This window comes from Bradyrhizobium nivariense, assembly GCF_029846695.2.
In the GTDB taxonomy this organism is placed as follows: Bacteria; Pseudomonadota; Alphaproteobacteria; order Rhizobiales; family Xanthobacteraceae; genus Bradyrhizobium.
On record NZ_JARWCR020000031.1, the window covers coordinates 1 to 93,324 of the forward strand.

The following is a 93,324-nucleotide window of genomic DNA, read 5'->3' on the forward strand; positions in this document are numbered from 1 at the left end:
ACTCCGTTACACCATCAATGTGAGGGACGACCGCCAACCTTCCAGCCAAGCCGCGCGACGCGCGCCATCACATAGCGCCGTAGCTAGCGCGGCTTGGCTGATGAGGCGGGCCCGTTACCCCATCTACGAGACTGTCCGCTTGGCACGACCGCGCATCTCACATACGCTTCGCCTCAGCCCGCGCCATCAATCAGAACAGACGGGCATCGAGGAAACAGCCATGGAATCCATCCGCGTCTGCACCCACGCAGGGCCGGGCTCGGAGCCCGTCATCCGCACCGTGCCATGGCCGAAGGTCGGCAAGAAGGCCGCGCTGATCAAGGTCGGCGCCTGTGGTGTCTGCGGCACCGATCTGCACATTCTCAAAGGTCATTGGCCGAAGCCGCTGCCCTGGCCGTTCACGCTCGGCCACGAGCTCGGCGGAATCATCGTCGAATGCGGCGACGAATTCACCGAGGACTTCATGAGCAAGCCGCTCACGGTCGGCTCGAAAGTGATGATCCCGCCGCTGATGCCCTGCGGCCGCTGCTACTACTGCATCCATTATCCGCAGACCGCCAACAAATGCCTGACGCCGGTTTATTACGGCCGCTATCTCGGCTTCGATAAACCACCTCACATGTGGGGCGGCTGGGCAGAGTATGTCTATGTCGATCTCGACATGCTGCCGGGCACCAAGATCTACAAGCTGCCCGACGACATGTCGCTGCGGTTAGGGGCGCTATCGGAGCCGCTGACCTCCTGCATCCGCGCCTTCAACCGCGCCAGCCGCGCCGGCGGTTTTTCCTGGGGCGACACGGTGGTGATCCAGGGCTCGGGCCCGATCGGCATTCTCGCAGTCGCTGCAGCATTGGAGATGGGAGCAGGGCGCGTGATCTGCGTCGGTGCGCCGGAACAGCCGCGGCTCAAGCTTGCGCGCGAATTCGGCGCGGAGGCCACGGTGAACATCGACGAGCTGAAGTCACCACAAGATCGCATCGCCCGCGTGCGCGACATCGTCGGGGGCTTCGGCGCCGATCTGGTGATGGATTGTTCGGGCCATCCGACCGCCGGCCCCGAAGGCATCGAGATGCTGCGCGACGGCGGCACCTATGTCGAGATGGGCCAGTTCACCGACGCCGGATCGATCGAGACGTCCTGGCACCGCATCTGCACCAAGGACCTCAACGTGCTGGGATCCTGGGGCTTTACCGGCAACGATCTGCCGCTCGGCGTCGACATGCTCTATCGCACCCGCAACAAATATCCCTGGCTGAAGATGCAGACGATCTATCCGTTCACGGAAGCGGGCGTCGCGCAGGCGGTCGCGGACGCGATGGCGATGAAGACGGTGAAGTCGACCATCGTGCCGTGGCCGGAGCTGGTGGAGTGAGAAATTCGTAGCCCGGAGGGAGCGCAGCGTAATCCGGGGTTCTCGCTTGTGGCTCCCCGTATTCCGCTACGCTCCATACGAGCTACGTGCGGATGAAAGGGCATGATGATGGACGAGACAACCGAACGAGACCCACGCACGCGCTCGCCGTTCACCGCCATCCGCGCGATCGACTACACCGTCATCTTCGTGCGCGACATGGCGGCGATGCGGCGCTTCTACGAGGATACCCTCGCGTTTCCGCTGCTGCGTGAGCTCTCGCCGAACTGGATCGAGTACGGCTTGGGCGCCAACACGCTGGCTCTTGCAAAGCCGAGCCGGACCGGGGCCGATGCGCCGACGCCAGCGGGCAGTGCCTCGCTGCAACTGGCCTTCAAGGTGTCCGCGGCCGAAGTCGATGCGTGCGCCGACGAACTCGTACAACACGGCGTTGCGCTGTTGTCGCCGCCGACGAACCAGTCGTTTGGGCATCGGACGCTGTTCTTCCGCGACCCCGACGGCAATCTTTTGGAGATCTATGCGGAGATCTGAAGCGGGGGAGGTGGGGCCCTGCCCAAAAAGTTCCATCGGAAATCCGCGACTTATTCACGCTGTGGTGAAACTTAGGTCCCAGTTCCGGCTTTCAGTTCGCAGGAGAGGTATCGTGAAGCGAATCCTGAAACCGGTCACTTACATCCTGGCGGCTATCTACTTCCTGGTGGATGCGGTCTTCATGGCCGTGGCGAGGCCGATTTCGCGCTGGCTTGGGCGGCATCTCGAATTCAAGCGATTGCGAGCCTGGATCAGATCGCTGCCGCCTTATCCCTCGCTCGCCTTGTTTTCCGTGCCCGTGATCATTCTGGAGCCGATCAAGCCTGTGGCGGCTTATCTCGCGGCAACTGGTCAGTTCGTGAGCGGCGCAGCAACGTTCATCGTCGGTGAGCTGCTCAAGCTCGTGCTGGTCGAGCGCCTGTTCCATCTCACGCGTGACAAGCTGATGAGGATCCCGGCTTTCGCCTGGGCCTATGGGAAGTTCGCCGAGGTGAGAGCGTGGCTGCAAGCAACCGAAGCCTGGCGTGCCATCCGCGCCTTGAGCCGCGCGGCGAGGGACACTGTTGCGCGGGCAAGAGCAAGGCTGGCGGGCGGCTTCAGCAGGCTGGTGACCTCCAGGGATTAAAACAAGGGGGATTAGAACAAGCGAGCCACCCTCTATGCGAGCTTGCGCGCCGCGGCCGTGGCCTTGTCGCCCGTGTTCGGCGTGCCGGTCGGCTCGATCAGCAGGAGATGGACCTCCTCGCGTGCCACCGGACGATGCTCGACACCTTTGGGCACGACATAGAGTTCGCCCGGACCGAGCGTCACCGTGCGATCCCGCAATTCGATGTCCAGACTGCCTTTCAGGACGAGAAAGAAATCGTCGGTGTCGTCGTGCTTGTGCCAGGTGAACTCTCCCTTCACCTTCACCACCATCACGTCGCAGTCGTTGAAGTTCGTGATTGTGCGCGGCGACCAGAAGTCTTGAAAGGTCGCGAGCTTGTCTGAAAGGGATATCCCGTCGGCCATGTTTCACCCGTGTCTTGCTCTCTCGTGAGGCACGATTTGGGATCGAAATGTCGACGAGACAAGACGTGTATGCCTCATTCAGTTGATGGTTTGATCGCGAGCAACTTAGGCGGGATCACCGCGAAAATCTGCTGTTTTGGCCCAAAAGCTCTCCGGATGCGGTAAAACGGAGCAAAAGCGGCGGACGGAGCCATCCGCGAGCTGTTCACCGTGTCGCTAAAGCCATGCGTCATAGGCATGGTGCTTTGCCCCCGCTTGGCGTAAAGAGCATCTAAATCAAATCACCACGCGTGCGGCTGGACCATTTGCCGCCTACGCAGCTTCAGGTCGCGCGGCTCAACGTTCCGCGCCTGGACCAACCAAGGTTTTATCCCGTGTCTTTCCCGACCATGAGTCCGCCGCTCGCCCGAGCTTTGGCCGAGCGCAACTACGACCGTCCGACCCCCGTTCAGCTCGCCGTGCTCACGGACGAAGCCACTGACCGCGACCTGCTGGTTTCGGCCCAGACCGGCTCCGGCAAGACCCTGGCCTATGGGCTGGCCATGGCCAAGGATCTGCTTGATGCCGAGCGGTTCGAGCGGGCGGGTGCACCGCTTGCCCTGATCGTGGCGCCGACCCGCGAGCTTGCCTTGCAGGTCCATCGCGAGCTGGCGTGGCTGTACGAGCATGCGAGCGGGCGCGTCGTCTCCTGCGTCGGCGGCATGGACCCGCGGCGCGAGCAGCGCGAGCTTGCCGCGGGCGCCCACATCGTCGTCGGCACGCCCGGCCGATTGTGCGATCATTTGCGCCGCGGCCGTCTCGATATCTCCGAGTTGAAGGTCGTCGTGCTCGACGAGGCCGACGAGATGCTCAATCTCGGCTTTCGCGAAGACATGGAGTTCATCCTCAAGACCACGCCGGACACGCGCCGCACCCTGATGTTCTCGGCGACATTCCCGCGCGGCATCGTCGCGCTGGCCAAGCAGTACCAACAGCAGGCGTTTCGGATCGAGGTCGCCGGCGACGAAGGCGGACACGCCGATATCGAGTACCGCGCGATCCGGATCGCGCCCGGCGATGCTGAGCACGCGGTCGTCAACGTGTTGCGCTTCTACGAGGCGCCGAGCGCTCTGGTGTTCTGCAGCACCCGCGATCACGTCAGGCATTTGCAGGCGGCGCTGCTGGAGCGCGGCTTCTCCGTGGTCGCGCTATCAGGCGAATTGACGCAGAACGAGCGAACCACGGCGCTGCAGTCGCTGCGGGACGGACGTTCGCGCGTCTGCGTGGCGACCGACGTCGCCGCCCGCGGCATCGACCTGCCGAGCCTCGACCTCGTCATTCACGCCGACCTGCCCAACGACGCCGAGGTCATGCAGCATCGCTCCGGCCGCACCGGCCGCGCGGGCCGAAAGGGGACGAGTATCCTGCTGGTGCCGCCCGTGCGACGGCGGCGTGCGGAAATGCTGCTGAATAGCTCGGGGATCGACGCGGTCTGGGGGACCGCGCCGCAGCCGGATGAGATCCGCAAGCTCGATCACGAGCGCATGAAGGACGTGTTGTTCACGGAAGAGACGACCGCCGACGATCTGGCGCTGGCGCAGGCGCTATTGGCCGAGCGGTCGGCTGAGGATATCGCCGCGTCACTCGCACGGCTCTATCGCGCGCGGCTGCCGTCGCCCGAAGACATCATCGATCCCGGCGAGCGGAGCAGCCGGCCGCGCGACGATCGCGGTCGCAACGATGCCCGCGCGCCGCGCGACGATTTTCGTACGCCGCGCGACGATGTCCGCGCTTCGCGCGGCGATGATCGCCCCGAAAGGGCTCGACCCAAATCGGGAAAATCGTCGTCGAAACATGGCATGGCGGAGGGCAGCGTCTGGTTCCGGGCCAACATCGGACGAAAAAAGAACGCGGAAGCGCGCTGGCTCTTGCCGATGATTTGCCGTCGTGGCGGCATTGACAAGGGCGACATCGGCGCCATCAAGATCATGGACACGACGACCGAGTTCGAAATTTCCGAGCGGGTCGCGGAATCCTTCGCTGCCAAGATCAAGCGTCCGGACAAGGAAGACAATATCCGCCTCGAATCGATGGCGGATGCGCCGCAGCGGCAAGCGCCTCCGGAAGAGCGGTCAAAGCCGCCTCGGCGCGAGAGCGGCGACGGCGATCATCGTGCACGTCGCGACGATCGCGGGCGCGACGCGAGTGAATTCAAGCCACGCGGCAAGGCTCATGGCGAGCGAGTGCCGAAATTCGACGATGCTCCTTCTTTCGGCAAGAAAAAGAAGCATAAGAACAAGCCCGGCCACGCAGAGCCGCCTTCGGTCACGCCGTGGTCTGAGAAGGGCGCGTCGGGAAAGAAGGCGAAGAAAAAATATCGGGGCTGAACTGCAGTCCTACAGAGCGCCTGCGTGAGCCGGGCTGACCGGGCAGGGACGTTACGTCGCAGCGAGGTCGCGCAGCATATAGGTCGCGCTGTCGCCGTAGGACGCAAGCTCTTCACGCAGCTCCGCATCCGCCGTGACTGGCCGAAAGCCGAGACGTTGCCACAGCGGCTGCGTGGCGTAGACCGACACCAATGCGAGCGTCGCGATCCCTGACGCGCGCGCGAGTTGCTCGATCGCCACGACATAGTACGCGCGCGACGCCGCCGCGAAAGTCGGGCAGCACGGCGACGTCGTGCACATAGAGGCAATCCGCATGACCGGGCAGTTGTTCGAGGAAGCCGTCGAGCGGCGGAATCCGGTGCTGCGTCCAGGGATGGGTGAGTCCGTAGCCGACGATCCCGTCATCTGCGGCAAGCACGCGGCAGCCGTCAGGATAGAGCCGCATCTTTTCCGCGAACACCTCGGAGCGTTCTGGCAGATCAGGGTGGATGCGCGCTGCGATCGCGCTGATCGCCGGGAGGTCGGAGGCGCGCGCGGGACGCCAATGCGGCTTGCTCATCTGGATCCGTCGTTCCGTCTCTATCATCCCGGTTTATTCCGATGCGACGATCCGCGCAGCAAAAAATATCTTTGCCTCCGTTGCAGGAATACGACGGCTCGCGCGGCGTCCTACCCATGCAAGCCCATTGCATGACAGGAGAGACCATGACGATTTCCTTGATCCGCCTCGCGCTCACGCTCGCAATATCGCTCGCGATGGTTCCCGCCGCATTCGCCGCGTCGCCGGCCAAGACCGGCAAGACCGACAAGGGCAACGTGCTCACCGACGCCAAGGGCATGTCGCTCTATACTTTCGACAAGGACGCGGACGGCAAGTCCGCCTGCAACGGTCCGTGTGCGACCAACTGGCCGGTGCTGAAGGCCGAGGCCAGCGATGCTGCGGCCGACGGTTACACCGTCATCATGCGCGACGACGGCTCGAAGCAGTGGGCCTACAAAGGCAAGCCGCTCTACACCTTCGCCAAGGATACGAAGCCCGGCGACATCACCGGCGACGGCTTTCTGAACGGCGCCTGGCATCTGGCGATGCCGTGATGGATTCGCTAGCGCAGGGACCGGAAAAGTGCAAAGCGGTTTTCCGAAAAGATGATGCTCAAACAACAACCTAAAGCGCGATGATGATTCATCCTCATCTCATCGCGCTTTAGCGCAGGGACCGGTGGGTTAGATCGACTGGACCGCGTGCTCGCTTCACCTCTCCCGCTAGCGGGCGCTTGCGGGGGAGGCAGGGGCGCATCCTGATCGCGCAGAGGCGCGATGCCTGCGACGTTCCGATCACGCAGGCGGCGCCGGCACCAGTCCATAGCGCAGCATCGTCTCTTTCATCTTCGCGGGATCGGGTGGCGCGCCGGCCGACAGGAGCGCGGCCATCTCGGTGAAATATCGTGGTCCCAGCACCCCGGGGCTCAGGATGCACAGGCAGGTCGCAGGCCCCGTCGAACGGTTGGTAAAGCCGTGCACGATGCCGCGCTTGATGAAGACTGAGGCTCCTGGGGCGAGATCGTTCTGCTGGCCGTCGATCGTCCAGGTCGAGACGCCGGACAACCCGTAGATCGTTTCGTCCCAGCGGTCGTGATAATGCGGGATCGGCATCCGCGCATTCGGCTGCAACGTCATTTCGAAGATATCGACGCTGCCGCCGGTGTCATCCTTGCTGTGCAGGAAGCGGAGCTGAAGCGAGCCGAAATTGATGATATCGGCATGGTCGTTTCGTCCAGGTGAGAGGCTGCATCGAGATCGCGGCGCTCGCTCACGTCGAAAACGAGAACGACCGCAGCCTCCTCATACACCATCAGCCCACGTGCGACCGGCCAATTTGTTGCACAGGGACCGCTGCAGGCCGACCTGCCGGTTGCGTAAGCGGCAGAACATTCCGGCTCAGACGGCTACGGGATCGACGGCTCTGAACAGCTCGCCGGCGCTGATCTTAAGTTGGCGCGTGCAATGGCAGCAACTTCAAAGGTGCAGAATGCTGCCCGCGCCGCAGCAACACATGATTCGAATTAATTCAAGTCAAGAGTCCGAAAGCGAACCGAAGCTTCGACCTTCGTCGGCCATAGTTGGCTCCGGCAGGGGGCGAGAGCGGCTTATCCGCAGCAGCATCCCACCATCGTGAAAGTAGGGGCACTGGTGTCCCGGTGCAGTACGCACCTGGGCGCGTCGGGGAGTCTTCAATCCATTATCTAGTTTCGCTTGAAAGGATGAATGCCCGTGAGTGATGCCAATGTGAAAGCCGAGACGAATGCCGCTCCGCTGAATGGGACGGCAAACGGAAATGCAAACTTCAAGTTCGACCTACCGTTTTTCAACATCCAGGCGATCTTCGGCGATCTCGCCGCGCCGGCCGCCACGCGGGCCAAGGCAAATTTCGAGCAGATGAAGGCGACTTCCGAGGAGATCACCGGAGCTCTCTGCGACGCCTGTTCGACCAATGCCAAGCGTGCCGCCGATTACGGCACCAAGGTCATCGAAATATCCAACGCCAATACCAGCTCCGCGCTGGAATTCCTCTCCCAGCTTGCAGACGCGAGGTCGTTTGCGGACCTCGTGAGCCTCTCCAGCGCTCACGGCCGCAAGACCTTTGAAGCGGCTTCCGCCCAGAATCGGGAGCTTTGGGATCTGGCCCAGAAGGCCGCGACCGAGACGGCCGAGCCGATCAAGAACAGCTTCAACCGGGTTCTGCATAGGGCTGCTTAAAATCGAAGCTACTGGCCGCGTGGATCGGCTGGACGAGCGTCTTCGCGAGAAGAGACGCCGTCCAGCCGGTGGCGGCCAGCCTCGCCGTGAGGTGATGCCAAGCTGGAGGGAAATCAGGATGGGTATGGTGATGATCAAGTGTCCGGAAACGGGGAGCGCAATTCCAACGGGCATCGAGATGGATGGCGAAAGGTTTCGCTGCAGTACTGTGTTCTTTTCGCGCACCTATTGCCGGATGTGCGCGGCGACGCACGAGTGGTTCGCCAGGGAGGCCTGGGTTTACGAGTCGGCCTTGGCGAACGGGAAGTCCGGGGGCGGGCAGCCGTCGCGCGCCGGCGCGGCGTGAAGGAGCCTTAACGCATCCTGCGAAACGATCCGATCGATCCTGCGGCTCATCACCTTGTAGCACTCGCATGCGACGACCTGGAGCCGTTGCCTGTCGATCTCGAGTTGGCCGCGTCGATTGGATTTGATCGCCCTTGATGTTCGAAGTGCACTCACGACGTGCGTGACCGTGGTACGCCGGACGCCGAGCAATTCCGACAACGTTTCCTGGGTCAAGGGCAGGACGTCACCGCCATCCGTCCGATCGTGAATGTGCAGCAGCCAGCGGGCGAGGCGCGCTTCGACGGAGTGCAGCGCATTGCAGGCCGCGACGTGCAGGAATTGCGTCATCATCGCCCTGGTGACAATCTGAACCGCGCTTGCGACGGCGGGACTGCGTTCGAGCATCGCGTGAAATCGCGCGGGCGAGATCTGCAGTGCGGTCCCGGCCACGCGGACAACCGCGGTCAGGGGGGATCGGACGGGCCCGAGCGCCGTCATGAGTCCGATGACGCCGTCGTTGCCGATCACCGCGGTTGCGGCCGTTTGTCCGTTCGGCATCTCCATGATGAGGGCGATCGCGCCGCTGCAGGGGAAGTAGAGGTGTTCGATCCGGTCGCCCGATCGAACCAGGACTGCGTCGTGCAGGAGCGGTACTTTCCGCAAATGCGGTGCAAGCAAAGCGAAGTCGGCCGGCGGTAACGCAGCTAACAGGCGATTACCAACTCTGGTTGCGTGCTCCATCATGGGAATCGCCCCTCGACGGAGGCCCGGCGGCTAGCAAACGCATCGTCTCCGACCGAGCCGCGTTGCCGCGCAGACGCTTGCGACAGCAGGCGGATCAACGCACGTCAACAGGCAAGGTTCCAATCGCGGATCGCGAGCCTGCGCGCCGGCGGAGGCCGGCGCGTCTGACTGCGATGAAGATCGGGCGGCTTGCAAACGCTGCGCGCCCTGACACGAGGTTACTCCTACCTCAACCCCTCATACACCATCAGCCCGCGTGCGATCTGCAGTTTGCGGATCGCGCGTGGCAACAGTTTTTCCGGCTGGTGCAGATAGCGCCAGGAGGTGAGGGTGAACACGCCGAGCGCGCCGCATTCGTCGTCGAACGGAGCGAGTACGCCGGTGACGCTGACAGGCGTGTGCGGGCGGGCGTTGAACGGGAGCAGCAGCAGCTCGAGATGCGCCTTGCTGCCGTCCTCGCGCGCGGCGGTGACGCCGGCGATGGCGCCGAGGCTCTCGTCGGCGACGATCGTCGTGATCTCCTCGATCTCGCGGCGGCTGGCCTCGTTAAACAGCGCCGCAAAGCTCGAGTCCTTGAGGTCGCAGCCGGCGAGCGCGCAGACACGCGTGCCGGCGACGCGGAACGGGAAGCCGAGATTGCGCTCGCAGGACAGCACGAAGATGTCGCCGAGCAGGCCGCGCACGGCGGCCGGATCGATATCGGCCCGGTCAGGGGCCCGCGCGGTGCCGCGCTTCTTGTCCCAATACGCGAAGAACTCGCGGCTCGACGGATGTTTCATGACTGAACGCTTACCCCGGGGCGCAACCTCGCGGGACAAACCTGTCCCGCTTCAGTGCAGCCGCGATCCCTTTGTTGTTGTGCAGGAGGGGATTTGCACCGTCCATGCCGTGGAGGCGTTTTCGCCCCCTCGGGCGCGGCCTTTGCGTCGTTAACGTTAAATTAACTATGCGCTTTGCGTGCGCCGATCCGCTGCTATGGTGACCGCGGTCGCAAGCCTCGCCGCTTTTCTCCAGGTTCTCGGCGAGGCCTGTACACAGGCGTCAAACAGTTTGGTCACCGGCCGCGGGGAGGGGTGGGGATATCCTTCATTCCTTGGGTGCCGGAAGTCCGACACGGACAGGGAGGGCTTCCCAGGGCCCTCCCTTTTCCTTTTGTGCACTTGCGCAGCGTGGGCAAAGGCGACTATCTCCAAGCGTAGCGCTCCGATCGCGCCTGAAAGCGAAGCTGCCTTGGATTCCCCGCAAGATTCTCCGCCGCAAGATCCTCCGTTGGACCTGCCGGCCGTCAATGAGGAAGCTCCGCGCGAGCCGATCCTGACGCTGCCGTTCGCGCTGACGGCCTATATCCTCTTGCTCGCGGCGATCCATCTGCGGGTGCTGTTGCCGCCGGAGATCGAGAACTGGACCATCGATGTCTTCGGCTTCATCCCCAAACGCTACGATTCCTCGCTGCTCAATCTGCAGATTCCCGGCGGGGCCGGCGCCAAGGTCTGGACCTTCGTCACTTATTCGCTGCTGCACGCCAATCTCACCCATCTCGGCTTCAACGTGCTGTGGCTGCTGCCGTTCGGCAGTGCGCTGGCGCGGCGCTTTGGCGCCATCAGGTTCTTCCTGTTCCTCGCGGTGACGGCGGCGGCCGGCGCGCTCGCCCATCTCGTCACCCATGAGCACGCAGTGGCGCCGATGATCGGCGCCTCGGCCTCGGTGTCCGGCGCGATGGCGGCGGCGATCCGCTTCGCCTTCGTGCGCGGCAGCTTCCTGTCGTTCAGCCGATCGGACGCGGATACCGCCGCAAGAGTTCCGGCGCTGCCGCTGTCGCGCGCGCTGCGCGACGGGCGGGTGGTCGGCTTCCTCGGCGTTTGGTTCGGCGTCAACATCATCTTCGGCGTCGGTGCGATCGGCATCGACTCCGAGACCACGAGCGTCGCCTGGCAGGCGCATATCGGCGGCTTCTTCGCCGGCCTGTTGCTGTTCGCGCTGTTCGACCCCGTGCCGCGCGTGCGAAGCGATGCTGCGGGTGCGTCATCACAGGACATTTCAGACCGCATCTGAAGCGGCGCTTGCGGCGCCGCCCGAATTCATCCATCATTCCCGAGAGGAATGTTCCGAAGCGACAGGCCACTAGCGGCTTTGCTTCGCAAAGCGCACGAGCCTGAAACCGGCGCTGAAACTGTTAGTTGAAGACTCACGAACAAGTCCGGACCGCGAAAGCGGACGGTTCGATTCAGGGAGGCAACAATGACGGTACGTTCGATTCTCAACACCAAGGGCCACCAGATCATGAGCGTCGAGCCGGACGCGAAGCTGGCGGTGGCGGTCAAACTGCTCGGCGAGAAGAAGATCGGCGCGGTGCTGGTGATGGACCAGAGCCGGCTGGAAGGCATCCTGTCCGAGCGCGACATCGTGCGGGTGATCGGCGAGCGCGGTGCCGGCGCGCTCGAGGAGCCGGTCTCTCAGGTCATGACCCGCAAGGTCGTCACCTGCAAGGAGACCGACACGGTCGCCGAGCTGATGGAGATCATGACCACCGGCAAGTTCCGCCATCTGCCCGTGATCGACGACGGCAAGGTGGTGGGCCTGATCTCGATCGGCGACATCGTCAAGCGGCGGGTGCAGGAATACGAGTCCGAGCAGGAAGCCCTGCGCGACTACATCAAGACGGCCTGATCAGTCCTGCTGGTTCGCTTTCGGCGCGGCGCCCTCGGGCGGCGGGGCCAGCGCGTGGATTGCCTCCTGGATGGAGTCCAGCGCACGCTCGGCGGCGCGGGTGCCCAACGCGATGAGGTCGTCGGAGCGGTGGAAGTCGAACCAGCCGAAATGTCCGACCCGCGGCGTGATCAGGAGGTCCGGCGGATCGCCGGCGAGGCGGGCGCGGGTGATGCGGTCCTGCATGATGTTGAAGGCGTCGACCATCACCGAAGAGAGGCCGGGCCGGGCGGTGCCGCCGCCGAAGAACTCGCGCTTCACCGTCTTCTCGGGCGAGAAGAATCTCGGGAAGCGCCGCTTTGACGTCGTCTCTTCAGCCACAGGGATCACTGGTTCAGGCATCGCACCGTGCGAATAGACCGTCGTCGAATAGGTGAAGATGTCGCTGGAAAGATTTGCGGCGATAACGATTTCGGCGCCGAGCGCGCGGGCGGCCGAGACCGGCACCGGGTTCACCAATGCGCCGTCGACCAGCCAGCGATCGCCGATCAGGACCGGAGAGAAGATGCCGGGCAGCGCATAGGAGGCGCGCATCGCGTCGACCACGCGGCCGCGCGTCAGCCAGATCTCGTGGCCGGTGCGGACCTCGGTCGCGACAGCGGCGAACTTGACCGGGAGGTCCTCGATCTGGGTCTGGCCGCAGGCGTTCTCGAGCCGGGTCGCCAGCTTCTCGCCGCCGATCAGGCCGGAGCCGTTGAGGCGGATGTCGAGATAGCCGAGGATGTTGCGCATCCCTTGCAGGCTGCGGCCCCATTCTTCCAGCGTATCGAGCTGGCCGGCCGCATAGAGGCCGCCGACCACCGCGCCGATCGAGGTGCCGACCACGACTTCAGGCACGATTCCGTTGGCGAGCAAGGTCCTGATAATGCCGATATGTGCGAAGCCGCGCGCGGCGCCGCCGCCGAGGGCAAGGCCAATGACCGGCCGGCGAACGCTGCCCAAGCCAACCTTCTCGCCGACCTTCTCGGCGTTCGCACCCCGACCCTTCAATATGTCCAGCACCGAAACTCTCCTACGCCGGGATCCGCCATCAGACTAGGCACCGCATTCGCGATCCGCCAAACCGGGCCGAAGCATGGTTTATGCCGGTTTGGGAAGGGTACGGGGCAGGAGTATGGCGAGGCGCGGTTGCCTCTGGGGTAATCACGCAGGCGTCAACCGGGTTCCAAAGAACTATTGGGCCGTATTTCTTGGGGTTTCAGAGGCTTGAATTTGCCGCGTTTTCGGTGAAAAGCAGGTGGCATGACTCTCGGGGGTGACGGCATCATCGGATGGCGGCGCAGCGCATCGCTGCTGCCGACGCTGATCTTTGCTGCCTGCCTCTCTATCCTTGGCCAAAATGCTGCGCAGGCGCAGCTTTTCTCGGATCGTCCGCCGCCGGTGCCGCCCGCTTCGGTGCCCGATCCCGGCGGTGCCGTCAGCCTGGCGCCGCCCACAGGTCCTGGTGCCGGACCTCCGAGCCTGCCGCCGACCCTGATGCAGCCGGCCACGCCCAGCATGCCGCCGCCCGCGGTCGCGACCGTTCCATCCGCCCCGCCGCTCAACGCGGCCGTGCCCGGACAGGGCGTGCTGTCGCTGACGGCGAAATACGGCAAGGACACCCCCCCGATCACCAGCGGCCTGGTCTGGCGCGTGTTTGCGGATCGTCCCGACGAGAACGGCACCTTCAAGCTGATCCGCGAGGACCGCAATGCCACCCCCAACATCGTGCTGCCGCCCGGCAATTACGTCGTGCACGTCGCCTTTGGCCTCGTCAGCGCGGTGCGCACCGTCAGCCTGAAGGCCGAGACCGACCGCGAGTCGTTCGTGCTGCCGGCCGGCGGCTTGCGCATCGAGGGCCGCGTCGGCACCAGCCGCATTCCGCAGAACCAGATCTCGTTCGCGATCTACAAGGGCAGCCAGTTCGAATCCGGCGAGCGCGCCTCCTTGGTGCCGAACGTCGCCGCCGGCGACGTCGTGCTGCTGCCGGAAGGCACCTACTACATCATCTCGAACTACGGCGACGCCAATTCGGTGGTGCGCTCGGACATCCGCGTCCAGGCCAGCAAGCTCACCGACGTCACCATCACCCACCGCGCCGCCGTCATCACGCTCAAGCTGGTCAGCGACAGGGGCGGCGAAGCGCTCGCCAACACCGCCTGGTCGGTGCTGACCCCGGGCGGCGACGTCATCAAGGAATCGATCGGCGCTTTCCCGCGCGTCGTGCTCTCCGAAGGCGAATACCGCGCCATCGCCAAGAACGAGGGCAAGGTCTACGAGCGCGGCTTCAACGTCGTCAACGGCGTCGACGGCGAAGTGGAAGTGGTCGCGCGGTAGGCCTAAGCGGTAGCGCCGCATGCGGCCCGACGCGGGCCTTCGTGCCTGGCGAACACTTCTCATTCAGCGCACGAATGTCCCATATCGTATGCGGGAAGCAGATGCTCTCCGCTACTCCGCTTGGTGTTCCGATTTGAATACCTTTGTCAGCGCTACCAAGCTGCGTCGGAGCGCCGACGAACACCGGCACCACCGGCTTATTCCAGAGGCGTCGCAACTTCGTCACAGCCGGTGCAAGATACCTATTTCCGCTAATCAATTTTATTCGCTTTCCATCCTGCTGCGTTATATGTCGGGCGTCCCTCTAACGGGGGAGGCCGGAGCAGGCTGGTGTGTCTGCGAGACCGGCAAGGAGCAGGGGACCAAGCTCGTCGGGATGTTCGAAGTGATCCTCACCAGGCGTAAGCGGTTTGGCTGGCGGTGGCAGGTGTGCGACCAGGCCGGCAAGATATTTGCCGATGGCTTCGAGCGGACCCGGCCGTCCGCCAAATATCATGGCGAGCGCGCATTGTTCTTCCTGTTGTCGCAGGCCCATCTGCGCAACCGCTCCGCGGCCTCCAGCGAGGACTAGCGGCCCGCCTCGCTTCGCTCATCCGGACTACAAGATCTTGGGTTGCCCGACGTGCAAAACACCCAATCTATCGGTCAACGCACGCCGCCGAAAATATTCCACTTTACCGAAATTCGGAAACGGCGTATGTGTCGCCGCAACCCGGCCCAAGGAAGAGGGGCGTATCGCGATCGTCACGAACGCGGGCCGGGCGGCGGTGGACGCTGATCACATCGGCGCGAATGGTTTCGCAGGGCGGGCAACCGTGAGCGGAGTCCTCGCGCGCACGACCGGTGTGATCGGCGTACGGCAAAATCGTGTGGTCCTGACGCCCGGGGTCTGTGCGTCAAGTCTTGCGGTGATGTGCGCTGTCCAACCGGACCGCGCGCATCAGTCATCTGCACGGCGACGGGGGCAATAGTGCATCGCTCCCCGGGGAGAGCACGACATAAGCCGTAAAACCACTGCGCAGGGAAGGCCGGATGTTGGGCTTCACCTGTATGCCGCTGTGCAGCCTCTTGTAGCGCAACCTTCGCACAGTGGACCGCGGGTGCCAGCCGGCACCCGGTCTTCCCTGCGCCCTTTCATTTGAGGGTGAGGCGATGAAGCAAAGCTCGGGCGAACACGCCGCGAGGATGCGATCCCATGTCAGTTATTCAACAACAGTCTCGTGCCCCGGACGCAGCGCAGCGCCCCTTGGCGGTGCGCTGCAGAGCCGGGGCCCATGTTGCAGCGATTGCCGTGGCTTGATGGGTCCCGGCTCTGCGCAGCAGCGTAAGAACGCTGCAGCGCGTCCGGGACACGAGAGCAATGCATTTGCACAACCGTCACAGTCTCTAACGCCCACTAACCAACGCCCGACTTTAAACTGTCATAATCGCCGAACGGAACCCGCGCTCGTGCGCTCTTTACACGCCGTTAAGCGCGGCTGCATTGGATGCAGCGGGAAAGTGCGTTGGGGACTGCCATGAGTGCCGTGAAGAAAGTGTCGGGAAAACCGGCCGCCGAAATGTTTGACGACATCCCGGTGCTTCAGCGCAAATGGCGTGCCGCGTTGAAGCCGGGCGAACGGCTGCCGCGCTACGAGGACGTGATGCTCGGCAGCCTCGGACGTCTCGCCGACCATATCGCGCTGCTCAAGGACGACGGCGCGCTCGAACTGTCGCGCAGCGGGCGCTATGTGCAGAAATGGCTCGGCGAAGAGCGCTGGGACATCCCGGTCGCCGCGCTCTCGCCCGATTGCGCCACCGCGCTGTCGGAGGCTGCGGCGAGCGCGCTCGCCAACGGGCGGCCGCACCAGGCGAGCGCGCATTGCGTGCGCGACGGCATGGTCAGGACCTACGACGTGCTGGCGCTGCCGACCGCCTCGCGGTGGGGCGCGACGCTGGTCGGCGCCTACATCAACGAACGCGGCGCGCAATACAATCTTCTGGACGCGATCTTCGCTTCGACCGACGACGCGGTGGTCTCGCTGGCGACGCTGCGCGATGCCGGTGGCAAGCCGTTCGATCTCCAGATCGTGCACCACAACAAGAGTGCGGGGCTGCTGCTGAAGGCCGAAGGCGCGGGCCTGTTGTGGCGCCGGATCGGCGAAGGAGACACGCTGCTGGCCTCGCTTGAGGTCATGGAATTCCTGCTCAAGGCCGTCGCCGGCGGTCGCGGCGAGCAGCTCGAGATCGAGAGCGACGGGCGGCATCTCCGGCTGAGCGCCACCGCGTTCGCCGACGTGGTCTCGCTGACGATCTCGGATGTCACTGTGTTGAAGCGGCGCGACGCCTCGTTTCGCCTGCTGTTCGACAACAATCCGATGCCGATGTGGGTGTTCGACGCCGAGAGCAAGCAGTTTCTCAGCGTCAACGACGCCGCGGTCCAGCATTACGGCTATAGCCGCGCCACCTTCCTGCGCATGAAGCTGCACGAGATCTGGCCGCAGGACGAGTGGGACAGCCATGCCGAGGCGCTCGAACGCATCGGCGACACCTATCACTCCTCGCGCAACTGGCGGCATCTGCGCGCCGACGGCAGCGAGATCGAGGTGCTCACCTTCGGCCGCCGCGTCGCCTTCGACGATCGCGACGGCTACCTGGTCGCGGTGGTCGACATCACCGAACGGCGCAAGGCCGAGGCGCGGATCGCCCACATGGCGCACCATGACGGGCTCACCGATCTGCCGAACCGCGAATATTTCCAGGAGCGCCTGAAGCAGGCGCTCGACCAGGCCGGAGGAAAACGGGTCGGCGTGCTCTACATCGATCTCGACCTGTTCAAGAACATCAACGATTCCTTCGGCCATCCGGTGGGCGACCGCCTGTTGAAGGAGGTTGCCGCCCGTCTGAGCAGCGCGGTCCGCGGCGCCAATCTCGCGGCCCGGCTCGGCGGCGACGAGTTCGCGGTGATCCTGGCGGCCGACGTCTCGCCCAACGAGGCGAGCGCCTGCGCGAGCTTGCTGATCGACATGCTGAAGGCGCCCTATGACATCGACGGGCAGGAGATGGTGATCGGCGCCAGCATCGGCATCGCGCTGTCGCCGGGCGACGGTACGACGTCGGAAGAGTTGATGCGCAACGCCGACATGGCGCTGTACCGGGCGAAGTCGGACGGCGGCGGCGTGCATCATTTCTTCGAGCGCGAGATGGATCTGCAGGCGCAGAAGCGCCGTGACATGGAGCTCGATCTGCGCCGCGCGTTTGCCAATGGCGAGTTCGAGCTGCACTACCAGCCGCTGGTGTCGATCGCCTCCGACCGCATCTCCGGCTTCGAATCGCTGCTGCGCTGGCATCACCCCGACAAGGGCATGATCTCGCCGGCGGAGTTCATTCCGGTCGCCGAGGACATCGGTCTGATCACCCAGCTCGGTGAGTGGGTGCTGCGCGAGGCCTGCTCCGAGGCGGTGAAATGGCCTGTCGACGTCAAGGTCGCCGTCAATCTGTCGCCGGCGCAATTCCGCAGCCGCAACCTGGTTCAGGTCGTGATTTCGGCACTGGCGCAGTCCGGCCTGTCGCCGAAGCGGCTCGAGCTCGAGATCACCGAGTCGATCTTCCTGGCCGAGACCGACGCCAATCTCGCCATCCTGCATCAGTTGCGCGAACTCGGCGTCAGCATCTCCATGGATGATTTCGGCACCGGCTATTCCAGCCTCAGCTATCTCCGCAGCTTCCCCTTCGACAAGATCAAGATCGACCGCTCCTTCGTCAAGGATCTGGCAGAGCGGCCCGATTGCGTCGCGATCGTGCGTGCGATCTCGGGGCTTGGCCGCAGTCTCAACATCACCACGACCGCAGAAGGCGTCGAGACCGAGGACCAGCTCGACTGGCTGCGCGCGGAAGGCTGCAACGAAGTGCAGGGCTTCTTGTTCAGCGCGGCGCGGCCCGCCGCCGAGATCGCAAAGCTGCTCGCCGATTTCGGCCAGCGTGCTTCACGGGCGGCGTAACTCGGACGGATAACAGTCATAGACCAGCGCCTTGAAGGCAGGCGTGATGCGGCTGCGCTCGTTCTGGGTCTGCTGCATCAGGAGGTAGACCATGTCGAGCTTGGGATCGACGCCGAAATAGGTGCCGCTGCCACTGTCCCATTTCAACTCACCGAGCGAGCCCGGTGGCGGCGGTTTGGCGTTGCCGGGATCGGTCCGCACTGCAAGGCCATAGCCATAGCCGAAGCCGTCGCCCGGAAAATAGAAGTAATCGCGTCCGACGCCCGAGCCCGGCCCGACGTGATCGGTCGTCATGGCCTTGAAGGCCGCGGCGCTCAAATAGCGCTTGCCCTCGAACTCGCCGCCATTGAGCAGCATTTGCGCGAAGCGCTGATAGTCGGTGATGGTCGAGAGCAGCCCGCCGCCGCCGGACTGCCATTCGGGGTGGTCGAGGCGGTCGCGCTCGGCGGCGAGCAGGATGTAGTCGTTCGGCAGCGGCCGCGCCATCCGCGCGAGCTCGACCTCGGTCGCCAGCACGAACTTGGTGCTGCTCATGCTGAGCGGATCGAAGATGCGCTGCTTGAGGAATTCGGAGAGTGTCTGGCCCGAGATGATCTCGATGATGCTGCCGAGCACGTCGGTGGAATGACCGTAGCGCCACAGCGTCCCCGGCTGCCGCGCCAGCGGCAGCTTCGCGATGCGTTGGGCGAATTCCCTGTTGTTGAATTGACCTTCGAAGATGTTGGCGGCCTTGTAGGCCTGCTCGACCCATTTGCCGCCGATATAATCGTAGCTGATGCCCGAGGTGTGCCGCAGCAGATCCTCGATATTGACGGGACGGATTGGGGCTACGAGATCCAGATGCAACGTGCCGTCGGGATTGGTGACCTCGAGGCCCACCTTGGTGTCGGCAAAGAGGGGAATGTATTTCGACACGGGGTCGGTGAGCGCGAGCTTGCCCTCGTCGATCAGCATCATCGCGCCGAGGCACGTGATCGGCTTGGTCATCGAGTGGATGGCGAAGATCGTATCGGGCGCCATCGCGAGGCCCGTCCGGGTGTCGCGCACGCCAAAATTCTTCAGATAGACCGGCTTGCCGTGCTGCTGGACCAGGATCACGGCGCCCGGCAGCCGGCCGCTCGTCACCTCGTTGTCAAAGTACGCTGTGATGCGGTCGAGCCCGTCGGACGACGGCGCCGGGATGTCGGCGGCGCGGCCCCGCGCCATCGTACCGGCCAGCAGCGCGGCTCCGACCAGAAATTCACGACGCTTCATCCGGGCTTCCTCCCTTGCGGGGATCAAAGCCGCAAGACCTCGAAGGCGTCAACAAGCCTTCGATTAAAATCGCGTCACGATTTCGGAAAGGACCGGTCGCGGGCGGTCCTCGCTCGGCTTGGTCGGCTTGCCGATATGGACGAACCCGGCGAGTTTCTCGTGCGGCTTCAGGCCGAGGCCATCCAGCACGTCACGATCGAAAGAGAACCAGCCGGTCAGCCAGCAGGCGCCGTAGCCCAGCGCCGTCGCGGCCGTGACGATGTTCATGGCGCTGGCGCCGGCCGACAATTCCTGCTCGAAGGCCGGCACCTTCGGATGCGGCTTGGTGAAGCTGACGACGCCGATCACCAGCGGAGCATCCGTGAGGCGTTTCCGCTCGGTCTCGACATCGGCCGCCGGCGCGCCCGGATTCTTCCGGGCAAACACCTTAGCGATCACCTCGCCGGCGCGCTGGCGCGCATCGCCCTCGAAGATGATGAAGCGCCAGGGCGCGAGCTTGCCATGGTCGGGCACGCGCGCGCCGATGGTGAGGATCGTCTCGAGCTCGGCCGGGGAGGGGCCGGGCCCGGACATCTCGCGCGGCTTGACCGAGCGGCGGGTCTTCAGGAGTTCGATGGCGTCGGGCACGGGGATATCCTCTTCGGCTGGTCGGCGGGCGTGCCATGCCGAGATAAGCATGCACGCCCGCAACCGAAAGCGCGTTTAGATCGATTTCAGGGATCAGATCGCGCTGCGGGCCCGCTTCACATCCGGCGGGGTCGCTTCGTCGACGAGGGCGGCGAGCGCCTCCACCGTCGTCGTCACGTTCTGCCCGTCGCTGCCGAGCCGGCGGACCGAGACCGACTGCGTCTCGGCCTCTTTCTTGCCGACCACGAGCAGTGCCGGAATCTTGGCCAGGGAATGCTCGCGGACCTTGTAGTTGATCTTTTCGTTGCGCAGGTCGATCTCGGCCCGAAGTCCCGCACGCCGGACCTGCTCAAGCACCTGCTTGGCATACTCGTCGGCCTCCGACGTGATGGTGGTGACCACCACCTGCACCGGCGCCAGCCAGAGCGGGAAGTTGCCGGCATAGTGCTCGATCAGGATGCCAATGAAGCGCTCCATCGAACCGCAGATCGCGCGGTGCACCATGACCGGCGGCTTCTTGCCGCTGTCGTGGTCGATGTAGAACGCACCGAACCGTTCCGGCAGGTTGAAGTCGACCTGCGTGGTGCCGCATTGCCAGTCGCGGCCGATGGCATCGCGCAGCACGTATTCGAACTTCGGCCCGTAGAAGGCGCCTTCGCCCGGGTTGATCTCGGTCTTGATGTGATTGTTCTGCGTCTGGATCTCGCGCAGCACGGTGGCCATCACGCGCTCGGCGTGATCCCACATCGCGTCGGTGCCGACGCGTTTCTCCGGCCGGGTCGACAGCTTCACCGTGAGATCGCCGGTGAAGCCGAAATCGGCGTAGGTCGACAGGATCAGCTCGTTGATCTTCAGGCACTCGTCGGCGAGCTGATCCTCCATGCAGAAGATATGCGCGTCGTCCTGGGTGAAGCCGCGCACGCGCATCAAGCCATGCATGGCGCCGGACGGCTCGTAGCGATGCACCACGCCGAACTCGGCGAGCCGCAGCGGCAGGTCGCGGTAGCTCTTCAGGCCATGCTTGAAGATCTGCACGTGGCCCGGGCAGTTCATCGGCTTCAGCGCGAACCAGCGCTTGTCCTCGGCCTCGTCGCCGGCCGACTGCGCCGCGAACATGTTCTCGCGATACCAGCCCCAATGGCCGGAGGTCTCCCACAAGGACTTGTCGAGGATCTGCGGCGCGTTGACCTCGCTGTAGTCGCCGGTCAGGCGTCGCCGCATATAGGCGATCAGCTGCTGGAAGATGGTCCAGCCCTTGGCGTGCCAGAACACGACGCCCGGACCTTCCTCCTGGAAGTGGAAGAGGTCGAGCTCGCGCCCGAGCTTGCGATGGTCGCGCTTTTCCGCTTCCTCGATCTGCTTCAGATAAGCGTCGAGGTCCTCCTGCTTGGCGAACGCCGTGCCGTAAATCCGGGTCAGCATCGGGTTGTTGCTGTCGCCGCGCCAATAGGCGCCCGCCACCTTCATCAGCCTGAAGGCGTTGCCGACTTTGCCGGTCGAGGTCATGTGCGGGCCGCGGCAGAGATCGAACCAGTCGCCCTGGTAGTAGATCTTGATCGGCTCGTTGCCGGGAATGGCGTCGACCAGCTCGACCTTGAACGCCTCGCCCTTGTCGCGGAACACCTGTTTGGTCTTTTCGCGATCCCAGACCTCCTTCGTGAAAGGTTTGTCCCGCGCGATGAGCTCGCGCATCTTTTTCTCGATCGCGGCAAAGTCTTCCGGCGTGAACGGCTCGTTGCGGAAGAAGTCGTAATAGAAACCGTTCTCGATCACGGGACCGATGGTGACCTGGGTGCCCGGCCACAGCGTCTGCACGGCTTCGGCAAGCACGTGGGCGCAGTCGTGGCGGATCAATTCGAGCGCGCGCGGATCGTCGCGGTTGATCAGCTCGATCCTGGCGTCGGCTTCGATGGGATCGTCGAGGTCGGAGACCACGCCGTCGAGCGCCATCGCGACCGTGCGCTTGGCCAGCGACGGCGAAATGCCCTTGGCGATATCGAGGCCGGTGATGCTCTTGGCGTATTCGCGCCGGGCGCCGTCCGGGAAGGTGAGGGTGATTTTTTCCGGTGGGGTCACGGGCCTCAAATTGCTGAGGCTGTACTGGAAGCCGGATTCAGACTTGGCTTGTTCAGACTTGGCTTGTTCGGCCTTGGCTTGCTCGGACTTGGATTGGTCCTTGGATTGGTCGGTCATTGCATGTCTCCTGAGGCTCACTCCTGCGAACGAGCGCAGGTAAGCGGGAACGAGCGATATATCAGGCGATTCGGCCTGCGCAATCCGGCATTTCCAAGAAACTGGCGCGCAAAAGCCGGGGCGCTGCACGAACTAATCCGGGCAAGCCCTTTAATTGGTCGCAGGTCTGCTCTACATGCGTTTGCATGGAAAATGCACGCGCCGGCCGCTTCGCGCCAACCGCCCTGATGCTCGGCAATCTCGTCACCGGCTGCTCGGTGCTGGCGCCGGCGGGCATGCTGCCGGAATTGGCGACGGGGCTCGACGTCAGCATCCATGCGGCCGGGCTCCTGATCACCTTCGGCGCACTCATCCTGTGCATCGGCTCGCCGCTGACGGCCTGGCTCACCAGCCGGATCGAGCGCCGGACGCTGCTGACCACGACGCTGGCGGTGCTCGCTTTTGGCAATCTCGCCTCCGCCTTTGCGCCCGACTATGCGAGTCTCCTCGTCATCCGTCTGGTGATGCTCGCGGTCGGCGCGCTCTATACGCCGCAGGCCGCCGGCACGGCGGCGTTGATCGTGCCGGTGGAGCGTCGCGGCAGCACGATCGCCTACATCTTTCTCGGCTGGTCGCTCGCTGCCGCCGTCGGCCTGCCGCTGATCACCTTCATCGCCAGCCGCTATGGCTGGCGCGCGGCCTATGGCGAGATCGGCGTGCTCGGCTGCGTCAGCCTGCTGCTGTTGCTGATGCGGCTGCCGGCGGGCTTGAAGGGCACGCCGGTGGACCTGAAGACCTGGAGCACGGTCGGCCGAAGCAGGGCTATCCTGCTGCTGCTTGCGATCACGATGCTGCAAATGTCCGGGCAGTTCGTGGTCTTCACTTTCATAGGCCCGCTGCTCAGGAAGCTGACCGGCGCAGGCCCCGATGCGATCGGCATGGTGTTCGCTCTCTATGGCGTCTGCGGCTTCCTCGGCGTTGTCATCGCGACCCGCATCGTCGACACCTCGGGACCCTATCGCACCTCGCTGCTGTTCACCTGCCTGCTGCTTGCAGGGATCACGGGCTGGGCGCTCGGCGCCGGTACGCTCGTGTTGATGGCGGGTGCGGTCGCGATCTGGGGCCTCGGCTTTGCCTCGACCAATTCGATGCAGCAGGTGCGGCTGGTCTCGGCCGCGCCGTCGCTGGCATCGGCGACCGTCGCACTCAACACCTCCGTCCTCTATATCGGCCAGGCGGTCGGCTCCGCGATCGGCGGATTGCTGTTCGCCCACGAGCTCCTGCATGCGCTCGGCTTCGTCGCGGTCGGTTTCGTCGTGCTGGCGCTGATCCTGGTGATCCTGACCCGGCCCCGGCCGGCAACTGCCGCCCCGGCCTGAACGGAAGCGTTTTCGTGTGCGCAAGGTGCTTGGCAAACCGCGCGCCGGGGCGCTAGAAGGCCGGTCATGGGGACCAAAGAGAGTTGACTGAGATGAGGATGATTCTGGCGGTTGCCGCGGTGCTCTATTCAGCCTCCGCTTTCGCGCAAGCCGACAAGCCACCACCGATGGTCGGGGACAAGCCGTTGGTGCAGGTCAAGCCCAAGGGCACCAAGGCGGGGACCAAGGAGGCTACGGCCAAGCCGGCTGCGGCGCCGAAGGGCAAGCCGCAATCGATCGCGGCGCGGCTCCAGGCCTGCCTCGATCTCGATGACGGCACCAAGGACCGGCTCAATTGCTACGATGCCGTGATCGCGCCGGCGCCGAAGCCGAAGCCGGCAAAGGCCAAGGGCTACGCCGATTGCCGTTTCTTCAAGGAAGAGGACGAGCGACTGGCCTGCTTCAACGGCTTTGCCGAGAGCATTCCGAAACTGCCCAAGACCTGACGTCAAGACCTGAGGCCAATGGCTAAGGTCTAGAAACCGGACGGTCAGTCGCTGATCCGGCTCAGCACGGCCCAGGCGCAATACCGCGAGCCTAGCGGCTCGATGCGGATGGATTGGTGGAGGCCACGCGCGTGAGCGCGAGGGATGGCGTCGCCGACATCTTCACCAATACGTCTTTGAGCGGATCCCGCGTCCAGGCGCGGTTCACATAGTCGCGATGGGTGATGCCGTCCCCGGTTTCGACGAACACGACGCTGCCGGGACGCAACGGGCCGTCCATGTCTTCGGAAACGGTGATGCCTTTCTGCCGCAGCGTGCTCATCAGTTCGCGGTCGCGCCGCGCGGTGTAGCGGGTGTAGGAGCTGACGAAGAAGCCGGAGCGGTGGCTCTCGATCCATGAGGCGAACTTGTCCATTTCGCCGTAGACGGCGTCGAGCAGCACGACGCCGCGGACGCGGTCGCTGATGCCGCCGACCTCGAGGCTCCAGGCCGTCGGCAGGAAGCCGCCGCTGTAGCCGACGATCACGATCGGCATATTGGCGAAGACGCGTGCGCTGTTGGGATCGCCGGTGACCCGGGCCAGATGAGTCGCAGACTCTTCCAAGAAGCGCTTGAGGCCGCCCGCCTGCCAGAACTTGCCGGCGCTGGAATCGGCGGCGTCAATCGCCATCTGCGGTGCAAGCAGGATGGCGTTGGCGCCGGAATCGGTGACCTGCTGCGGCACCAGCTGCCGGTCGCGCACGTCGCGCTCGAGCGTTGCGCCATTGCCGTGGAAGAACACCACGATCACGCCCGGCTTACGCACGTCGAAATGTTCGGGCACGTGCATCAGCACGCGGTTGTCGCTGTAAGTCTCGTCCTGCCAGAACACGCGCCCGGAATAGCTGCGGTGGCCGCGGCGGTCGCCCTTGGAGATGTTGAGGAACGGGGTGTCGGAGGCGGGGTTGTTGCCGAAATAGGGGAAGGCTGACGACTTCATACTGACGAGCGTCGTCAGGTCCTCGCGCGGCGGACGCTGGTAGGGGGCTTGCGGCGCGAGCGAAGCAACCTTGTAGGGCGCCTGCTCCGGCTGTGGCTGCTGCTGCACGGCGCGCTTGGGCGAGAAGTCCGACATCTGCCCTTGCAGAAAACCCTCGCTCGCGGACGGGAAGCGCTCCCTGAACTGCGGGGCCGGGAAGCGATCCTCGAACGTGTCGCTGCTTGCGACCTGCTGATTTGTCTTCGCAACGACCTGGACGTTGGCCTGCGAGTTCGCCACGAGCGCTGCCGGATTGGGCGCCTTGCCGCATTGAACCAACGTCAGCGACAACGGCACCAAGGCTGAGATCAGAACGATACGGAGCGCACGACCGCGCACGCCGGACGTCGTCCGATCGGCACGAATGTCAGCTCGCAGTTTCGGAACGGCCCCGACCATCCACCCATGACCCCAAGTCATGACCACAAGTCCATCGGCAATTATTAAGACAATTGAGCCGATGGGCGTTTAGGCGACGTTAAGTGTCCGGAGAAACTTCCCCACATCCGGAACGCTCAAAAGGACCATGCAATCGTGTCGTGATTGTGGGGAAGGCAAACGGGATATCCCGGTGTTTACGAAGGTATATTGCCCCTGACCGGGCATTAAGGGTGTTAAAGTACCGATTTGGCCTGCCTCATTTAACCCTTGTTAACCCTGCTTGAATTGACTGGACCGAACTGCACGATGCTTCCCACGAGGCGTGACGCCTGAGGTTGAGGACCCCGATGACGGCATCAGATGCGGGTACTGCGCCCTGGACCGGCCGGCTGACCGGAAGCGGGCCGGGTGTCTCCGTTCTGGTCGCAACCGCCATCGTCGTGGCCGACATGATCGGGGTCGGCGTCTTCACCAGCCTCGGCTTCCAGGTCAAGGATATCCCGTCCGGTTTTTCGATCCTCTTGCTGTGGACCGTCGGCGGCATCGTCGCGCTGTGCGGGGTGTTCTCCTACAGCGAGCTCGGCGCGATGTTTCCACGCTCGAGCGGCGAGTACAATTTCCTCGGCCGCGCCTATCATCCCGCCTTCGGCTTTCTCGCCGGCTGGGTGTCGGCGACGGTTGGCTTTGCAGCACCCGTCGCGCTCGCCGCGATGGCCTTCGGCGAATACGCCAAATCGGTCGTCCCCGATCTGCCGCCGATCCCGCTTGCCATCGCTGTGGTGTGGCTGGTCTCGCTCGTGCAGCTGACCGGCGTCAGGCACTCCTCGACCTTCCAGCTGATCTCGACGATCTTAAAGGTCGTGCTGATCGTCGCCTTTCTGGTCGCCGGTTTCATCGTCGGCGTGCCGCAGCCGATCGCCTTCACACCGCAGGCTGGCGATCTCGCGCATATCGCCAGCGCACCCTTCGCGATCGGGCTCGTATTCGTGATGTATTCGTTCTCGGGCTGGAATGCCGCGACCTACATCATCGGCGAGATGAACACGCCGCAGCAGAGCCTGCCGCGCGCGCTGCTCGCGGGCACGCTGATCGTGCTCGTGCTGTACGTCGCGCTGAATGCGGTGTTTCTCTACTCGACGCCGGTCAGCGCGCTTGCCGGCCAGCTCGACGTCGCCAGCGTCGCCGGCAGCGCCATCTTCGGCAATCTCGGCGGCCGGATCGTCGGCGCGATGATCTGCGTCGGCCTGATCTCCTCGATCAGCGCGATGATGTGGATCGGTCCGCGCGTGATGATGACGATGGGGGAGGACATCCCGGCGCTGCGCGTGTTCTCGCAGAAATCGGTGCGTGGCGCGCCGGCCTATGCCATCCTGTTTCAGCTCGCCGTCGCCAATCTGCTGCTGTTCACCCGCAGCTTCGAGGCGGTGCTCGACTTCATCCAGTTCGCGCTGCTGTTCTGCTCGTTCTTCACGGTCGCCGGCGTCATCAAGTTGCGCATCACCGATCCCGACCTGCCGCGGCCCTATCGCGCCTGGGGATACCCGTTCACGCCGCTCGTTTTCCTGCTCGTGACCGCATTCATGATGTACTACCTTTTGACCGAGCGGCTGGTGCAGTCGCTGGCGGGGATGCTCGTCATGCTCTCGGGCCTGTTGATTTATGCTGTTTTCCGCAGGCGGCCGGTCGCCGCTGGCACTTCATCACATCGCGAATAGACATGTTTCGACCCATGAGAATTGCGGCCGTCGCTCTCGCCTTGCTGGCTGCGTCCGTTTCCTCCGCGCGTGCCGCCGACGTCACTTTCGACGATACCGCGCGCTTCCTTGCGGGCATGCAGCCTTCGGCGGATTCGCCGCTGGTGCCGCTCACGAAGGACCCGGGCTGGCAGCGCCACGCAAGGTTCTTCGACGGCGCCTTCGCGCAGCTCGAACAGCGCCAGCTCTCGAAGATCCGCAACTGGGCCGACGTCAATCTGGCAGCGCCCAGGCCGACCATGTTTTATTTGTTCAGCGGCCCCGACTTCCTCTACGCCAACGCCTTTTATTCGAAGGCCAGCACCTACGTGCTCGGCGCGCTGGAGCCGGTCGGTGCGGTGCCTGACCTGACTCGGCTGCCGCGCGGTTCGGTCGGCGCCGCGCTCTACAATGTCGAGCGATCGCTGGGCTCGATCCTGAGTTTTTCCTTCTTCATCACCAAGCAAATGAAGGTCGACCTGCACGCCAACCAGGTCAACGGCACCTTGCCGATCCTCTATGTCTTCCTCGCCCGCTCCGGCAAGACCATCCGCAATGTCGAGATGGTTGCGCTCGACGACAAGGGCGGGATGCATGTCGGCAACGACAATCCAGGACCGAACGCGACGCGCGGCGCCCGTATCACCTTCGTCGGCAGCGATGGGGAAGCGCGCACCTTGTATTATTTCTCGACCGATCTCTCCAATTCGGGTGCACGCGCAGCCGGCTTCCTGAAGTTCTGCGAGACGCTCGGCCCCGGCAACAGCCTGATCAAAAGTGCGTCCTATCTCTTGCACTCCGGCAACTTCACCGTCGCGCGCGACTGGCTGCTCGCCAACAGCGCGACCATCGTCCAGGACGATTCCGGCATTCCGCTTTCGAACTACAACGCGCGGCAATGGCGGTTCTTCCCGTTCGGCCGCTATCTCGGACCGATCGGCGAGTTCCCCAGCCGCTATCAGGAACGCTACGCCGCGCTGTTCACGCGCGCCCAGCCGATCGATTTCGGCGTCGGCTACCGCTGGCGGATGCACGAGTCGAACTTGCTGTTGTCGGTGAAGGTGCCGGGAAGCGAGACGGCGCCGGGCGCGGAGACCACCTCATCCGCCGAGCCATCGCCAAAACCGCCGCGTCCGAAGCGGCCACGTCCGCCCGAGCCGGTCCCGCCGCCGCCCGGACGCTTTTTCTGGTCCCGTTAGGCCCGGTGCTAAGGCCCGGCGTTACGCCGCCGGGCTTTGGGCGACGACGACCAGGACCTCCGCCTTCTGCCGGCCGAGGCTCCTGACCTCGTGCGGTGTCTCGCCTGAAAAATACAGGCAATCGCCCTTGCCGAGGACGAGTTCTTCGCCGTCGAGCTTGATGGCGATCTTGCCATTGATGACGAACAGCAACTCCTCGCCCGCATGCGAGGCGCGCGTCGCCGATTTGTGCGGCGGGCTCAGGAGGAACGGCTCCATCATCTTGCGGGTGCGGCCGGTTGCCAGTGGCACCACGCCAAAGGTGTCCTGAAACAGCGGCACGTTGCCGCCTTCACGGCGGAACAGGGTGTAGCGCGGCGCGGGCTCGGCGTTCGGGTCGAAGAAATTCGCGACGTTGACCTCGAGCGCGGCTGCCATCCGCAGCAGGGCGGCGAGCGAAGGGATCTTCAGGTTGCGCTCGACCAGCGAGATGTAGCCGCGGGTGAGATCACTCTGCTTGGCAAGCTGGTCCAACGTCAGGCCCTTGGCGATCCGCGCCTGGCGAATGTTGGCCCCGACGGCTGCCGCTTTGCCGACATCAAGCACGCATGAGTCTCCCGAACTGCTGATGTCTCTTTTGCAACAGATGCCGCCCGACTGCCAGTCCGGCGGGGCGCGCTGTCCCTTCCGTGTACGCGCAAGTGTATTCCAAAGGAAAACTAATGCGCAGAAATTTAGAGCAAGGGCGCGGATATTGTAAGCAGAGACTCTGGTATATCGCATCAATTAGCTCAAAAACAGAGCAATAAGCACGTTTTGCCGCTCCGCGTGGCATTTGCCGCGTTCCGCGTCGTTGATTTCCAACAGTAAACATGATCGATTTTACCGTCCGGGCTGCCGATGGGCTCCGTGGACAGAACCAACTGCTTCCCCTGGCGCCGGTACTTTTTGGAGAGATCGATGACCGTAGCAGACGACGTAACCCTGAACGTAGCGCCGGACGAGGCGGCGAGCTTGCGGCGGATCGTGTGGTCGAGCGTGATCGGCACCGCGGTCGAATGGTACGACTTCCTCATCTACGGCACGGCGACCGCGCTGGTCTTCAACAAGGTCTTCTTCGCTGCCGGCAATCCCACGCTCGCCACCATCGCGGCGTTCGGCACTTATGCGGTCGGCTTTCTGGCGCGGCCGCTTGGCGCCGCGATCTTCGGTCACTACGGCGACCGGGTCGGCCGCAAGGCGATGCTCGCGATCACGATCATGGTGATGGGCATCGGTACCTTCCTGATCGGCCTGCTTCCGACCTATCAGCAGATCGGGATCGCCGCGCCGCTGCTCCTGATCGGCCTGCGATTCCTCCAGGGCATCGGCCTCGGCGGCGAATGGGGTGGCGCGGTGCTGATGGTGGTGGAGAACTGCCCGACGCACCGCCGCGGCCTGCTCGGCAGCATGGTGCAGGTCGGCAATCCCATCGGCAATCTCGCCGCGATCGGCATGTTTGCGCTGGTGGCGAGCCTGCCGGAAAGTGACTTCATGACCTATGGCTGGCGCATCCCCTTTCTGATCTCGATCGTCCTCGTCGGCGTTGGTCTCTACATCCGCCTCAATATGGAGGAGACGTCCGCCTTCCGGCAGGTCCAGGCCAAGAAGGAGGTCGCGAAGCTGCCGGTGGTGGAGATCTTCAAGCATCACCGCAGGCCCTTCTTCACAGCGGTTGGGCTGAAGATTTCCGAGATCGCCTATGCCAGCATCGGCGGCGTGTTCGTGATGTCCTACGCCACAGCCAATCTTGGCCTGTCACGCGCGGTGGTGCTGAACGGCGCCTTCGCGGCATCCCTGGTCGCGCTGGTCGCCATTCCGCTGTTCGGCTGGCTGTCCGACCTGCTCGGCCGCAAGACGATGTTCTACGCGAGCTGCCTGTTCTCGGCGCTGTTTGCCTTCCCGCTGTTCTGGCTGCTCAATACCCGCGATCCCACCATCGTCATTTGCACCATCGTGGTCGCGATCACCTTCGGCCAGATGGTGATGTTCGGCATCGGCGCGCCCTGGTACTCCGAGCTGTTTTCCGCGCGCCTGCGTTACAGCGGGGCTTCGCTCGGGTTTCAGGTCGGCGCGGCCTTGAGCGGCGGGTTAACGCCGCTGATCGCGGCCTCTCTGATGGCCTGGAGCGGCGGCGCCACATGGCCGGTATCGCTGCTGCTGATCGGCTGCGCGACTATCACCGCGATTGCGACCACGTTCGCGCCGGAGATGGCGAACAAGGAACTGACCTGATTCCGCGGCGCGCCGCTTCTTGCGGCGCGCCATCGCTTCCCACAAGGATTCTGTCATGCTCGATGAGATAGACGCCGGCTCGGCTCATAGCACAGCACGCCTCGGCTGGACTGGCTTGGTCCGCTTTCTCCATCTCGCCCCGCGCGCGTTCCTGCCAATGCGCGCGATGGAGCAGCTTGCTCTCGTCGCCGGCCAAGGGATCGAGGGCGACCGCTACATGATCGGGCGCGAGGAAGGATTTTATTCGCACAAGCCCGAAGAGGGCCGGCAGGTCACCCTGTTCGAGCTCGAAACCTTGGTCGCGCTCAAGCGCGACGCGGGAATCGAACTCGGTCCCGAGGAGCATCGCCGCAACGTGACGGTCGAGGGCGTGCCGTTGAATCACCTGGTCGGCCGCCGCTTCTGGTTAGGTGAGACCTTGCTGGAAGCAACCCGATTATCGATTCCATGCCGGCATATCGAGGAGATCACCGGCAAGGCGATCTTCGATCCGCTCATCAACCGCTCGGGCCTCAACTGCAGGATCTTGCAAGGCGGCATCGTCAGGGTCGGCGACACCGTGCGGAACGCGGCATGAGCGCGCGGCCCATAACGACGATCAAGACGGTCGTCGCCGGCATCGAAGAGGCCGGCGCCGGGATAAAGCTGTTCACGCTGATCGATCCCGACAATTGGGAATTGCCGCCCTTCAAGCCCGGGGCGCATATCGACCTGCACCTGCCGAACGGCCTCGTCCGCACCTATTCGCTGTGCAACGAGCCCGCTGACAACACGCGCTATGTCATCGCGGTGAAGCGCGAGACCGATGGACGAGGCGGCTCGCGCACACTTCACGATGAGATCAGGATCGGCGACGTCATCGGCGTCTCGCTGCCGCGCGGCGGGCTGGCGTGCGATGCTTTCGCACGCTACGTATTCATCGCGGGCGGTATCGGCGTGACGCCGTTTCTGTCGACGGCGCGGCACCTCGCGCGGACGGGAGATGCGGATTTCGCGCTGCATCTGATTGTGCGCGAGGAGGTGCCGCTCGCGTCTCACCTCGCGCCGTTGAGCGATGACGGTCGCATCGTCGTGCATCGCACGTCCCGGGAAGGACGTCCGGATCTCGCGTCGCTGGTCGGGGAGGGCGGAGCGGAGACGCTGGTCGCGTGCTGCGGGCCGGAAAGCATGATTGACGATTTCGAACGGGTGACCGCCGCGTGGCCCGCAGCCAATGTTCATATCGAGCGTTTCGTTGCAGCGCCACCGGTCATCGATCCCGACGCAAAGCCCTTCACCCTGTCGCTTGCGCGCATGGGAACCGAAATCCAGGTTCGTGCGGGCCAGACCATGCTGGCTGCTTTGCAGGAAGGGGGCATCGACATATCCGCCTCGTGCTGCGGCGGCATCTGCGGTGCCTGCAAGGTCGGCTGGCTCGAGGGCAAGCCCGTGCACCGCGACCACATCCTGTCGCCCTACGAGCGCGAACGATATCTCATGGTCTGCGTCGCCGGATCAGACGCGGACCGGCTGGTGCTGGATCTCTAAAGTCCAGCCTACCAGTGCACGCTCTGGCTCGGCACGATGAACGCCGTCGTGCTTTGCGGCGTCGTAAAACTCGTCGCCAGATACCAGCCGGAGCCGGCCACGAGCATCAGCAGGGCTATGATCGCGAGCATGTCGAGAGTTCTGGGATCGTGGCCTCTCGAACCGCCCCGGGAATCCGGTCCAAGCCTGAAGTGAAAATGAGGGCTGATTTTCCAGCGCATTGTTGTTTCCTCCCGTGGGAGCATCACATCAACGCGAGACGAGAATTCCGGTTCCACTCAAGGTAGCGACGCACAATGCGCCGCATCATGCCGAGGACGCGTTGACGCCGCGCCAGCGGCCATATCGCCAGGGCAAGTACCAGCGTGCGCCTTGTGGCGCGGTGAGGGGCACGTTGTCGATGCCCGAGGTGCCGAAGGGGTTGCAGCGCAACAGGCGCGCAAGCGTCATCCAGCCGCCGGCCCAAAGCCCGAAGCGCTCGATCGCCTCGTCGCCATAGACCGAGCAGGTCGGCAGGTGGCGGCAATTGTAACCGACCAGTGGCGACAGCGTGTGCCGGTACAGCCAGATCAGCGCGCGACCGAATCTACGCGGGAGCCGGAGCGCGCCATCGACGGGATTGGAACAATGCTCGCAGGCTGAATGCTTCATGGGCGCTTTGCTGCGATCCTGGGCGAGGGATTGCGCGGTTCCGATGCAGGGAACTGTAAGCTGTTGTTTGTACGCCATATTTTGCGTGCTTTTTGGGAGCAGTGCAGCAAGTATCTATGGACGATCTGTATTCCCCCGGATACCATTTTTGTGACAGCGGTGGAAACATACGTCTGTATGATCGACTCATCGAGCGCGAACCGGGGATAATCGCGCAAATGGGGCTTGGGGAAGGGATCAGTTTGAAATTTCTGAAGGCGCTCAATCTTCGCGGCTGGTTGCTGGTGGGAACCGCCGCTTGTGGAGTCGTGCTGGCTGGCGCCGTCGCGACATTCGGGTCGTCGGCCCGAGCCGGTGCTGCCCTCGAAGAGCGCAAGCTGCCGATGAAGTTCGGCTGGGTCGCCTGCGAGCCGAATTGTCGCGGCTGGGTCAGCGCGATCGGCATCATCACCGCCGACACGCCCAAGGATTTTGAAGAATTCTCCCGCGGGCGCCAGCTCGGCGGCGCCACTGTTGTGCTCGATTCCAGCGGCGGTTCCGTCAACGACGCGATCACGCTCGGCAGGCGCTTCCGCAATCTCGGACTTTTGACCACGGTCGGCATCAGCATTCAGAACCGCGGCGGGCAGTCGGCCCGTCCGGCGGTTGCGCCTGAGGCCTATTGCGAATCCATGTGCGTGTTCCTGCTGCTGGCGGGCAAGAAGCGCTACGTGCCGGAAGCGGCCCATGTCCGGGTCCACCAGATCTGGATGGGCGACCGCGCCGACGATGCCAAGGCGGCGAGCTACAGCGCGCAGGACCTGATGATCGTGGAGCGCGACATCGGCCGGCTCGCCAAATACACGTTCGACATGGGCGGTGCCGGCGATCTGCTGTCGCTCGCGCTCAGCGTCCCGCCGTGGGAAGATTTGCACGAGCTCGATGCAGGCGAGCTCAAGCTCACCAATCTCGTGACGACTGATCTCGTGGCCGACGTGCTGCCGCATGTCGACATCTCCGCGCCGGCAATGGCGGAGCTTGCACCGAAGACGCAGACCAGGTTCGGTGCGGAACCGGAGCAGCCGGCCAGGTCGACCAAGACGGCGGAAGCTTTGGTGCGGACGGGCGGCGTGGCCACGCCGGGCACGGCGTCGCAGAAGTAGCCTCGAATCTCTGATTTCATTTCGGGGCCCAGCGACGGGCGCGGAATCAGCCTTGCGCCGCAGCGGGCTGCTTCGCCTTCGCCTCGACCTGACCGATGGCATCGACCACGGCATCGAAGGTCAGGAGCGTCGAGGCGTGGCGCGCCTTGTAGTCGCGGACCGGCTCGAGGAACTTGATCTCTTCCCATTTACCTTCAGGAGGCGCGCCGTTCTCCTTCAGCATCTTGCGAACAGTTTCGCGTAACTCACGGAGTTCGCTCGCAGTCGATCCGACGATTTGACTTGCCATGATGGATGAAGAGGCTTGCCCGAGCGCGCAGGCCTTCACGTCATGGGCGAAGTCGGTGACCTTGTCGCCCTCCATCTTGAGGTCGATCTTGACGGTCGAGCCGCACAGCTTGGAGTGGGCGGTCGCGGTGGCATCGGGATCCGACAACCGCCCGAGCCGCGGAATATTCCCAGCCAGTTCGATGATCCGCTTGTTATAGATGTCGTTCAGCATGTGATGGCGTCCAGCACTTCCTCACCCGATCGGCCTTGGCGGGCAGCATTCATGGCCCTATATAGGGCGGGAACTGGCGGAAAAACAGCCCAGCGGTGCGTCGGCGGTCTTTCAGATCTGCGCTGCCAGCGTGATGACCCAAGGGCCTTTTTCGTCAAAACTGTTCTCTACAGGCGTCCGGCGGCTTCGCCGCCCCGTCTGCCGGTGACACTCCGGCCGCAAGGCCGTCGAACGGAGTAGACATGGACGCTACAATCAAATCCATCCGCCCCAACAAGCCCTCCGACCGGCAGCCCGAGAGCCGCCCGGCAGAGCTTGATCCTTCCGAATTCCTCGCGGCCGCCGTCCGCGCCGACCAGCCGCGCCCGGCGCGCGCCGAGGCCGAGCAGGCGGTGAAGACGCTGCTCGCCTATATCGGCGAGAACACCAACCGCGAGGGCCTGCTCGACACGCCGCGCCGCGTGGTCGAGGCTTTCGACGAACTCTATCAGGGCTACCACCAGTGCCCGGCCGAGGTGCTCGACCGTACCTTCGGCGAGACCGCCGGCTATGATGATTTCGTCCTTGTGCGCGACATCGAGTTCACTTCGCAATGCGAGCATCACATGATGCCGTTCTACGGCAAGGCCCACATTGCCTATACGCCGGTGGAACGCGTGGTCGGCCTGTCGAAGCTTGCGCGCCTCACCGACATCTTCGCCCGCCGGCTCCAGACCCAGGAGCACATGACCGCGCAGATCGCGGCGGCGATCGACGAGATCCTCAAACCGCGCGGCGTCGCCGTGCTGATCGAGGCTGAGCATACCTGCATGTCGGTGCGCGGCGTCGCCAAGCATGGCGCCTCCACCTTCACCAGCCGCTTCACCGGCATGTTCCGCGACAATCCGGCGGAGCAGGCTCGTTTTCTGTCCCTGGTGCGAGGCACGCGCTGACCTCGCGAACGCTTTTGGCGAGGACGTCCGTGTCCGCTCACTCTCATGATGTCGAGGAAGGGCTTGCCTTCCAGCCCAGGTTCGACGCTGCCGGCCTCGTGACCGTCGTCGCGACCGACGTCGCCACCGGCGACGTGCTGATGGTCGCCCACATGAACGACGAGGCGCTGCGCAAGACCATTGCGACCGGCGAAGCCTGGTACTTCAGCCGCTCGCGCAATGCCTTGTGGCGAAAAGGTGAGACGTCGGGTCAGACCCAGCGCGTGGTCGAGATGCGTACCGATTGCGACCAGGACGCGGTCTGGCTCCGCGTCGAGCAGATCGGCGCGGCGTGCCACACCGGCCGCCGCTCCTGCTTCTATCGCAAGGTCGAGGCCGAAGACGGCGGCGCCAAGCTCGTCTTCGTCGATGCGGACAGGCTGTTCGATCCGGATGCGGTCTACAAGAAATAGCCGTCATTCCGGGGCGCTCCGAAGGTGCGCCCCGGAATGACGGCGAGAGCTGAATTAACCCCGCTTTAACCATACCTGTCCCACGGTGAGACGACAGGGCGCCGAATTGCCGGCGCCGGTCAATGCCGCGCGGGGCGGGCACTTCATCATGTCGGTCGACAATTCCAGTGCCTCTCAGACGGCGGTTCTCGATCCGTCGCGGGCACGCGTCGCCGGTGCGATCAAGCAGGCCTCGAGCGTCGCTGGCGTCAGCTTCCAATACATGCTGACCACCGCCAAGATGGAATCGGATTTCGATCCGACGGCCGGGGCCACCACATCGTCGGCGCACGGGCTCTACCAGTTCATCGACCAGACCTGGCTCGGCACGGTGAAGGAGGCGGGTACCCAGCTCGGCTATGGCAGCTATTCCGACGCCATCAGCAAGAGCTCGTCGGGCAGCTACACCGTCGATGATCCCGCGATGAAGCGCTCGATCATGAAGCTGCGCGACGATCCGGAGGCCGCCTCCAGCATGGCGGCTGCGCTGACGCAGTCGAACAGCTTCAAGCTCACGGGGCTACTCGGCCGCAGGCCGAGCGACAGCGAACTCTACATGGCGCATTTCATGGGTGTCGGCGGCGCCGCCAAGCTGATTGCCAATGCCGAGGACAATCCGCAAGCGGTCGGCGCGCGGTTGTTTCCCAATGCGGCTTCCGCCAATCGCTCGATCTTCTACGCCAAGGACGGCCGCGCCCGCAGCGTCTCCGAGGTCTATTCGGTGCTGGACACGCGCTATGCGAGCGCCGCGAATGCGAAACCGACGCGCAGCGCGATGGCGGCGTATGGCGACACGCCGTCGACCACGCAGGTCGCGAGCGCCAACGGCGTGCAGCCGAGCGCGCCGGTGATCGACAATGCCGCCTATCTCCAGACCTTTCCGGATACGCGCGGCGTGACGCCGGTGAGCGCGACAGCGCCAACGACCGTCGCGGACAATGCGCCGAGCACGCCGGTGTTTCGCTCGATCTATCAGCCCGGCGATGCCACGCAGCCGGTCTCGACGACCGTGCAGAAATTGTGGGGCAACAACGCCTCGCTCACCTCGGTCGCACCCGCGACCTCCGTCGCATCGGCAACGCCAGACGTGCGGCCGCCGCAGCCGCTCGATCTCTTCAGCGATCGCAACGGCACGTTCAGCAGCTAGTATCTGCACGCGCGCCGAAGCGCTCTTGTTCCATTAACAAAACGTCAACAAAACCAGTCAGTTATGGTGAACGCTTTGTTAAGCGTCGTGGTTTATTTTGTGTTGCAGGTGACAAGCCGTCACCGCTTCGTCTTCGTTGCGTAAGCCGGAAGCAGCATGATTGTTCGGCAGTTCATCAATTGGATCAGGACAGCGCCCGCCGGCGAGCGGGCCGAGGCGACGCGGGCACTGGCCCGGGCCTGGCTGATCTCAGACCTTTCCAATGACGACCGGGTTGCCGCCGAGGGCGCGCTTCTGATGCTGCTCGACGATCCCTCGCCGCTGGTGCGGCAGGCGATGGCCGAGGCTTTTGCGCGCAGCATTGAGGCGCCGGCCGCAATCGTGCGGGCGCTGTCGGCGGATCAGCCGACCGTCGCGCTGCCCGTGCTCGAACATTCTCCGCTGCTGATCGACGCCGATCTCGTCGACATCGTCGCGACCGGCAACGACGAAGTGCAGTGCGCAGTCGCCCGCCGCATCGCGCTGCCGGTATCGGTCTGCGCCGCCATTGCCGAAGTCGGCTGCGCCGCGGCAGCGCTCGAGCTGATCGAAAATCCTCATGCCGAGCTTGCGCCGTTCTCCTGGGATCGCATCGTCGAGCGTCACGGCCATCTCGCCGCGATCCGAGAAGCGATGCTGGTGCTGGAGGATCTGCCGTCCGCCACGCGCGCCGCACTGGTGGCAAAACTCTCCGAGACGCTGGCGCAATTCGTCGTGGCCCGCAACTGGCTGAGTGCCGACCGCGCCGAGCGCATCGCGATCGAGGCGCGTGACCGCTCCACCATGAACATCGCGGCGCGCTCGCGCGGCGAAGACATGCAAGGACTTGTTCGGCACCTGCGCATCACCGGCCAGCTCACCGCGGGTCTTATTCTGCGCGCGCTGCTGTCGAGCAATCTCGACCTGTTCGACGCGGCGCTGGCTGAACTCGCCGACCTGCCGCTGGCGCGCGTCTCCGCGCTGCTGCACGATCGCGGCGGCAATAGCCTGCACGCGCTGCTCCGCCGCGCCGGGCTTCCCGAGGCGACGTTTGCGGCCTTCCAGGTCGCGCTCGATGCCTGCCACGAGCAAGGCTTCGTCGATAGCGACGACAATGCGGCGCGGCTGCGCCGCCGCATGGTCGAGCGCGTGCTCACCCATTGCGAGACCGACCGCGGCGCGACCGAGCCGCTGCTGGTCCTGCTGCGCCGCTTCGCCACAGAATCCGCGCGCGAAGAGGCAAGGCTGTTCTGCGACGAGCTGGTCGCGGACGAGGCGATCGCGCCGGTCTATGACGATCTGATCGCGGCCTGAATCGTAGCTTCTAGTGCGCAATTGCGCACGGGGGGGCCGGGGCCCATACCGCGAGGTCTCGCAATTGAAGCGAGATGGCTGCCGCCTTTTGCAACAATTTCCGCTGGTGGTTATGGGTTCCGGCCTTCGCCGGAACGACGCCTATGGTTACCCCGCCGGCACGACGCTCGGTGCGAGGATCATCTCGAGATGCTCGGGGCGGTCGCGGTTGACCTGGGCGAGATAGTCGTCGGCGACCTTGCGCAGGCGCCGGCTGAGCTCGGCGGAGACGCTGATGCTGTCGAGCTTCGTGTTCTCGTGCACGATGGCGAGGATGGCGTTGATGTGGTGCGTGAACAGCTCGGCCGGCACCTTTTCAAGATCGGGCGCGTGCTCGATGACGCGGCACAGGCTCTCGGCAACGCCCGCCGCCGCCGGATAGCCGAAGGTCGCGGCGTCGCCCTTGATGTCGTGCGCGGCGCGAAACAGCTCGTCGCGCCTGTCCTTGGTGAAGCCGTCGTGCCGGATGGCGACGTAGGCGGCCGACAGCCGGTTGATCTCGGTCGCCATCCAGTCCTTGAACTCGCCGGCGAGGCCCGCGAGCGCCTGTTCGGCGCGGCCGATCGGATCGTCCATGTCCTTCTCTTCGACACGGCGCAAGACCGTCCGCAGCGGATTGGGCTGCGTGATGATTTGATGCGTGGCGAAGGCCGTGACCTTGATGTCCCTTGCGCTGTGCTTCGCCATGATATCGGCCTCGATCGTGAGAGACGTTGCGCTAGATGGAGGAGCGGGCCTTGTCGAGCAGCGAGGGCTGCTGCAGCACCTCGTGCTTTTCGCCGACGCGGCGCTCGGGGCCCATATAGGCGGAGTTGGTGTTGCGGCGCCGGTCCGGGCCGAAATAGGTCTTGGTCTTGATGAAGGGGCGGGGACTGGCGACCACGTTGAGGATACGCTGGTAGAGCCCCTTGGCTGAGATCGGCTTGGCCAAAAATTCGGTGACGCCGGCATCGCGCGCCACGGTGACGCGGCGCTTCTCGGAATGGCCGGTCAGCATGATGATCGGCGCGTAAGGATTGCCCTTGGATTCCGGCTGCCGGATCATCTGCGCCAGCTCGAGCCCGTCGAAGATCGGCATCGCCCAGTCCGTGATGACGATGTCGGGCACGTAATGGCTGTACATTTCCAGCGCCGTGGCGCCGTCCTCGGCCTCGTAGACTTCACGCGCGCCAAAGGAATGCAGCAGCGTCCGCAGAATGCGGCGCATGTGCGGATTGTCGTCGCAGACGAGGAAACGCAGCTTGTTGAAATCGATGCGGAACATGGAGCCCGGGCCGAAGCGGTCAACTTTCGTTAACCATATCTCGCCGGGAGTTAACGAAGGGTTGCGACCGGGGCCTCAAGGCGGAGGTCGGGGGCTCAGTTGCCGAACTGCTCGCGCAGGATGCGCTCTTCCAGGCTGTGGCCGGGGTCGAACAGCATCCGCATCGAGATGCTCTTGTCGGACAAGACCTCGACGCGCCGGACCCTGCGTACTTCCTCATGGTCGGCGACGGCCGCGACCGGGCGCTTGTCGTCCTCCAGCACCTCGATCACGACATAGGCGGTGTTGGGCAGCAGGGCGCCGCGCCAGCGCCGCGGCCGGAAGGCGCTGATCGGTGTCAGTGCCAGGAGCGCCGCGTTGATTGGCAGGATTGGGCCCTGCGCCGATAGATTGTAGGCAGTCGAGCCTGCCGGCGTCGCTACAATGATCCCGTCGGCGATCAGCTCGGGCATGCGCTCGCGCTCGTCGATCAGGATCCGCAGCCGCGCGGCCTGGTAGGTCTGTCGGAACAGGTAGACCTCGTTGATGGCGTGGTGCAGGTGAACGCGGTCGTTGACGTCGGTCGCGCGCATCAAAAGGGGATTGATCTCGGATTCGTGGGCCGCCTCGAGCCGCGCGCGCAGGTCGTGCGTCGAATACTCATTCATCAGGAAGCCGACCGTGCCGCGGTGCATGCCGTAGATCGGCTTTCCCGAGTGCATGTGCTGGTGCAGCGTCTGGAGCATAAGCCCGTCGCCGCCAAGCGCGACGACGACGTCGGCTTCCTTCGGGTCGCAATTGCCATAGTCCCTGGTGAGCTGGCCGAAGGCGGCCTGCGCCTCGCTGCTCGGGCTGGCGACGAAGGCGATCCGGTCGTATCGCGCTGGCTTGGTCATGGCTTCCGGGCAGGGCCGCTGGCTGGAGAAAGTTCCGCCGCGCTCGTCTATACGACCTGGGCCTGCATTGTCGAGGATGACCGCCCTTCAAGGCAAACGGACGGCTGCCGGATCCAGGACGAAAACGGGTCGTTTCGAGCCCGATCGGCCTCCTTGGGCGACATCGGGTCCATAATCCCCCAAACCGTCGCAATTCCGCGCTAGCCTTGCGGTCCGCACCGGTTCTCGCAGCCGGGGAGGGAGAACGATCATGGCCACGAATATGCCGGCGCTCCGCCGCGCGATCCTGGTGCTGGCGGTGTCGGCTTTCGCGCTCGCAGGATTTGCGCGCGCGGACGATCCGCCGCAGCCGCGCTCCGAGGCGGCGGCGCCAGCCGGACAGAAGGGCGGACGCGGCGGCGCACAAAGCGCGTCGCAGGCCTCGCCGTCGGCCGCCGAACCGCACCGTCTCCCGGTGGATTCCACCACGAAGCAGACGCTCGATCTGCCCGGCCGTACCCTCAACTTCGCTGCGACCGCCGGTTCGATCCGCGTGTTCGACGGCAAGGGCGAGCCGCTGGCCGACATCGCCTATACATCTTATGAGCTCGACGGCGCCGACCGCGCCACGCGACCCGTGACGTTCCTGTTCAACGGCGGGCCCGGCGCGTCCTCGGCATGGCTCCAGTTCGGCGCGGCGGGTCCGTGGCGGCTGCCGCTCGATGGCGAAGCCCTGTCGCCGTCGGCGTCCCCCGAGGTGAAGCCGAACGCGGAGACCTGGCTCGACTTCACCGATCTCGTCTTCATCGATCCCGTCAGCACCGGCTACAGCCGCTTCGTTGCGAACGGCGAGGATGCGCGCAAGTCGTTCTACTCCGTCGACGGCGACGTCAACTCGATCGCGCTCGTGATCCGCCGCTGGCTCGAGAAGCACGACCGGCTGACCTCGCCGAAATATGTCGCGGGCGAAAGCTATGGCGGCATTCGCGGCCCGAAGGTGGTGCGCCAGTTGCAGCTCCAGCATGGCGTCGGTGTCAGGGGATTGATCCTGGTGTCGCCGCTGCTGGACTTCCGCGAGTTCACTGGCACGAGCCTCCTGCAATATGTCGCGACGCTGCCGAGCTATGTCGCGGTGGCGCGTGAAGCCAAAGGACCCGTCAAGCGCGCCGATCTCGCCGACATTGAGGCTTACGCGCGCGGAGAATTCCTGGCTGACCTCGTCAAGGGCGAGGCGGACAAGGAGGCCAGCAACCGCCTTGCCGACAAGGTCGCCGAGCTCACCGGTATCGACCAGGCGGTGAGCCGCCGGCTTGCCGGCCGGTTCGACGTCGGCGAATTCCGCCGCGAATTCGACCGCAAGAACGGCAAGGTGACGGGACGCTACGACGCCTCGGTGCGCGGCTTCGATCCCTATCCGGATTCGAGCAGCTCGCGGTTCGGTGACCCCTCGGGCGATGCGCTGCAGGCGCCGCTGACGAGCGCCGCGGTCGATGTCCTCACGCGCAAGCTCAATTGGCGGCCGGACGGTTCCTACGAGGTCCTGAACGGCGCCGTCGAAGGCCATTGGGATTTCGGCCGCGGCATCAACCCGCCGCAGTCGGTGTCAGAGCTGCGCCAGATCCTCGCCACGGATGCGAAGCTGAACGTGCTGGTCGCGCACGGCCTGTTCGATCTCGCCACGCCCTATTTCGGATCGAAACGGGTGCTCGACCAGTTGCCCGCCTTCGTGACGTCCCGGCTCAAGTTCGTCGTCTATCCCGGCGGCCACATGTTCTATTCGCGCGACGGCTCGCGGCAGGCCCTGCGGGGCGAGGTCGAGGCTCTCATTCGGGAGTAGGCGGGCGCTTGCGGGGCTTGTATCTCCGCGCGATCTCGCGGGCCACGACGCGCTCCGGCTTTATGTTGGCTCCCGCAATCCAGATGTCACTGATCCTCCCGCGCTTGTCGCGGTTGCGGCGGACCGGCTCGCCGTGGCTGGCGTAGCCGGCAGCCCAGGCGAGCTTGCCGGTGTCGCGGCCGGTCACCTCGATCTCGGCGGCGTCCATGAAAGGGTTGTTGAACTGCGGATTGGCGATGAGCACGCGGTTGCCCGCGGGGACGAGATCGGTCGCGCCCCAGATCGTCCACCAGCGGCCGGTCCAGTCGCGCACGCGGCGGTCGGGTGCACCTCGAGTCTTGAACACGCGCAAGATCTGCATCGCGCCGTCCATCCAGAACGGCGCCGCGCCGTCGATGGAGTTGCTGAGGATGCTGATCGCGAGCTCGCAAGCGGGGATGGAGCAGGTCCGCGAGATGTAACCTTGAAAGCCGCCGCCATGGCCGAACCAATCCCAGCCGTCGGTGTTGCCGGCGTTGACGCCGAGGCCGCAATAGCCTTCGAAGCTTTGCGGGACGCGCCAATGGTTTCGCGTCATCTCGCGGCGGCTCGCGACCGATAGCACGCTCTTTTTCGCATTGGGCGCGAGCTGCGCGAAGAAGCGTGCCGTATCGGCGGCGGTCGCGACGAAGCCGGCGGCGGACGCCATCGCGCGCGCGGGATTGTCGCCGGGGATCACGCAGCGCTCGCCCAGCGGCACTTTTCGGGTGTGACCGCGCGCGAACGCCGCGCTCTTGGGAAGTGGCGCGTCCGGCTCGGTCTCGCGCAGGCCGGCAGGCTCGACGATCTCGTGCTTGATCCAGACCGGGTAGGGCTCCTTCGTCACGGCTTCGATGACGAGGCCGATCAGCCCAAAGCCGTGATTGGAATATTTGAAGCGCGTGCCCGGCTCGATCGCGGTCGGCAGCTTCAATTCCGCGAGCAGCTCCCTGGCGTTGAGATAGGGACGGCTGTCGATGAACTGGCCGGAATCGGCGCCGTCGCGCGTCAGCCCCGCGCTGTGCGACAGCACCTGCGCGATCGTCGTCTCGGCGACGCGGGGATGCAGGCCGCCGACATATTGGCCGATGGGATCGTCGAGCCGGAGCTTGCGCTGCTCGCGCAGCTTCATGATGCCGGCCGAAGTAAAGCTCTTCGAGTGCGAGGCAATGCGGCAGCGGTGGCGCGACGTGAGCTTCTCGCCGGTATCGAGATTGGCGATGCCGAATGCGTGCTCGGCAACGATTTCGCCGCGATGGGCGAATGCGACGATGACGCCGGGCTGTTGGATTGTCGTTTGCTGGAATTCGATCCAGGAGCCGATGTAGTCGATGGCGGATCGCAGCCAATTGTCCATTGCGCACCAACTTGCGAGGGGAGATTGGTGCGCGAGGCTAGCCGAGAACGCAGAACGGGCACAACCCCGCGGTTGTACCCGTTCGCTTCGTTCGAAGATGCGATGGCTTTAGTAGACGAGGGTCGCGCCGGTGGGCTTGTCGAGCGCTGTGGCAAGCGAGCGATACTCGGAGCTGTCGGTGCCGGCGAGCGAGGCGATCTTGTTCAGATGATATTGCGCCTGTTCGCGGTTGCCCTGCTCGAGCTGCCAGAGGCCGTAATACTGCCAGGTGCGGACGTGGTTCGGATCGTCCTTCAGCGCCAGCTCGTAATAGACCTTCGACGACTGGTAGTCGCCGAGCTTGCGATAGGAGTAGCCGATCAAATTGGCGACGTCGGCGACGTCGTCGCGCTCAAGCGACTTCAGCTGGCCGATCGCGCCGGTGTAGTCGTGGTTGTCGTAGATCGTGGTGTAGGCGGTGCGATAGGCGGCGAGGAATTTGGGATCGCTGATGGAGGAGCTCTTCTTCTTGCCCTTTTTGGTCGAAGTGTCCGACTTCGGCGGTGACGAGGGCTCGTCGCTGCCGGCGGCATAGGCGCTGGTCAGAACCGGCCCGGCCGCCAGTGCCATCGAGACAAGTCCCGGTACCAGAAGCATTGAGAGTCTGCGCATCTAAGTTCTCCCGTATGGAACGTGGCGATCGTACACGATTGCCCAAAGACCGGAACACCCAACGGACAAAAACATTCCCGGCTGCCCCGGTCTATTCGCCCTGCCGCAGATGACAAACTTGTCATCCAGATGAACGGAAGCCTGCTGCGGGCTTCAGATTGGGTTCAGTGCGCGCCCCCTAGGCTCCCACCTACGATCGAAGGGTTGGCGAGAGGGCGCCCGCCTCAAGATCCTTCCAAGAGGAGACCAACCATGTTGAAGACCATTTCCGCAGCCTTGCTCGCAGCTTCCGTGATCGCAGCCCCGGCTTTCGCCGCCGAGGCCGGCAAGACCACTACGACCACGCCGGTGATCAAGGCGGACCAGAACCAAACCAAGGTGTCGACCACCGCCGCGAAACCCGACGCCGGCCTCAAGGCCGATGCCAAGACTTCCGATGGCAAGACTTCCGATGCCAAGGCGGGCGCCAAGGTGGGTACCAAGTCGAAGGCGATGAACGCCAACGCCGCGGTCACGCCGGACGAGCACAAGACCGTGCGCACGCATCGCCATCACCACAAGCATCTGTCAGCCAAGAAGTCGCTGAAGACGCAACCGGACGTGACCAAGCCGGCGACCATGGACAAGCGCAGCTAACGACTGATCCCGCGCGGCGGCATCCTGGCATTGCCCCGCTGCCGCGTGCGGAATTCAGACCCGGCCCGTCGTCCCGGCGTCTGCGCGAAAGCGCAGGCGTCGGCGGCGGGCCGGTGCGTTGTCCGCAAGGCTTGTTGTCCGCAAGGCTTGTTGTCGGCAAGGCGCGCGAGCAGGACCGAATTCCCTTCGCGCAACCTCGGGGCTAGAACGTCTCCTGGTCTGATTGAGCGGAGAGCGCGAGCTGTGGGGCGATTGGCGAAACAAGCGGTGCGGCTGGCATTGATCCTGGCATTGCCGTTGGCGCTCGCGGCATGTTTTGGCAGCGACGGTGACCGTCCAACCCTGATGGAGGGGACCCAGGCCGGTGGGCCGCAGCCGTTTCCCGACAATTTCCGCAGCGATACGCTGGCCTTGATGCGCAGCTATCTGAACAACCCCGTCGGCGTGCGCGACGCCAGCATGGCCGAGCCGGTGCAGCGCGAGGTCGGCGGCCGGCAGTTCTATGTCAGCTGCCTGCACTTCACCCCACGCGAGACCGACGGCACCTACAAGCCCATGCGCGAACGCGCCGTCATTTTCGTCAACGGCCGGGCGGACCGCGTCGTCGATCGCGCCAGCGAGCTGTGCGCGGGCGCGGTTTACGTACCCTTTCCGGAACTGGAAAAGATGACGCGGTAGCGCAAAGCCCGCCTTCATCGCCTGGTGGTAGGACAGAGGCCGCCGGAGCTGCCGGATCACATTTCGGCGAGCTTTGAACGGGGTGGTTTCGCCTTGCGACAAATCGTTACGGCCGGCCTTTGCGCAGACGACAAGAACAGTCGGTGCAAGCAGGCGTGACGGAACAAAATCGCGTTGTTGCCGCCCCGTCACAGTTACGAACGATCAACGTTCCGGCATCGCCGCGAAGCAACCTAATTCACGCCACGTTGTTTCCTGAGTGTCGAATTTGAAAGAACGGGGATGATCATGAAGACGATTTTGCTGGGCGCAGCAGCGGCTTTGCTGGCGCTGGCCGCACCGGCCGCCGCCGCTGACATGCAGCCGCGCACCTATACCAAGGCACCGGCCTATACGCCGCCGCAGGTGATCTACAACTGGACCGGTTTCTACATCGGCGGCCATGTCGGCGGCGCCTTCGCCGGCGACAGCAGCTTCCAGTCGAGCGACGCGCGCTTCCTGGGCGGCGTGCAGGGCGGCTTCGACTACCAGTTCGCGCCGAATTGGGTGGTTGGTGTTGAAGCCCAATATTCCTGGCTGCCGACCAACAATAACGGTGCCACGTTCCCGCTGGGCACGCAGGTAACCTCCAACACCGACCAACTCGGCTCGGTGACCGGCCGCATCGGCTACACCTGGGGACCGGCCCTGCTCTACGCCAAGGGCGGTTATGCCTGGCGCAATGGCGGTCTCGGCGTCAACATCGCCGGCGTGCCGCAGGCCTTCGCCGCCACCGGCAACAGCAAGGACGGCTACACCGTCGGCGGCGGCCTCGAATACATGTTCGCGCCGAATTGGTCGGCCAAGGCCGAGTACCAGTACTACAACTTTGGCAGCACGACCTTCACCTCCGGCCCGGCCGACATCGTCGGCGTCCGCGGACGGGAAGACGAGCATACCGTCAAGGTCGGCGTGAATTACCGCTTCGGCTGGGGCGGTCCGTCAGCCGCGCGCCAATGAGTCGTCGGCGACAAGCCGAGATCTGACCCCAAGATCTGACAAAGGCCGGGTCCAGCCGGCCTTTGGTTTGCCGGCCTCCTTTGTTTGCCAGCCTCCTGTTTGCATTGCGTGAACCATCTGGCGCGTCGTTTGCAGGCAAACGTTTCGGTGGGCGCCTTCTCACGCGCGTCATGGAGCTCGGGTAAAGCAAAAATAATTTTTGCCGCTTACGGAACTCGCGCTCCGGAACGCGTTATATGAGAATTACGGGCAGGTGGGACGACGGACATGCGTATCTTGGTGTCGGCAGTGGTACTCTCGTTCGTTGTGTGTCTGCCGTGCTCTGCCCAAACAATCCTCAAATCCGAGCCTCTGATGCTGGCACCTTATGAGGTGGCCTTCGTCAAGGACGCCTCTTGCCCCTCCGGCAAGGTGCTGAAGGTCACCGGCGCGATCCGGGGGCTGCATCGCCGGAAGGCCTGCGTGGCCCTGGCCGGCGAGCAGGCCTCGCTGGCGACCGCGACGCCCTGAGACTTTCCCCGGCGCTGACTTTCCCCGGCTTCCAGCCGGATCCTAAGCATTCAGCTCGAGCTCCATCCTGGATTGACGATCGGCCTCGGCCTTGTTCCTGGCGGGGTCCTCGCCTTGTGCCGCCCGGCAAGGCTTGATCTCGTAATCGTTGTCGAGCACCCGGCGTGGCCCGGGGCGGTCGTCGTCCGCGGATACGTCCACGACAAGGCCACTCCGCTGCGCGAGCCTCCAGACGTCGGACTCGTCAGGATAGGCCTTGCTGATCTGGGCGTCGTTGCAGAACAGGGCGTAGGGCATTCTTCGCGCTCCCGGAAACCGCGTTAACGACTTTGCGGGGGCGGGGTTCCCGGTGAGCGACCGATCACGCGGCCGTGATCTGGGTCGCCGAGCCTGAGTCCTTAACGAGTCCTGAATCCCGAAAAAAAGAATCCCCGGGACTCGTTTGGCGGAATCAGCGGATGTTTTCGGCCATGAGGACCGACCTGAAAACCTCTTGCGGGCACATGCTGCTGCCCCTGACGCTGGCCCTGTTGGGCGCGTGCGCGGCCAATCTCTGGCTGGTGTGGTCCTGGCTGTAGCCCGCGACGGGAGGCCCGGCTTTACTTTTCAGCCGGTGGACGGGAGGAGGGGTCGCGGATGGCGGCGCGCAGTTTGGTCAGGGTGGCCGCGCAATATTCCTCGCGCTCGCGCTCGAACCGCTCCTGGTGCTTGCGGAAATTGGCGATGCGGGCCTGCATCTCGGTGCGGAAATCGTAGCTCGCCCGCGGCGGCGGGAGAGGTGAGGACCGCGGCGGCGGAGCCGGCTGGAGCGGCTCGAACTCGTCGACGGTCTTGCCGGAGACGATCTCCACCGACGCGGCAGGTGCCGCCATCGGGATCTCCGGCGGATGGAGATCATCCTTTTTGCCGGTTACCGATTGGACGAAAGCCATTGTCTGGGCGATCAGCGCGTCGCGTTCAAGGATCCACTTCATGGCGCACCTTTGTTGGGGCTATTCCAGCAAAGCTGGCCGATCGAATCAAGGAGGTGTCCGGTAGGGGATTGCATATTTTTCCCGCCCGCCCGACAGTGGGGGATGGATGCCAAAGCGGACCATTCGGACGAAGCAGAGGGCTTGAGGCTCGTCCGCGCCTTCCTGTCGCTGTCGCCCGACAAACGGGCGGAGGTGATCGCGTTCGCGGAAGCACTGGCGCGCGCCCAAGGCCGGCCCGAGGAGGGCACGGAGGTCTCGCCGAGGTGAGCGCTATCGCGCCCGCGGATTGACGTTGGGCTCAAACGGCGCCCCGACCACCCGAACCGGTGTCGGAGCAGTCACGTCGATCGCCGCCCGTTCGGCCATCTGCTTTGCCGGAGCCGGCCCCAGTGTCAGTTCGAGCAGCGCAACTGTGCCGGCCACGGCGCCACAGCACAGCGTCACCGTCGCCAGCAGAAACATGTTTCGGTTTTCTTCCCTGATCCGCATGAGCCGACAACGGCCGACGCCGGCGACCGGTTCCGCGCCGGCCATGTCCGGATCGCGCCCCCGGTCGGGCCGAAGCTTACGTCGAGACTCCGAAGGGTTATTTTTCCGTAAGGCCATTCGGGACATTTGGCATCAAATTTTAACGTCCACGGGTTCCAATGCCCGACGCTGGGATTATGCGTCGGCAGAAAATTGGGACGGCTGCGATGAGCGTTTTGAACAACCTGAAAATCGTGTGGAAGGTCGCGCTGATCGTGGCCGTGATGGGCTGTGCGATGGTTGCCGTCGCCGCGTTCGGTACGCGCGAACTCTCGGCGACCGTGGACGGCTTCGCCGAGCTCTCCGCCGCGCAGTCGTCGGCGCTCAACCTGACGCGGGCCCAGCGCCGCGCCGAGACCTATCATGCCGCGCTCTATGCGGTCTTCACCGAGGCGACGGAGGCGGGCAACGCCAACCGCCTCAAGACCGCGACCCAGAACCGCGACGAGATCCGTCAATATTTGGAGGCGGCGGAGCAGGACGATCCGGCCCGCGCGAGCCAGATCAAGAGCATCGGCGACCAGTTGAAAGCCGTGTTTGCCGGCTGCGATCCGGTGCTGAAGGCCGGTTCGCTCGCAAGCAGCCCCGAAGAGAATGCCAAGGCAGCCGAACGCGCGCACAAGGAGTGCGACCCGGTGATGGATGCGGCTCTCGCGCGCATTGCCCAGTTCGTAGGCGAGACCGCACAGGCGGTCACCAAGCGCAAGGATGCCATCAACCGCGACGCCCGATCCGCGACCTGGACCGTGATCGGGGTCAGCGCTGGCGGCCTGATCGTCGGCATCGCGATCGCGCTGTTCATCGGCCTCTACGCGATGTCGCGCCCGATTGCCCGCCTCAAGCTCGCCATGGAGGGCCTTGCCCGCAACGATCTCAAGACCGAGGTGCCCGAGAAGGACCGGCGCGACGAGATCGGCGACATGGCCAGGACGGTCGAAATCTTCAAGACCAACGGGATCGAGGTCGAGCGCCTCAAGGCTTCGCAGGTCGAAGTTGAGAAGCGGGCCGCCGAGCAGCGCAAGCGCGATATGGTCAACCTTGCCGACGGCTTCGAACGGGCGGTCGGCGAGATCATCGAGACGGTGGGCTCGGCGTCCACCGAGCTCGAGGCGTCGTCCTCGACGCTGGCCACCACTGCGCAGCGCGCGCAGGAGCTGACCTCGGTCGTCGCGGTCGCCTCGGGTGAAGCCACCGGCAACGTGCAGTCGGTTGCGACGGCCACGGAGGAGCTATCCTCCTCGGTCAACGAGATCAGCCGGCAGGTGCAGGAATCCGCGCGGATGGCCGGCGAGGCCGTCACCCAGGCCCGCACCACGACCGAGCGCGTCAGTGAGCTCTCGGTTGCGGCGACGCGCATCGGCGACGTCGTCGAGCTGATCAACACCATCGCCGGCCAGACCAACCTCCTGGCGCTCAACGCCACGATCGAGGCGGCCCGTGCCGGCGAGGCCGGCCGCGGCTTCGCGGTCGTCGCCGCCGAGGTGAAGACGCTGGCCGAGCAGACCGCGAAAGCGACCGGCGAGATCAGCCAGCAGATTTCCGGCATCCAGACCGCGACGCAGGAATCCGTCAACGCGATCCGCGACATCTCCGCGACGATCGAGCGGCTCTCGGAGGTGTCCTCGACCATCGCCGCGGCCGTCGAGGAGCAGGGCGCCGCGACCCAGGAGATCTCGCGCAACGTGCAGCAGGCCGCCCACGGCACCCAGCGGGTCTCCACCAACATCACCGACGTGCAACGCGGCGCGGCCGAGACCGGCTCTGCCTCCTCGCAGGTGCTCTCGACCGCCAAGATGCTGGCGACCGACAGCAACCGGCTGAAGGACGAAGTCGGAAAGTTCTTGCGGACGGTGCGCGCCGCGTAAGTCGGCGCGGCGGCTTTCGTCCGTCGCGCTGATCGCGCTTATTGCAGCAGCAGAAACGCAAGCGCGATGACGAGCAGCACGCCCGTCATGATGATGGCAGTCGCCGCGCCGGCGGCGATCCTGGCCTTCTCTTTGCCTGTGGTGGAGCGCATTGGGCCCAGACGCGACGGATGACGTAAGCAGGTTCGCTTACGGACCATTTCGGACCGCTCGCTTTGCCTGTATACTGCGGCTGCGCCGGAATTCACATCCCGTCCTATGACCTCCAATCGTCCACCCGTGCTCGCCCATGAGCGGTTCGTCGCCGACCGCGACAATCTCGCGGGCCTCGACCTTGCCGCGCGGTTCGTGCGGATCGAGCAGACCAACCTGTGGGGCGCCGCCACCTCGGTATCGGGGCTCGGCTCGGAGGACCCCGCGACTGCCGCGATCCGCGAGGCGCTTCCTCTGCTGCTGCAACGGCTCGGCGCGCGCTCGCTGCTCGATGCGCCCTGCGGCGACGCGGGCTGGATCGCCCGCTTGAAGCTCGATCTCGACTACACCGGCATCGACATCGTGCCGTCGCTGATCGAAGCCAATCGCCGCCGTGTGGCGGGCGGCGAGTCGTCCGGCCGGTTTCTCGTTGCCGATATCACGCGCGATGCGCTGCCGTGCGCGGATGTCATTCTGTGCCGGGATTGCACGGTTCATTTGAGCTTCGACAACATCGTTCGCGCCGTCGCCCGCTTTCGGATGAGCGGCGCGCGCTTCCTGCTGGTCACGACGTTTCCCGAATGGGAAGGCAATCGCGATTGCGAGGACGGCGACTGGCGGGCGCTGAACATGGAGAAGGCGCCGTTCGACTGGCCGGCGCCGCGCGCGCTGATCAACGAGCGTTGCGAGGAGGGCGGTGGCGGCTGGCGCGACAAGAGTCTCGGGCTGTGGCGGCTCGATCAATTGTGGGATGGGGCCCGCATTGCCACGGATGTGTGACAGGCGCGAGCGGAACGTCCGTTGCCTAAGTGATGGCCGTCGCGATATACTTGTGGTTGTGTGAAGCGATCTCGCGTTGCGGTGACGATACCGGAGCACGCCATGAGGACGAGTTTTGTCGTAGCCGCTCTGTTGATCTGGTGCTCCGCGCCGGCACTGGCGCAGCAGGACGGCGCTGCGCTCTATGCAACACAGTGCGCACAGTGTCACGACGGCGATGTCCAAAACCGCGTGCCGGGCCGCAGTGCCATGCAGGCGATGTCGTTCGATCATGTGCTGGAGACTTTGACCTTCGGCAGCATGTCAGCGATGGCGAAGGACCGCAGCGACGGAGAGCGCCGTGCAATTGCCGCCTTCGTCACCGGCAAGTCCGCGACCAGTGCCAGTGCGGTCGACGCGGAGGGACGCTGCACGCAGCAGGCCGGCGGCTTCCCGCAAACGCTGGACGGTCCGCGCTGGAACGGATGGGGCGTTGACGTCAACAACAGTCGCTTCCAGCCGGCCGATATGGCCGGTCTGACCGCGGAGCAGGTGCCGCACCTGCGGCTGAAATGGGCTTATGCCTTTCCCGGCGCCTCGGTGTCCTTTGCGCCGCCAACCATCGTGGGCGGCCTGCTGTTCATCGGCGGCACCGACCGCAAGGTTCACGCGCTTGACGCGCGAAGCGGCTGCACGCTGTGGACATTCGCGGCCGATGCCGCCGTGCGCGCCGCGATCAGCTTTGCACAGCTTCCGGGCTCCGATCAGTTCGCGATCTTCTTCGGCGATTTGCGCGCCAACGCCTATGCCGTGAACGCGCTGACCGGCACGGTGATCTGGAAAACCAAGGTCGAGGAGCATGCGGCTGCGCGCATCACCGGCGCGCCGACGCTGCATTCCGGCGTGCTCTACGTGCCGGTGTCCTCGCTCGAGGAAGCCGCCGGCTCGCAGGCCTCGTACGAATGCTGCACCTTCCGCGGCAGCGTGGCGGCGCTGGACGCCGCGACCGGCAAGACGGTCTGGCAGGCCTATACGATTCCCGAAGTGCCGCATCCGACCGGCAAGAATGCGAGGGGCACGCAGCTATTCGGCCCGTCCGGCGCCGCCGTCTGGTCGGCTCCGACGATCGATCCGAAGCGCAGCGCGATCTATGTCGCGACCAGCAATTCCTACTCAAATCCGCCGTCCGCAACCAGCGACGCGATCCTCGCCTTCGATCTTGCGACAGGAAAGCTGCTCTGGAAGCAGCAGGCGACGCCGAAGGACGCCTATGTTGTGGCGTGCTACAGCGCGGACAAGACCAATTGTCCCGAGGATCACGGACCCGATCACGATTTCGGTCAGTCGCCAATTCTCGTGACCCTGCGCGACGACAGGCGCGTGCTGGTCATTGCGCAGAAATCCGGCGTCGTGCACGCGCTCGATCCCGATGACGGCGGCAAGATCCTGTGGCAGACGCGGATCGGGAAGGGCGGCGCGCTCGGCGGCAGCGAGTGGGGCTCGGCCGCCGACCAGGACCGCATCTATGTCGCGAACTCCGACGTGCGCTTTACGCGCGACGGCACGCGGCGGCTCGATTCCACCCAGGGCGGCGGTCTGTTCGGGCTCGACCTCGTCAGTGGAAAGATTGCAATGGAAGTGCCGCCGGTCGCCTGCGGTGACCGCCCGCAATGCAGTCCCGCGCTGTCGGCGGCGGTGAGCCTGATCCCGGGCGTCCTGTTCTCCGGCGGCGTCAGCGGCTTCCTGCGCGCCTACGCCACCGCCGACGGCAAGCTCTTGTGGGAGTTCGACACCGCGCAGGATTTCAAAGCTGTCAACGGCGTCCCCGCTTATGGCGGCGCAATCGACGGCCCGGGGCCGGTCATCGCCCGCGGGATGCTCTACACCAATTCCGGCTACGGCCAGTGGAGCGGCATTGCCGGCAACGTACTGCTGGCGTTCGAGGTGGAGGAGAAGTGAGGGCCGTCATCGGCGCGACTTGCGGCAGTGCAGGACCAGGGCATCGCCGCAGGTTGCCTGACTACGCTCTCGACCGCGGTCGCGATCTGCGTGCTGTATTCGGCGCTTATCACGCCTGCCATCTACTCGCTCCTGGCGCAGGCGATCACGACGCCGCCGGACAATTCCGCGCAACGAAAGCCCTGGAGGTGCGTCATATGGCTTGGCGCCCAGGATGAAATTGAGTTTGGCTTGAATGGCGAGGTCTTCTTCGTCAGTCAAAATAGGCATGCACGCTCCGGCCTCTGCGCTTCGAGATACGGAGCGGGCCGATAAGGATTGTGCATAGGCCCCTGCAAATTCTGGTGGAACAAAACACCGAGCGTTCGAAACGTGAGGAAGCGGAGTGTGCTCGATGATCGATGCCAAATGCAGTTGTGGGACCGTCAGGCTTTCGCTTCCGGGACCATCCAGCCTGGTAGTCGCCTGTCATTGTGTCGATTGCCAGCGCCGAACCGGCGCGCCGTTCGGCGTCGGTGCCTTTTATCCGGTTGGGGCCGTCACGATCTCGGGCGCGCCGAAGGAGTACGTCCGGCCAAGCGCAAGCGGCGGCAAGGTCCGCAGCTATTTTTGCTCCGGCTGCGGTTCGACGGTCTATTGGAAGGCGGACAATCTGCCTGCGATGATCGGTGTTGCCGTCGGTGCGATCGCGGCACCGAATTTCCCAGTCCCGATCAAGTCGGTTTTCGAGCAGTCGAAACATGCCTGGGTGGAGATATCAGGCGCTGAGCACTTCCAGCAAAGCAGCGTGCCGAAGCATTCGAAATGAGCGTTGGGCGTCAAAAGCTGGTGCCGGCTGAGGGGATTGAACCCCCGACCTTCGGTTTACAAAACCGCTTGTCTGTAAACAGGATATCGCCCGAAGGGGCATAAAGCACAAAATTTGTTGACAGTATAATAGGTTAGATCGGCATTAGAAATCGACCGCTTGTAGAATGGGGCTTGGGTCTCCATATGTTTGTATCCCCATGTATCCCCAAAAGGCCTGAAATGGCAAACAAGCGATACGCGCTGACGAAGGATTTGCTAAGCGAGGCCGGCGCCAAGCGCGATGCGGACGCCGAATGCCAGTTCGCCATTGATAATCCCAGAGGCCTCAGCCTCCGCGTCAGGGGCGGGGAGGTCGCTTACTATGTGCAGGCCCGCACGCGTGTCCGAGGCCAAAAGTCCACGGTCGTAAAACGGCGGCTTGGAGCGATGGGAGACTTCACTTTCGCCCAAGTGAAGAAGATCGCTACCGAGGCAATATTCGCGATCAAGAACGGGCGCGATCCGGACGCCGTAATCGAAACCAGGTTGATGGGTGGCGACGAAAAGTCCGTCGCTATCGCCGTTGACCGCGCCGAAGCCCTGAAGGGTGAACTGTGGACTTTCGAGACACTGATCACTCAATACGCACAACGAACGAAAAGCGTGAAAGACAGTGGTCGCAGTGAAGCAGCCAAGTTGCGCCTTGCACCTTCGTCAATCACCGAACTTGAGACGCGGTTGCGAGATCGGCCGGAAAACGCTGAACTCAAGAAGCGTTTCGTAAAGGAGCTTCGCCTTGAGGATCTTGAAGAGGTTCGCGACCTGATTGAGGCCAGCGGTTCAGGTCCCTCGGCTGCAGCAAAATATGCTGATCTGGCCAAGCGGGTTCTACGCTGGGGACTCCAGCAAAAGCGGCGCTTCACTGGTCTTGAGCCGACTGCGACCTGGTGGGAGGCGTTATCCCACGAGTACGAAATGGAGGATCGCTCGGGGCGCTATCTCACCCCGGCGCAGATCGGGATGCTCATTGCTCTGCTGGAGGCCGTCAGGCCGTTGGGAGGCAATAACAACGATGCAGTTCTGGGTGCTCTGCAGGTTTCATGGATGATCCCTCAACGGAGCTCCGCTCTGGTGAATATGCTCGCGTTGGGCTCCGATCGCTGGATTCCTGATCCCGCGCCGGAACGTGTCGGTTGGCGCGTCTATACCTGGAAACCGGACGAGGTCAAAAACAAGCGCGAAATCAAGTTGAGCGTTCCGCCTATCGCGATCGAGATCCTCGAAAGAGTGGCGCGTTACTCGAGACAACAGTTGGGCGCAGTCTCGACCTGGGCGTTTCCGCAGGATCGCAACAAGTATCTGGTGCGCGCTCTCGCCGCTAAACAACGTAACGATAATGGCGTACCGGCCCATCTGGATAAGGCGATTACTCCGTCCTCCCTCAATCACGCGCTTGATGCCCTGGCAGGACGCAAACCGGGATGGCCGGATCTGCTCACTGTCGTTGGGCTGCCCAACCGGATTGGCCCCCATGACGAGCGTCGGTCGGTCACAAGTTTCTTTGAGAATTTCGGTGAAGGTGCATATGCATCCGCGCTCCTGGATCATCGCGTGAGCGGCGCAGACAAGATGTCGCGCGAGGTCGCTGCCATCACCCAGAGCGTTTACAGCGCCGCGGACCGCGTGGTGTTCAAGGCCGAAGGCATGCTGATGTGGATGGAAGCGGTGTTGCCGGCTTATGAAGCTGCAAAAAAGGATCCGCGCCTGGCGAAGGCAGTTGAAATGCGAAAGGTCGCTTTGGCGAAAGGGTCGTCTAATGAGACGAGCGGGCGATCCAAGGCGCGTTCCGCGGGCGCGCTTGGCTCGGCTTAGATTTCGAAGATCATGATCTCCCGGTGGGGCAGCCCAACGCCGTGCTCGATGCGGTCGGGCCATTTCTTGCGCTTCACGCACTGAGACTTTAGTCTGCGGCCGCCAACGGCGGGATCGGCAGCGCCGTAATTGATTTGATCTTTTCCATCGCAAAGCGCGAGGTGACGTTCTTGAGCGGCACGGCGTGGATCAGCTTCTTGTAGAACACGTCGTAGCTCAGCATATCCGGAATGACCACGCGAAGCATGTAGTCGACATCGCCGGCCATCCGATAGAATTCCATCACCTCGGGCATGGCGCTGACGGCCTCGGCGAAGCGCTTCAGCCAAGCATCCGAATGGTCAGCGCTCTCCACGGAGACGAACACCGAAAGACCCAGCCCGATCTTGTTCTGATCGACCAAGGCAACGCGCCTCAGGATCACGCCGTCGGCCTCCAGTCTCTGAATGCGCTTCCAGCACGGCGTCGACGACAAGCCGACGCGGTCCCCGATTTCCGCAACCGAGAGCGAAGCGTCCTCCTGGAGAACCGCCAGGATTTTCCGGTCGATGGCGTCGAGACGACGGCCGGTCTCGGCGAGCTGCAGGGCAGCGTCGGTCATGTCAGAAACCTCGATGTGATTGAAAGTTGGACGCGTTGTTTGGCGTCAGCCGTGCGGCCCGAACAGGAATATCTCGTAGAGATCGTCTTGCCTGTCGTCCGGGCCGCCCGCCGGTGGCCGCAAGGAGCGCTGCGACCATCCGCGTGCCTGTCCGATCAAACGAGCGAAGCCTGACTGTAGTGAGATGACGTAGCTCATGTTCACTCCGGACAGCGGTGTAGGGCGAGAACACCGAAAAGCTATCACGGCAGGGATGGCGTTGAACATTGCTACACGCTCGTCGGGGTCAGTTTGGTTGAAACGTGCTGGCGTCGCCGCGAGCGCGAGTGTAAACTTCCACGGCACTTGGCGGCGGTGGATGATTTCGATGTCCGTTGCTGGGCCAAAAGCAAAAGGCATCGCGTTGCTAGTCGACCGCCAGCAGCGAAAGCACGTCGGCCTGCCGGAGCCGCGGTGCGGAACCGAGGTCGGATGGCCTGCGGCAGGACGCTGACGCTGGATAGAGCATGGGCATACCCATGCCGCCGGACACGAGATACGGCAAGGCCCCATCAGCTCGGCCATGCAAATGTGCGCCTGTCATGATGCCCAGCGCGATCAGAAAGGTGACCAGCAGCACCAGGGGGAAGATGAAAGCTTCCCGGATGTGGAGCCGATCCGTCACCGCGCGCGCATCGATCGCGCGTTCGACGACGGAACGGCGGCTGGCCCATTCGAGCGTGAATTCGAACATGCGCTCAGCTCACTTCATGTAGTCAGGCAGAGTGAACCCGTCATAGAATCGATCGGACTGGATCGCGGTCTTGAATGCGGGCGATTTGTAGCCGGCGACGATATCCTGGGCCCATTCGGCGCTGGCGTTGGCCTTCTTCACGGCAAGCACGTTGATGTAGGGCGTCGTCATCTTCTCCAGCGCGAAGGCGTTGGTCAGCTTCAGCCCGCTGAAGATCGCGAAATTGCCTTGGACGGCGGCGAAGTCGACGTCGTCGAGTGCCCGCGGTGCCTGTGCGGCCTCGAGCGGCACGATCTTGATGCCGCCGGGGTTCTTGACGACATCGAGCTCGGTGACATCGATCGGCTTACTGTCGCGGATATCGATCAGGCCGAGGTCACGGAGCACCCAAAGCGCGCGTTGCAAATTGACCGGATCGTTCGGCACGGCGACGCTCGAGCCCGGCTTGATCGGTGTGCCCAGCGGATGCTTCTTCGAATAGAGACCCATCGGAGGGGTTGGGACGTGGACGATGCCGACGAGATCGGTGCTCTGCCGCTCGTTGTAGGAATCGAGAAAGATCGTGTGCTGCATCACATTGGCGTCGATCTCGGACTTGAACACCGCGTTGTTGGCTTCAAGGCCGGTCGAGAACTCGACATAGCGGACCTTGTAGCCCTTCTTCTTCAGCTCTGGCTCGACGCCAATCTTGAATTCATCGATGTACGGCCCCGGCACGAAGCCGACGCGGAGCTCCGGCTTCGCGGGTTGCTGTGCCTGAGCATTCCCGGCGGCGACCGAAAGAAAGAGCCAAAAGGCCGGAGAGGAAAAACCACGCTGCTTTCATTTTCACTTGCTGAGCTTGAGGTGCGATGCGATTGTGGATGCGGCTTCAGGCGATCGCCTTGACCGCGTTGGAATAGACGCTCGCCGGTCGGGCGAGGCCATAGTGATCGCGGAGCGTCGTGCCGGTGTAGTCCTCGCGGAACAGGCCGCGCTTGCGCAGGATCGGCACGACGTGCTCGGTGAATGCATCGATGCCGCCGGGCAGCCAGGGTGGCATCACGTTGAAGCCGTCGGCGGCGCCACCCTCGAACCAGGTCTGGATATTGTCCGCGATCTTCTCGGGTGTGCCGGCAATGACCCAGTGGCCGCGCGCGCCGGCAAGTCGCTGGACCAGCTGCCTGATGGTCGGCTTCTCACGGTCGACGATGTCGACCACCAGCTTGAAGCGGCTGGCAACGCCTCGTGCGCTTGCGGTGTCGATGAGGTGGCGGGGAACGGGGCCGTCGAGATCGTAGCCGGTGAGATCGACGCCGATCATCTGGCGCAGCTGGGTCAGCGAATATTCAGGCTGGATCAGCGCGTTGAATTCCTCTTCCAGGCGGTCGGCTTCTGCTTGCGTGCTGCCAATGAAGGGGCTTATGCCGGGCAGGATCTTGATCTCGTCGGGACCACGCTCGAAGGCGCGGGCCTGGCGCTTGATGTCGGCATAAAACGCCTGCGCCGAGTCCAGCGTCTGATGCGCGGTGAAGATCGCCTCTGCATACCGGGCGGCAAAGGCGCGGCCATCGTCGGAGGCGCCGGCCTGCACGTATACCGGCCGCCCCTGTGGTACGCGTGAGATGTTCAGCGGGCCGCGAACGCGGAAATGCTTGCCGACGTGATCGAGTGTATGGATCTTGCTGGTATCGGCGAAGATACCGGAGGCGGGGTCGTTGACGAGTGCCTCATCCTCCCAACTGTCCCAGAGCCGCGAGATCACATCGAGATATTCGCGAGCGCGCTCGTAGCGCTCATGGTGCGGCGGATGCTCGGGCAGGCCGAAATTCTGCGCGGCCTGCGGTGCGCTGGTGGTGACGATATTCCAGCCGGCGCGACCGCGGCTGAGATGATCGAGCGAGGCAAACAGCCGCGCCAGATTGTATGGCTCTGTATAAGTCGTGGACGCCGTTGCGATCAGCCCGATGCGACTGGTGACGGCCGCGATTGCGGCGAGCCAAGTGATCGGCTCGAAGCGAAAGCGCTGGGCATAGCGGACGTTGTCGGCCAGTGCCGGGCCGTCGGCAAAGAAGATGGCGTCGAACTTGCTCGCCTCGGCCCGCTGTGCCAGCTCCTGATAGAAGGTGATGTCGAGAATGCGGTCCGCAGCCGATCCCTTGTGGCGCCAGGCGGCTTCGTGATGGCCGCCGGGATAGATGAAGAGATTGAGAACAAGCTGCCGTTGGTTGCTCATAGTTTGGGAGTCCGGATGCAGGCCGTTGATGCGACGTGATTGAACCGAACTCTATGGCGCCTGAGAGAGAAATGTCGATGAAATGGATTTGCGTTGTTATACGCGATGCGAGCATGAATCTAACGGAAAACAGCGGAATGGAGATGGCGTTGCGAGCGCGCGTTAGCAGTTGCTCCGTATCTAGGCCGATCGTGTTCCCGCCGTTGCTTGAGTCACCACGCTGCTCGGCGGCACGTCCCTGGTCACCCAGACATTGCCGCCGATGGTCGAGCCCCGGCCGATCGTGATGCGGCCCAGGATGGTCGCGCCGGCATAGATCACGACATCGTCCTCCACGATCGGGTGCCGCGCGTCGCCCTTGATCAGGCTGCCTTCGTCGTCGGTCGGAAAATGTCGCGCGCCGAGCGTCACGGCCTGATAGATGCGTACATTGTCGCCGATGATGGCAGTCTCGCCGATGACAACGCCCGTACCGTGGTCGATGAAGAAGCCTGAGCCAATGCTGGCGCCCGGATGAATGTCGATGCCGGTCCTCGTGTGAGCGATCTCCGCCACCAACCGCGCAATCAGCCTTGCGCCGAGCTTATGGAGGATGTGAGCGAGGCGGTGGTGGATGATCGCGGTCATCCCGGGATAGCCGATCAGTATCTCTGGGAAGTTCCTGGCCGCAGGATCTCCGACGAACGCGGCGCGGAGATCGCTGATGATCAGCCCGCGCACGTCGGCGAGCTGTGACGCAAATTTGCGCGTCAGGTGGATCGCATCGTCGCGCTGGAATCCGGCGGTGAGCTCGTCGCCGATGAAAAGTGCGGCGCGGTGAATCTGGTCGCACAGGCTGTCAAGCGCAATGCTGAGACGGTTGCCGACGAAATAGTCAATGTTCTCCCCGTCGAGGTCGAACTGGCCATAATGGCGCGGGAACAGCGCTTCGGTTAGGCCGTCGAGGATGATTTGAAGCGCCTCGCGTGAGGGCGCTCGTCGGGCCTCGCCATCCCGGCGGATGCTGTGGGTCTCCTCCCGGGAGACACGGAGCGCGGCGACGACTCGCTCGAGCTGCCACCGCTTCTGTGCCGGGTTATCGGGGTTGCCTGCTTCGTTATCGGGTGGTTCGCGAGGGATTTCGTGCTTCATGCCGCCTCAGTCCCATCGGGGTGATGTCGGATGATAATGTCACCTGACATGGGCCAGGGGAATACTGATGTCGGCGAGCAGATTGAGGTCAACGTCGTGGTTGATCTCGATGTATTGTCCGTTCCAATAGACCAGCCCAGACGCCTGGGGTGACAGCTCGAAGCTCAAGATGCTACCGACGATAATCGCATGTGAATATCGCTCAATGATCTCCTCCACCTGGCATTCGACCGTCGCCAGCGAATGGCCGAGCAGAGGAACGCCCGATGTTCCCGTCGTCCAGGATATGCCATCGAAGCGCTCCGCACCTTTGAGCCTGCCGTTGCTGAACCGGCTTGCCAGTTCCTGCTGGTCGGATCCGAGGATATTGACCCCAAACACCCGATGACGATCGATCGGAGCAAAGGACGAGGCTTGCCGATTGATGCTGACCAGCACCCGGGGCGGGCTCGCGCTTAACGATGTCAGCGACGTCACCGTCATGCCCGTGATGTCCTGGTCGCGGCCCGCGGTGATGATGCTGACGCCACCCGCAAGACGACGCATGACGGCACGAAACTGGTGCTCGATTTCGTTGCCGCCGTTGACCAGACGAATGTCCGAGTTTCCCATCTGCTTATCCTCACGTCGAGCCTGTCGGGATTGGATTTGGGTCCTTCCGCTAGAAGAACCCCTTGGCGGGCAATGGCGTGCCGTTGATCTCGTGTTCGCCGATCGAGCGCGCCTTGTAGGTGGTCGGATTGTGCGAAGAGAGCGTTCGCGCGTTGCGCCAGTGACGGTCAAAATTCGTCACCTTCTTGGTTGCTGATGCCCCACCGACGTCGAACAGCAGACTGCCGCCGCGTATGGCGAAATCGTCTGCGATGATCTTGGCTTTGGCCGAGAGCAGCGCGGCCGTATGCGCCGCCTCTGCGGCGTTCGTCGCACCGGCTTCGAAAGCGTCGGTCGCTGCGTCCAAGGCTTCGGCGGCGGCGAGCACGACTGTCTCGGCCGCAAAGGCACCGCTGGCGATCTGGCCGACCGTCTGTTGCAAAAGCGGATCCTCGGTCGGAATTTCGGTCGGCGCATAATAGAAGGTGCGCTTGCGCGAGCGCACCAGTGCGGTGGCGTCGCGCAGGGTCGCCCGCGCGATACCAGCGACGATCGCGGTCAGGAACAGCTGGGCAAACGTATTGGAATAGGGGACGCCATAGCCGCCGTCGGGCGTGTCGAACACCACCTCCTGGCGCCTGACCTTGACGTTGCGAAAGTGCGTCGTGCCAGTGGCCGTGAGCCGCTGCCCAACGCCGTCCCAATCGTCGACCAGCTCGATGCCCTCGCGCTTGATTGGAACGATCGTCGCGCCGGTAGCTCCGGATGGATCGGCCGCGCGCACCAGGACATAGTCGGAGTACAGCGTGCCGGTGCTGTAATATTTGGTGCCGTTGAGCAGGAAATCACCGTTCGCGTCCGGCGTAAACGTCGTGCCCGGCGTCACATTGCCGACGCGCGGGCTTTCGAGCTCGGTGGTCGCAAGTCCGATGATGGCACCCTCGGCGACGGCCTTCTGCCAGGCGCGGCTCTGATCGTCCTTCGGCGTGCGCACCAGGCGCTCGACCACGCTGAAATGGTTGCGCAGGATGTGCGCCACATTGGCGTCTGCCTCCCCGAGCCGAATGACGAAAGCGAAGAGATTGCGGATTGTGCTGCTGGCGCCGCCAGCACTCACGGGGAGCCGCAATGCGCCGAGACGGGCCCGGCGGATAAGATCGATGACGTCGAACGGCAGGACGCGGTCGCGCTCGCGGTCGCTTGCGCCTTCGGCGATCTGGTTGAGCAGGGCTTCCGACTCCGGCGAGCCGGTCTTGAGCGGCTCGGATGTCGTCAGGGAGGGGGCGGTAACGGTCTTGTTCATGATTGGCCTGTTGGTCAAGTTCTCAGAGCTGGGCGAGATGGTCGGTCACCTTGACCGGCTCGGGCAAGACCTTGCGGGCGACGAGCCAATCGGCGGCCTTTTGCAGTTCGCTGATGAACCGTTCATCGTTGACCGCGAAGTAGCGATATTGGCGCTTCAGCGCGATGAATTGGTCGCGAACTTCGTCGCTGTACTTGCCCGCTTTCTGGGCAATGTACTCGGCATCTTTGCCGTTCTCCGATATCCATTTGCCTTCGGCGCGGAAGGCCTCGTTTACGGCGCGGACCAGCGCGGGATTGTCGGTCGCGAATTTGCGGGTGGCCAGGTACGAGGTATAGTCGATCTGGAATTCGAGGTCGCGGCCTTCCAGGAAGATGTCGTGCGCTTTGTATTCGCGTCGGGCGATGTCGACGCCGGGGCTCCACATCGACCAGGCGTCGACCTTGCCGGAGGCGAGTGCTGGCGCTGCGTCGGGCGGATTGAGATAGACGAACTTCACCGCGGAGCGGTCGACCTTGTGTTTTTCAAGGGCGGCGACCAGCAGGAATTCGCCGAGGCCCGAGCGGTTGACCGCAACCGACTTGCCGACGAGGTCCTCGATCCTGTCGATGCCGGAGCCGTCCCTGGCGATGATCGCCGTGGTGCGGGGCTCGTAGACAACGAACTGCGTGAACACCAGCGGCGAGCCGGCGATGATCGCAGCCAGGGCCGGCGTGGTGCTGCCGCCAAAACTGAAATCGGCGCTGCCGCCGGTGACGGCCTGCAGGGTCGGCGCATGGTTCGGGAAGGGCCCCAGCCACTCGACCTTGATGCCGTCCTTGGCCAGCACCTTCTCGAACTCGCCACGTTCCTTGGCGATCAGATTGAGGCCGCTGAGGCCCCAGGTCAGGCGGACCGTATCGGTGGTGCGACCAGTTGCAGCCTCGGCGAAATCGCCGAGGTTCATGCCAGCGAGGGCGCCGATGCCGAAAGCCGCGGTACCGAGGAAGCCGCGCCGGGATGGTTTGGCGGACGGGGAGCTAGACATAAGGGCTTTACCTAGTTGGGGGAATGGGACGTCACGCCAAGCTCGCCGAGGAGTTCGGCCCGCGAGATCGGCGTCGAGCCGTCGCGCACGGCGTGGTGCTCATAGGCAATGGCGCCGTTCCGCATCACCAGAATGCGGTCGGCCAGCGCGATCGCCTCGTCAACGTCGTGGGTGACCAGTAGAACGCCAGGTTGATGATTGGCGACGAGCTCGCGAACGAGCTCATGCATGCGGATGCGAGTGAGCGCATCCAGCGCGGCAAACGGCTCGTCGAGGAGCAGAAGCTCGGGCTGCTGGACCAGCGCACGGGCCAGCGCGACGCGCTGGGCCTGTCCGCCGGAGAGATTGCGCGGCCAGTCGTCGAGACGGTCGGCGAGGCCGACCTCGGTGAGCGCTTCGGCGGCGCGTTCGCGGGCGTGCGGCACCCGAAGGCCAAGCGAGACATTGCGCCAGAGGCTGTCCCACGGCAGAAGCCGATGCTCCTGGAACACCACGGCCGGGCGTCGCGGCGCCACGATGCGCCCGCCCTGGATGGAATCGAGTCCCGCGAGCGCCCGCAGCAATGTGGTCTTGCCGCACCCACTCTCGCCCAGCAGCGCAACGAACTCGCCGCGCTCGATACGCAGGTTCAGCTTGTCGATGACCACGCGGCTGCCGTAGTTGCGCACGAGGTTGCTGACGACGACGGCCGGCCCGGTTTCGAACGAAGCGGGTGACAATGGAGCGACATGCGCGTTCATCGGGCCACCCCATAATTCGGATGCCAGGCGAGCAGGCGCCGTTCGAGGAAGCGCGCGATGCCGTCGGCGGCGACGCCGATCAGTGCGTAGATGACGATCGTCAGCACGATCACGTCGGTGCGCAGGAATTCGCGCGCGTCCATGGCGAGAAAGCCGATGCCAGACTGCGCGCCGATGGTTTCAGCCACGACCAGCGCGAGCCAGGCCGTCGCCAGCGCATAGCGGACCCCGGTCAGGATCGAGGGCAACGCGCCGGGAATGATGATCCGGCGGATCAGCTGAAGGGAGCTCAGGCCCTGGACACGACCGAGCTCGAGCAGTTTTGGGTCGACCTGGCGAATGCCGAGTACGGTGTTGATGTAAATCGGAAAGGTGACGCCGAGCGCGACAAGGAAGATTTTCTGCGTTTCGCCGACGCCGAGCCAGACGATGACGAGAGGAAGGACCGCGAGGAACGGAATGGCCCGGATCATCTGCACGCTGCGATCAATCGCGGCTTCCGCGATCTTCGAGAAACCGACGAGAATCCCAAGCGTGGCGCCGACCGCGGTGCCGATCACAAAACCCGACGCCGCCCGCAACAGACTGACGCCAAGATCGTTCAGAAGTGTTCCAGCGGTCGCAAGCTTGAACGCAGTGCGGATCACCTTGCTCGGCGCAGGAAGCACATGGGGCGACAGCCATCCGGCCTGCGCCAGCCATTCCCAGATGACGACCAATGCCACTGGCGCAACCCAAGACAGAAGTTGAAGCCCGCGCGTGCCAAGCATGCCTTTCTGTGTAGCCGGAGGACTCGTTTTTTCGCTGCTTTGCGACGACCGCCCGCTGTCCGCGCCAAGCGCGGCGCGGTCGATGTCGCTCAATTCGATATTGCTCAAGACGTAAGACCTCGTTTCACGCGCCGCATGCGATGCAGGCGATGTGACGCCAATGACTTGCCGTCGCACAAAATGTCCCACGAAATCGTGCCGACAGAAATAGAGCGGTATTTCATTTGTCACTCGCTCCGGAGTGATCTGCTGTCGTCGCAGCGCGGAAGCGCGACAAAGAAAATCTTTTGATGGTGGTCTGCTTGATCTTGCGCCAGCCATTGGCGAGAACGCGCAAAGTCGAGAGTTTCACGGGAGATCACGATGACGACCGCACCTCTTCGCTTCGGCATTTGGGCGCTGGTCCATGGGCCGCGCGCCGCGCATCAGGATCCGGAGGAGCCCTATGATGCCTCCTGGGAGCGCAATCGGGATCTTATTCTCGCAGCCGAGGAACTCGGCTACGACTCGACTCTGATCGCGCAGCACACGATCAATCCGCATCAGGAGGATCTCGATCAGCTCGAAGCGTGGAGCGCTGCCGCGGCGATTGCGGCGCTGACGAAGCGCATCGAGATCATTGCTGCGATCAAGCCCTATCTCTATCATCCTGTCGTGCTCGCCAAGCTCGCGCTCGGAATCGAGAACATCAGCCGCGGCCGGTTTGCGATCAATCTGGTCAACGCCTGGAACCGCCCCGAATTGGAGAAGGCGGGGATCGGCTTTCCCGAGCACGATGCGCGCTACGCTTACGGCAAGGAATGGATCTCCGTCGTGTCCCGACTGATGGAGGGTGAACGCCTCAATTTCAGCGGCGAGCACTTCAACGTCTCCGATTATGCGCTGCAGCCGACCAGCCTCTACCGCAAGCGTCCCGCCATCTATGTCGGCGGGGAATCCGAACCGGCGCGCGATCTGGTCGCCGGGCACGGCGATTTCTGGTTCATCAATGGCCAGCCGCTCGACGACGTCGCCGGCCTGATCACCGATGTCGCGGCGCGACCCCGCGGTTCGGCACCGCCGTTGCGTTTCGGCCTGTCGGCCTTCGTCGTCGCACGTGAGACACGGGAGCAGGCGCTGGCCGCGCATGAGCGGCTGCTGAGCCTTGCCGCAAAGGATGCGCCGATGAAGGCTATCCAGAAGCAGAACACGGACCCGAAGGTCGTGATGATGCAGACCATGCAAAAGACGCCGCGTGTCGGCAGCAATGGCGGTACGGCTGCAGGGCTGGTCGGCAGCTATGACGAGGTGGCCGAACGCGTCGTGGCCTTCCACGCCGCGGGCATCGAACTGTTCATGCTGCAATTCCAGCCGTTCGAGGCCGAGATGCGGCGCTTTGCGGAGGAGATCATCCCGCGCGTCCGGGCAAAACAGTCGACCGTGCCGTCCGAGAGGATCGCTCGATCCTTGGGCTGATTCAGGCCGAAGCGACTTCCGGCGCTCGCTTCGCAAAGCGGCTCGGCGGCCGCGGCAGACCAAAATGGTCGCGCAACGTCGTGCCCGTGTACTCGGTCCGGAACAGGCCGCGCTTCTGGAGGAGCGGCACCACAGTATCGACGAAGGTCTCCAGCCCCGTGGGCAGAACATCCGGCATCAGGTTGAAGCCGGCCGCTGCGCCGGCCTTGAACCAGGCCTCGATATCGTCTGCTATCTGCTCCGGCGTGCCGACGATGATGCGATGGCCGACACCGCCGCCGAGCGCGCGGATCAGTTGGCGGACGGTGAGGTTGCCGCGCCTGGCCAGATTCACAGTGCCCTGGAACATGGTGTGATTGGCGTTGACAGGTAGCGGCAGGGGATCGGGCAGGGGCTTGTCAAGCTCGAGCAGCGCGGGGTCGATCTGAAGCGTGCCGGCAAGGCGCGCCAGGCTGTATTCGATCGGTACAAGCTCCCAAAGTTCGTCCTGCCGCCGTTTGGCCTCCGCTTCGGTGCTACCAATGACAGTAGCAAGCCCGGGCAGGATGACGATGGAATCGCCGGAGCGTCCATAGGCTGCGGCCCGGGTGCGCAGATCGCGTGCATAAGCGACGCCTTCTTCGATCGACTGCGCCAGCGTGAACACGGCGTCCGCATAGGCGGCCGCGAAATCGCGGCCATCGTTGGAGCCGCCCGCCTGTACCGTGACCGGCCGCCCTTGTGGCGAGCGCGGTATGTTCAGCGGTCCGGCCACCGAATAATGCGGGCCGCGATGTGCGATCGCGTGAACTTTCGACGTGTCGACAAATCGCGCGCTCGCCTTGTCGCCGACGAAGGCGTCGTCCTCCCAGCTGTCGAACAAGGCGTGGACGATTTCCGTAAATTCCTTGGCGCGTTCGTAACGGGCCTTGTGCTCCACTGCGCCTGTCAGGCCGAAGTTGCGGCTTGATGCAGCATCCGCCGTCGTCACCGCATTCCATCCTGAGCGTCCGCCGCTGGCATGGTCGAGCGACACGAAGCGACGCGCGATGTTGTAGGGTTCGTTGTAGGTCGTAGACACCGTCCCGATCAGGCCGACATGCTTCGTCGAGGCTGCGACCGTCGCCAGAATGATGGTCGGCTCCAGCGACGTGAACGACCGGTAGTCGATGCGATCGTTCACGGCCGGCGAGTCCGCCAGAAAGATTGCATCGAATTTCCGCGTTCGGCAATCTGGGCTACCCGCACGTAATGGCCGAGATCGAAGAAGGCGCGCGGATCGCTGTCCGGCAAGCGCCAGGCCGATGGATACACGCCGGAATGAAGCAGATTGACGTTGAGGTGCAATTGGCGTGGCGGCATGGGCTTCCCGGAGTCTGCGTGTTTGTCGGTCGGCGATGCGCAACGAGCGAGCAGCATCGAATTGTCGGATTGGCGTTCGATGCCGCTGGATTTCATCCATCGTTGGCGCAGCTGCGCGAATTATTTTTCAAACTGCGCTCGCGACCGTTTGCGTGTTGCGTTTACGCGCGACGGCGAATTACATCGCGACGCAACAACAGATAACGCCTCGCGCGGATCGGATGAAGCGCAAACGCACATCACCCTTCAATTGATGATGTTCGATGCGTCGATCGCACGAGCGGTAGCAGAAACGAGCGCGAGCGATGTGGATGAAGAAGAATAATTTGCTAGTGAGTGGCGTGGCGATCGCTCTGCTCGCGTCGAATGCGGCGTATGCCGAGGCGCAGCCGGTCTCCGGCGGCGCGCTCCGGTGGGGCGTGACGACCGAGCCGGCCTGTTTCGACCCGCACTACGCGTCGCAGCAGGCGGCGTTCTTCGTCGCCCGCAACTATATCGACTCGCTGATCGCGAAGAAGCCCGATGGCACCTTTGCGCCCTGGCTCGCGACCGAGTGGTCGATCTCGTCCGACGGTAAGGAATACACCTACAAGCTCAGGGAAGACGTCGTCTTCCACGACGGTGAGAAGTTCGACGCCGCCGCGGTCAAGGCCAATTGCGATTTCGTCAAGAAGCCGGAGAACGCCGTCACGGCGGTGTCGTTGCTCCAAGCCTACGATCATGCCGAAGTGGTCTCGCCCTATGTGGTTAAGCTCGTGCTGTCGACCCCGGATTCGAGCTTCCTGGAATCGACCTCGAACGTGAAGCTCGGCCTGATCTCGCCGAAGTCGCTGGCGAAGGGCGATCTGTGCGGCGGTGGACGTGGACTTGCCGCCACTGGGCCGTTCGTCTTCGAGAGCTACACGCGAGGCCAGTCGGCCGTGTTTGCGCGAAACGCCGCGTATAATTGGGCGCCGGGCAACGCCGCTCATAACGGTCCGGCGCATCTCGATCGCGTCACTTTCCGTTTTCTGCCGGAATACGCCGTTCGCACCGGCGCACTGACCTCGGGGCAGGTGGATCTGATCGAAGGCGTTCAGCCGACCGATGCGCCGCTGTTTGCGGAGCAACCCGGCTTCAAGCTTCTGACGGGACCGTCGGGCGCCAGCACGTCCTTCACCTTCAACATCAACTATACACGTCCGCCGGCGGACGATGTCCGCGTGCGCCGCGCGCTGCGCGACGGCTTCGATCTAGAGCCGATCGTGAAGCAGGTCTATCTCGGTACGGTGCCGCGCGCCTGGTCGATCATCGGTCCGGCCAATCCCGCCTATAACAAAGCGCTCGTTGGCTCCTGGGGGAACGACATAGCGGGCGCCAACAAGCTGCTCGACGAAGCAGGCTGGACCAGCCGCGACTCCGATGGCTTCCGGACCAAGGACGGTAAGCGGCTCTCGATCGAGGTTGGCTATCCCCAGCCCTATGTGCGCGACAGCCGCGACATTCTCATCCAGGGCGTTCAGGCTGCGCTGCGCAAGAATGTCGGTCTCGATCTCAACCTGCGCCTGATCACGGCGGGCGAATATGCCAAGAACAACGCCAACGGGACCTGGGTGATTTATCCCAACACGGACAATCCGTCCGACCCAGCCCGTGAGCTCTGGGACATGCTGGGATCGAAGGGTTTCCTCTATTCCAACATTCCCAATCCGGATCAGGAGATCACAAGCCAGATCGACGAGTCGCTGCGAACGACAGATCCGGTTCGCAAGCGGCAGCTCACCGATGCCATCCAGAAGCGTGGTGTCGATCAGGCCTTCATCGTGCCGCTGTTCGCGCCGAGCTGGTTCCTGGCGGCAAAGAGCAACGTCAATGGTCTTGGCTTTGAGGCCGGCCTCGACTCGCCGTCCAGCGCCTACGACTTCTGGATTGCGAAGAAGTAGCGGCGCATGTGGTCCCGCATCGTCTCCAGGCTGATCACCAGCCTGGTTGTGGCATGGGCAAGCGTGACGGCGACATTCCTCGCCTTGCACGCCTTGCCAGGCCGCATTCAGGACATCCTCGCCGGTGACGTCGAATATCCCGGCCTGCGCGAGGCGATCGCGGCCGAATGGGGCCTCGATCGCTCACTGCCCGAGCAATATATCGAGTTCCTGTCGCGCATTCTTCGTGGCGATTTCGGCACGTCCTATGTGCTGCGACAGCCGGTGATCGAAGTCGTGGGATCGCAACTCCTGCCGACGGTCGAACTCGCGCTCACCGCCGGCGTGCTGGCCATCGTGATTGCCGGGCTGATTGCGTTGCTAACCGCGGCGCGAGGCCGGTTCTCGCGCGAACTGGCTTCGTTCGTGGAACTGGTGTTCGCCTCGACGCCGGTATTCTGGCTCGGCATCCTCCTGCTGATGGCGTTCTCGTTCAATCTGCGCTGGTTTCCAGTATCGGGTGCGGAGGGGTGGAATTCCCTGGTCCTGCCGGCGATCACCCTGGCGCTGCCGACCGCAGGCCTGCTTACGCAGGTTCTGCGCGAGGCCATGGAGAAGACGCTCGATCAACCCTTTGTCACGACGGTGCGGTCACGCGGCGTCGGCGAGTTCGTGATCCGCTGGCGCCACGTTCTGCGGCACGCGCTGCTGCCGGCGATGACGCTGGGCGGTTGGTTGATCGGCGGCCTGCTCGGCGGCGCGGTCATCACCGAGAAGGTATTTGGCCGGCCGGGCCTCGGCACGGTGACACTCGGCGCGGTGCTGACCCACGACGTGCCTGTCGTCGTCACCGTCGTGTTGCTCGCGGCCTTCATTCACGTCGCCGCGTCCACGCTGCTCGATATCCTCTATGTGCTGATCGATCCGAGATTGAGGGCTCAATGACCGCGCCGTCGCATCGCTCCTTCGACACGGCCGTTCCGCTAGACTCCGCGGAAGACCTTGTCGGCTTCGAGGCGTCGCACGCTTCGACCGCAATCGGTGTTCGCCGCCGGTTGCCGGTCGGGCTCGTTCTGTCCGCCATCTTCGTTGCGTTCCTGATCGCGGCATCGATGGCGCCGGCGCTGTTCACGCATTTCGATCCGCTGGTCAGCGATTTCAGCGAGGGCCTGAAGCCACCTGGCTGGGCGCATTTGTTCGGAACCGACCGGCTCGGCCGCGATGTCTTCGCCCGGACCGTATTCGGCACGCGCTATTCGCTCCTGATTGGCTTCGGCGGCGTCGCGGTCGGGCTCGGAGCAGGCATTGTCCTCGGCATCATCGCAGGCCAGCGCAGCCGTATTCTGGATGAAGCAGTATCGCGCCTGTTCGACATGCTGTCGTCGTTTCCCGGTGTGCTGCTCGCGATGCTGATCGTCACCTTTCTCGGGCAGGGCATGCTCAACATCGCCATTGCGGTCGGCATCGCCGGTATCCCGAAATTCGGCCGCGTGGTGCGGGCGCAGACCCAACTGATCCGCGATGCTGACTATGTGACACAGGCCGCGATCTATGGATTGAGCCGCTGGCAGGTGTTCATCCGGCACGTGCTGCCTAATGTGCTCGTCGCGATCCCGATCATCGCCACCGTCTATATTGGCAGTACGATCCTGATAGTTTCGGGGCTGAGCTTCCTCGGGCTGGGCCCGCAGCCGCCGACGCCGGAATGGGGCGTGATGCTGGCGGAAAGCCGGGACGTCTTGCGCGTCGCATGGTGGCCCGGCGTGTTTCCTGGTCTCGCCATCACCGCGACGGTGATCGCCTTCAGCGTGATCGGTAACCATCTGCAACAGAGATTTGAAGGGCGGCTGGCATGAGCAGCGCGCGATCGCAGAAAGATGAGGCGGCGCCGATCGTTGATGTCCAAGGGCTCAGCATCGGCTTTGCGGGGGCCAATGGCGGCAAGCCGATCGTTGTCGATTTCGATCTGACGATCAGGCCGGGTGAATGCGTGGCGATCGTCGGCGAATCCGGCTCGGGCAAGAGCATCACCGCACGCAGCCTGCTGAACCTAGCAGGCGAGGGCGCAAGGATCGCTGCGCATCGGTTCGAGATCGGGGGGCGCGACGCGCGTATCTTCACGGAAGCCGATTGGCGCAAGCTGCGCGGGACCGTCACCGGTCTCGTCATGCAGGATGCGCTGGTCTCACTCGATCCCCTGCGCACGATCGGCCAGGAAGTCGCCGAGGTCATCTCGAACCATCGGATCCTGAGCGATCCGAGCGCCATCCGCGACCGGACGCTGGAGACACTCGGCAAGGTCGGCATTCCCAACCCTGCGGATCGCGCCATGCAATATGCGCATCAATTGTCAGGCGGGCTGCGCCAGCGCGCCCTGATCGCTTCGGCAATCGCCGCCGATCCCGATTTGATCATTGCGGACGAGCCGACAACTTCGCTCGACGTCACCGTTCAGGCGCAGGTGCTCCAGGTGCTGGCCGAGAGGATCCGCGAGGGGGCGGGCCTCCTGCTCATCAGTCACGATCTCGCCGTGGTCGCCGGCATCGCCGATCGGGTGATCGTGATGCGCGACGGCAGGGTGGTGGACACCGGGCCGACTCGCGATGTCCTCACCCATCCGCGTCATCCCTATACACGACAATTGATTGCGGCGGTTCCGTCGGGGCAGTCGCGCGGGTTCAAGTTGGCGTCGGCGAGGTTCGAGCTCGGTGCTGCTGATGCGGCTGCGATCTCCATCGTGCGGGAGCCGCTACTGCGCCGACAGGCGGCCGGCGAGGTCGTGCTCGAAGTTAAAGAGATCACCAAGAGCTTCATCGCGCCGAAAGCTGCCGGGCGGGCGAAGTCGGTGGTATTGCAAGACATCAGCTTCGACGTGAGGGCGGGCGAGGTCGTCGGCATCGTCGGCGAGTCCGGCTCCGGAAAGTCGACCTGCGCCAAGATCGTGCTGGGCTTGCTTCCTCCCGACGAGGGTGAAGTACGGCTGCTTGGACAGCCTTGGTCGTCGGTCGCCGAGGCTGGGCGTCGCAGGCTTCGCCGCAAGCTGCAATACATTCCGCAGGACGCGCTCAGCAGCTTTGACCCGCGTTATCGCGTCAGCGAGATCATCGGCGAGAATCTTCCGGATTCGGACAGCCGCAACGCACGTCGGGAACGCATTGTGTCGCTGCTCGAACTGGTCGGCCTGAGCGCCGATCATCTCGACCGTCGGCCGCGATCGTTGTCCGGAGGTCAGCGTCAGCGGGTGTCGATCGCGCGGGCGCTGGCGGCTCAGCCCGCGATCATCGTCTGCGACGAGCCGGTGTCAGCACTCGACATCTGCATCCAGGCCCAGGTGCTCGACCTTCTGGCGGAGCTCCAGTCGCGGCTGGGAACGGCACTGCTCTTCATCTCGCATGACCTCGGCGTGATCGAGCATCTCTGCGACCGCGTGCTGGTCTTCCAGAACGGCCGCATCGTCGAGCAGGGCGCCGCCGAGGCCGTGCTCGGGCACCCGCAGCACGCCTACACCCAGACTCTGCTGGCGTCCGTACCGGACATTCAGCGTGGCCTGAGTGCGGGCTTTACCGCAGCCTAAGCCGGAGATCAGGACCCCTTCGGCGACCAGATCTTGATCGCCGTAGTGTCGAGCTTCGCTGGGATCAGGCCTTCGGCGTGGAACGCATCGGCAATGCGCTGCTACTCCGACAGGCCCGGACCGGTGACCGCGCCCACCTGATACGAGCGGTGGCTGTTGGCTTCCTCGACGGTTGCCGCATCGATCCCCCAGAGCCCGGCAAGCAGTGTGGCTGCGTCTTTCGGCTGTGCCTTCACCCATTTCCCGGTTTCGGAGAGCTTGGCAAAGATCACGTTCAGCACTTCGGCATGCTTGTCCGCATACGCGGCCGAAGCGAGATAGTAGCGCTTGTAGCTCGCCAGGCCGTTGCTGCCGTCGGACAGAATCCGGCCTTTCGTCTGGTGGAGGGCGCTGGTCAGGAACGGATCCCAGGCGACCCAGGCATCCACATTGTTGCTGACGAACGCCGCGCGGCCGTCGGCCGGGGTCAGATAAGCGGGCGTGATGTCCTTGAAGCTCAGCCCGGATTTCGCCAGCGCCGCGAGCAGCAAATAGTGGCTGCCAGCGCCCTTGGTGACGGCGATCTTCTTGCCCTTCAGTTCAGCGACAGTCTTGATGGTCGAAGACTGCGGAACCACGATCGCCTGTGCTGCTGGCGAGGCGGCTTCCTCCGCGACATAGGCGAGCTTTGCGCCGGCCGCCTGCGCGAAGATCGGTACCGTATCCGCGACGTCGGCGCCGAAATCGATGCTACCGATATTGACGGCCTCCAGGAGCGGCAGGCCGCTGGTGAACTCGTGCCAGGAGATGGTGATGCCGAGCGGCTTCAGCGCCTTCTCCAGCTCTCCGTTTGTCTTCAGGATCGCCGTCAGCGTCGAGGATTTCTGATAGCCGATGCGGATCTCTTCGGACATGGCAGGGCTGGCGAATGACGCCACGACGAGCGCAGCCGCGGCGAGGACCCGCAGGCGGGACGCGAGATGATGCATTTGAGAGTTCCTGTTCAACGAGGCCGAGCCTGTCTCAAGCGCGAAATGGCCCAATCGGGCACTTGCGGGTGGAGACGTGACGGCCGCACTGTGCCGACAATCGAGGTCGCGTTGCAATTTCGGAGTATGGCGCGGCAGAGAATGAACATTCTCCCACGCGCGGTGATTTGAGAATGGAGTTTTCGGCGCGGTATGAGCGCAAAGGCATGACGGTCGCGCGTCGATAGCAGCTAGTGTTTGGCCGCAGTGGCCCTGATCGCGGCAGCCAGTGTTCTCAACGAGTGTTTGGTCTGCTGGTCTCCGGGACTTGCATGCAGGACCACGTCCCGCGATGGGAGCGGAGGCAGGCCCAACGGCGTACCGACATCGATCGTGTCTGCAGGAGCGACGCGTCGCCCGAGGGCCGCGACGGCAAGACCCGCCGAGATCGCAGCGCCAATGGTGGCGACTCCGCCGCCGACAAAGACTTCTGTCCAGGCGATGCCCGCCTTGTTGAGCGCGTCGACAGCCATGCTGCGCACGCTGCAGGGATCGGCCTGTGTGGCGATCGGCAGCGGTTCTCCATTAAGATGCTCGAAGTCGGCGGAAGCCATCCATCCGAAGGTCTCCTTCAAAATGACCTCGCCACCCCGCCGGCGGTTGTCGTGGCGAAGTACGATTGCGGCATCAATCGCGCCACGATCGAAATCATCCAGCACTTGGCGCGAGGTCGATACGCGGATCTCGAGCACGAGTCTCGGCTCTGCGCTCTTCATTCGTCGCAGCAGGATCGGTAGCTCCGCGCCCACGATGTGATGGCTGATGCCGACGACGAGGCGGCGTCGCTCCAGGCCGAAGCAGCCGAATGCGCCATGGTGAGCCGCAAGCAGGGTTCGCGCCGGTGCAAGGAAGGCGTCACCATCCGCGGACAGGCGCACCAGCCGCGGCGTGCGATCCAGCAGCCTGCGCCCGAGCTCGTCCTCCAGACGTTTGATCTTCAGGCTGACGGCCGACTGCGTCGTATCCATCGCCTCGGCCGCGCGGGTAAAGCTCTTCAGATCGGCGGTCAGCACGAATGCCTGTACAGCTTCGATGTCCAGCGTCTTCATCGCATTCATTCCGATTTTCAATCACTGAAACACTATTTCATATCGTTTTTAAATGATCAACGACCGGCTATCTTTTTCGTGGGGCTGAAGTTCAACGAAGAGATATGCCAGATGACCATCGCTCACTACATTCACCGTCTCCCTGCCGATTACGACATCGGGATCATCCGCAGCCGCGCCAAAGAGCGCGGGGCGCTGTGGAATGACGTTCCCGGGTTGCACTTCAAGGGATTCTTGCTGCGCGAGCGCGACCGCTTCGGGGCGGTCGCCAGCAGCTATTCGTCGCTCTATCTGTGGCGAACCGACGAAGCTTTCCGTAATTTCCTGGTGAGTGGTCGCTACAAGGTCGTCACCGACAGCTTTGGCCGGGCGGACATCCAAACACGCTTCTCGCTCGATGCGCGGCGCGGCCGGGCCAATGAGACTCGCTTCATCTACAAGCAGGAGCTGAGCATTCCGATCGACGCCGATCTGACCGTGGCGTTCGCCGCCGAGATCGCGCTCAATCGCGAATTGGTGGAGCGGCCTGGGACGGTAGCCGCGATCGTCGGCGTGGATCCGCAGAACTGGACGTTCACGCGTATCCTGCTGTCCGAGCGGGAGCCGACCGGGGATGGCGATGCGGTCGCCTACGAGGTTCTGCATCTGGCAAAACCCCTTCTGGACTCGCTGCCGTTCGCGGGGGCTCGATGAGCTATCGGTTCGAACCCGGACGCATCTACCGGATGCCGACCCATTTCGGGCCGGCGCCCGGGCCGCGACAACTGCCAGCGGGCGTTGTCGGGGACGGCACGAAAAGCCCTCGGCGGCTCTCGGTTGCGGCAAGCTTTCTGACCGACGAAGCGATGCTGCAACGTCATTTGCCGGAAGGTTTTTCGCTGGTCGGAGATCCTGTCGTCACCGTCGAGTTTCACTACATGACGGAAATCGATTGGCTTGCGGGCCGCGGCTACACGATGATCCACGTCAGTTGGCCCGCTCGCTTTGATGGCGCGCGGGACCACGCTACGGGACGGTTCCTGGCCGTGGTCTGGGAGAGCCTTGCCGATCCAATCATCACCGGACGGGACGAGATCGGTCATCCCAAGCTCTATGCCGAGGTCGACGCGCCCCGGCAGAGCGAGGGCGTCCAGATCTGCACAGCCGGCTGGATGGGCTTCCGGTTCCTCGAACTCTCCGTGGCTGATCTGCGCCCTGCACCTGTCGCGCAGGCGGTAGCCCCATCCGATGGGACGTTGATGTTGAAATATGTGCCGCGCACGGGCGCCTGGGGCGAGCACGAACTCTGCCAGGTGACGCTGACGCCCGCTGAAGATCCGGACAACACCATTGAATCGCGACAACTCGGGCCTGCTACCGTCCGTTTCCGTCGCGCCGCTTGGAGTGACCTTCCGACCATGTATCACGTCGTGAATGCACTGGCCGAATTGCCCGTCATTGAGCCGCGCGGCGGGCGGGTGCAACATTCGCGGGGCGGCAAGCCTTACCTCGATCAGAAGGTGCTGCTGTAAGGCATTGCCTGGAGGCATTCGATCAGGACGATGAGCGAGGGACACAGCTTGGCTCATCGCCGTTCTGTGCGGGGCGCCTACGAGCGGCGTGGCCTTCGCCAAAGATCACAAAACTCGCCAGCGCCATGATCCAGACGGAAAGTCCACCATAGAGCATCACCAGCCTGAAGCCGTGGATCAGCGCCTGCTGCACGGCGGTGTCTGCCGCCGGCAGGAGGCTTAGCTCGGGGATATCAAACATGCGGGCGCTACCGCCAGCGATCCGTTCCGCAAGATCTTGCAGGCGGCCAGCATCGAGTGCGTCAGGAAATGCGCTGTTTAGGCGGGAAGAAATGCCGGCGATCAGAATAAAGCCCATCAAGGCGATGTTGATGGCGAGTGAGATCATGCGAGCGCTCATGTCGATGCCCGATGCCATGCCGGCGCGTGTGCTCGACACCGCGCTCGTCGTGACGTTGGTGACCGGCGTATTGGTCAGGGCAAGACCTACGCCCGCCAGCAGGCATCCGGGCGCCAGAGTCAGCCAGGTGACGTGTTCGACGCCGCTGCCGGCCCACATCAGCATGAAGCCAAGGCCGATGACGAACAAGCCGAAGGGAATGGCGATGCCGCCGCCGAACCTCAGCAATATCCGTTCGCCGAGCGGTGGAATCACGAGCGTCGGAAGCGTGTAGGTGAGAAGCGCGAGGCCGGCCGCGACATTGTCGTAACCAAGAGCGCTGTGGAAGAAGATCGGCAGGTAGACCATGAAGGACCAGAAGCTGAAGTTCATGCCGGCCGACCCCAGCAGCGCGCCAGAAAAGGCGCGTATCCAGAACACGGAGAAATCAAACATCGGACGGGCGCTATGTAGCTCCGCGAACACGAAGGCAACGAAGCTCAGAACGGCCATCCCGACGATTGCAAGGCCGGTGAGGCTGCCGAAGCCGAAGCTGGGGCCCTCCGTGATGTAGAAGGCCACGCAGAATACCGACGTCGAAAGTGTCGCGATGCCTGCGATATCGAGATGTTTGGCGTCGGGGTCGCGCGATTCCTGCACGCCAGTCACGGCAAGCGCGATCGTGACGATCGCGATCAACGCATGGATCAGGAACACCCATTGCCAGCCGGAGACCGCGACGATCGCCGCGCCGATGATCGGGCCGAAGCCAAGGCCGATGCCGAAGATAATCCCCCAGGCGGCAAAGGCCCGTGCACGCTCCGCCCCCTGCTGGAATTGATGCGAGAGAACCGCGACCTGACAGATCAGCATCGCGCCGCCACTCATGCCTTGAAGGAAGCGGCTCACGATGAGGACGAGGGCGTCCTGCGCCAGGCCGCAGATCAGGGAGGCGAGGCCGAACACGGCAATACTGACGACGAACACACGCTTCCTGCCGTAGCGATCCGCCAGCGTGCCCGTTGCCATCAGCACCGTCGTGACCGCGATCGTGTAGGCATTCATAATCCATTGCAACTGCTGGAAATTGGCGTGCAGCACCGTCTCCAGTGTCGGCAGAATCGTCGGCACGCTGGAAATCTCCAGCCCGAACATGAGGGACGCGAGGCACGCTGCGGCCAGGGCGATCGTGTTTCGTCGTGATGGTGAGACCGTCAATGCCGTACCTCCGGGCGTGATGCCGATTGCCGACACGCGGGGCAGGAGGCTTGCTTGATCGATGTGCCGCCCCGCGTCAGGCGGGGCGAACATAGGGAGCCCTTGACCACAACAAAATCCGATCAATATACATTTCAGAGACAACAAAGCCGGATGATGAAATGCTGTCGCTCGATGTCGATGCCGTAAGAGCCTTTGTGATGGTGGCGGACCTCCACAGTTTCACGCGCGCAGCCAAGGCGCTGGGGACCACGCAAGGCGCGATCAGCGTGAAGCTGAAGCGGCTCGAGGATCGCATCGGGCATCGGTTGCTCGAGCGCACGCCGCGATCGGTGCGGCTCTCGGCACAGGGGACGGCCTTCCTGCAAGGTGCGCGGGAGCTGATCGCGGCGCACGAACGCGCGATCGCAGGGCTCAATTCGCCCCCGCGTCACTTCGGACTTGGTATTGCCGCGCATGTCGCAGGGCCGGAAGTCCCGACCCTGCTGTCACGTCTTCACGCCCACGATCCGAATTTGACTATCGAGGTTCAGCTCGACAATTCGCGCAACCTCCTCGATCTGTTCGATCAGGGCCGGCTCGACGCGGCCATCGTCCAGCGCGAGGACGATCGCCGCGATGGCGAGACGCTGGCGCACGAGCGCTTCGGCTGGTTCGCGGCGCAAGGGTTCGAGCACAGGCCGGGACAACCCTTGCGCCTCGCCGCACTGGCTCCGACCTGCGGCGTCCACAACATCGCTACGCAGGCGCTGGATTCGGCCGGCATAAGATGGACCGAGGTCTTCCTGGGTGGCGGCTCCTCGGCGGTCCATGCCGCCGTCGTGGCGGGGCTTGCAATCGCGCCGCTGTCCTATCGGATTGCACCGGCCGGCACGATCGATATCGGGGACAAGCTCGGACTTCCCAAGCTGCCGCCCTCCGAGGTCGTGCTTCATTCGTCCTTGACCGATCGGCGGTCGCGAGCCGCCTTGGGGGCATTGGTTGCCGCATTCCGCGAGCATCGCACGCAGGCGTGAGTCTCGGCTTGGCTATTCGGCAGCGTCGGATTGGAACGCGCCCGTCGTCGAAGGCGGACGACGGAAGCTCGCGGCGGGATGCGTCGCGTGCAACCGTGGGCCGCGTCCCGGAAACAGCTTTTCACGCAGCGTGCCGTCGCGATACGCGGTCTTGTAGACGCCGCGCGATTGCAACTCCGGCACCACGAGATCGACAAAGGCGTTCAGCGATTCCGGCGCGACCAGGCGGAACAGGTTGAAGCCGTCGACGTCGGTTTCGTCAGCCCAGGCGATCAGCTCGTTTGCGACGTCCTGCGGCGAGCCGACCACGAAGGGTGACCGGGCGCCGGCGCGGCTTAGCCTCGCGAGGTCGCCGACATTGACCGGCCGGTCGCTCCGCACCGTGAAGTTTTCGACCATCGACTGGATGGCGTTGCTCTCGACATATTCGATCGGCTGGTCGGGCCGATAGGTCGAGAAGTCGATTCCGGTCCAACCTGACAACAAGGCCAGTTGGCCGGTTTGGTCGATATGTTGCGCATAGTCTTCGAGCAGATCGTTCGCCTCGCTGCGCGTTGGCGCCACGATCACGGTCGCGCCGGCAAAGAGGCGAATGTCGTAGGGATCGCGGCCGTAAGCCTTGGCTGCCGCCCGTATCTCGCGGACGGCGCGGGCCAGGATTGGTTTGGTCTGACCGTTGAGAAATATCGCTTCCGAATGTTGGGCTGCGAAGGCGCGGCCGCGCTTTGAGCTGCCGGCCTGATACAGCAGCGGCGTTCGCTGCGGCGAAGGCTCGGCGAGATGGATGCCGTCGACCTTGAAGTAGGGGCCGTCATGCAGCACCCGGTGGAGCTTTGCGGGATCCGTGAAGATGCGGCTACTGCGATCGCGGCGAACGGCGCCGTCCTCCCAGCTTCCTTCCCATAGCTTGTAGGTTGCGGTGAGAAAGTCCTCAGCCGCGTCATAACGATCGTCATGGGCGCGGCCGGCTGGGAGGCCCATACCGCGCGCGCCGCTGTCGAGATAGCCGGTGACGATGTTCCAGCCGATCCTGCCCTTGGTGAGATGGTCAAGGGTCGAGAACGTGCGCGCGAGCTGATAGGGGTGCTCGAAAGTCAGGTTGGAGGTAATGCCGAAGCCAAGATGCTTTGTGACGAGCGCCATGGCGGACACCAGCAGTGTCGGGTCCGCGTTGGGTAGCTGCACGGCATGGAGGGCAGCGGCATCGGCATTGCCGCCATAGACGTCGTAAACGCCAAACACATCCGCCAGGAAGATGCCGTCGAGCAATCCGCGCTCCGCAGTCCTGGCATAGTCGACCCAATAATCGAGTGTATTGTAGTCGATGGATGTATCGCGCGGATGAGACCACAGGCCCGCCCAATTGTGGCTCGGCGCCGTCATGTTGAAGGCGTTGAAGCGCAGCTCGCGCGGTCTCGTCATGGACAGGCCCGATCATCAATTGCGAAGCACATCCGCTCAGCGCGGCATTTTTAACATTTTGCGCGAGCGAGTTTGTTTCCTATTCGGCAAAGGACCGGAAAGAAACGCGTTGCAAAGCGGCGATGATGCAGCACGCACGTCGCTATTTTACCGACACGCTCGACAGCCGCTAAATCCGACAGCATCATTTTCGTCGACAAGCATGGTTTGCGACGCACGGCGCGCGCGCCTGAGATAGATAAGGGAATTGCAGATGGCGTTGGAGACCCGGAATTTCGAGACGCTGGCATTGCACGGTGGGTCGTATCGTACCGACCCTGCCACCGGTGCGGTAGCGGTTCCGATCTATCAGACCACGTCGTTCCAGTTCGAGAACGCCGATCATGCCTCGCGCCTGTTCGCGCTCGAGCAGCTCGGACCGATCTATACCCGCATCGGCAACCCGACTCAGGACGCTTTCGAGACCCGGCTTGCCGCATTGGAGGGCGGAGCGGCCGCACTTGCTGTCGCCTCGGGCCAGACCGCCTCCGCTTTCTCGATCTTCAACATTGCTCAGGCGGGCGACAACATCGTTTCATCGACCGATCTTTACGGCGGGACCTGGACGCTGCTGTCACAGACCCTGAAGCAGTTTGGTATCGAGGCGCGGTTCGTCGATCCCGCTGATCCCGAGAATTTCCGCCGCGCAACGGACGCAAAGACGCGGGCCTATTTCGGCGAGACGCTCCCCAACCCCAAGCTCAACGTGTTCCCGATCAAGGAGGTTGCCGACATCGGCCGCTCGTTGGGCGTTCCGCTCATCCTCGACAACACGGCCTCGCCCCTGATCGCGCGCCCGTTCGAGCATGGGGCTGCGGTGGTCGTCTATTCCACGACCAAATATATCGGCGGCCACGGCACCGCGATCGGCGGCGCCATCGTTGACGGCGGCAATTTCGACTGGGCTGCGCATGCCGAGCGTTTTCCGCTGCTGAACAAGCCGGATGAGGCCTATCATGGCGCGATCTGGACGGAGGCAGCGAAACCGCTCGGGCCGATCGCCTATATCCTGCGCGCCCGCGTCAAGCTGCTGCGCGATCTCGGCGCATCGATTGCGCCACAAAATGCTTTCCAGTTCATCCAGGGTCTCGAAACGCTGCCGCTGCGCATCCGCCAGCACAACGAGAACGCTGCGAAGGTCGCGAACTTCCTCGCCAGGCACGCCTCGGTATCGAACGTGATCTTCCCCGGCCTGCAGAGCGGGGAGAACCGGCGCAGGGCGGACGCCTATCTGAAGGGCGGTTACGGCGGCCTCGTCGGTTTCGAGTTGAAAGGCGGCGTCGAGGCCGGCCGCCGGTTCATCGACGCGCTGAAACTGTTCTATCACGTCGCCAATATCGGCGACGCCCGGTCGCTGGCGATCCACCCGGCATCGACGACGCATCAGCAGCTCACCGCGACCGAGCAACTCGCCGCCGGCGTCACGCCAGGCTACGTGCGTCTATCGGTCGGGATCGAACATCCCGACGACATCCTCGCGGATCTCGGTCAGGCGCTGGCACAGGCCGACGCCGGCGCGCGCAAAGCCGCGTGAGCCACATCATCTGAATTGCAACGGGAATTTGAGACCATGAAAATGCTTCGTCGTACCGCCCAGGCCGCCGGTCTCTGGCTCGCATTCGCCGCAGCCGCCTTCGCCGCCGAGCCGCTCAAAATCGCGACCAGCGCGGGCCCGGTTGGGCAATTGGCGTCCTTTGCCGCCAAGCTCGCCAAGGAAAAGGGGCAGGACGTCAAAATCGTCGAGCTGTCGGATTGGGTGGCGCTGAACGAGGTCGTCAACAGCGGCGAGGTCGATGCCAATCTGTTCCAGCACGCAACCTATCTGGCGCTCCAGAACAAGCAGCGCGGCTTCAATCTGGTGCAGGCCGACAAGGTCGGCGTGATCGCGCCGGTCGGCCTGTTCTCGAAGAAGATCAAGACGCTCGAAGAGATCAAGTCCGGCGACAGCGTCGCCATTCCGAATGAGCCCCTCAACGGCGCGCGCGGGCTGATCCTGCTCGAGCGGGCCGGGCTGATCAAGCTGGCGCCGGGCAAGGGCTTTTCGGTCAGCAAGTTCGACATCACCGAAAATCCCAAAAGCCTCAAGATCGTCGAACTCGATCCGGCGCAGACCTATCGATCTCTGGATGATGTGACGCTGGCGCTGGTCAACATCACGTATCTCATTCCGGCCGGCGGCGATCCCAAATCCGCATTGATCATCGATCGCACCGTTGATGAAGGTTTGGTGCTGCGCTTCACGGCTCGTCCGGACAAGAAAGACGATCCGCGCCTGAAGGCCTTCATCCAGGTGTTCAATTCGCCCGAGGTCAAGAAGTTCATCGAGGAGAAGATTCCGGCGTTCATTCCGGCAGGGTTTGGCAGCTAGGTGGTCACACTGCGCAAGGTAGTGGCGTCATGATCTATGTCGTCGACATCGATCGCATGAGTCTTGCGTTCGCGGCCGGAAGCAAGGGGCAAGCGATACAGATCGTTCGCTCGTCATGGTTCGCGCGGGCGATCGGCCGGTCCTGCCTGGGTCGACCCGGCTCCAAGACTTCAAACCATCATCCTCGCGTTGCAACAGTTCAGGAACTTGTCGCCTTCCATGAGATGTCGACCGAATTCTCGGATGTCATGGCTGACGTCCTCGTTGCCCGCGTCGGGTAGCGTTCTGAATCAAACATTTCGATGTCGAAGCGTGATACCAGCCGACAGGAGAAGCTCGTGAGTGACGCCAAGCCCAGCCTGAAAGTGGTCCCCGGACCGTCCAGGATCGAAGCCGTGATACGGGCCTTGCGCGCCCGGTACGGAAGCGACCTGCCCGAGATCGGCGAGGCCTGGAATGGCGTGCTGGAAAATCTGCTCGCACATCGTTCGGTGCGAGCCTATCGCCCCGATCCCGTTCCGGCGCGAACGGTGGAAACGCTGGTGGCGGCCGCTCAATCGGCGCCATCCTCGTCGAACCTCCAGACCTGGAGCGTGGTCGTGGTGGAGGATCAGGGCCGCAAGGCGCGTCTCGCCGAGTTTGCGGGCGGGCAGAAGCACATTGTCGAAGCGCCACTATTCCTGGTCTGGCTCGCCGATCTGTCGCGGGCTGAGCGCCTCGCGAAGCGCTCCGAGCATCCGGATGAGGGTTTGCAGTTTCTCGAGACTTTCCTGGTTGCGGTCATCGACGCGGCGCTGGCCGCGCAGAATGCGGTGGTGGCCGCCGAGTCGCTCGGCCTTGGGTCGGTCTATATCGGCGCGATCCGCAACAAGCCCGGCGCGGTGGCCGAAGAGCTGGGATTGCCGCCGAACGTAGTCGCAGCCTTCGGCCTTTGCATCGGCTATCCAGATGAGACGAGGCCCGCGCGGGTCAAGCCGCGCCTGCGTCAGGACGTCGTGATCCATCATGAACGTTATTCCGATGCCGGCGACGAGACGGGCATCGCGGCCTATGACGTGACGCTCCGCGGTTTTCAAACGAGCGAAGGTCTGCCAGCGATCGGTTGGGTCGAGGCCGTGCTGAAGCGGCTCGGCTCGGTCCGCTCCCTGAATGGCCGCGATCGCCTCGTTGAAGAGGTGCGTGCGCTGGGGTTTCCGCTCAAGTGAGGCGTGGCTGGTCGCGCATCAAGCTTGCACCTGCCCCCAGCGCTGTACCGTAATCCGCGTCAGAGTCCGAAAGATCACGCCTTCCACGAGGAGACCGATCAGGATCACTGTGAGCAGCCCGGCAAAGACGCTCGCGGTCTCCAATTGCGCACGATTGGTGTAGATGAACCAGCCGATCCCGCCGGAGCGGGCGCTGACGCCGAACACCAGTTCGGCCGCGATCAGCGTGCGCCAGGCGAATGCCCAGCCGATCCGCAGGCCCGACAGGATCTGGGGAAACGCCGCAGGGACCAAAATCTCCGCGACGAATCGGGCACCGGAGAGGCCGAGGTTGCGGCCGGCCATTCGCAGGGTCGGCGGTACCGCGAGGAAGCCGCCATAGCAGGCAAGGGCCACCGGCCACAGAACCGAGTGCACGATGACGAAGACGAGACTGGGCGTTCCTACACCGAACCACAACAGTGCGATGGGAAGCAGCGCGATGGCCGGAAGGGGGTTGAACATCGACGTTAACAGGCCAAGAGCCTCATTGCCCCAGCGCGACAAGGCGGCGAGAGTGGTGAGTGCTGCCGCGATGGCGACCCCGATCGCGTAACCGGTGATGAGAACCCGCAGCGAGGTCAGTGTGCGATTGGGTAACTCGCCCGACAGGATCGCCGACCAGAACGCCGACAGCGTCGCGCCAACGGTCGGCAGCAGAAGCGCGTTGTCGAGCCAGCGCGCATAGAGCTCCCAGACCAGCGCGAAGCCCGCGAGGATGATGATGCGCCGCCAGGGCGTGTCCGAAAATGCGCGCCGCCGCGCGGATGCGCGGACCAGTTTGGGAGCTGCGATGTCAGACATGGCTGGTTTCCGGGGCGGCAAAAACCGTCTGCTGAATCCGCTGCTCCAGCTCGGCGAAGCTCGCGGTGCCGCGCGCGCGGCTGTCGGGTGGAACATCGAAGGTCGCCGCCAGCCGGCCGGGATGCGGTGTCAGGGCCAGGATTCGGGTCCCGACACGGATCGCCTCGTCGATGCCATGCGTCACGAACAAGGCGGTGTTTCCGGTTTCCTCGCACAGCTTGAGCAACTCGTCCTGCATCTGGCGGCGCGTCAGCGCGTCCAGTGCGGCGAAGGGTTCGTCCATCAGCAGCAGCGCCGGTTCCAGCGCGAACGCTCGCGCGATGGCAACGCGCTGCTTCATTCCGCCTGACAGCGTGTGGGGAAAGGCGTCGACGAAATTCTTGAGCCCAACGCGCTCGAGCCAGCGACGAGCGTTATCCTCCGCATCCCGGCGCGGTAGCGATTTTCCCCGCTCCAGGGCATAGCGCACATTGCCGAGCACAGTGCGCCACGGCAGCAGCTGGTCGAATTCCTGAAACACGGTCATGCGGTCGGGGCCCGGGGATCCGATCCGTCGACCGTTCATCCGAAGCTCGCCGGCGCTGGGCTTGAGGAAGCCGCCGACCGCACGCAGCAGCGTAGACTTGCCGCAGCCTGAGGGGCCCAGCAGCACCAGCCGCTCGCCGGCTGAGATCGTGAAGCTGACGTCCTCGACCGCCGTGAGGATGCCGTCCGGCGTTGGATAGCTGATGCTGACGTGATCGAGCTCGAGCAACGCCCACGACGCGTTATCGCCGGCGAAACCGGTCAGTCGCGAAGCGACGTTCATCTCAGCTTCCAGGCTTCTCTCCGAGGCCTGACCAGAACAGGTCCCGCCACGATGCCGGCGCCTGCTTGATCAGGCCGACCTTTGCCTCGAAATTCGCAAACTTCTGGGCGCCTTCCGGAGCCGTCGTGAAGTTGACGTCCTTGTCGCGAATGATGCTCTCGACGAAATCGGGCGCGAGCTTCGAGCCCTCCGCCTTGATGTAAAGGGCAGCGGCTTCCTTCGGGTTGGCCTTGATCCATTCGTTGGCGCGGTCGAGCCCGCGGACGAACGCCTGGATCGTCTTCGGATTGTCGTTGACGAACTTCGTGGTCGAATAGACCACGTTGAAGGTGTGGGGGCCGCCGAGCACGTCGTAGCTGTTGAGAACCTGATGCACCTTGCCGCTCGCCAGTTGCTGTTGCGAGAACGGCGGCGAGGTGAAATGGGCGGTGATCTCCGAGCGTCCCGACAGGATCTGCGCCGTCGCGTCCGGATGGGGCATGCTGACGGTGAGCTCGTCGAGCTTGTCGTATTTGCCGAACGCCTTGTCCGCCGCCATCTGGAGCACGATCGGCTGGAAGCCGACCTTGACCGAGGGGAGGGCAATCCGGTCCTTCTCGGTGAAATCCGCGAGCGTCTTGATGTTCGGGTTGTTGGTCGTCAGGATATTGGCCATCGAGCCGAGCGCAGCGACGCCGATGATCTTGGCGGTGGTCCGCGTCTTGTCCCACGTCAGGATCATCGGCGTGATGCCTGCCGTCGCGAAGTCGAGGCCTCCCGAAATCAGCGCCTCGTTCATGGCTGCAGCACCGGAGAGCCGGAGCCATTCGATCTTCGGCGGGGTGATGCCGAGCGCCTTGGATTCCTGTTCGATCAGGCCCTTTTCACTGGCGACGATGAGCGGAAGATAGGCGATGCCGAACTGCTGGGCGATGCGAAGCTGGTCCGTCTCGGCGCGGACGCCCGTGGTGGCACTGGCCGTCATCACCAGGGCGACTGCCGCGGCGTAAAAGGACTTCGATGCAATCATTCTGTGTTTCTCGAGCTCACGTTCGATTGGCCGTTACCTGGGATGTCCCGGCCTTTTAGGATCACATGTCAGGAAATCCCGCGACCGGTCCAGTGGACTGATGTCACGGCGCGATCTTCGAAAGATACGCGCTGAGCAAGCTGCGTTTGCCAGAGGTTCTATTCTAAAATTCTCTTCACGCGAAGAAGCGTGTTCTCGACGCGGCTAAATGCGTGCTTGTTGTTCTTGGTGCGATATTACAGACCGCCGTCGATGCCGCTCCGGGAAAGCGCTTCTCGTTGACCGCAACGTCCGGAGAAGTCTGTTCTACGGCGAGACGGCCGTCTCGCCGCTATCGTCAATGGCGGCACGAGTCATCCGCGATAGGCGTCGAAAAGAGTTTTACCTTTCATTGACGCGCGTCTCGCCCGGCACAAACATGTCTCGATAGGCGTCGTCTTTCTGCACCTGGCATTGCTCCGGGGCCGACGAATTTGCTGTGGTGTCGCCCGGAGGCAGGAGCAATGGTTTCGTCGTCGCTTGAAGAATTGTCACTGACGGCAGACGTGTTGATCGTCGGCGGTGGAATGGCGGGTGCATGGGCGGCGGCCTCGGCCGCGCAGGCCGGTGCGAAGGTCATTCTTGCCGACAAGGGCTATTGCGGCACCAGCGGCGTTACGGCCGCCGCGGGGCCGGGCCATTGGTGGGTGCCGCCGGATCCTGCCGCGGCTCGCGATGCGGCCGTCGCCAATCGCATTGCCGCCGGCCTCGGGCTCGGTGAAGCGGAATGGATGTATCGCATCCTCGATCAAACTTGGCGTACATTGCCGACGCTTGCGCGATACTACCAGTTCGGCGTCGACGACGAAGGCCGTGTCAACCATCGCGCGGTGCGCGGGCCGGAATATATGCGCGCGTTGCGTCGGCAGGTGCTCGGCCACGGCGTCACCATTCTCGATCAGTCCCCTGTTATCGAGCTGCTGGCGCGCTCGGATGGATCGATCGGTGGCGCACGCGGCCTGCGCCGGCAAGACGGCGGCCGGTCCTATCGGATCAAGGCCGGTGCGGTGGTGCTCGCGGCCGGCGGCACCAGTTTTCTGTCGCACCTCCTGGGATCGCAAACCAACACGGGTGACGGCTATCTGATGGCGGCCGAGGCTGGCGCAGAGATGTCCGGCATGGAATTCACCGCCGCCTACACCATCGCGCCGGCGCATTCGACGATGACGCGCAGCATGGCTTATTCCTTCGCGTCCTACTACGACGCCAACGGGCGCCAGCTGGATCTGCCGTTTGGTCCTGACCAGACCATTCGCCTGGCTCGCGCGTTGCAGCGCGGGCCTGTCACTTGTTCCCTGCATCGTCTGCCTGATGACATCAAGGCGAGGATGCATACGATCTCGCCCAACGTGCCGCTTGTGTTCGACCGCTGGGGCGTCGATCCCTACCGCGACCGCTTCGAGGTTACCTTGCATAATGACGGCACCATCCGTGGCATCGGCGGCGTGCGGGTGCATGATACGGATGGTACGACATCGGTACCGGGATTGTTCGTGGCTGGCGACAACGCATCGCGCGAGAAAGTCGCGGGCGCGATCTCCGGCGGCGGCAACGTCAATTCGGCCTGGGCGTTATCATCCGGCGTATTCGCCGGACGCGCGGCTGCGCGCGTGGCGCGCGATGTGAAGGGACGCGCCACAAAGCTTCGGCCGCTTGGCCGTGCGGGGCTTCACCCGGGCGGGCGGCCGGAGGCGGTTGACATCACTGCGATCCGCAACGGTGTGCGCGCCGAGATGCATCCGTTTGACAAGAACCTGTTCCGCACCGGCCCCGGACTTGCGGCGTCTTCGCGCGTGCTCGAGGATCTCTGGGGCGAAGTGGCGGATCATGGGCACGCGGGAACAGTCGCCTTGCGTGAGGCCGCGGCGCTCGTAGCAACGGCACGCTGGTCGGTCGCCACTGCGGCTGCACGTAATGAGAGCAGGGGACTTCACCGTCGTGAGGATTATCCCGCCCAGGATCTGCGATTAGCCGCGCGCCTGCTTAGCGGCGGATTGGACCAGGTCTGGGTCACGCCGGATCGTCCGTCAGCGGCGATCCAACCCGGTCAACTCGAGGCGGTGTCATGATCGAGCTCATTGTCGCGGAACGTTGCACGGATTGCGGAGCATGCATCGAGGTCTGCCCGGCCAACGTGCTCGATCCCGGCCGCGCCGGCCAGCCGGTTCTGGCGCGTGTCGAGGACTGCCAGACCTGCTTCATGTGCGAGCTGTATTGTCGCGCGGATGCGATCTATGTCGCGCCCGACTGCGATCGCCGCGTCGCCGTGAGCGAGGCAGACGTGGTGGCATCCGGGCGTCTCGGCCAATACCGCAAGCACTCCGGCTGGGATGAATGGGCGGAGCATTTTCCCAACGAACAATGGTTGATGGAGAACGTATTCCGCCGCGCCGGCGAGGCTGCGGCACAAGCGAAGGCGAAGCAGCGCGACGCCGTCGACGGGAAATAGCAGAGGCACATGAGAGACGAATTCATATGCCCGGCCGAGGAGCGTCGTCCTGTTGTTACAGGATGCCCGCCATCTTTGAAAAGACTATCTTGCGTCATGCGCCTAGCATGTCCGCATCAAAGCCATCATGAACGTGTGACATGAACACTCCCCGTATTGAAAGCAAGCGCGCTTCCACCAGCGTGCGATCGCCGATCATCGTCAATCAGCTCGGTGCGGAGGTTCGTGCCGCGCTCGCCGATCACTGGTCGCGCCCGCTGATCATCGATCACCCCGCCGATCGCGCGGCGTGGGAAGTCGCGCCGGAGGCCGACGTGCTGCTGACGCGGCCGCTGGCGGGTTGGCACAAGGCGCCTGCGGAGAAGCCCGCGGGTTGGCCGTTCGGCCTGCGCTGGATCCAGACCGCGTCCACCGGGATCGACTTCTTTCCGGCGTGGCTGCTCGACGGGCCCGTGGTCACGGTCGGCCGCGGCATCTCGGCCGATCCGATTGCGGAATATGTTCTCGCGGCAATCCTTGGCTTCGAAAAGCGCATCCATGCGATCCGCCCGCGCAATCGTGAGCAATGGAAGATCGCCCCGCTGGGCTCGCTCAGCGGCAAAACGATCGGGATCGCCGGTTTTGGTGCGATCGGCCGTGCGGTTGCCGAGCGGGTCAAGCCGTTCGGCGTCGATATCAGGGTTCTGCGGCGGTCGACCTGGCCCTACGTGCTTCCCGGCATCCAGCCCGTGGACAGTATCGAGCAACTGGTCGAAGTCTCCGATCATCTCGTGCTTGCGCTCCCTGCGACGACGAAGACAGCCCATCTGATCAACGCCGACGTGCTGGCGCGCGCCAGGCCATCGCTGCATCTGATCAACGTCGCGCGCGGCAAGATCATCGATCAGAAGGCCCTGCTGCAGGCGCTCGACGAGGGACGGATTGCCGGCGCCACGCTCGACGTCACCGATCCTGAGCCGCCGCTGGATGGCGATCCGATCTACGACCATCCCAAAATCGTCCTCACCCCGCATGTCTCGTGGACCGGGGGTGAGGATGTCAAGCGGCTGGCCGACAAGACGCTGGTGAATCTCGACGCCTATGCGCATGGCGTGGCGCTGGCCGACGTCTTCGACAAGACTCTCGAATACTAGAAAAGGAACCGCAACAATGAACAAGGTCGTCGAGAAGCCCAAGAAATATTCCCTGGTCGAACGTACACCGGCGGCGACATTTGAGGAGGAGAGGCTGCATCGCAAGCAGCGTCTCGCCGCGACGTTCCGGCTGTTCTCGCGCTATGGCTTCGATCAGGGCCTTGCGGGCCATGTCACCGTGCGCGATCCGGAATTCCCGGAGCGCTTCTGGATCAACCCGCTGTCGAAGCATTTCAGCCAGATCAAGGTGTCCGACCTCCAACTCGTCGACCATGACGGCAATATCCTGATCGGCGACAAGCCGATCAACCAGGCCGGATTCGTGATCCATTCGGCCATTCATGCGGCGCATCCCGAGGTGATCGCAGCCGCACACACACACTCGACCTATGGGAAGGCCTGGTCGGCGCTCGGCCGACTTCTTGATCCGTTGACACAAGATTCCTGCGCCTTCTATGAGGATCACGTGCTGTTCGATCCGTTCTCAGGTGTCGTGCTGGAGGCGGAAGAGGGCCGCAAGATCGCGCAGGCGCTGGGATCGAAGAAGGCCGCGATCCTGCAAAACCACGGCCTGCTCACGGTAGGACCGACCATCGAGGCCGCGGCGTGGTGGTACATCGCGATGGACAATGCCGCGCGCGCCCAGTTGCTGGCCGAGGCGGCCGGCAAGCCAAAGCCGATTCCGCACGAGGTGGCCAGCCTGACCTCGCGGCAGGTCGGCACGCACAAGGGCGGCTATTTCAGCTTCCAGCCGCTGTGGGACTGGATCACCGAGGCGGAACCGGAGCTGTTCAACTAGGAGCAGAGCTCGCGAGTCGGACAGCGAGCTCTGAGCATTGCTGCCGGATATCGGGCACAGCAATGATCTCCCAGAATGCGGCCCGCGTGAGCGGGCCAATGGCGTACAGACGGCGCGAGGGAGATCCATGCTGGTCGACGATCGCGCAGTCATTTGTGACCTCGATGCCGATCCTGAGCGGATCGATCCGCGCAAGGCCGTTGTCGAACAGGCTGCGCACGGCGGGGTTGTCGCTGGCGCCCGGGTCCTTGACGATGCCGGTGCAGTCCACGATCGCGCCGACCTGAAGCTCGGACAGTTCGCTCTGGCCGCGTCTGCGATAGCTGACGCGCATACCGTTCTGGACCTGCGTAACGGTCCCGAGCTTGCCGGGGACGACGGTCAGACGACCGGTCGCGAGCGCCTCCGCGATGCGGGTCTCGACCTCGGGCGCCGTCCGGTGGCGATGCACGTCCCACCAGGCGCGGGCGTGCTCCAGAAATCTGCGCCGCGATTCCAGCGGCAACTCCCGCCAGAGCCGCTGGGTGTGGGGCCTGATGGCGTCGATCGCGCTACGCCAGTCGCCGCTCTCGGCGACATGGGTCTCGGTACGACGACGAAACCAGTGCAGCAGGGCGCCGATCCGGGCACCGAACGGAATTTCGCTCTCGACGAGGCGCATTGGATCGACGCGGCGATGGGCTCTCGGCAGCAGTCCGCGCCGCGACAGGGCGACGATCGGCCCCTGATGCCCATGGCGGAGCAGCGACAGCACATAATCGACCATCGACAGACCCGTGCCGAGGATCAGCATGGTTGCGTTGCTGTCGATGCCGGCGGCAGCGGGAGCGATCCATGGGTCGACATGGCCGGGCAGGCGCGACGCCGCGGCGTCATGGCCAGTCGCGAGAATCGCAATGGCGCCAGTCAGTAGCGTCCCGTCAGCCAGCGTCACCGCGACGCCGGATGGCGCTTCACCAATTGCGATGCACTCGTTCTGCAAGATCGTGAGACCCCGCGTTCCGTCGCGGGAGGTCAGTGGCGCGATCAGGTCGGCGAGATAGTCGCCATAGGTCTGGCGAGGAACGAAGCAGTAGGGATCAGGACACATCGGCCCATCGGGTCGCGTGCATAGCCAGTTCCAGAAATGCCCGGGATCGTCAGGCAGCGCGCTCATGTTCGATACGCGAACGTTGAGGAGATGTTCGGGGTTGCCTGCGTGATAGGCAAGGCCTCGGCCAATCTCCGGCCGCTTCTCGATCAGTGTGACGCGAAGACCCGGCGGAGAGGCCTTGAGGAGCTGAAACGCCATCAGGGCGCCACTCGCGCCCCCTCCGACGATCATCGCGTGCCGCCCCTCAGGACCCATCGTGCCGCCCCCGTTTTCATCGGTCGGTCAACGTCGCAGGACTGCGAGCGGTTCTAGCAGTCTGCTGAAAAACTATGAAGTCGAGAGTTTTCTTGTCTTTGTTCGGTCGCTGTCGGGGCGGAGCGCTGGAGGTTGGATGTCGTGTTCGGCTTGGCGCCGGGTTACCCCGGCGCGGGGTGGCTAT

The 93,324-nt window shown here is 63.9% G+C and carries 91 protein-coding genes and 3 pseudogenes; 51 read left to right on the plus strand and 43 right to left on the minus strand.

Going from position 1 to position 93,324, the window contains the following annotated elements:
- Positions 1-220: 220 nt before the first annotated feature.
- From QCM77_RS23905 to QCM77_RS23915, 3 genes are all read left to right on the plus strand, one after another.
- The gene (locus QCM77_RS23905) at positions 221-1,372 is read left to right on the plus strand and encodes a zinc-binding dehydrogenase (protein WP_279660840.1); all 1,152 of its coding nucleotides are present in this window, start codon (positions 221-223) and stop codon (positions 1,370-1,372) included.
- Between the two features lie 102 nt (positions 1,373-1,474).
- Positions 1,475-1,903, plus strand: coding sequence for a VOC family protein (locus QCM77_RS23910; RefSeq protein WP_279660841.1), 429 nt, complete (start codon positions 1,475-1,477; stop codon positions 1,901-1,903).
- A 112-nt stretch (positions 1,904-2,015) separates the two neighbouring features.
- Positions 2,016-2,528 carry a hypothetical protein gene (locus QCM77_RS23915; protein ID WP_279660842.1) on the plus strand — a complete coding sequence of 171 codons (513 nt, stop codon included), beginning with the start codon at positions 2,016-2,018 and terminating at the stop codon, positions 2,526-2,528.
- Positions 2,529-2,560: 32 nt separating this feature from the next.
- Here the strand turns inward: QCM77_RS23915 and QCM77_RS23920 are convergent, their stop codons facing one another.
- Positions 2,561-2,914: a cupin domain-containing protein gene (locus tag QCM77_RS23920; protein WP_279660843.1), complete on the minus strand. Its 354-nt coding sequence runs from the start codon at positions 2,912-2,914 to the stop codon at positions 2,561-2,563.
- A gap of 389 nt (positions 2,915-3,303) precedes the next feature.
- Between QCM77_RS23920 and QCM77_RS23925 the strand changes: the two genes are divergently transcribed.
- On the plus strand, positions 3,304-5,280 hold the full coding sequence (locus QCM77_RS23925) for a DEAD/DEAH box helicase (RefSeq protein ID WP_279660902.1): 1,977 nt from the start codon (positions 3,304-3,306) through the stop codon (positions 5,278-5,280).
- A gap of 51 nt (positions 5,281-5,331) precedes the next feature.
- On the opposite strand, the pseudogene QCM77_RS23930 reads toward QCM77_RS23925, so the two are convergent.
- Positions 5,332-5,839, minus strand: a pseudogene (locus QCM77_RS23930) (GNAT family N-acetyltransferase).
- 146 nt (positions 5,840-5,985) lie between these two features.
- Here QCM77_RS23930 and QCM77_RS23935 point away from each other — a divergent pair.
- Positions 5,986-6,375 (plus strand): COG4315 family predicted lipoprotein, encoded by a 390-nt coding sequence (locus tag QCM77_RS23935; protein WP_279660844.1) that lies wholly within the window; start codon positions 5,986-5,988, stop codon positions 6,373-6,375.
- A 240-nt stretch (positions 6,376-6,615) separates the two neighbouring features.
- Here the strand turns inward: QCM77_RS23935 and QCM77_RS23940 are convergent, their stop codons facing one another.
- Entirely contained in the window at positions 6,616-6,957 is a 342-nt protein-coding gene (locus tag QCM77_RS23940) for a cupin domain-containing protein (protein ID WP_279685173.1), read from the minus strand.
- A 588-nt stretch (positions 6,958-7,545) separates the two neighbouring features.
- Between QCM77_RS23940 and QCM77_RS23945 the strand changes: the two genes are divergently transcribed.
- On the plus strand, positions 7,546-8,037 hold the full coding sequence (locus QCM77_RS23945; RefSeq protein ID WP_279660846.1) for a phasin: 492 nt from the start codon (positions 7,546-7,548) through the stop codon (positions 8,035-8,037).
- 279 nt (positions 8,038-8,316) lie between these two features.
- Here the strand turns inward: QCM77_RS23945 and QCM77_RS23950 are convergent, their stop codons facing one another.
- Together QCM77_RS23950 and QCM77_RS23955 are read right to left on the minus strand one after the other, a co-directional pair.
- The gene (locus QCM77_RS23950; RefSeq protein WP_279660848.1) at positions 8,317-9,108 is read right to left on the minus strand and encodes a Crp/Fnr family transcriptional regulator; all 792 of its coding nucleotides are present in this window, start codon (positions 9,106-9,108) and stop codon (positions 8,317-8,319) included.
- A 224-nt stretch (positions 9,109-9,332) separates the two neighbouring features.
- Positions 9,333-9,887, minus strand: a complete 555-nt coding sequence (locus QCM77_RS23955; protein ID WP_279660849.1) for a PAS domain-containing protein — start codon at positions 9,885-9,887, stop codon at positions 9,333-9,335.
- A 451-nt stretch (positions 9,888-10,338) separates the two neighbouring features.
- Here QCM77_RS23955 and QCM77_RS23960 point away from each other — a divergent pair, with 451 nt between their 5' ends.
- Both QCM77_RS23960 and QCM77_RS23965 read left to right on the plus strand, forming a co-directional pair.
- Entirely contained in the window at positions 10,339-11,160 is an 822-nt protein-coding gene (locus QCM77_RS23960; RefSeq protein WP_279685175.1) for a rhomboid family intramembrane serine protease, read from the plus strand.
- A 186-nt stretch (positions 11,161-11,346) separates the two neighbouring features.
- Positions 11,347-11,775 carry a CBS domain-containing protein gene (locus QCM77_RS23965; protein ID WP_279660851.1) on the plus strand — a complete coding sequence of 143 codons (429 nt, stop codon included), beginning with the start codon at positions 11,347-11,349 and terminating at the stop codon, positions 11,773-11,775.
- On the opposite strand, the gene QCM77_RS23970 is transcribed toward QCM77_RS23965, so the two are convergent.
- Entirely contained in the window at positions 11,776-12,816 is a 1,041-nt protein-coding gene (locus QCM77_RS23970) for a patatin-like phospholipase family protein (protein WP_279660852.1), read from the minus strand.
- A gap of 240 nt (positions 12,817-13,056) precedes the next feature.
- On the opposite strand from QCM77_RS23970, the gene QCM77_RS23975 reads away from it, so the two are divergent.
- From QCM77_RS23975 to QCM77_RS23985, 3 genes are all read left to right on the plus strand, one after another.
- Positions 13,057-14,130, plus strand: a complete 1,074-nt coding sequence (locus QCM77_RS23975) for an RgsD C-terminal domain-containing protein (RefSeq protein WP_279660853.1) — start codon at positions 13,057-13,059, stop codon at positions 14,128-14,130.
- A 133-nt stretch (positions 14,131-14,263) separates the two neighbouring features.
- A complete protein-coding gene (locus tag QCM77_RS23980) occupies positions 14,264-14,701 on the plus strand; it encodes a hypothetical protein (protein WP_279660854.1) in 438 nt (145 codons plus the stop codon).
- 946 nt (positions 14,702-15,647) lie between these two features.
- Positions 15,648-18,110, plus strand: a complete 2,463-nt coding sequence (locus QCM77_RS23985) for a putative bifunctional diguanylate cyclase/phosphodiesterase (RefSeq protein WP_279660855.1) — start codon at positions 15,648-15,650, stop codon at positions 18,108-18,110.
- On the opposite strand, the gene QCM77_RS23990 is transcribed toward QCM77_RS23985, so the two are convergent.
- The 3 genes from QCM77_RS23990 to thrS form a co-directional block, all read right to left on the minus strand.
- Entirely contained in the window at positions 18,096-19,364 is a 1,269-nt protein-coding gene (locus QCM77_RS23990; RefSeq protein WP_279660856.1) for a serine hydrolase domain-containing protein, read from the minus strand. The two genes, QCM77_RS23985 and QCM77_RS23990, sit on opposite strands and share 15 nt — an antisense overlap.
- A 63-nt stretch (positions 19,365-19,427) precedes the next feature.
- Entirely contained in the window at positions 19,428-19,991 is a 564-nt protein-coding gene (locus QCM77_RS23995) for a nitroreductase family protein (protein ID WP_279660857.1), read from the minus strand.
- Positions 19,992-20,084: 93 nt separating this feature from the next.
- Positions 20,085-22,184: a threonine--tRNA ligase gene (gene thrS / locus QCM77_RS24000; protein ID WP_279660858.1), complete on the minus strand. Its 2,100-nt coding sequence runs from the start codon at positions 22,182-22,184 to the stop codon at positions 20,085-20,087.
- Between the two features lie 185 nt (positions 22,185-22,369).
- Here thrS and QCM77_RS24005 point away from each other — a divergent pair, with 185 nt between their 5' ends.
- Positions 22,370-23,542 carry an MFS transporter gene (locus QCM77_RS24005; RefSeq protein ID WP_279660859.1) on the plus strand — a complete coding sequence of 391 codons (1,173 nt, stop codon included), beginning with the start codon at positions 22,370-22,372 and terminating at the stop codon, positions 23,540-23,542.
- Positions 23,543-23,634: 92 nt separating this feature from the next.
- On the plus strand, positions 23,635-24,027 hold the full coding sequence (locus QCM77_RS24010) for a hypothetical protein (protein ID WP_279685177.1): 393 nt from the start codon (positions 23,635-23,637) through the stop codon (positions 24,025-24,027).
- A gap of 91 nt (positions 24,028-24,118) precedes the next feature.
- On the opposite strand, the gene QCM77_RS24015 is transcribed toward QCM77_RS24010, so the two are convergent.
- Positions 24,119-25,444, minus strand: a complete 1,326-nt coding sequence (locus QCM77_RS24015) for an alpha/beta hydrolase (protein ID WP_279660903.1) — start codon at positions 25,442-25,444, stop codon at positions 24,119-24,121.
- 329 nt (positions 25,445-25,773) lie between these two features.
- On the opposite strand from QCM77_RS24015, the gene QCM77_RS24020 reads away from it, so the two are divergent.
- Both QCM77_RS24020 and QCM77_RS24025 read left to right on the plus strand, forming a co-directional pair.
- Complete coding sequence (locus tag QCM77_RS24020; protein ID WP_279685178.1) at positions 25,774-27,141, plus strand: APC family permease; 1,368 nt, start codon at positions 25,774-25,776, stop codon at positions 27,139-27,141.
- Between the two features lie 2 nt (positions 27,142-27,143).
- A complete protein-coding gene (locus tag QCM77_RS24025) occupies positions 27,144-28,358 on the plus strand; it encodes a hypothetical protein (RefSeq protein ID WP_279685179.1) in 1,215 nt (404 codons plus the stop codon).
- A 21-nt stretch (positions 28,359-28,379) separates the two neighbouring features.
- On the opposite strand, the gene QCM77_RS24030 is transcribed toward QCM77_RS24025, so the two are convergent.
- The gene (locus QCM77_RS24030; protein WP_279685180.1) at positions 28,380-28,943 is read right to left on the minus strand and encodes a helix-turn-helix domain-containing protein; all 564 of its coding nucleotides are present in this window, start codon (positions 28,941-28,943) and stop codon (positions 28,380-28,382) included.
- A gap of 354 nt (positions 28,944-29,297) precedes the next feature.
- Between QCM77_RS24030 and QCM77_RS24035 the strand changes: the two genes are divergently transcribed.
- The 3 genes from QCM77_RS24035 to QCM77_RS24045 are packed head-to-tail and all read left to right on the plus strand — an operon-like array spanning position 29,298 to position 32,138.
- Positions 29,298-30,611, plus strand: a complete 1,314-nt coding sequence (locus tag QCM77_RS24035; RefSeq protein WP_279660864.1) for an MFS transporter — start codon at positions 29,298-29,300, stop codon at positions 30,609-30,611.
- Positions 30,612-30,666: 55 nt separating this feature from the next.
- Positions 30,667-31,188, plus strand: coding sequence for an MOSC domain-containing protein (locus QCM77_RS24040; protein WP_279660904.1), 522 nt, complete (start codon positions 30,667-30,669; stop codon positions 31,186-31,188).
- Positions 31,185-32,138 carry a PDR/VanB family oxidoreductase gene (locus QCM77_RS24045; protein ID WP_279685181.1) on the plus strand — a complete coding sequence of 318 codons (954 nt, stop codon included), beginning with the start codon at positions 31,185-31,187 and terminating at the stop codon, positions 32,136-32,138. Before QCM77_RS24040 ends, QCM77_RS24045 begins: the two co-directional genes overlap by 4 nt.
- An 8-nt stretch (positions 32,139-32,146) precedes the next feature.
- On the opposite strand, the gene QCM77_RS24050 is transcribed toward QCM77_RS24045, so the two are convergent.
- Together QCM77_RS24050 and yidD are read right to left on the minus strand one after the other, a co-directional pair.
- Positions 32,147-32,359 (minus strand): hypothetical protein, encoded by a 213-nt coding sequence (locus tag QCM77_RS24050; protein WP_279660866.1) that lies wholly within the window; start codon positions 32,357-32,359, stop codon positions 32,147-32,149.
- Between the two features lie 85 nt (positions 32,360-32,444).
- A complete protein-coding gene (yidD, locus tag QCM77_RS24055) occupies positions 32,445-32,789 on the minus strand; it encodes a membrane protein insertion efficiency factor YidD (RefSeq protein WP_279660867.1) in 345 nt (114 codons plus the stop codon).
- A gap of 218 nt (positions 32,790-33,007) precedes the next feature.
- On the opposite strand from yidD, the gene QCM77_RS24060 reads away from it, so the two are divergent.
- Complete coding sequence (locus QCM77_RS24060; RefSeq protein WP_462804349.1) at positions 33,008-33,931, plus strand: COG3904 family protein; 924 nt, start codon at positions 33,008-33,010, stop codon at positions 33,929-33,931.
- A gap of 46 nt (positions 33,932-33,977) precedes the next feature.
- Here the strand turns inward: QCM77_RS24060 and QCM77_RS24065 are convergent, their stop codons facing one another.
- Entirely contained in the window at positions 33,978-34,433 is a 456-nt protein-coding gene (locus QCM77_RS24065) for an iron-sulfur cluster assembly scaffold protein (protein ID WP_279660869.1), read from the minus strand.
- A gap of 242 nt (positions 34,434-34,675) precedes the next feature.
- Between QCM77_RS24065 and folE the strand changes: the two genes are divergently transcribed.
- The 4 genes from folE (at position 34,676) to QCM77_RS24085 (ending at position 38,335) form a co-directional block, all read left to right on the plus strand.
- Complete coding sequence (gene folE, locus QCM77_RS24070) at positions 34,676-35,365, plus strand: GTP cyclohydrolase I FolE (protein WP_279685185.1); 690 nt, start codon at positions 34,676-34,678, stop codon at positions 35,363-35,365.
- 29 nt (positions 35,366-35,394) lie between these two features.
- Positions 35,395-35,817: a phosphoribosyl-AMP cyclohydrolase gene (hisI, locus tag QCM77_RS24075; RefSeq protein ID WP_279685186.1), complete on the plus strand. Its 423-nt coding sequence runs from the start codon at positions 35,395-35,397 to the stop codon at positions 35,815-35,817.
- A 106-nt stretch (positions 35,818-35,923) separates the two neighbouring features.
- Positions 35,924-37,003: a lytic transglycosylase domain-containing protein gene (locus tag QCM77_RS24080; RefSeq protein ID WP_279685243.1), complete on the plus strand. Its 1,080-nt coding sequence runs from the start codon at positions 35,924-35,926 to the stop codon at positions 37,001-37,003.
- Between the two features lie 156 nt (positions 37,004-37,159).
- Complete coding sequence (locus QCM77_RS24085; RefSeq protein ID WP_279685188.1) at positions 37,160-38,335, plus strand: DUF2336 domain-containing protein; 1,176 nt, start codon at positions 37,160-37,162, stop codon at positions 38,333-38,335.
- Positions 38,336-38,482: 147 nt separating this feature from the next.
- Here the strand turns inward: QCM77_RS24085 and QCM77_RS24090 are convergent, their stop codons facing one another.
- From QCM77_RS24090 to QCM77_RS24100, 3 genes are all read right to left on the minus strand, one after another.
- Entirely contained in the window at positions 38,483-39,061 is a 579-nt protein-coding gene (locus QCM77_RS24090; RefSeq protein ID WP_279685189.1) for an Hpt domain-containing protein, read from the minus strand.
- Between the two features lie 31 nt (positions 39,062-39,092).
- Positions 39,093-39,638 carry a response regulator gene (locus QCM77_RS24095; RefSeq protein WP_008133731.1) on the minus strand — a complete coding sequence of 182 codons (546 nt, stop codon included), beginning with the start codon at positions 39,636-39,638 and terminating at the stop codon, positions 39,093-39,095.
- A 95-nt stretch (positions 39,639-39,733) separates the two neighbouring features.
- Entirely contained in the window at positions 39,734-40,513 is a 780-nt protein-coding gene (locus QCM77_RS24100) for an NAD kinase (protein WP_279660874.1), read from the minus strand.
- A 250-nt stretch (positions 40,514-40,763) separates the two neighbouring features.
- Here QCM77_RS24100 and QCM77_RS24105 point away from each other — a divergent pair, with 250 nt between their 5' ends.
- Positions 40,764-42,329 (plus strand): S10 family peptidase, encoded by a 1,566-nt coding sequence (locus QCM77_RS24105; protein ID WP_279685190.1) that lies wholly within the window; start codon positions 40,764-40,766, stop codon positions 42,327-42,329.
- Here QCM77_RS24105 and QCM77_RS24110 read toward each other — a convergent pair.
- Together QCM77_RS24110 and QCM77_RS24115 are read right to left on the minus strand one after the other, a co-directional pair.
- The gene (locus QCM77_RS24110; protein ID WP_279685191.1) at positions 42,316-43,704 is read right to left on the minus strand and encodes a serine hydrolase domain-containing protein; all 1,389 of its coding nucleotides are present in this window, start codon (positions 43,702-43,704) and stop codon (positions 42,316-42,318) included. The genes QCM77_RS24105 and QCM77_RS24110 overlap by 14 nt on opposite strands.
- A 108-nt stretch (positions 43,705-43,812) precedes the next feature.
- Entirely contained in the window at positions 43,813-44,355 is a 543-nt protein-coding gene (locus tag QCM77_RS24115) for a tetratricopeptide repeat protein (protein WP_279685192.1), read from the minus strand.
- A gap of 252 nt (positions 44,356-44,607) precedes the next feature.
- Here QCM77_RS24115 and QCM77_RS24120 point away from each other — a divergent pair, with 252 nt between their 5' ends.
- From QCM77_RS24120 to QCM77_RS24135, 4 genes are all read left to right on the plus strand, one after another.
- On the plus strand, positions 44,608-44,991 hold the full coding sequence (locus QCM77_RS24120) for a His-rich protein BRANT (protein ID WP_279685194.1): 384 nt from the start codon (positions 44,608-44,610) through the stop codon (positions 44,989-44,991).
- 243 nt (positions 44,992-45,234) lie between these two features.
- A complete protein-coding gene (locus QCM77_RS24125; RefSeq protein ID WP_279685196.1) occupies positions 45,235-45,669 on the plus strand; it encodes a hypothetical protein in 435 nt (144 codons plus the stop codon).
- Positions 45,670-45,957: 288 nt separating this feature from the next.
- Positions 45,958-46,668 carry an outer membrane protein gene (locus QCM77_RS24130; protein ID WP_279685197.1) on the plus strand — a complete coding sequence of 237 codons (711 nt, stop codon included), beginning with the start codon at positions 45,958-45,960 and terminating at the stop codon, positions 46,666-46,668.
- A 267-nt stretch (positions 46,669-46,935) separates the two neighbouring features.
- On the plus strand, positions 46,936-47,178 hold the full coding sequence (locus QCM77_RS24135) for a hypothetical protein (RefSeq protein ID WP_347882390.1): 243 nt from the start codon (positions 46,936-46,938) through the stop codon (positions 47,176-47,178).
- Positions 47,179-47,220: 42 nt separating this feature from the next.
- On the opposite strand, the gene QCM77_RS24140 is transcribed toward QCM77_RS24135, so the two are convergent.
- Positions 47,221-47,475: a hypothetical protein gene (locus QCM77_RS24140; RefSeq protein WP_279685199.1), complete on the minus strand. Its 255-nt coding sequence runs from the start codon at positions 47,473-47,475 to the stop codon at positions 47,221-47,223.
- Positions 47,476-47,777: 302 nt separating this feature from the next.
- Entirely contained in the window at positions 47,778-48,152 is a 375-nt protein-coding gene (locus tag QCM77_RS24145; protein WP_279685200.1) for a hypothetical protein, read from the minus strand.
- Between QCM77_RS24145 and QCM77_RS24150 the strand changes: the two genes are divergently transcribed.
- The gene (locus tag QCM77_RS24150; protein ID WP_279685246.1) at positions 48,066-48,419 is read left to right on the plus strand and encodes a hypothetical protein; all 354 of its coding nucleotides are present in this window, start codon (positions 48,066-48,068) and stop codon (positions 48,417-48,419) included. The genes QCM77_RS24145 and QCM77_RS24150 overlap by 87 nt on opposite strands.
- A 3-nt stretch (positions 48,420-48,422) precedes the next feature.
- Here QCM77_RS24150 and QCM77_RS24155 read toward each other — a convergent pair whose 3' ends face one another.
- Positions 48,423-48,686, minus strand: a complete 264-nt coding sequence (locus QCM77_RS24155) for a hypothetical protein (RefSeq protein ID WP_462675961.1) — start codon at positions 48,684-48,686, stop codon at positions 48,423-48,425.
- 161 nt (positions 48,687-48,847) lie between these two features.
- Between QCM77_RS24155 and QCM77_RS24160 the strand changes: the two genes are divergently transcribed.
- The 3 genes from QCM77_RS24160 (at position 48,848) to QCM77_RS24170 (ending at position 53,455) form a co-directional block, all read left to right on the plus strand.
- Positions 48,848-50,545: a methyl-accepting chemotaxis protein gene (locus tag QCM77_RS24160; RefSeq protein WP_279685201.1), complete on the plus strand. Its 1,698-nt coding sequence runs from the start codon at positions 48,848-48,850 to the stop codon at positions 50,543-50,545.
- A 258-nt stretch (positions 50,546-50,803) separates the two neighbouring features.
- Positions 50,804-51,517, plus strand: a complete 714-nt coding sequence (locus tag QCM77_RS24165; protein WP_279685202.1) for a class I SAM-dependent methyltransferase — start codon at positions 50,804-50,806, stop codon at positions 51,515-51,517.
- A gap of 102 nt (positions 51,518-51,619) precedes the next feature.
- Entirely contained in the window at positions 51,620-53,455 is a 1,836-nt protein-coding gene (locus QCM77_RS24170) for a BamB-related PQQ repeat family beta-propellar protein (RefSeq protein ID WP_279685203.1), read from the plus strand.
- Between the two features lie 6 nt (positions 53,456-53,461).
- Here QCM77_RS24170 and QCM77_RS24175 read toward each other — a convergent pair whose 3' ends face one another.
- The gene (locus QCM77_RS24175; RefSeq protein WP_279685204.1) at positions 53,462-53,725 is read right to left on the minus strand and encodes a hypothetical protein; all 264 of its coding nucleotides are present in this window, start codon (positions 53,723-53,725) and stop codon (positions 53,462-53,464) included.
- Positions 53,726-53,849: 124 nt separating this feature from the next.
- Here QCM77_RS24175 and QCM77_RS24180 point away from each other — a divergent pair, with 124 nt between their 5' ends.
- Both QCM77_RS24180 and QCM77_RS24185 read left to right on the plus strand, forming a co-directional pair.
- Positions 53,850-54,263 (plus strand): GFA family protein, encoded by a 414-nt coding sequence (locus QCM77_RS24180; RefSeq protein ID WP_279685205.1) that lies wholly within the window; start codon positions 53,850-53,852, stop codon positions 54,261-54,263.
- Positions 54,264-54,484: 221 nt separating this feature from the next.
- Positions 54,485-56,116, plus strand: coding sequence for a hypothetical protein (locus QCM77_RS24185; RefSeq protein WP_279685206.1), 1,632 nt, complete (start codon positions 54,485-54,487; stop codon positions 56,114-56,116).
- 88 nt (positions 56,117-56,204) lie between these two features.
- Here QCM77_RS24185 and QCM77_RS24190 read toward each other — a convergent pair whose 3' ends face one another.
- The 11 genes from QCM77_RS24190 to QCM77_RS24240 form a co-directional block, all read right to left on the minus strand.
- Positions 56,205-56,717 (minus strand): Lrp/AsnC family transcriptional regulator, encoded by a 513-nt coding sequence (locus QCM77_RS24190; RefSeq protein WP_279685207.1) that lies wholly within the window; start codon positions 56,715-56,717, stop codon positions 56,205-56,207.
- A 45-nt stretch (positions 56,718-56,762) separates the two neighbouring features.
- Entirely contained in the window at positions 56,763-56,915 is a 153-nt protein-coding gene (locus QCM77_RS24195) for a hypothetical protein (RefSeq protein WP_279685208.1), read from the minus strand.
- Between the two features lie 208 nt (positions 56,916-57,123).
- The gene (locus QCM77_RS24200; protein WP_279685209.1) at positions 57,124-57,450 is read right to left on the minus strand and encodes a hypothetical protein; all 327 of its coding nucleotides are present in this window, start codon (positions 57,448-57,450) and stop codon (positions 57,124-57,126) included.
- 9 nt (positions 57,451-57,459) lie between these two features.
- Complete coding sequence (locus QCM77_RS24205; RefSeq protein WP_279685210.1) at positions 57,460-58,167, minus strand: MetQ/NlpA family ABC transporter substrate-binding protein; 708 nt, start codon at positions 58,165-58,167, stop codon at positions 57,460-57,462.
- Positions 58,168-58,321: 154 nt separating this feature from the next.
- The gene (locus QCM77_RS24210) at positions 58,322-59,665 is read right to left on the minus strand and encodes an LLM class flavin-dependent oxidoreductase (protein ID WP_279685211.1); all 1,344 of its coding nucleotides are present in this window, start codon (positions 59,663-59,665) and stop codon (positions 58,322-58,324) included.
- 180 nt (positions 59,666-59,845) lie between these two features.
- Entirely contained in the window at positions 59,846-60,796 is a 951-nt protein-coding gene (epsC, locus tag QCM77_RS24215; RefSeq protein WP_279685212.1) for a serine O-acetyltransferase EpsC, read from the minus strand.
- A gap of 39 nt (positions 60,797-60,835) precedes the next feature.
- A complete protein-coding gene (locus QCM77_RS24220) occupies positions 60,836-61,408 on the minus strand; it encodes a flavin reductase family protein (RefSeq protein ID WP_279685213.1) in 573 nt (190 codons plus the stop codon).
- 49 nt (positions 61,409-61,457) lie between these two features.
- A complete protein-coding gene (locus QCM77_RS24225; protein WP_279685215.1) occupies positions 61,458-62,690 on the minus strand; it encodes an acyl-CoA dehydrogenase family protein in 1,233 nt (410 codons plus the stop codon).
- A gap of 22 nt (positions 62,691-62,712) precedes the next feature.
- The gene (locus QCM77_RS24230; RefSeq protein ID WP_279685217.1) at positions 62,713-63,717 is read right to left on the minus strand and encodes an NrtA/SsuA/CpmA family ABC transporter substrate-binding protein; all 1,005 of its coding nucleotides are present in this window, start codon (positions 63,715-63,717) and stop codon (positions 62,713-62,715) included.
- Positions 63,718-63,728: 11 nt separating this feature from the next.
- Positions 63,729-64,457, minus strand: coding sequence for an ABC transporter ATP-binding protein (locus QCM77_RS24235; protein WP_279685218.1), 729 nt, complete (start codon positions 64,455-64,457; stop codon positions 63,729-63,731).
- The gene (locus QCM77_RS24240) at positions 64,454-65,227 is read right to left on the minus strand and encodes an ABC transporter permease subunit (protein ID WP_279685219.1); all 774 of its coding nucleotides are present in this window, start codon (positions 65,225-65,227) and stop codon (positions 64,454-64,456) included. The genes QCM77_RS24235 and QCM77_RS24240 overlap by 4 nt, the downstream gene beginning before the upstream one ends.
- Before the next feature lie 363 nt (positions 65,228-65,590).
- On the opposite strand from QCM77_RS24240, the gene QCM77_RS24245 reads away from it, so the two are divergent.
- The gene (locus QCM77_RS24245) at positions 65,591-66,682 is read left to right on the plus strand and encodes an LLM class flavin-dependent oxidoreductase (RefSeq protein ID WP_279685220.1); all 1,092 of its coding nucleotides are present in this window, start codon (positions 65,591-65,593) and stop codon (positions 66,680-66,682) included.
- Between the two features lies 1 nt (position 66,683).
- Here QCM77_RS24245 and QCM77_RS24250 read toward each other — a convergent pair.
- Positions 66,684-68,023, minus strand: a pseudogene (locus tag QCM77_RS24250) (LLM class flavin-dependent oxidoreductase).
- Positions 68,024-68,045: 22 nt separating this feature from the next.
- On the opposite strand from QCM77_RS24250, the gene QCM77_RS24255 reads away from it, so the two are divergent.
- The 5 genes from QCM77_RS24255 to nikE are packed head-to-tail and all read left to right on the plus strand — an operon-like array spanning position 68,046 to position 73,498.
- Complete coding sequence (locus tag QCM77_RS24255; RefSeq protein WP_279685221.1) at positions 68,046-68,348, plus strand: hypothetical protein; 303 nt, start codon at positions 68,046-68,048, stop codon at positions 68,346-68,348.
- Entirely contained in the window at positions 68,335-69,945 is a 1,611-nt protein-coding gene (locus QCM77_RS24260; protein ID WP_279685222.1) for an ABC transporter substrate-binding protein, read from the plus strand. Before QCM77_RS24255 ends, QCM77_RS24260 begins: the two co-directional genes overlap by 14 nt.
- Positions 69,946-69,951: 6 nt before the next feature.
- Positions 69,952-70,869 (plus strand): ABC transporter permease, encoded by a 918-nt coding sequence (locus QCM77_RS24265; RefSeq protein WP_279685223.1) that lies wholly within the window; start codon positions 69,952-69,954, stop codon positions 70,867-70,869.
- Positions 70,866-71,780: an ABC transporter permease gene (locus tag QCM77_RS24270; RefSeq protein ID WP_279685224.1), complete on the plus strand. Its 915-nt coding sequence runs from the start codon at positions 70,866-70,868 to the stop codon at positions 71,778-71,780. The genes QCM77_RS24265 and QCM77_RS24270 overlap by 4 nt, the downstream gene beginning before the upstream one ends.
- Positions 71,777-73,498 carry a nickel ABC transporter ATP-binding protein NikE gene (nikE, locus tag QCM77_RS24275; RefSeq protein ID WP_279685225.1) on the plus strand — a complete coding sequence of 574 codons (1,722 nt, stop codon included), beginning with the start codon at positions 71,777-71,779 and terminating at the stop codon, positions 73,496-73,498. Before QCM77_RS24270 ends, nikE begins: the two co-directional genes overlap by 4 nt.
- An 8-nt stretch (positions 73,499-73,506) precedes the next feature.
- On the opposite strand, the pseudogene QCM77_RS24280 reads toward nikE, so the two are convergent.
- Together QCM77_RS24280 and QCM77_RS24285 are read right to left on the minus strand one after the other, a co-directional pair.
- Positions 73,507-74,466, minus strand: a pseudogene (locus QCM77_RS24280) (aliphatic sulfonate ABC transporter substrate-binding protein).
- A 230-nt stretch (positions 74,467-74,696) separates the two neighbouring features.
- Entirely contained in the window at positions 74,697-75,554 is an 858-nt protein-coding gene (locus QCM77_RS24285; RefSeq protein WP_279685226.1) for a LysR substrate-binding domain-containing protein, read from the minus strand.
- A 111-nt stretch (positions 75,555-75,665) separates the two neighbouring features.
- On the opposite strand from QCM77_RS24285, the gene QCM77_RS24290 reads away from it, so the two are divergent.
- Positions 75,666-76,247, plus strand: coding sequence for a DUF4865 family protein (locus QCM77_RS24290; RefSeq protein WP_279685227.1), 582 nt, complete (start codon positions 75,666-75,668; stop codon positions 76,245-76,247).
- Positions 76,244-77,065: an acetoacetate decarboxylase family protein gene (locus QCM77_RS24295; protein ID WP_279685228.1), complete on the plus strand. Its 822-nt coding sequence runs from the start codon at positions 76,244-76,246 to the stop codon at positions 77,063-77,065. The genes QCM77_RS24290 and QCM77_RS24295 overlap by 4 nt, the downstream gene beginning before the upstream one ends.
- 22 nt (positions 77,066-77,087) lie before the next feature.
- Here the strand turns inward: QCM77_RS24295 and QCM77_RS24300 are convergent, their stop codons facing one another.
- Positions 77,088-78,755 (minus strand): MFS transporter, encoded by a 1,668-nt coding sequence (locus QCM77_RS24300; protein WP_279685245.1) that lies wholly within the window; start codon positions 78,753-78,755, stop codon positions 77,088-77,090.
- A 68-nt stretch (positions 78,756-78,823) separates the two neighbouring features.
- Here QCM77_RS24300 and QCM77_RS24305 point away from each other — a divergent pair, with 68 nt between their 5' ends.
- Positions 78,824-79,678: a LysR family transcriptional regulator gene (locus QCM77_RS24305; protein ID WP_279685229.1), complete on the plus strand. Its 855-nt coding sequence runs from the start codon at positions 78,824-78,826 to the stop codon at positions 79,676-79,678.
- 12 nt (positions 79,679-79,690) lie between these two features.
- Here the strand turns inward: QCM77_RS24305 and QCM77_RS24310 are convergent, their stop codons facing one another.
- Positions 79,691-81,100, minus strand: a complete 1,410-nt coding sequence (locus QCM77_RS24310; RefSeq protein WP_279685230.1) for an LLM class flavin-dependent oxidoreductase — start codon at positions 81,098-81,100, stop codon at positions 79,691-79,693.
- A gap of 253 nt (positions 81,101-81,353) precedes the next feature.
- Here QCM77_RS24310 and QCM77_RS24315 point away from each other — a divergent pair, with 253 nt between their 5' ends.
- The 4 genes from QCM77_RS24315 to QCM77_RS24330 are packed head-to-tail and all read left to right on the plus strand — an operon-like array spanning position 81,354 to position 84,712.
- Complete coding sequence (locus QCM77_RS24315; protein ID WP_279685231.1) at positions 81,354-82,673, plus strand: O-acetylhomoserine aminocarboxypropyltransferase/cysteine synthase family protein; 1,320 nt, start codon at positions 81,354-81,356, stop codon at positions 82,671-82,673.
- A 36-nt stretch (positions 82,674-82,709) separates the two neighbouring features.
- Positions 82,710-83,507: a MetQ/NlpA family ABC transporter substrate-binding protein gene (locus tag QCM77_RS24320; RefSeq protein WP_279685232.1), complete on the plus strand. Its 798-nt coding sequence runs from the start codon at positions 82,710-82,712 to the stop codon at positions 83,505-83,507.
- Between the two features lie 29 nt (positions 83,508-83,536).
- Positions 83,537-83,788 carry a hypothetical protein gene (locus QCM77_RS24325; RefSeq protein WP_279685233.1) on the plus strand — a complete coding sequence of 84 codons (252 nt, stop codon included), beginning with the start codon at positions 83,537-83,539 and terminating at the stop codon, positions 83,786-83,788.
- A 57-nt stretch (positions 83,789-83,845) separates the two neighbouring features.
- Complete coding sequence (locus QCM77_RS24330; RefSeq protein WP_279685234.1) at positions 83,846-84,712, plus strand: NADPH-dependent oxidoreductase; 867 nt, start codon at positions 83,846-83,848, stop codon at positions 84,710-84,712.
- Between the two features lie 18 nt (positions 84,713-84,730).
- Here the strand turns inward: QCM77_RS24330 and QCM77_RS24335 are convergent, their stop codons facing one another.
- Genes QCM77_RS24335 through QCM77_RS24345 form a run of 3 tightly spaced genes read right to left on the minus strand, consistent with a single transcriptional unit; the run spans position 84,731 to position 87,372 of the window.
- The gene (locus QCM77_RS24335; RefSeq protein WP_279685235.1) at positions 84,731-85,555 is read right to left on the minus strand and encodes an ABC transporter permease; all 825 of its coding nucleotides are present in this window, start codon (positions 85,553-85,555) and stop codon (positions 84,731-84,733) included.
- Positions 85,548-86,363, minus strand: a complete 816-nt coding sequence (locus QCM77_RS24340; protein WP_279685236.1) for an ABC transporter ATP-binding protein — start codon at positions 86,361-86,363, stop codon at positions 85,548-85,550. Before QCM77_RS24340 ends, QCM77_RS24335 begins: the two co-directional genes overlap by 8 nt.
- A 1-nt stretch (position 86,364) precedes the next feature.
- The gene (locus tag QCM77_RS24345; protein ID WP_279685237.1) at positions 86,365-87,372 is read right to left on the minus strand and encodes an ABC transporter substrate-binding protein; all 1,008 of its coding nucleotides are present in this window, start codon (positions 87,370-87,372) and stop codon (positions 86,365-86,367) included.
- 503 nt (positions 87,373-87,875) lie between these two features.
- Between QCM77_RS24345 and QCM77_RS24350 the strand changes: the two genes are divergently transcribed.
- From QCM77_RS24350 to QCM77_RS24365, 4 genes are all read left to right on the plus strand, one after another.
- Positions 87,876-89,480 (plus strand): FAD-dependent oxidoreductase, encoded by a 1,605-nt coding sequence (locus QCM77_RS24350; RefSeq protein ID WP_279685238.1) that lies wholly within the window; start codon positions 87,876-87,878, stop codon positions 89,478-89,480.
- A complete protein-coding gene (locus QCM77_RS24355; RefSeq protein ID WP_279685239.1) occupies positions 89,477-89,860 on the plus strand; it encodes a 4Fe-4S dicluster domain-containing protein in 384 nt (127 codons plus the stop codon). Before QCM77_RS24350 ends, QCM77_RS24355 begins: the two co-directional genes overlap by 4 nt.
- A 140-nt stretch (positions 89,861-90,000) precedes the next feature.
- Positions 90,001-90,993 carry an NAD(P)-dependent oxidoreductase gene (locus QCM77_RS24360; RefSeq protein WP_279685240.1) on the plus strand — a complete coding sequence of 331 codons (993 nt, stop codon included), beginning with the start codon at positions 90,001-90,003 and terminating at the stop codon, positions 90,991-90,993.
- A 16-nt stretch (positions 90,994-91,009) separates the two neighbouring features.
- Positions 91,010-91,792 carry a class II aldolase/adducin family protein gene (locus QCM77_RS24365; RefSeq protein WP_279685241.1) on the plus strand — a complete coding sequence of 261 codons (783 nt, stop codon included), beginning with the start codon at positions 91,010-91,012 and terminating at the stop codon, positions 91,790-91,792.
- On the opposite strand, the gene QCM77_RS24370 is transcribed toward QCM77_RS24365, so the two are convergent.
- Positions 91,785-93,140 (minus strand): FAD/NAD(P)-binding protein, encoded by a 1,356-nt coding sequence (locus QCM77_RS24370; RefSeq protein ID WP_279685242.1) that lies wholly within the window; start codon positions 93,138-93,140, stop codon positions 91,785-91,787. The genes QCM77_RS24365 and QCM77_RS24370 overlap by 8 nt on opposite strands.
- Between the last annotated feature and the right edge of the window lie 184 nt (positions 93,141-93,324).

Coding starts and splice junctions, on each gene's coding strand:
- QCM77_RS23905 (WP_279660840.1), top strand. CDS start 221: ATGGAATCCATCCGCGTCTGCACCCACGCAGGGCCGGGCTCGGAGCCC.
- QCM77_RS23910 (WP_279660841.1), top strand. CDS start 1,475: ATGATGATGGACGAGACAACCGAACGAGACCCACGCACGCGCTCGCCG.
- QCM77_RS23920 (WP_279660843.1), bottom strand. CDS start 2,914: ATGGCCGACGGGATATCCCTTTCAGACAAGCTCGCGACCTTTCAAGAC.
- QCM77_RS23925 (WP_279660902.1), top strand. CDS start 3,304: ATGAGTCCGCCGCTCGCCCGAGCTTTGGCCGAGCGCAACTACGACCGT.
- QCM77_RS23935 (WP_279660844.1), top strand. CDS start 5,986: ATGACGATTTCCTTGATCCGCCTCGCGCTCACGCTCGCAATATCGCTC.
- QCM77_RS23940 (WP_279685173.1), bottom strand. CDS start 6,957: ATGACGTTGCAGCCGAATGCGCGGATGCCGATCCCGCATTATCACGAC.
- QCM77_RS23945 (WP_279660846.1), top strand. CDS start 7,546: ATGCCCGTGAGTGATGCCAATGTGAAAGCCGAGACGAATGCCGCTCCG.
- QCM77_RS23950 (WP_279660848.1), bottom strand. CDS start 9,108: ATGATGGAGCACGCAACCAGAGTTGGTAATCGCCTGTTAGCTGCGTTA.
- QCM77_RS23955 (WP_279660849.1), bottom strand. CDS start 9,887: ATGAAACATCCGTCGAGCCGCGAGTTCTTCGCGTATTGGGACAAGAAG.
- QCM77_RS23965 (WP_279660851.1), top strand. CDS start 11,347: ATGACGGTACGTTCGATTCTCAACACCAAGGGCCACCAGATCATGAGC.
- QCM77_RS23975 (WP_279660853.1), top strand. CDS start 13,057: ATGACTCTCGGGGGTGACGGCATCATCGGATGGCGGCGCAGCGCATCG.
- QCM77_RS23985 (WP_279660855.1), top strand. CDS start 15,648: ATGAGTGCCGTGAAGAAAGTGTCGGGAAAACCGGCCGCCGAAATGTTT.
- QCM77_RS23990 (WP_279660856.1), bottom strand. CDS start 19,364: ATGAAGCGTCGTGAATTTCTGGTCGGAGCCGCGCTGCTGGCCGGTACG.
- thrS (WP_279660858.1), bottom strand. CDS start 22,184: ATGACCGACCAATCCAAGGACCAATCCAAGTCCGAGCAAGCCAAGGCC.
- QCM77_RS24005 (WP_279660859.1), top strand. CDS start 22,370: ATGGAAAATGCACGCGCCGGCCGCTTCGCGCCAACCGCCCTGATGCTC.
- QCM77_RS24010 (WP_279685177.1), top strand. CDS start 23,635: ATGAGGATGATTCTGGCGGTTGCCGCGGTGCTCTATTCAGCCTCCGCT.
- QCM77_RS24015 (WP_279660903.1), bottom strand. CDS start 25,444: ATGGTCGGGGCCGTTCCGAAACTGCGAGCTGACATTCGTGCCGATCGG.
- QCM77_RS24020 (WP_279685178.1), top strand. CDS start 25,774: ATGACGGCATCAGATGCGGGTACTGCGCCCTGGACCGGCCGGCTGACC.
- QCM77_RS24025 (WP_279685179.1), top strand. CDS start 27,144: ATGTTTCGACCCATGAGAATTGCGGCCGTCGCTCTCGCCTTGCTGGCT.
- QCM77_RS24035 (WP_279660864.1), top strand. CDS start 29,298: ATGACCGTAGCAGACGACGTAACCCTGAACGTAGCGCCGGACGAGGCG.
- QCM77_RS24040 (WP_279660904.1), top strand. CDS start 30,667: ATGCTCGATGAGATAGACGCCGGCTCGGCTCATAGCACAGCACGCCTC.
- QCM77_RS24045 (WP_279685181.1), top strand. CDS start 31,185: ATGAGCGCGCGGCCCATAACGACGATCAAGACGGTCGTCGCCGGCATC.
- QCM77_RS24050 (WP_279660866.1), bottom strand. CDS start 32,359: ATGCGCTGGAAAATCAGCCCTCATTTTCACTTCAGGCTTGGACCGGAT.
- yidD (WP_279660867.1), bottom strand. CDS start 32,789: ATGAAGCATTCAGCCTGCGAGCATTGTTCCAATCCCGTCGATGGCGCG.
- QCM77_RS24060 (WP_462804349.1), top strand. CDS start 33,008: ATGGGGCTTGGGGAAGGGATCAGTTTGAAATTTCTGAAGGCGCTCAAT.
- QCM77_RS24065 (WP_279660869.1), bottom strand. CDS start 34,433: ATGCTGAACGACATCTATAACAAGCGGATCATCGAACTGGCTGGGAAT.
- folE (WP_279685185.1), top strand. CDS start 34,676: ATGGACGCTACAATCAAATCCATCCGCCCCAACAAGCCCTCCGACCGG.
- QCM77_RS24085 (WP_279685188.1), top strand. CDS start 37,160: ATGATTGTTCGGCAGTTCATCAATTGGATCAGGACAGCGCCCGCCGGC.
- QCM77_RS24090 (WP_279685189.1), bottom strand. CDS start 39,061: ATGGCGAAGCACAGCGCAAGGGACATCAAGGTCACGGCCTTCGCCACG.
- QCM77_RS24095 (WP_008133731.1), bottom strand. CDS start 39,638: ATGTTCCGCATCGATTTCAACAAGCTGCGTTTCCTCGTCTGCGACGAC.
- QCM77_RS24100 (WP_279660874.1), bottom strand. CDS start 40,513: ATGACCAAGCCAGCGCGATACGACCGGATCGCCTTCGTCGCCAGCCCG.
- QCM77_RS24105 (WP_279685190.1), top strand. CDS start 40,764: ATGGCCACGAATATGCCGGCGCTCCGCCGCGCGATCCTGGTGCTGGCG.
- QCM77_RS24110 (WP_279685191.1), bottom strand. CDS start 43,704: ATGGACAATTGGCTGCGATCCGCCATCGACTACATCGGCTCCTGGATC.
- QCM77_RS24115 (WP_279685192.1), bottom strand. CDS start 44,355: ATGCGCAGACTCTCAATGCTTCTGGTACCGGGACTTGTCTCGATGGCA.
- QCM77_RS24120 (WP_279685194.1), top strand. CDS start 44,608: ATGTTGAAGACCATTTCCGCAGCCTTGCTCGCAGCTTCCGTGATCGCA.
- QCM77_RS24130 (WP_279685197.1), top strand. CDS start 45,958: ATGAAGACGATTTTGCTGGGCGCAGCAGCGGCTTTGCTGGCGCTGGCC.
- QCM77_RS24135 (WP_347882390.1), top strand. CDS start 46,936: ATGCGTATCTTGGTGTCGGCAGTGGTACTCTCGTTCGTTGTGTGTCTG.
- QCM77_RS24140 (WP_279685199.1), bottom strand. CDS start 47,475: ATGCCCTACGCCCTGTTCTGCAACGACGCCCAGATCAGCAAGGCCTAT.
- QCM77_RS24150 (WP_279685246.1), top strand. CDS start 48,066: ATGGAGATCATCCTTTTTGCCGGTTACCGATTGGACGAAAGCCATTGT.
- QCM77_RS24145 (WP_279685200.1), bottom strand. CDS start 48,152: ATGAAGTGGATCCTTGAACGCGACGCGCTGATCGCCCAGACAATGGCT.
- QCM77_RS24155 (WP_462675961.1), bottom strand. CDS start 48,686: ATGGCCGGCGCGGAACCGGTCGCCGGCGTCGGCCGTTGTCGGCTCATG.
- QCM77_RS24160 (WP_279685201.1), top strand. CDS start 48,848: ATGAGCGTTTTGAACAACCTGAAAATCGTGTGGAAGGTCGCGCTGATC.
- QCM77_RS24165 (WP_279685202.1), top strand. CDS start 50,804: ATGACCTCCAATCGTCCACCCGTGCTCGCCCATGAGCGGTTCGTCGCC.
- QCM77_RS24170 (WP_279685203.1), top strand. CDS start 51,620: ATGAGGACGAGTTTTGTCGTAGCCGCTCTGTTGATCTGGTGCTCCGCG.
- QCM77_RS24175 (WP_279685204.1), bottom strand. CDS start 53,725: ATGCCTATTTTGACTGACGAAGAAGACCTCGCCATTCAAGCCAAACTC.
- QCM77_RS24180 (WP_279685205.1), top strand. CDS start 53,850: ATGATCGATGCCAAATGCAGTTGTGGGACCGTCAGGCTTTCGCTTCCG.
- QCM77_RS24185 (WP_279685206.1), top strand. CDS start 54,485: ATGGCAAACAAGCGATACGCGCTGACGAAGGATTTGCTAAGCGAGGCC.
- QCM77_RS24190 (WP_279685207.1), bottom strand. CDS start 56,717: ATGACCGACGCTGCCCTGCAGCTCGCCGAGACCGGCCGTCGTCTCGAC.
- QCM77_RS24195 (WP_279685208.1), bottom strand. CDS start 56,915: ATGAGCTACGTCATCTCACTACAGTCAGGCTTCGCTCGTTTGATCGGA.
- QCM77_RS24200 (WP_279685209.1), bottom strand. CDS start 57,450: ATGTTCGAATTCACGCTCGAATGGGCCAGCCGCCGTTCCGTCGTCGAA.
- QCM77_RS24210 (WP_279685211.1), bottom strand. CDS start 59,665: ATGAGCAACCAACGGCAGCTTGTTCTCAATCTCTTCATCTATCCCGGC.
- epsC (WP_279685212.1), bottom strand. CDS start 60,796: ATGAAGCACGAAATCCCTCGCGAACCACCCGATAACGAAGCAGGCAAC.
- QCM77_RS24220 (WP_279685213.1), bottom strand. CDS start 61,408: ATGGGAAACTCGGACATTCGTCTGGTCAACGGCGGCAACGAAATCGAG.
- QCM77_RS24225 (WP_279685215.1), bottom strand. CDS start 62,690: ATGAACAAGACCGTTACCGCCCCCTCCCTGACGACATCCGAGCCGCTC.
- QCM77_RS24230 (WP_279685217.1), bottom strand. CDS start 63,717: ATGTCTAGCTCCCCGTCCGCCAAACCATCCCGGCGCGGCTTCCTCGGT.
- QCM77_RS24235 (WP_279685218.1), bottom strand. CDS start 64,457: ATGAACGCGCATGTCGCTCCATTGTCACCCGCTTCGTTCGAAACCGGG.
- QCM77_RS24240 (WP_279685219.1), bottom strand. CDS start 65,227: ATGCTTGGCACGCGCGGGCTTCAACTTCTGTCTTGGGTTGCGCCAGTG.
- QCM77_RS24245 (WP_279685220.1), top strand. CDS start 65,591: ATGACGACCGCACCTCTTCGCTTCGGCATTTGGGCGCTGGTCCATGGG.
- QCM77_RS24260 (WP_279685222.1), top strand. CDS start 68,335: ATGAAGAAGAATAATTTGCTAGTGAGTGGCGTGGCGATCGCTCTGCTC.
- QCM77_RS24265 (WP_279685223.1), top strand. CDS start 69,952: ATGTGGTCCCGCATCGTCTCCAGGCTGATCACCAGCCTGGTTGTGGCA.
- QCM77_RS24270 (WP_279685224.1), top strand. CDS start 70,866: ATGACCGCGCCGTCGCATCGCTCCTTCGACACGGCCGTTCCGCTAGAC.
- nikE (WP_279685225.1), top strand. CDS start 71,777: ATGAGCAGCGCGCGATCGCAGAAAGATGAGGCGGCGCCGATCGTTGAT.
- QCM77_RS24285 (WP_279685226.1), bottom strand. CDS start 75,554: ATGAAGACGCTGGACATCGAAGCTGTACAGGCATTCGTGCTGACCGCC.
- QCM77_RS24290 (WP_279685227.1), top strand. CDS start 75,666: ATGACCATCGCTCACTACATTCACCGTCTCCCTGCCGATTACGACATC.
- QCM77_RS24295 (WP_279685228.1), top strand. CDS start 76,244: ATGAGCTATCGGTTCGAACCCGGACGCATCTACCGGATGCCGACCCAT.
- QCM77_RS24300 (WP_279685245.1), bottom strand. CDS start 78,755: ATGTTCGCCCCGCCTGACGCGGGGCGGCACATCGATCAAGCAAGCCTC.
- QCM77_RS24305 (WP_279685229.1), top strand. CDS start 78,824: ATGCTGTCGCTCGATGTCGATGCCGTAAGAGCCTTTGTGATGGTGGCG.
- QCM77_RS24310 (WP_279685230.1), bottom strand. CDS start 81,100: ATGACGAGACCGCGCGAGCTGCGCTTCAACGCCTTCAACATGACGGCG.
- QCM77_RS24315 (WP_279685231.1), top strand. CDS start 81,354: ATGGCGTTGGAGACCCGGAATTTCGAGACGCTGGCATTGCACGGTGGG.
- QCM77_RS24320 (WP_279685232.1), top strand. CDS start 82,710: ATGAAAATGCTTCGTCGTACCGCCCAGGCCGCCGGTCTCTGGCTCGCA.
- QCM77_RS24325 (WP_279685233.1), top strand. CDS start 83,537: ATGATCTATGTCGTCGACATCGATCGCATGAGTCTTGCGTTCGCGGCC.
- QCM77_RS24335 (WP_279685235.1), bottom strand. CDS start 85,555: ATGTCTGACATCGCAGCTCCCAAACTGGTCCGCGCATCCGCGCGGCGG.
- QCM77_RS24340 (WP_279685236.1), bottom strand. CDS start 86,363: ATGAACGTCGCTTCGCGACTGACCGGTTTCGCCGGCGATAACGCGTCG.
- QCM77_RS24345 (WP_279685237.1), bottom strand. CDS start 87,372: ATGATTGCATCGAAGTCCTTTTACGCCGCGGCAGTCGCCCTGGTGATG.
- QCM77_RS24350 (WP_279685238.1), top strand. CDS start 87,876: ATGGTTTCGTCGTCGCTTGAAGAATTGTCACTGACGGCAGACGTGTTG.
- QCM77_RS24355 (WP_279685239.1), top strand. CDS start 89,477: ATGATCGAGCTCATTGTCGCGGAACGTTGCACGGATTGCGGAGCATGC.
- QCM77_RS24360 (WP_279685240.1), top strand. CDS start 90,001: ATGAACACTCCCCGTATTGAAAGCAAGCGCGCTTCCACCAGCGTGCGA.
- QCM77_RS24365 (WP_279685241.1), top strand. CDS start 91,010: ATGAACAAGGTCGTCGAGAAGCCCAAGAAATATTCCCTGGTCGAACGT.
- QCM77_RS24370 (WP_279685242.1), bottom strand. CDS start 93,140: ATGGGTCCTGAGGGGCGGCACGCGATGATCGTCGGAGGGGGCGCGAGT.